133 protein-coding genes and 1 other RNA gene (2 of these 134 running past the window's edge) are annotated in these 107,561 nt (G+C 60.1%); 47 read left to right on the top strand and 87 right to left on the bottom strand.

The features are described 5' to 3' along the window. The 7 genes in view from VOI23_RS01250 to VOI23_RS01220 are tightly spaced (at most 40 nt apart) and all read left to right on the top strand, a layout consistent with a single transcriptional unit that may run on beyond the window. A protein-coding gene (locus VOI23_RS01250) for a response regulator transcription factor (protein ID WP_323780335.1) crosses the window boundary here: on the top strand, positions 1–635 show its 3' portion. It extends 67 nt beyond the left edge of the window; 635 of the gene's 702 nt are visible here — the last part of the coding sequence; its start codon lies beyond the left edge, outside the window; its stop codon occupies positions 633–635. A gap of 2 nt (positions 636–637) precedes the next feature. Beyond that, the gene (locus VOI23_RS01245) at positions 638–2,353 is read left to right on the top strand and encodes a sensor histidine kinase (RefSeq protein ID WP_323780332.1); all 1,716 of its coding nucleotides are present in this window, start codon (positions 638–640) and stop codon (positions 2,351–2,353) included. Beyond that, positions 2,322–2,804 carry a serine kinase gene (locus VOI23_RS01240; protein WP_323780329.1) on the top strand — a complete coding sequence of 161 codons (483 nt, stop codon included), beginning with the start codon at positions 2,322–2,324 and terminating at the stop codon, positions 2,802–2,804. The genes VOI23_RS01245 and VOI23_RS01240 overlap by 32 nt, the downstream gene beginning before the upstream one ends. 3 nt (positions 2,805–2,807) lie before the next feature. Beyond that, positions 2,808–3,758: an RNase adapter RapZ gene (gene rapZ, locus VOI23_RS01235; protein WP_323780326.1), complete on the top strand. Its 951-nt coding sequence runs from the start codon at positions 2,808–2,810 to the stop codon at positions 3,756–3,758. Positions 3,759–3,760: 2 nt separating this feature from the next. Further along, entirely contained in the window at positions 3,761–4,156 is a 396-nt protein-coding gene (locus tag VOI23_RS01230) for a PTS fructose transporter subunit IIA (protein ID WP_323780323.1), read from the top strand. Between the two features lie 3 nt (positions 4,157–4,159). Next, on the top strand, positions 4,160–4,438 hold the full coding sequence (locus tag VOI23_RS01225) for an HPr family phosphocarrier protein (RefSeq protein WP_323780320.1): 279 nt from the start codon (positions 4,160–4,162) through the stop codon (positions 4,436–4,438). A gap of 40 nt (positions 4,439–4,478) precedes the next feature. Beyond that, positions 4,479–5,354 (top strand): lysophospholipid acyltransferase family protein, encoded by an 876-nt coding sequence (locus VOI23_RS01220; protein ID WP_323780317.1) that lies wholly within the window; start codon positions 4,479–4,481, stop codon positions 5,352–5,354. Between the two features lie 76 nt (positions 5,355–5,430). Here VOI23_RS01220 and VOI23_RS01215 read toward each other — a convergent pair whose 3' ends face one another. Then, positions 5,431–6,306 (bottom strand): 3-hydroxybutyryl-CoA dehydrogenase, encoded by an 876-nt coding sequence (locus VOI23_RS01215; protein WP_323780314.1) that lies wholly within the window; start codon positions 6,304–6,306, stop codon positions 5,431–5,433. 161 nt (positions 6,307–6,467) lie between these two features. Between VOI23_RS01215 and VOI23_RS01210 the strand changes: the two genes are divergently transcribed. The 4 genes from VOI23_RS01210 (at position 6,468) to VOI23_RS01195 (ending at position 9,797) form a co-directional block, all read left to right on the top strand. Then, on the top strand, positions 6,468–7,268 hold the full coding sequence (locus VOI23_RS01210; RefSeq protein ID WP_323780311.1) for a DUF6473 family protein: 801 nt from the start codon (positions 6,468–6,470) through the stop codon (positions 7,266–7,268). Positions 7,269–7,410: 142 nt separating this feature from the next. Continuing rightward, positions 7,411–7,890, top strand: a complete 480-nt coding sequence (locus VOI23_RS01205; RefSeq protein ID WP_323780308.1) for an N-acetyltransferase — start codon at positions 7,411–7,413, stop codon at positions 7,888–7,890. 47 nt (positions 7,891–7,937) lie between these two features. Next, positions 7,938–8,663 (top strand): esterase/lipase family protein, encoded by a 726-nt coding sequence (locus VOI23_RS01200; RefSeq protein WP_323781824.1) that lies wholly within the window; start codon positions 7,938–7,940, stop codon positions 8,661–8,663. 3 nt (positions 8,664–8,666) lie between these two features. Beyond that, a complete protein-coding gene (locus VOI23_RS01195) occupies positions 8,667–9,797 on the top strand; it encodes an alpha-D-ribose 1-methylphosphonate 5-triphosphate diphosphatase (RefSeq protein ID WP_416376492.1) in 1,131 nt (376 codons plus the stop codon). 42 nt (positions 9,798–9,839) lie between these two features. Here VOI23_RS01195 and VOI23_RS01190 read toward each other — a convergent pair whose 3' ends face one another. The 3 genes from VOI23_RS01190 to VOI23_RS01180 are packed head-to-tail and all read right to left on the bottom strand — an operon-like array spanning position 9,840 to position 11,659. Continuing rightward, the gene (locus VOI23_RS01190) at positions 9,840–10,907 is read right to left on the bottom strand and encodes a 5-(carboxyamino)imidazole ribonucleotide synthase (protein ID WP_323780304.1); all 1,068 of its coding nucleotides are present in this window, start codon (positions 10,905–10,907) and stop codon (positions 9,840–9,842) included. Beyond that, positions 10,900–11,388 carry a 5-(carboxyamino)imidazole ribonucleotide mutase gene (gene purE / locus VOI23_RS01185; protein WP_323780301.1) on the bottom strand — a complete coding sequence of 163 codons (489 nt, stop codon included), beginning with the start codon at positions 11,386–11,388 and terminating at the stop codon, positions 10,900–10,902. Before purE ends, VOI23_RS01190 begins: the two co-directional genes overlap by 8 nt. Before the next feature lie 46 nt (positions 11,389–11,434). Then, on the bottom strand, positions 11,435–11,659 hold the full coding sequence (locus VOI23_RS01180; protein ID WP_323780298.1) for a YdcH family protein: 225 nt from the start codon (positions 11,657–11,659) through the stop codon (positions 11,435–11,437). Positions 11,660–11,819: 160 nt separating this feature from the next. On the opposite strand from VOI23_RS01180, the gene VOI23_RS01175 reads away from it, so the two are divergent. The 3 genes from VOI23_RS01175 (at position 11,820) to VOI23_RS01165 (ending at position 13,075) form a co-directional block, all read left to right on the top strand. Beyond that, on the top strand, positions 11,820–12,233 hold the full coding sequence (locus VOI23_RS01175) for an Hsp20 family protein (protein WP_323780295.1): 414 nt from the start codon (positions 11,820–11,822) through the stop codon (positions 12,231–12,233). 4 nt (positions 12,234–12,237) lie between these two features. Continuing rightward, the gene (locus VOI23_RS01170) at positions 12,238–12,465 is read left to right on the top strand and encodes a DUF1150 family protein (RefSeq protein ID WP_323780292.1); all 228 of its coding nucleotides are present in this window, start codon (positions 12,238–12,240) and stop codon (positions 12,463–12,465) included. 130 nt (positions 12,466–12,595) lie between these two features. Further along, a complete protein-coding gene (locus VOI23_RS01165; RefSeq protein ID WP_323780290.1) occupies positions 12,596–13,075 on the top strand; it encodes a cytochrome b in 480 nt (159 codons plus the stop codon). A gap of 120 nt (positions 13,076–13,195) precedes the next feature. Here the strand turns inward: VOI23_RS01165 and VOI23_RS01160 are convergent, their stop codons facing one another. From VOI23_RS01160 to trxB, 3 genes are all read right to left on the bottom strand, one after another. Further along, positions 13,196–14,914, bottom strand: coding sequence for a bifunctional sulfate adenylyltransferase/adenylylsulfate kinase (locus tag VOI23_RS01160; protein WP_323780287.1), 1,719 nt, complete (start codon positions 14,912–14,914; stop codon positions 13,196–13,198). Positions 14,915–15,178: 264 nt separating this feature from the next. Beyond that, complete coding sequence (locus tag VOI23_RS01155; protein WP_323780284.1) at positions 15,179–16,597, bottom strand: hypothetical protein; 1,419 nt, start codon at positions 16,595–16,597, stop codon at positions 15,179–15,181. Positions 16,598–16,778: 181 nt separating this feature from the next. Next, positions 16,779–17,714: a thioredoxin-disulfide reductase gene (gene trxB, locus VOI23_RS01150; RefSeq protein ID WP_323780281.1), complete on the bottom strand. Its 936-nt coding sequence runs from the start codon at positions 17,712–17,714 to the stop codon at positions 16,779–16,781. A 195-nt stretch (positions 17,715–17,909) separates the two neighbouring features. Between trxB and VOI23_RS01145 the strand changes: the two genes are divergently transcribed. Continuing rightward, on the top strand, positions 17,910–18,410 hold the full coding sequence (locus tag VOI23_RS01145) for an Lrp/AsnC family transcriptional regulator (protein ID WP_323780278.1): 501 nt from the start codon (positions 17,910–17,912) through the stop codon (positions 18,408–18,410). A gap of 107 nt (positions 18,411–18,517) precedes the next feature. Here VOI23_RS01145 and VOI23_RS01140 read toward each other — a convergent pair whose 3' ends face one another. The 5 genes from VOI23_RS01140 to lgt all read right to left on the bottom strand — a co-directional run bounded on the left by VOI23_RS01140 (position 18,518) and on the right by lgt (position 22,758). After that, a complete protein-coding gene (locus tag VOI23_RS01140) occupies positions 18,518–19,285 on the bottom strand; it encodes a Hint domain-containing protein (RefSeq protein ID WP_323780275.1) in 768 nt (255 codons plus the stop codon). Between the two features lie 372 nt (positions 19,286–19,657). Continuing rightward, the gene (locus tag VOI23_RS01135; protein WP_323780272.1) at positions 19,658–19,789 is read right to left on the bottom strand and encodes a hypothetical protein; all 132 of its coding nucleotides are present in this window, start codon (positions 19,787–19,789) and stop codon (positions 19,658–19,660) included. A gap of 271 nt (positions 19,790–20,060) precedes the next feature. After that, positions 20,061–20,816 carry a peptidoglycan editing factor PgeF gene (gene pgeF, locus VOI23_RS01130; RefSeq protein WP_323780268.1) on the bottom strand — a complete coding sequence of 252 codons (756 nt, stop codon included), beginning with the start codon at positions 20,814–20,816 and terminating at the stop codon, positions 20,061–20,063. Then, positions 20,813–21,874 (bottom strand): class I SAM-dependent methyltransferase, encoded by a 1,062-nt coding sequence (locus VOI23_RS01125; protein WP_323780266.1) that lies wholly within the window; start codon positions 21,872–21,874, stop codon positions 20,813–20,815. Before VOI23_RS01125 ends, pgeF begins: the two co-directional genes overlap by 4 nt. Further along, positions 21,871–22,758 (bottom strand): prolipoprotein diacylglyceryl transferase, encoded by an 888-nt coding sequence (lgt, locus tag VOI23_RS01120; protein WP_323780264.1) that lies wholly within the window; start codon positions 22,756–22,758, stop codon positions 21,871–21,873. Before lgt ends, VOI23_RS01125 begins: the two co-directional genes overlap by 4 nt. A 95-nt stretch (positions 22,759–22,853) precedes the next feature. Between lgt and VOI23_RS01115 the strand changes: the two genes are divergently transcribed. The 8 genes from VOI23_RS01115 to rpmE all read left to right on the top strand — a co-directional run bounded on the left by VOI23_RS01115 (position 22,854) and on the right by rpmE (position 28,312). Further along, entirely contained in the window at positions 22,854–23,099 is a 246-nt protein-coding gene (locus VOI23_RS01115; protein ID WP_323780261.1) for an accessory factor UbiK family protein, read from the top strand. A 274-nt stretch (positions 23,100–23,373) separates the two neighbouring features. Further along, positions 23,374–24,645 (top strand): MFS transporter, encoded by a 1,272-nt coding sequence (locus tag VOI23_RS01110; RefSeq protein WP_323780258.1) that lies wholly within the window; start codon positions 23,374–23,376, stop codon positions 24,643–24,645. Positions 24,646–24,807: 162 nt separating this feature from the next. Then, a complete protein-coding gene (gene rimM, locus VOI23_RS01105; protein WP_323780256.1) occupies positions 24,808–25,326 on the top strand; it encodes a ribosome maturation factor RimM in 519 nt (172 codons plus the stop codon). Further along, on the top strand, positions 25,323–26,132 hold the full coding sequence (locus tag VOI23_RS01100) for a hypothetical protein (protein WP_323780253.1): 810 nt from the start codon (positions 25,323–25,325) through the stop codon (positions 26,130–26,132). Before rimM ends, VOI23_RS01100 begins: the two co-directional genes overlap by 4 nt. A 39-nt stretch (positions 26,133–26,171) precedes the next feature. Next, positions 26,172–26,975 carry a tRNA (guanosine(37)-N1)-methyltransferase TrmD gene (trmD, locus tag VOI23_RS01095; RefSeq protein ID WP_323780249.1) on the top strand — a complete coding sequence of 268 codons (804 nt, stop codon included), beginning with the start codon at positions 26,172–26,174 and terminating at the stop codon, positions 26,973–26,975. Between the two features lie 101 nt (positions 26,976–27,076). Beyond that, entirely contained in the window at positions 27,077–27,412 is a 336-nt protein-coding gene (locus VOI23_RS01090; RefSeq protein ID WP_323780247.1) for a YegP family protein, read from the top strand. A gap of 283 nt (positions 27,413–27,695) precedes the next feature. Then, positions 27,696–28,079 (top strand): 50S ribosomal protein L19, encoded by a 384-nt coding sequence (gene rplS / locus VOI23_RS01085; RefSeq protein WP_323780244.1) that lies wholly within the window; start codon positions 27,696–27,698, stop codon positions 28,077–28,079. An 11-nt stretch (positions 28,080–28,090) separates the two neighbouring features. Next, positions 28,091–28,312 carry a 50S ribosomal protein L31 gene (gene rpmE, locus VOI23_RS01080; RefSeq protein WP_212701638.1) on the top strand — a complete coding sequence of 74 codons (222 nt, stop codon included), beginning with the start codon at positions 28,091–28,093 and terminating at the stop codon, positions 28,310–28,312. A gap of 91 nt (positions 28,313–28,403) precedes the next feature. On the opposite strand, the gene VOI23_RS01075 is transcribed toward rpmE, so the two are convergent. From VOI23_RS01075 to VOI23_RS01060, 4 genes are all read right to left on the bottom strand, one after another. Further along, positions 28,404–29,726, bottom strand: coding sequence for a methyl-accepting chemotaxis protein (locus tag VOI23_RS01075; protein WP_323780239.1), 1,323 nt, complete (start codon positions 29,724–29,726; stop codon positions 28,404–28,406). A 5-nt stretch (positions 29,727–29,731) separates the two neighbouring features. Beyond that, entirely contained in the window at positions 29,732–29,956 is a 225-nt protein-coding gene (locus VOI23_RS01070) for a hypothetical protein (RefSeq protein ID WP_323780237.1), read from the bottom strand. 276 nt (positions 29,957–30,232) lie between these two features. Then, positions 30,233–31,468, bottom strand: coding sequence for a DUF1501 domain-containing protein (locus VOI23_RS01065; protein ID WP_323780235.1), 1,236 nt, complete (start codon positions 31,466–31,468; stop codon positions 30,233–30,235). A gap of 10 nt (positions 31,469–31,478) precedes the next feature. Continuing rightward, complete coding sequence (locus VOI23_RS01060; RefSeq protein WP_323780232.1) at positions 31,479–32,879, bottom strand: DUF1800 domain-containing protein; 1,401 nt, start codon at positions 32,877–32,879, stop codon at positions 31,479–31,481. Between VOI23_RS01060 and VOI23_RS01055 the strand changes: the two genes are divergently transcribed. Continuing rightward, positions 32,873–33,172: a hypothetical protein gene (locus VOI23_RS01055; RefSeq protein ID WP_323780229.1), complete on the top strand. Its 300-nt coding sequence runs from the start codon at positions 32,873–32,875 to the stop codon at positions 33,170–33,172. The genes VOI23_RS01060 and VOI23_RS01055 overlap by 7 nt on opposite strands. Before the next feature lie 40 nt (positions 33,173–33,212). Then, positions 33,213–33,608 carry a hypothetical protein gene (locus tag VOI23_RS01050; RefSeq protein ID WP_323780225.1) on the top strand — a complete coding sequence of 132 codons (396 nt, stop codon included), beginning with the start codon at positions 33,213–33,215 and terminating at the stop codon, positions 33,606–33,608. Positions 33,609–33,724: 116 nt separating this feature from the next. Here VOI23_RS01050 and aspS read toward each other — a convergent pair whose 3' ends face one another. Further along, the gene (aspS, locus tag VOI23_RS01045; RefSeq protein WP_323780222.1) at positions 33,725–35,575 is read right to left on the bottom strand and encodes an aspartate--tRNA ligase; all 1,851 of its coding nucleotides are present in this window, start codon (positions 35,573–35,575) and stop codon (positions 33,725–33,727) included. A 352-nt stretch (positions 35,576–35,927) separates the two neighbouring features. On the opposite strand from aspS, the gene carB reads away from it, so the two are divergent. Further along, positions 35,928–39,257 carry a carbamoyl-phosphate synthase large subunit gene (gene carB / locus VOI23_RS01040; RefSeq protein ID WP_323780219.1) on the top strand — a complete coding sequence of 1,110 codons (3,330 nt, stop codon included), beginning with the start codon at positions 35,928–35,930 and terminating at the stop codon, positions 39,255–39,257. 375 nt (positions 39,258–39,632) lie between these two features. Here the strand turns inward: carB and VOI23_RS01035 are convergent, their stop codons facing one another. Next, positions 39,633–40,550, bottom strand: coding sequence for a helix-turn-helix transcriptional regulator (locus VOI23_RS01035; protein ID WP_323780216.1), 918 nt, complete (start codon positions 40,548–40,550; stop codon positions 39,633–39,635). A gap of 3 nt (positions 40,551–40,553) precedes the next feature. Further along, positions 40,554–41,009, bottom strand: coding sequence for a hypothetical protein (locus VOI23_RS01030; RefSeq protein WP_323780213.1), 456 nt, complete (start codon positions 41,007–41,009; stop codon positions 40,554–40,556). A gap of 325 nt (positions 41,010–41,334) precedes the next feature. Between VOI23_RS01030 and VOI23_RS01025 the strand changes: the two genes are divergently transcribed. Continuing rightward, positions 41,335–41,916: a thymidine kinase gene (locus VOI23_RS01025; RefSeq protein WP_323780210.1), complete on the top strand. Its 582-nt coding sequence runs from the start codon at positions 41,335–41,337 to the stop codon at positions 41,914–41,916. Between the two features lie 39 nt (positions 41,917–41,955). Here the strand turns inward: VOI23_RS01025 and VOI23_RS01020 are convergent, their stop codons facing one another. The 33 genes from VOI23_RS01020 to VOI23_RS00865 all read right to left on the bottom strand — a co-directional run bounded on the left by VOI23_RS01020 (position 41,956) and on the right by VOI23_RS00865 (position 71,109). Then, the gene (locus VOI23_RS01020) at positions 41,956–43,077 is read right to left on the bottom strand and encodes a beta-ketoacyl-ACP synthase III (RefSeq protein ID WP_323780207.1); all 1,122 of its coding nucleotides are present in this window, start codon (positions 43,075–43,077) and stop codon (positions 41,956–41,958) included. Positions 43,078–43,159: 82 nt separating this feature from the next. After that, the gene (locus VOI23_RS01015; protein ID WP_323780204.1) at positions 43,160–44,122 is read right to left on the bottom strand and encodes a D-glycerate dehydrogenase; all 963 of its coding nucleotides are present in this window, start codon (positions 44,120–44,122) and stop codon (positions 43,160–43,162) included. Beyond that, positions 44,119–44,457 (bottom strand): tRNA-binding protein, encoded by a 339-nt coding sequence (locus VOI23_RS01010; protein ID WP_323780201.1) that lies wholly within the window; start codon positions 44,455–44,457, stop codon positions 44,119–44,121. The genes VOI23_RS01015 and VOI23_RS01010 overlap by 4 nt, the downstream gene beginning before the upstream one ends. Next, on the bottom strand, positions 44,450–45,265 hold the full coding sequence (gene proC / locus VOI23_RS01005) for a pyrroline-5-carboxylate reductase (protein ID WP_323780198.1): 816 nt from the start codon (positions 45,263–45,265) through the stop codon (positions 44,450–44,452). The genes VOI23_RS01010 and proC overlap by 8 nt, the downstream gene beginning before the upstream one ends. 40 nt (positions 45,266–45,305) lie before the next feature. Beyond that, positions 45,306–45,806, bottom strand: coding sequence for a YbjN domain-containing protein (locus tag VOI23_RS01000; protein ID WP_323780196.1), 501 nt, complete (start codon positions 45,804–45,806; stop codon positions 45,306–45,308). 444 nt (positions 45,807–46,250) lie between these two features. Then, positions 46,251–47,198: a hypothetical protein gene (locus tag VOI23_RS00995; RefSeq protein WP_323780193.1), complete on the bottom strand. Its 948-nt coding sequence runs from the start codon at positions 47,196–47,198 to the stop codon at positions 46,251–46,253. Further along, positions 47,191–47,805: a DUF6932 family protein gene (locus VOI23_RS00990; RefSeq protein ID WP_323780191.1), complete on the bottom strand. Its 615-nt coding sequence runs from the start codon at positions 47,803–47,805 to the stop codon at positions 47,191–47,193. Before VOI23_RS00990 ends, VOI23_RS00995 begins: the two co-directional genes overlap by 8 nt. A 41-nt stretch (positions 47,806–47,846) precedes the next feature. Continuing rightward, positions 47,847–48,752, bottom strand: a complete 906-nt coding sequence (locus tag VOI23_RS00985; RefSeq protein WP_323780188.1) for a DNA cytosine methyltransferase — start codon at positions 48,750–48,752, stop codon at positions 47,847–47,849. Further along, positions 48,724–48,927, bottom strand: a complete 204-nt coding sequence (locus tag VOI23_RS18545) for a Com family DNA-binding transcriptional regulator (RefSeq protein ID WP_158509089.1) — start codon at positions 48,925–48,927, stop codon at positions 48,724–48,726. The genes VOI23_RS00985 and VOI23_RS18545 overlap by 29 nt, the downstream gene beginning before the upstream one ends. Before the next feature lie 143 nt (positions 48,928–49,070). Beyond that, positions 49,071–49,592: a DUF4376 domain-containing protein gene (locus VOI23_RS00980; protein WP_323780185.1), complete on the bottom strand. Its 522-nt coding sequence runs from the start codon at positions 49,590–49,592 to the stop codon at positions 49,071–49,073. Between the two features lie 5 nt (positions 49,593–49,597). Next, positions 49,598–50,770: a hypothetical protein gene (locus tag VOI23_RS00975; protein WP_323780183.1), complete on the bottom strand. Its 1,173-nt coding sequence runs from the start codon at positions 50,768–50,770 to the stop codon at positions 49,598–49,600. Further along, on the bottom strand, positions 50,767–51,162 hold the full coding sequence (locus VOI23_RS00970) for a tail fiber assembly protein (RefSeq protein WP_323780180.1): 396 nt from the start codon (positions 51,160–51,162) through the stop codon (positions 50,767–50,769). The genes VOI23_RS00975 and VOI23_RS00970 overlap by 4 nt, the downstream gene beginning before the upstream one ends. Beyond that, on the bottom strand, positions 51,162–55,574 hold the full coding sequence (locus VOI23_RS00965; protein ID WP_323780176.1) for a hypothetical protein: 4,413 nt from the start codon (positions 55,572–55,574) through the stop codon (positions 51,162–51,164). The genes VOI23_RS00970 and VOI23_RS00965 overlap by 1 nt, the downstream gene beginning before the upstream one ends. Then, positions 55,574–55,990, bottom strand: a complete 417-nt coding sequence (locus tag VOI23_RS00960; RefSeq protein ID WP_323780173.1) for a DUF6950 family protein — start codon at positions 55,988–55,990, stop codon at positions 55,574–55,576. The genes VOI23_RS00965 and VOI23_RS00960 overlap by 1 nt, the downstream gene beginning before the upstream one ends. Further along, a complete protein-coding gene (locus tag VOI23_RS00955; RefSeq protein ID WP_323780170.1) occupies positions 55,987–56,595 on the bottom strand; it encodes a hypothetical protein in 609 nt (202 codons plus the stop codon). Before VOI23_RS00955 ends, VOI23_RS00960 begins: the two co-directional genes overlap by 4 nt. 3 nt (positions 56,596–56,598) lie before the next feature. After that, positions 56,599–57,258: a hypothetical protein gene (locus tag VOI23_RS00950; RefSeq protein ID WP_323780167.1), complete on the bottom strand. Its 660-nt coding sequence runs from the start codon at positions 57,256–57,258 to the stop codon at positions 56,599–56,601. Then, positions 57,258–59,654 (bottom strand): phage tail length tape measure family protein, encoded by a 2,397-nt coding sequence (locus tag VOI23_RS00945; protein WP_323780164.1) that lies wholly within the window; start codon positions 59,652–59,654, stop codon positions 57,258–57,260. Before VOI23_RS00945 ends, VOI23_RS00950 begins: the two co-directional genes overlap by 1 nt. After that, complete coding sequence (locus VOI23_RS00940; RefSeq protein ID WP_323780162.1) at positions 59,655–59,924, bottom strand: DUF1799 domain-containing protein; 270 nt, start codon at positions 59,922–59,924, stop codon at positions 59,655–59,657. It abuts the gene before it with no gap. Between the two features lie 98 nt (positions 59,925–60,022). Continuing rightward, entirely contained in the window at positions 60,023–60,352 is a 330-nt protein-coding gene (locus VOI23_RS00935; protein ID WP_323780159.1) for a hypothetical protein, read from the bottom strand. 10 nt (positions 60,353–60,362) lie between these two features. After that, positions 60,363–61,298 carry a phage tail tube protein gene (locus VOI23_RS00930; protein ID WP_323780155.1) on the bottom strand — a complete coding sequence of 312 codons (936 nt, stop codon included), beginning with the start codon at positions 61,296–61,298 and terminating at the stop codon, positions 60,363–60,365. Then, on the bottom strand, positions 61,291–61,437 hold the full coding sequence (locus tag VOI23_RS00925) for a hypothetical protein (protein WP_323780152.1): 147 nt from the start codon (positions 61,435–61,437) through the stop codon (positions 61,291–61,293). Before VOI23_RS00925 ends, VOI23_RS00930 begins: the two co-directional genes overlap by 8 nt. Then, positions 61,434–61,865 carry a hypothetical protein gene (locus VOI23_RS00920; RefSeq protein ID WP_323780149.1) on the bottom strand — a complete coding sequence of 144 codons (432 nt, stop codon included), beginning with the start codon at positions 61,863–61,865 and terminating at the stop codon, positions 61,434–61,436. Before VOI23_RS00920 ends, VOI23_RS00925 begins: the two co-directional genes overlap by 4 nt. Next, entirely contained in the window at positions 61,865–62,293 is a 429-nt protein-coding gene (locus VOI23_RS00915; protein ID WP_323780146.1) for a DUF1320 domain-containing protein, read from the bottom strand. The genes VOI23_RS00920 and VOI23_RS00915 overlap by 1 nt, the downstream gene beginning before the upstream one ends. Positions 62,294–62,390: 97 nt before the next feature. Further along, positions 62,391–62,690, bottom strand: coding sequence for a hypothetical protein (locus VOI23_RS00910; protein WP_323780143.1), 300 nt, complete (start codon positions 62,688–62,690; stop codon positions 62,391–62,393). A gap of 15 nt (positions 62,691–62,705) precedes the next feature. Then, positions 62,706–63,599 carry a Mu-like prophage major head subunit gpT family protein gene (locus tag VOI23_RS00905; protein ID WP_323780140.1) on the bottom strand — a complete coding sequence of 298 codons (894 nt, stop codon included), beginning with the start codon at positions 63,597–63,599 and terminating at the stop codon, positions 62,706–62,708. A 12-nt stretch (positions 63,600–63,611) separates the two neighbouring features. Beyond that, positions 63,612–64,043 (bottom strand): hypothetical protein, encoded by a 432-nt coding sequence (locus VOI23_RS00900; RefSeq protein WP_323780137.1) that lies wholly within the window; start codon positions 64,041–64,043, stop codon positions 63,612–63,614. A 15-nt stretch (positions 64,044–64,058) separates the two neighbouring features. Further along, positions 64,059–65,123 (bottom strand): phage protease, encoded by a 1,065-nt coding sequence (locus VOI23_RS00895; RefSeq protein WP_323780134.1) that lies wholly within the window; start codon positions 65,121–65,123, stop codon positions 64,059–64,061. Between the two features lie 106 nt (positions 65,124–65,229). After that, positions 65,230–65,739, bottom strand: a complete 510-nt coding sequence (locus VOI23_RS00890) for a phage virion morphogenesis protein (RefSeq protein ID WP_323780131.1) — start codon at positions 65,737–65,739, stop codon at positions 65,230–65,232. A gap of 118 nt (positions 65,740–65,857) precedes the next feature. After that, entirely contained in the window at positions 65,858–67,012 is a 1,155-nt protein-coding gene (locus VOI23_RS00885; protein WP_323780128.1) for a phage minor head protein, read from the bottom strand. Beyond that, a complete protein-coding gene (locus tag VOI23_RS00880; RefSeq protein ID WP_323780126.1) occupies positions 67,005–68,651 on the bottom strand; it encodes a DUF935 domain-containing protein in 1,647 nt (548 codons plus the stop codon). Before VOI23_RS00880 ends, VOI23_RS00885 begins: the two co-directional genes overlap by 8 nt. A gap of 191 nt (positions 68,652–68,842) precedes the next feature. Continuing rightward, a complete protein-coding gene (locus VOI23_RS00875; protein WP_323780123.1) occupies positions 68,843–70,519 on the bottom strand; it encodes a hypothetical protein in 1,677 nt (558 codons plus the stop codon). Positions 70,520–70,528: 9 nt separating this feature from the next. After that, positions 70,529–70,813 carry a hypothetical protein gene (locus tag VOI23_RS00870; protein WP_323780120.1) on the bottom strand — a complete coding sequence of 95 codons (285 nt, stop codon included), beginning with the start codon at positions 70,811–70,813 and terminating at the stop codon, positions 70,529–70,531. Continuing rightward, positions 70,813–71,109, bottom strand: a complete 297-nt coding sequence (locus tag VOI23_RS00865; RefSeq protein ID WP_323780117.1) for a DUF6527 family protein — start codon at positions 71,107–71,109, stop codon at positions 70,813–70,815. Before VOI23_RS00865 ends, VOI23_RS00870 begins: the two co-directional genes overlap by 1 nt. An 80-nt stretch (positions 71,110–71,189) precedes the next feature. Between VOI23_RS00865 and VOI23_RS00860 the strand changes: the two genes are divergently transcribed. Beyond that, entirely contained in the window at positions 71,190–71,402 is a 213-nt protein-coding gene (locus VOI23_RS00860) for a hypothetical protein (RefSeq protein WP_323780114.1), read from the top strand. Between the two features lie 290 nt (positions 71,403–71,692). Here VOI23_RS00860 and VOI23_RS00855 read toward each other — a convergent pair whose 3' ends face one another. The 23 genes from VOI23_RS00855 to VOI23_RS00745 all read right to left on the bottom strand — a co-directional run bounded on the left by VOI23_RS00855 (position 71,693) and on the right by VOI23_RS00745 (position 83,761). After that, positions 71,693–72,259, bottom strand: coding sequence for a phage protein Gp27 family protein (locus VOI23_RS00855; RefSeq protein WP_058264019.1), 567 nt, complete (start codon positions 72,257–72,259; stop codon positions 71,693–71,695). 3 nt (positions 72,260–72,262) lie between these two features. After that, the gene (locus tag VOI23_RS00850) at positions 72,263–72,562 is read right to left on the bottom strand and encodes a hypothetical protein (RefSeq protein ID WP_058264020.1); all 300 of its coding nucleotides are present in this window, start codon (positions 72,560–72,562) and stop codon (positions 72,263–72,265) included. After that, positions 72,559–72,906 (bottom strand): DUF2730 family protein, encoded by a 348-nt coding sequence (locus tag VOI23_RS00845; RefSeq protein WP_233487547.1) that lies wholly within the window; start codon positions 72,904–72,906, stop codon positions 72,559–72,561. Before VOI23_RS00845 ends, VOI23_RS00850 begins: the two co-directional genes overlap by 4 nt. Then, a complete protein-coding gene (locus VOI23_RS00840; protein ID WP_323780109.1) occupies positions 72,903–73,436 on the bottom strand; it encodes a 3TM-type holin in 534 nt (177 codons plus the stop codon). Before VOI23_RS00840 ends, VOI23_RS00845 begins: the two co-directional genes overlap by 4 nt. After that, positions 73,436–74,365, bottom strand: coding sequence for a glycoside hydrolase family protein (locus VOI23_RS00835; RefSeq protein WP_323780106.1), 930 nt, complete (start codon positions 74,363–74,365; stop codon positions 73,436–73,438). Before VOI23_RS00835 ends, VOI23_RS00840 begins: the two co-directional genes overlap by 1 nt. Positions 74,366–74,469: 104 nt before the next feature. After that, positions 74,470–74,847 (bottom strand): hypothetical protein, encoded by a 378-nt coding sequence (locus tag VOI23_RS00830; protein WP_058264023.1) that lies wholly within the window; start codon positions 74,845–74,847, stop codon positions 74,470–74,472. A 30-nt stretch (positions 74,848–74,877) separates the two neighbouring features. Continuing rightward, positions 74,878–75,129 carry a hypothetical protein gene (locus VOI23_RS00825; RefSeq protein WP_058264024.1) on the bottom strand — a complete coding sequence of 84 codons (252 nt, stop codon included), beginning with the start codon at positions 75,127–75,129 and terminating at the stop codon, positions 74,878–74,880. After that, positions 75,129–75,575: a regulatory protein GemA gene (locus VOI23_RS00820; RefSeq protein ID WP_323780103.1), complete on the bottom strand. Its 447-nt coding sequence runs from the start codon at positions 75,573–75,575 to the stop codon at positions 75,129–75,131. The genes VOI23_RS00825 and VOI23_RS00820 overlap by 1 nt, the downstream gene beginning before the upstream one ends. Next, on the bottom strand, positions 75,568–75,777 hold the full coding sequence (locus VOI23_RS00815; protein ID WP_323780101.1) for a hypothetical protein: 210 nt from the start codon (positions 75,775–75,777) through the stop codon (positions 75,568–75,570). The genes VOI23_RS00820 and VOI23_RS00815 overlap by 8 nt, the downstream gene beginning before the upstream one ends. Next, the gene (locus VOI23_RS00810) at positions 75,764–75,931 is read right to left on the bottom strand and encodes a hypothetical protein (RefSeq protein ID WP_323780098.1); all 168 of its coding nucleotides are present in this window, start codon (positions 75,929–75,931) and stop codon (positions 75,764–75,766) included. The genes VOI23_RS00815 and VOI23_RS00810 overlap by 14 nt, the downstream gene beginning before the upstream one ends. Beyond that, positions 75,924–76,526, bottom strand: a complete 603-nt coding sequence (locus VOI23_RS00805) for a hypothetical protein (protein ID WP_058264026.1) — start codon at positions 76,524–76,526, stop codon at positions 75,924–75,926. Before VOI23_RS00805 ends, VOI23_RS00810 begins: the two co-directional genes overlap by 8 nt. Before the next feature lie 9 nt (positions 76,527–76,535). Further along, positions 76,536–76,608: hammerhead ribozyme type II (locus tag VOI23_RS00800), an RNA gene on the bottom strand. Further along, entirely contained in the window at positions 76,609–76,917 is a 309-nt protein-coding gene (locus tag VOI23_RS00795; RefSeq protein WP_323781818.1) for an HU family DNA-binding protein, read from the bottom strand. Between the two features lie 33 nt (positions 76,918–76,950). Next, positions 76,951–77,598 (bottom strand): DUF3164 family protein, encoded by a 648-nt coding sequence (locus VOI23_RS00790; RefSeq protein WP_323780094.1) that lies wholly within the window; start codon positions 77,596–77,598, stop codon positions 76,951–76,953. After that, positions 77,598–77,798 carry a hypothetical protein gene (locus VOI23_RS00785; RefSeq protein ID WP_323780091.1) on the bottom strand — a complete coding sequence of 67 codons (201 nt, stop codon included), beginning with the start codon at positions 77,796–77,798 and terminating at the stop codon, positions 77,598–77,600. Before VOI23_RS00785 ends, VOI23_RS00790 begins: the two co-directional genes overlap by 1 nt. Before the next feature lie 14 nt (positions 77,799–77,812). Next, the gene (locus VOI23_RS00780) at positions 77,813–78,187 is read right to left on the bottom strand and encodes a hypothetical protein (RefSeq protein ID WP_323780088.1); all 375 of its coding nucleotides are present in this window, start codon (positions 78,185–78,187) and stop codon (positions 77,813–77,815) included. Next, positions 78,177–78,752, bottom strand: a complete 576-nt coding sequence (locus VOI23_RS00775) for a hypothetical protein (protein WP_323780085.1) — start codon at positions 78,750–78,752, stop codon at positions 78,177–78,179. The genes VOI23_RS00780 and VOI23_RS00775 overlap by 11 nt, the downstream gene beginning before the upstream one ends. Beyond that, positions 78,752–79,492 carry an ATP-binding protein gene (locus tag VOI23_RS00770; protein ID WP_323780082.1) on the bottom strand — a complete coding sequence of 247 codons (741 nt, stop codon included), beginning with the start codon at positions 79,490–79,492 and terminating at the stop codon, positions 78,752–78,754. Before VOI23_RS00770 ends, VOI23_RS00775 begins: the two co-directional genes overlap by 1 nt. 39 nt (positions 79,493–79,531) lie before the next feature. Then, the gene (locus tag VOI23_RS00765; RefSeq protein WP_323780080.1) at positions 79,532–81,709 is read right to left on the bottom strand and encodes a transposase domain-containing protein; all 2,178 of its coding nucleotides are present in this window, start codon (positions 81,707–81,709) and stop codon (positions 79,532–79,534) included. Further along, on the bottom strand, positions 81,709–82,563 hold the full coding sequence (locus tag VOI23_RS00760; protein WP_323780076.1) for a ParB N-terminal domain-containing protein: 855 nt from the start codon (positions 82,561–82,563) through the stop codon (positions 81,709–81,711). The genes VOI23_RS00765 and VOI23_RS00760 overlap by 1 nt, the downstream gene beginning before the upstream one ends. Positions 82,564–82,752: 189 nt before the next feature. After that, on the bottom strand, positions 82,753–83,043 hold the full coding sequence (locus VOI23_RS00755) for a hypothetical protein (protein WP_323780074.1): 291 nt from the start codon (positions 83,041–83,043) through the stop codon (positions 82,753–82,755). Beyond that, positions 83,040–83,453, bottom strand: a complete 414-nt coding sequence (locus VOI23_RS00750) for a hypothetical protein (protein ID WP_323780072.1) — start codon at positions 83,451–83,453, stop codon at positions 83,040–83,042. Before VOI23_RS00750 ends, VOI23_RS00755 begins: the two co-directional genes overlap by 4 nt. Then, positions 83,453–83,761: a hypothetical protein gene (locus VOI23_RS00745; RefSeq protein WP_323780069.1), complete on the bottom strand. Its 309-nt coding sequence runs from the start codon at positions 83,759–83,761 to the stop codon at positions 83,453–83,455. Before VOI23_RS00745 ends, VOI23_RS00750 begins: the two co-directional genes overlap by 1 nt. A 95-nt stretch (positions 83,762–83,856) precedes the next feature. Here VOI23_RS00745 and VOI23_RS00740 point away from each other — a divergent pair, with 95 nt between their 5' ends. Both VOI23_RS00740 and VOI23_RS00735 read left to right on the top strand, forming a co-directional pair. Further along, complete coding sequence (locus VOI23_RS00740; RefSeq protein WP_323780066.1) at positions 83,857–84,552, top strand: LexA family transcriptional regulator; 696 nt, start codon at positions 83,857–83,859, stop codon at positions 84,550–84,552. 50 nt (positions 84,553–84,602) lie between these two features. Beyond that, entirely contained in the window at positions 84,603–84,923 is a 321-nt protein-coding gene (locus tag VOI23_RS00735; protein ID WP_323780064.1) for a hypothetical protein, read from the top strand. 19 nt (positions 84,924–84,942) lie between these two features. Here the strand turns inward: VOI23_RS00735 and VOI23_RS00730 are convergent, their stop codons facing one another. Continuing rightward, on the bottom strand, positions 84,943–85,257 hold the full coding sequence (locus VOI23_RS00730) for a hypothetical protein (RefSeq protein WP_323780061.1): 315 nt from the start codon (positions 85,255–85,257) through the stop codon (positions 84,943–84,945). A gap of 810 nt (positions 85,258–86,067) precedes the next feature. Between VOI23_RS00730 and atpD the strand changes: the two genes are divergently transcribed. The 9 genes from atpD to VOI23_RS00685 are packed head-to-tail and all read left to right on the top strand — an operon-like array spanning position 86,068 to position 92,576. Beyond that, complete coding sequence (gene atpD, locus VOI23_RS00725) at positions 86,068–87,531, top strand: F0F1 ATP synthase subunit beta (protein WP_323780057.1); 1,464 nt, start codon at positions 86,068–86,070, stop codon at positions 87,529–87,531. Between the two features lie 11 nt (positions 87,532–87,542). Next, entirely contained in the window at positions 87,543–87,938 is a 396-nt protein-coding gene (locus VOI23_RS00720) for a F0F1 ATP synthase subunit epsilon (RefSeq protein WP_323780054.1), read from the top strand. Continuing rightward, complete coding sequence (locus VOI23_RS00715) at positions 87,935–88,228, top strand: AtpZ/AtpI family protein (protein ID WP_323780051.1); 294 nt, start codon at positions 87,935–87,937, stop codon at positions 88,226–88,228. Before VOI23_RS00720 ends, VOI23_RS00715 begins: the two co-directional genes overlap by 4 nt. Next, positions 88,210–88,515, top strand: coding sequence for an ATP synthase subunit I (locus VOI23_RS00710; protein WP_323780050.1), 306 nt, complete (start codon positions 88,210–88,212; stop codon positions 88,513–88,515). The genes VOI23_RS00715 and VOI23_RS00710 overlap by 19 nt, the downstream gene beginning before the upstream one ends. Continuing rightward, the gene (locus VOI23_RS00705; RefSeq protein ID WP_323780047.1) at positions 88,512–89,225 is read left to right on the top strand and encodes a F0F1 ATP synthase subunit A; all 714 of its coding nucleotides are present in this window, start codon (positions 88,512–88,514) and stop codon (positions 89,223–89,225) included. Before VOI23_RS00710 ends, VOI23_RS00705 begins: the two co-directional genes overlap by 4 nt. Next, positions 89,225–89,470: a F0F1 ATP synthase subunit C gene (locus VOI23_RS00700; protein ID WP_323780045.1), complete on the top strand. Its 246-nt coding sequence runs from the start codon at positions 89,225–89,227 to the stop codon at positions 89,468–89,470. The genes VOI23_RS00705 and VOI23_RS00700 overlap by 1 nt, the downstream gene beginning before the upstream one ends. Positions 89,471–89,474: 4 nt before the next feature. Next, positions 89,475–90,212 carry a F0F1 ATP synthase subunit delta gene (locus VOI23_RS00695; protein ID WP_323780042.1) on the top strand — a complete coding sequence of 246 codons (738 nt, stop codon included), beginning with the start codon at positions 89,475–89,477 and terminating at the stop codon, positions 90,210–90,212. Then, a complete protein-coding gene (locus VOI23_RS00690) occupies positions 90,202–91,725 on the top strand; it encodes a F0F1 ATP synthase subunit alpha (protein ID WP_323780039.1) in 1,524 nt (507 codons plus the stop codon). Before VOI23_RS00695 ends, VOI23_RS00690 begins: the two co-directional genes overlap by 11 nt. Continuing rightward, a complete protein-coding gene (locus VOI23_RS00685; RefSeq protein WP_323780036.1) occupies positions 91,722–92,576 on the top strand; it encodes a FoF1 ATP synthase subunit gamma in 855 nt (284 codons plus the stop codon). Before VOI23_RS00690 ends, VOI23_RS00685 begins: the two co-directional genes overlap by 4 nt. Positions 92,577–92,992: 416 nt before the next feature. On the opposite strand, the gene VOI23_RS00680 is transcribed toward VOI23_RS00685, so the two are convergent. Next, positions 92,993–94,261 carry a DUF2254 domain-containing protein gene (locus VOI23_RS00680; RefSeq protein ID WP_323780033.1) on the bottom strand — a complete coding sequence of 423 codons (1,269 nt, stop codon included), beginning with the start codon at positions 94,259–94,261 and terminating at the stop codon, positions 92,993–92,995. A gap of 474 nt (positions 94,262–94,735) precedes the next feature. Between VOI23_RS00680 and VOI23_RS00675 the strand changes: the two genes are divergently transcribed. Then, positions 94,736–95,122, top strand: coding sequence for a DUF302 domain-containing protein (locus VOI23_RS00675; RefSeq protein WP_323780030.1), 387 nt, complete (start codon positions 94,736–94,738; stop codon positions 95,120–95,122). A gap of 171 nt (positions 95,123–95,293) precedes the next feature. Here VOI23_RS00675 and bluB read toward each other — a convergent pair whose 3' ends face one another. The 8 genes from bluB to VOI23_RS00635 all read right to left on the bottom strand — a co-directional run bounded on the left by bluB (position 95,294) and on the right by VOI23_RS00635 (position 101,286). Then, entirely contained in the window at positions 95,294–95,923 is a 630-nt protein-coding gene (gene bluB / locus VOI23_RS00670; protein ID WP_323780028.1) for a 5,6-dimethylbenzimidazole synthase, read from the bottom strand. 17 nt (positions 95,924–95,940) lie between these two features. Then, positions 95,941–96,330: a 30S ribosomal protein S16 gene (gene rpsP, locus VOI23_RS00665; protein ID WP_323780025.1), complete on the bottom strand. Its 390-nt coding sequence runs from the start codon at positions 96,328–96,330 to the stop codon at positions 95,941–95,943. Between the two features lie 41 nt (positions 96,331–96,371). Continuing rightward, positions 96,372–96,668: a chorismate mutase gene (locus VOI23_RS00660; RefSeq protein ID WP_323780021.1), complete on the bottom strand. Its 297-nt coding sequence runs from the start codon at positions 96,666–96,668 to the stop codon at positions 96,372–96,374. After that, entirely contained in the window at positions 96,661–97,263 is a 603-nt protein-coding gene (locus VOI23_RS00655) for a GNAT family N-acetyltransferase (protein ID WP_323780018.1), read from the bottom strand. The genes VOI23_RS00660 and VOI23_RS00655 overlap by 8 nt, the downstream gene beginning before the upstream one ends. Continuing rightward, positions 97,263–97,784, bottom strand: a complete 522-nt coding sequence (locus tag VOI23_RS00650; RefSeq protein WP_323780015.1) for a GNAT family N-acetyltransferase — start codon at positions 97,782–97,784, stop codon at positions 97,263–97,265. The genes VOI23_RS00655 and VOI23_RS00650 overlap by 1 nt, the downstream gene beginning before the upstream one ends. Beyond that, positions 97,781–98,338 (bottom strand): GNAT family N-acetyltransferase, encoded by a 558-nt coding sequence (locus tag VOI23_RS00645; RefSeq protein ID WP_323780012.1) that lies wholly within the window; start codon positions 98,336–98,338, stop codon positions 97,781–97,783. The genes VOI23_RS00650 and VOI23_RS00645 overlap by 4 nt, the downstream gene beginning before the upstream one ends. A gap of 4 nt (positions 98,339–98,342) precedes the next feature. Next, entirely contained in the window at positions 98,343–99,866 is a 1,524-nt protein-coding gene (ffh, locus tag VOI23_RS00640; protein WP_323780008.1) for a signal recognition particle protein, read from the bottom strand. Positions 99,867–100,071: 205 nt separating this feature from the next. After that, positions 100,072–101,286 carry a hypothetical protein gene (locus VOI23_RS00635; protein WP_323780006.1) on the bottom strand — a complete coding sequence of 405 codons (1,215 nt, stop codon included), beginning with the start codon at positions 101,284–101,286 and terminating at the stop codon, positions 100,072–100,074. Positions 101,287–101,460: 174 nt separating this feature from the next. On the opposite strand from VOI23_RS00635, the gene VOI23_RS00630 reads away from it, so the two are divergent. Together VOI23_RS00630 and VOI23_RS00625 are read left to right on the top strand one after the other, a co-directional pair. Further along, complete coding sequence (locus VOI23_RS00630; RefSeq protein ID WP_323780003.1) at positions 101,461–102,204, top strand: putative nucleotide-diphospho-sugar transferase; 744 nt, start codon at positions 101,461–101,463, stop codon at positions 102,202–102,204. A gap of 118 nt (positions 102,205–102,322) precedes the next feature. Continuing rightward, positions 102,323–103,132 (top strand): M90 family metallopeptidase, encoded by an 810-nt coding sequence (locus tag VOI23_RS00625; protein WP_323780000.1) that lies wholly within the window; start codon positions 102,323–102,325, stop codon positions 103,130–103,132. 145 nt (positions 103,133–103,277) lie between these two features. Here the strand turns inward: VOI23_RS00625 and VOI23_RS00620 are convergent, their stop codons facing one another. Further along, positions 103,278–103,874, bottom strand: coding sequence for an FMN-dependent NADH-azoreductase (locus VOI23_RS00620; protein ID WP_323779997.1), 597 nt, complete (start codon positions 103,872–103,874; stop codon positions 103,278–103,280). A 367-nt stretch (positions 103,875–104,241) separates the two neighbouring features. On the opposite strand from VOI23_RS00620, the gene VOI23_RS00615 reads away from it, so the two are divergent. From VOI23_RS00615 to VOI23_RS00605, 3 genes are all read left to right on the top strand, one after another. After that, complete coding sequence (locus VOI23_RS00615) at positions 104,242–104,481, top strand: hypothetical protein (RefSeq protein WP_323779993.1); 240 nt, start codon at positions 104,242–104,244, stop codon at positions 104,479–104,481. Positions 104,482–104,605: 124 nt separating this feature from the next. Beyond that, positions 104,606–105,481, top strand: a complete 876-nt coding sequence (locus VOI23_RS00610) for a LysR family transcriptional regulator (RefSeq protein WP_323779991.1) — start codon at positions 104,606–104,608, stop codon at positions 105,479–105,481. Between the two features lies 1 nt (position 105,482). Next, a complete protein-coding gene (locus VOI23_RS00605; protein ID WP_323779988.1) occupies positions 105,483–106,364 on the top strand; it encodes a DMT family transporter in 882 nt (293 codons plus the stop codon). A gap of 95 nt (positions 106,365–106,459) precedes the next feature. On the opposite strand, the gene VOI23_RS00600 is transcribed toward VOI23_RS00605, so the two are convergent. Next, positions 106,460–106,810, bottom strand: a complete 351-nt coding sequence (locus VOI23_RS00600) for a metalloregulator ArsR/SmtB family transcription factor (RefSeq protein WP_323779985.1) — start codon at positions 106,808–106,810, stop codon at positions 106,460–106,462. Positions 106,811–107,063: 253 nt separating this feature from the next. Between VOI23_RS00600 and VOI23_RS00595 the strand changes: the two genes are divergently transcribed. Together VOI23_RS00595 and VOI23_RS00590 are read left to right on the top strand one after the other, a co-directional pair. Next, the gene (locus VOI23_RS00595) at positions 107,064–107,393 is read left to right on the top strand and encodes an AtpZ/AtpI family protein (protein ID WP_323779982.1); all 330 of its coding nucleotides are present in this window, start codon (positions 107,064–107,066) and stop codon (positions 107,391–107,393) included. A gap of 2 nt (positions 107,394–107,395) precedes the next feature. Then, positions 107,396–107,561, top strand: partial view of a F0F1 ATP synthase subunit A gene (locus tag VOI23_RS00590; protein WP_323779979.1) — the 5' portion only. Its footprint extends 593 nt past the window's final position; only the first 166 of its 759 coding nucleotides appear in the window; its start codon is at positions 107,396–107,398; the stop codon falls past the right edge of the window.

Raw genomic sequence — 107,561 nt, 5'->3', positions numbered from 1 at the left:
CAGAGGGGTTCGAGGTCGAAACCTATAATGACGGGCAATCCGCGCTGGATGCGTTCAATCGCAAACTGCCGGATATGGCCGTTCTGGATATTAAAATGCCGCGTATGGACGGGATGGACCTGTTGCAGCGGCTGCGCCAGAAAACCCAGATGCCGGTGATCTTCCTGACCTCCAAGGACGACGAGATCGACGAGGTTCTGGGCTTGCGCATGGGCGCCGACGATTACGTCAAGAAGCCGTTTTCGCAGCGCCTGCTGGTCGAACGCATCCGCGCGCTGTTGCGCCGTCAGGATGTGATGGCGGGCAATGAAGTGACTGAAACCGAAGAAACCAAGGTGATCGAACGCGGCGAATTGCGGATGGACCCGCTGCGCCATTCGGTCAGTTGGAAAGGCAACGACGTGTCGCTGACCGTGACCGAATTCCTGCTGTTGCAGGCGCTGGCACAGCGGCCCGGTTTCGTGAAATCGCGCGATCAGTTGATGGATGTGGCCTATGACGATCAGGTCTATGTCGATGACCGCACGATCGACAGCCATATCAAGCGGCTGCGCAAGAAAATGCGCACGGCCGATCCTGAATTTTCCGCGATTGAGACCCTCTACGGCATTGGGTATCGCTATAACGAAGATTGATCATGGCGCTTGCTGAAGGAATAGTTTTGCGGGATTCTGGGTCACGGCATAACGGCGACGTGGTGCTGGGCGACGATTTCGTTGCCCCGGACAGCACCATCGACAAGGAACTGCGCGTTCGGCGGGAACGGCGCGGGTTCCTGTCGCTGAACCGGTCGCCGCTGACCCGCAAGATCATCACCTTTAACCTGATTGCGCTGAACATTCTGGTGGCTGGGGTTCTGCTGCTGAATTCCTCGCGTGATTCCTTTGCGGTCGAACGCGCCAATTCCCTGGTGGCACAGGCCGAACTGATTGCGGATGTGATCGAGGCGCAACTGCCCAAGGGGGCGCCGGTCAGCCTGATTGCGGGCGATGGTGTCGATGTGGCTGACACGCTGGCGGGGCTGGACCTGCACAGTGGAGTTGAGGCTTTTGTCTTTGATCCCGGCGCGTCTCTGATTTCCAGCGTCGAGGGACGGGGTCGCGCGCCGGTTGCGGACATGCCTGAACCCGGTCCGACCCTGATCACCGACGGGTTGTCGTGGATGTGGACCAAGCTGTCGGGCCTGTTCAATCCGAAATCGGCTTTGCCGCCGCTGCCCAGTATCGAGGAGCGGGCGCAACATTCTGCCGCCACCGCGCTGCAGAGCGGCACCCAGATTGATATGGGGAAGTCGCTTGAAGGCACTATTTTCACCGTAGCGACGCCGATCGAACAGGGCGGTCAGGTCGTTGGGGTCGTGGCGCTGACCAGCGCGGCGGGTGAAGTCGACATGCTGGTGCGAGCGCAGCGAGAACGCGTGTTGCAGATGTTCCTGATCGCCATTCTGGTATCGGTCGGGCTGAGTCTGGTTCTGGCATCGACCATCGCCAACCCGTTGGCCGATCTGGCCGCTGCTGCGGAATTGGGCGGGGCGCGTGACAGAAAACAGAAGACGGGTGGCCGCATCCGTATTCCCGACCTGACGGCCCGGCCAGATGAAATCGGACGGTTGTCCGGGGCGCTGCGCGGCATGGTGGGCGCACTGTATGACCGGATCGACAGCAACGAACAATTCGCCGCCGATGTCGCGCATGAGATAAAGAACCCGCTGGCCAGTCTGCGGTCGGCCGTGGGTACGCTGCGGGTGGCCAAGCGCGACGATCAGCGTGAAAAGCTGCTGGATGTGATCGACCATGATGTGCGCCGGCTGGACCGTCTGGTCAGCGATATTTCCAACGCGTCGCGGCTGGACAGCGAATTGGTCAAGGAAGAACAGGAAGCCTTTGACCTGATGAAGATGCTGGGCAATCTGGGTGAATATCTGGGCCAGCAGGCGGGCGAGCAGGGCGTTGATTTCATCACTGACCTGCCCGATCAGCCGATCGAGATCATGGGGCTGGAGGCGCGTCTGGCGCAGGTTTTCGTCAACCTGATTACCAATGCGATCAGTTTCTGCGAAGAAGGCGATGCGATCCGCGTCTGGGCCCGCAAGCGGGAAAACCGGGTTCTGGTGGTGGTCGAAGATACCGGTCCGGGCATTCCCGAAGAGGCGTTGACCAAGGTGTTCAAGCGGTTCTATTCGGAACGGCCCGAGAACCAGTTCGGCAATAATTCCGGTCTGGGGCTGGCGATTTCGAAGCAGATCATCGAGGCCCATGGCGGCGTGATCTGGGCCGAAAATATCCGCCCGACCGATGCCGATGCAACGTCGGAACCGCTGGGTGCGCGCTTTGTCGTCGGCCTGCCGGTCTGAGGTGGCGCGACCCGCCGACAGGCCAAATGACCAAGACTGCCTGATCCTTCATGCGACCACTGTGGTGCTGAACGGGCGCGCGGCGGTGATCACCGGGCGGGCCGGGGCCGGTAAATCCGGGCTGGCGCTGCAGTTGATGGCGCTGGGAGCGGGATTGGTGGCCGATGACCGGACCTGTTTGTGGCGCGAAGACGATGTCATCTGGGCCGATGCGCCGGGCGCGATACGCGGCCGGATCGAGGCGCGATATGTCGGCATCCTGTCGGTCGAACCGCAAGGCCCGGCCGAGGCGGTTCTATGGATTGATCTGGACCGGACAGAAACCGAACGTCTGCCGCAAGAAAAAAGCCTGACGGTGCTGGGCCTTGCCCGGCCTTTGCTGCACAATGTGCAGGCGCAGCATTTTCCAGCGGCGATTCTGCACTATCTCAAGGCAGTCAAACGGGATTGAGCGATGAGCGAGATCGAAAGCATAACCGACAGGGGCGGTCTGGTGCGGCAACGCATTGTTCTGGTCACCGGCCCGTCGGGCGCCGGGCGATCCACCGCGATCCATACGATGGAGGATCTGGGTTTCGAGGCGATCGATAACCTGCCGCTGAGCCTGTTGCCGCGGCTGCTGGAAGATCCGCCGATGGGGCGCGATCTGGTGCTCGGGCTGGATGTGCGCAACCGCGATTTTTCCGTCAATGCCCTGATCGAAACGCTGGACAGCCTGCGCGATGCGCCGGGATTGGAAACCGAGCTTCTGTATCTCGATTGCCGGTTCGACGTCTTGTTGCGGCGGTTTTCCGAAACCCGGCGGCGGCATCCGCTGGCCCCGGCCGAAGGCCCCGAACAGGGGGTGCGGCGGGAACTGGACCTGCTGGTTCCGATCCGGACGCGCGCGGATATTCTGATCGACAGCTCGGATCTGACCCCGCACGATCTGCGCGCCGAGGTCGGGCGGCTGATTTCGTCGGAAACCGGGGCGCGGCTGGCGGTGTCGGTGAATTCATTTTCCTACAAGCGTGGCTTGCCGCGCGGTATGGATATGGTGTTGGACTGCCGGTTCCTGCGCAACCCCTATTGGGACCCGTCGCTGCGCAGCCTGGATGGCCGCTGCGCTGCGGTTCGGGACTATATCGCCGAAGATGTCCGGTCCGGTCCCTTCTTTGATAAGGTTCTGGATCTGGCCCGGTTGTTGCTACCGGCGTATCTGGACGAGGGCAAAGCGCATTTCGCGATCGGGTTTGGCTGTACCGGAGGGCAACACAGGTCTGTCGCAATTGCGGAAAAGATGGCGCAGGCCCTTGCGGATGAAGGCTGGCAAGTGTCAACTAGACATCGCGAACTTGAACGAAGGCAGGTCGCCTTGCAGGCGACGCCATCGGAAATGGCCGCGAATGTGGATAAAGGAAGGTAAGCGTGATCGGTATCGTAATCGTCGCGCATGGGGGCTTAGCCCACGAATATCTGGCCGCGATAGAACATGTCGTCGGGCCACAATCGGGTATTCGTGCCATATCCATCGCGGCCGACCATGACCGGCTGCAGAAACAACGGGAAATCTGCGAAGCCGCCGATGCCGTCGATCAGGGGCAGGGTGTTGTTCTGGTGACCGATATGTTCGGCGGGTCGCCGTCGAACCTGTCTTTGATGGCTTGTCAGCCGGAAAACCGCCGAATTCTTTACGGTGCCAACCTTCCGATGTTGATCAAGCTGGCCAAATCCCGTCATCTTGGTGTAGCAGATGCTGTCCGCGCGGCGATGGAGGCCGGGCGCAAATATATCGACAGTCAAATCATAACCAAAGCACAATAACCAATGCCCGAAACAACCCTTCGCCGTCTCAAGATCATCAATGAAAAAGGGCTTCATGCCCGTGCTTCCGCCAAATTGGTGGAAGTTGTCGAAGGCTTTGACGCGACGGCAGAGGTATGCCGTGACGGAATGTCGGCCTCTGGCGACAGCATTATGGGGCTTTTGATGTTGGCAGCCTCCAAAGGAACCACTATTGAGGTTCAGACCTCCGGACCGGATGCGGAAGCGCTTGCCGATGCTGTCGAAGCGTTGGTCGCGGGCCGGTTTGGCGAAGAAATGTAAACGCGATTACGCGTGAATATGACGGTGCGGGGCGCGCGTGGTGAACTCAACTCACAACCATCAGATCGGCCAAGCGGGGCAGGGTGTGAATTTCACCACCTATGACCGGCGCAGCCTGACCTATGCCAGCACCTTTGACAGCTCTTTGACGGCGCTGACCATCAAGGCGCTGGAATGGATGACGGGCAAGATTTCCATTCTGCGAATGATCCGGGAATTCGAACGCCGGGGCTCCCCGGAGGGGCAGGCGTTCTGGGGTGCCTGCCTGGACGTGATGGGGATCGATTTCCAAACCCCGCAAGAGCAGATCGACCGCATCCCCGCCGAGGGGCCCGTGGTGGTGGTGGCCAACCATCCGCACGGGTTGGTCGATGGCATGATCCTGGCCGAACTGATTGGCCGCCGCCGACCCGATTACCGCATCCTGACCCGCGAATTGCTGACCGGCATCGACGAGGTCGCGTCGTCTTACCTGATCCCGGTCCCGTTCCCACATGAGGAAGATGCGCAGCGCAAGAGCGTGGAAATGCGTGCCGCCGCAATGGATTATCTGAAACAGGGCGGCGTGGTTAGCGTATTCCCGTCGGGTGTCGTGGCATCGTCAAAATCCATGATGGGCCCGGTGATCGAGGCCGATTGGAACGTGTTTACCGCGCAGTTGATCCGCCGTTCGGGTGCCACGGTGGTGCCGATCCGGTTCATGGGGCAGAATTCACGCTGGTATCAGATGGCGAACCAGATTTCGGCAACGTTGCGCCAGGGGCTGCTGCTGCATGAGATCGTGCATAGTTGCAACCGGCCGCAGAAACCCATTGTGGGCGCACCGTTGAGTGCGGCCCAGATGGAGCGGTTGTCTTCGGACCCGCGCGGGTTCATCGCATGGCTGCGGGACTATACGCTGGGCCTGAGCGACTGAGGACCTGAGCGACCGGGGACCCACCCGCCGTTCAACCGATTAAAGGCCTAACTGGGGGCATCCCGGCCCCCTGGGATTAGCGAGTCGGCACCGGGGTGTCGCCGCGATAATCGTAAAAACCACGGCCCGATTTACGGCCAAGCCAGCCCGCTTCGACATATTTCACCAGCAGCGGACAAGGCCGGTATTTGGTATCGGCCAGCCCGTCATGCAGAACGTTCATGATCGCGAGGCAGGTATCGAGCCCGATGAAATCGGCCAGTTCCAGCGGCCCCATCGGGTGGTTGGCGCCCAGTTTCATCGATTCGTCGATCGACTTCACGTTGCCGACGCCTTCGTAGAGCGTATAGACCGCTTCGTTGATCATCGGCACCAGAATCCGGTTGACGATGAAGGCGGGGAAATCTTCGGCGCTGGCAGCGGTTTTGCCCAGCCGTTCGACCACGCCGAGACAGGCTTTGTAGGTCGGTTCATCGGTGGCGATGCCACGGATCAGTTCGACCAGTTTCATCAACGGCACCGGGTTCATGAAATGGAATCCCATGAATTTTTCCGGCCGGTCGGTGCGGCTGGCCAGACGGGTGATCGAAATCGACGAGGTGTTCGAGGTCAGGATCGTGTGCGGTTGCAGATGCGGCAGCAATTCGTCAAAAATCGCTTGTTTGACGGTTTCGCGTTCGGTGGCCGCTTCGATGATCAGGTCGGTCTGGCCCAGATCGGTCAGCGTCAGCGTGGTGCCGATCCGCGCCATCGTGGCGTCTTTGTCTGCGGCGCTGATCAAGTCGCGGCTGACCTGACGGTCGAGGTTGCGCGCCACCAGCGCCAGCGCGGCGTCGAGCGCATCCTGACTGATATCGGTCAGCAGAACGTCGTACCCTGCCAGAGCCATGACATGGGCGATCCCGTTGCCCATCTGTCCGGCTCCGATAATGCCGATTTTCTGAATTTCCATGATGTCACCCCTCATTTACCCTTGTGACCATAGTCACGGGAGGGTCGGGCCTGCAAGACTGCACACCGGTCAAATCGCAAACAGCAAATTTTATGTTTAGTTCTTTTTCAACTTCTTGCCCCGAAGCTTTTGACTGGGCTTGAAAAACTTTGGTGGGAGCTATGCTTAACGAAGACGGCGAAGTCGCCGAGCTTGACTATGCGCCGTGTCATTACGGCAGATCGAAGTTACAATTCCGCGGGCCGGAACGCCCGGTTCTGCGGGACTATATTGCCTTTGTGGGCAGTACTGAGACCTATGGGAAATTCGTCGCCCGACCGTTTCCGGCGCTGGTTGAGGGTATGACCGGCACGGCCTGCCTCAATCTGGGGAGCGCTAATGCCGGGCTGGACAGCTTCATTCAGGACCCGACGGTCATTTCGCTGGCGCGGAATGCCCAGATGGTGGTGTTACAGGTGATGGGGCCACAGTTCATGTCGAACAGGTTCTATTCGGTGCATCCGCGCCGCAATGACCGATTCATCAAGGCCAATGTGCCGCTGAAACAGCTCTACCCGTCGATTGATTTTACCGAGTTCGCCTTTGTCGGTCACCTGATCCGCCGGCTGAAGAAGGCGTCGCCGCGCAAATTTCAGGTCTTGCGGCAGGGGTTGCAAGAGAACTGGACCCAGCGGATGAACATGGTGCTGCAACTGTTTGCACGACCGGTGCTGTTGCTGTGGCTGGACGATGCCGGGTTGAACCCGGCGGACCTGCTGGATCGGCCACTGCTGTCTCCGTTGGAAACAGACCGGGTCAAACTGTTGCGGATCGGCCCTGATCACTGGGTGTCAGCGCAGGGGCTGGATGGTATGGTCTTCGACAGGGGCGAGGCGCCGGCGGCGCATAATAGTCTCAGTTCTGCCTATCATCGACTTATTGCTCAGACCTTGACGCCTTTTGTGTTGCAGCGGTCCCGGTGAGGCGATTTCGTCACTTGCGAATAACAACCATTCGTTGTATTACCATAACGGTTTGAAATCTGAAACTTTTTTCAGTTCCGCCGTATGAGTTGGCAGAGGCTTATGGTTGAAAAGTGATGGGTGGCTTGGCCCGAGCAGTAAAATGATACGATATTTTGAATGGAACGACCGCGATCAAGTGTCGACATTGATCGGGCGAGCCTATGGCCGAAGTTACGAACCCTGGCTGGTCCAGGCCTTGCGGGAAAATGGCGATGTTGCCGCCGAATTCGTGATGGAAGAGGACGGGGCGGTGATAGGCTGCATCTGCTTCGCCGCGCATCCCGAACCGGTCGGATGGTGGAGCCTGTGCACCATCGCCGTGGCGGTCGCCTTGCAGGACAATGGCCGGGGCAGTGCTTTGGTGCGTCACGGGTTGGATGTCGCGCGGCGGCAGGGCGTACCGGCGATCACCGTATTGGGGCCGCTGGGATATTACCGCCGCTTCGGGTTCACCCGGGCGGCAGCGCGCAATCTGTCGACGCCGTTTTCCGAAGAAAACACGCTGCTTTATCCGATTCGGCCCGAGATGGCGGAAAGGGCGGGCGATTTGCGCTATCCGCAGGCGTTTTCCCGCCTTTGAGCAAGGCGGGGGTTTTGCGCGGGGCGCAGAGCGCCTATTTCGAGATAATGCGTTATGCGATCCTGATAGTGTTGTTGGCGATGCCGCTGCGGGCCAGCGCGGACTGCGTGGTGCTGTTGCACGGGCTGGCGCGGACGCAGAGTTCCTTTGTGTTCATGGAAAACGTGTTGCGCCACAAGGGATACGAGGTGGTGCGGCCCGGTTATCCTTCGACCGAGGAAACCATTTCCAATCTGGCGCTGGACGTGTTGCCGCGCGCGGTGGCGCAATGCCGTGAAAGGCCAATCCATTTCGTCACCCATTCGATGGGGGGGATATTGCTGCGCTATTGGTTGATCGGCCATGAAACCGAAATCGGACGGGTGGTGATGTTGTCGCCACCCAACGGCGGGTCGCAAGTGGTGGATATTCTGGGGCAACTGGAACCGTTCGGGTGGTTCAACGGTCCGGCGGGCAAGCAATTGCGCACCGGGGAGGCCGGGCTGCCGTCGCATCTGCCGAAGGTGGATTTTGAACTTGGGGTGATCGCAGGAAACCAGTCGCTGAACGCGATGTTTTCCGCGCTGATAGAGGGGCCGGATGATGGCAAGGTTTCTGTTGCCTCTACGCGGGTGGACGGGATGGCGGATCACATCGTGTTGCCGGTTACGCATACGTTCATGATGAACAATCCGATGGTGATTGCGCAGGCGCTGGAATTCATCGAAAAAGGGGCTTTCGATCATGGCCTGAGCTGGCCGGATGCGCTGCTGAAACTGTCCGAGGAGAACTGATCCGTGCTGGAGCTGGTGTTGAGCGGGGCAGAGCTGTTGTTGCCCGACGGTTTGGCGCGGGCGGATTTGGGAATTGCGGACGGTATTCTGACCGGGACCGGGGCCGGGCGGCGGGTGGATCTGAGCGGGTTCCGCGTTCTGCCCGGAATTGTCGATCTGCATGGCGACGGGTTCGAACGGCATCTGGCGCCGCGCCGGGGCGCGATGAAGGACCTGTCGGCGGGATTGGCATCGGCAGAGGCGGAACTGGCCGCGAACGGCATCACCACCGCCTATCTGGCGCAATTCTGGAGCTGGGAAGGCGGTATGCGCGGGCGCGATTTCGCGCTGCGGTTCCTGACTGCGTTACAGGGGTACCGCGGGCTGGGCACTGATTTGCGGGTACAATTGCGGTTCGAATTGTTCCTGTTGGACGATTATGCCGATTTCAACGCGACGGTGGCCGAATTCGGGGTCGATTACGTGGTTTTCAACGACCACTTGCCGCATGAGGCGCTGGCGCGGGGCAAACGACCACCACGATTGACCGGACAGGCACTGAAGGGCGGCCGCAGCCCCGAGGCGCATCTGTCGATGATGCGGGGCTTGCACAGGCACATGACCGCAGTTGCTCCGGCGGTGTCGGAGTTGGCGGCGGACCTGGCAGGGGCAGGCGTGGCGCTGGGCAGTCATGACGACGATACCGCATCACTGCGCTGGCAATGGCACAAGCGCGGGGTGACGATCGCGGAATTTCCCGAAACGAAGGCGGCGGCAGAGGCGGCGCGCAAGCTGGGCGATGCGATCCTTCTGGGTGCGCCCAACGTGGTTCGGGGCGGATCGCATTCCGGCAATGTCAGCGCCGCAGAGCTGGTGCGCGACGGGCTGTGCGACGGGTTGGCATCGGATTACCATTATCCAGCGCCGCGACAGGCGGCGTTGATACTGGCGGACGAGATCGGGCTGGAACCGGCCTGGGCGCTGGTTTCGCAGCGCCCGGCGCAGGTGCTGGGGCTGACTGATCGCGGCGTGCTGGAGGCGGGAAAGCGCGCCGATCTGCTGGTGCTGGATAGGGACGGCCGGATCGGCGCGACCATCGCCGGAGGACGGGTGACCTATCTGAGCGGCGCGGTGGCCGAGCGGTTCCTAGGCTAGAGCGCGCAGTTGTTCGGCAGCCACCTGGCCAGGCTTGCTAAATCAGGACTTGACCCGGTTCACGTGACCCATCTTACGGCCCGCCTTAACCTCGGCCTTACCGTAAAGATGTAGCGCGGCATTGGGTTCTTTGGCGATTTCGGGCACCCGGTCCATGTCATCGCCGATCAGGTTTTCCATCACCACGTCGGAATGGCGTTTGCCATCGCCCAGCGGCCAGCCGGCCACGGCGCGGATATGTTGTTCGAACTGATCGACAGCACAGCCGTTTTGGGTCCAGTGGCCGGAATTATGCACCCGGGGGGCAATTTCATTGACGATCAGCCCGCCGGGCGTGACGAAGAGTTCCACCCCCATCGTACCGACATATTTCAGCGCGTTGAGGATTTTGGCGGTCAGCAACACCGCATCCATCCGCTGACCGTTGGTCAGGCTGGCAGGTACGGTGGTGGTGCGCAGAATGCCGTCGCGGTGGACGTTTTCACCGGGATCGAAACAGGCGACTTCGCCTGACGGGCTGCGGGTGCCGATGACCGAGACTTCGTGACTGAAATCAATAAAACCTTCGAGGATGGCCGGAGCCCCCGCCATATCGGCGAGCGCCTGTTCGGCGTCATCAGGCGATTGCAGCCGCGACTGGCCCTTGCCATCATAGCCGAAACGGCGGGTTTTCAGAATGGCGGGCGTGCCGATTTCGGCGATCGCTTCGGCCAGATCTTCGGCATCGTCGATGGCGGCGAAGGGGGCGGTTTGCAGGCCCTGTTCCGACAGGAAGGCCTTTTCGATCAGCCGGTCCTGCGAGACCGCGAGCGCCCGGCGGCTGGGCCGGATCGGACGGATTTTTTCAAGGATGTCGAGCGCCGAAGTCGGAATGTTTTCAAATTCGTAGGTGATCACATCCACGGTTTCGGCAAAGGCGGTCAGTGCGGCTTCGTCTTCGTAGGAGGCGGTGGTCACGCGGTGGGCCACGTCGCCCGCTGGCGGGTTGGTACCCGGTTCATAGATATGGGTTTTGAAGCCAAGCCGGGAGGCCGCGACCGACAGCATCCGGCCGAGTTGACCGCCGCCGAGAATGCCGATGGTGGCGCCGGTTTGCAAAGGATCAGTCATCGGTCGGTTCCTCCGGGATCGAGGCGGAAAGGGCTGCGCGCCAATCGTCAAGTCGCTGGGCGATGCCTGCATCTGTATTGGCGAGGATCGCGGCGGCCATCAGGCCCGCGTTTTTCGCACCCGCGCCGCCAATCGCCATGGTGGCGACGGGGAAACCGCGCGGCATCTGCAGGATCGAATAAAGGCTGTCGACGCCCGACAAAGCCTTGGTCTGCACCGGTACGCCGATCACCGGCACCCGGGTTTTGGACGCCATCATGCCGGGCAGGTGTGCGGCCCCACCAGCGCCGGCGATGATCACCTGTAAGCCGCGCTCGACGGCGGTTTTGCCGTAGTCCCACAGCCGGTCCGGGGTGCGGTGGGCCGAAACGATGCGGGCTTCGTAAGGGATGTTCAATTCATCGAGAATATCGGCGGCTTCCTTCATGGTCGGCCAGTCCGACTGGCTGCCCATGATGATGCCCACTTTGACCTGTGTCATTTCGCGCCCCTTGCAATGGAGCGCGCACTATAGCCAAGGCAGCGGCTTACGCAATGATATCCGGTGTCAGCCGGTCCTCGATCCGGGCGATCAGGTCCTTGAGATGAAGTTTCTTCTTTTTCAGCCGCTGCAGCGTCAGCTGATCGGCGGTGCCGCGTTCGGTCAGGGCGGTGATCGCTTCGTCAAGATCGCGGTGTTCACGGCGGAAAACCTCCAATTCGACGCGCAGGACCTCGTCCGTTTTCATCGAAAGGTCGGAAGGTGCGTTCATATAAGTGATTCCGTCGATTGTTCGTCCGTTTAAGATACTGAAAAAACGCGGTTTCGCAAAGGTCTTGCACAGCGATAAGCGGATGCCCATATTTCAGGTGCGGGTTGCCGGAACGGGACCCGTGAAATTTGGACTGTCGCTTGATCATGAGGACGTGTCGATGACAAAGCTTACCCTGGGGTCGCACCCCTATCTTCTGGGGTTCGATCAACTGGAACGATTGCTGGAACGCAATGCGAAATCCGGGAACGAAGGCTACCCTCCGTTTAATATCGAACAGACCTCACAGAACTCTTATCGCATTACGCTGGCGGTGGCCGGGTTCGGTGAAAGCGACCTGTCGATCACCGTCGAAGATCAGCAACTGGTTATCCGGGGCCGTCAGCGGGACGATTCCGAAGGCCGTGTGTTCCTGCATCGCGGCATTGCGGCGCGGCAATTTCAGCGCTCTTTCGTTCTGGCCGATGGGGTCGAAGTGGGCGAGGCAGTGATGGAAAACGGATTGCTGCATGTCGATCTGACCCGGGTTCAGCCGGAAACAGTGGTGCAAACAATCAATATCAGGAAAGGGTAACGCTATGGATACGCAGTATGATTTCGGACAGGATGACGACAATCAGATCGTATATGTGCGGTCGGTGAAGGTCTCCGATCTACCCAAGGAATTGCAGGCGCAGGCGGGAACCATGAAACAGGTTTACGCGGTTTGCACAGAAGACGGTGAACGGCTGGCCTTGGTAGAAGATCGCAGGCTCGCTTTCCTGCTGGCGCGGCAGCACGATTATGCGCCGGTGCCGGTACACTGAGCAACATGGTGTGCAGGCGTACCGTGACTTGCCCGCACACCTGCTAGATACCGGCTTGTTTCCGGGAAGAAATAGACGTCTAACTGACCCTGAACTTAGTCCCGAAACGGGTTATGAAACGGAGGCCAGTATGGCGCAGCCAGAGAAGTACAGCAAAGTTCAGATCGCGTTGCATTGGGGCATCGCGGGCCTGATGGTGGTCAGCTATTTCAGCAGCGAAGCAATGGGCGCGGCGTGGCGCGTTTTGATGAAGACCGGAACCGTTGATCCGACCATCGGTGTGCGGGTCCATGTGGTGATGGGGGTCTTGATTCTGGCGCTGGCGGTTTTGCGTCTGGTCATACGCATGGTGCAGGGTGCGCCTGCCCCGATTGAGACCGGCAAACCTTTGCAGGACAAAGCGGCCAAGGCGATTCATGTCGGGCTTTATCTGGCGATGTTGGCGCTTCCGGCGGCGGGGCTGGCGGCTTGGTTCGGTGGGATCACAACCGCCGCAGAAGCACATGAGGTTCTGTTCAACATCGGTATGGCGCTGGTGATTTTGCATGTGGCGGCTGCGCTGATGCATCAGTTTGTTTTGAAAGACAATCTGATGGCTCGGATGAAGTGAGCAAGGAGAGCCGTTGCCCCGGATTGGGGGACGGTTCGGGCCTGCGACGGTAAACCGGTATGGTATCAAAGAAAAAGGCGCGCCAAGGGGCGCGCCTTTTTGTTTCGTATCGAGCGCGGCTTAACCCCAACTGCCCGAAATCAGGCCCATCGATTCCAGCTTCAGCAGGACCTGATGGGCGCAGTTGTCGACTTCGACATTCTGGGTTTCCACCCGCAGTTCAGGGTTTTCCGGCACGTCATAGGGATCGGAGATGCCAGTGAATTCCTTGATCTTGCCTTCGCGTGCGAGCTTGTAGAGACCTTTGCGGTCGCGGCGTTCGCATTCTTCGATCGTGGTGGCGACATGGATTTCAACAAAAGCACCGAATTGTTCGACATCTTCGCGCACCGCACGGCGGGTGGCGGCATAGGGCGCGATCGGGGCACAGATGGCGATGCCGCCATTCTTGGTGATCTCGCTGGCCACGTAGCCGATCCGGCGGATGTTCAGATCGCGGTGTTCTTTCGAAAAGCCGAGTTCGGAGCTGAGGTTTTTCCGCACAATGTCGCCGTCAAGCAATGTCACCGGACGACCGCCCATTTCCATCAGCTTGACCATCAACGCGTTGGCGATGGTCGATTTGCCGGACCCGGAGAACCCGGTGAAGAACACGGTGAAGCCCTGCTTGGCCCGCGGCGGCCGGGTGCGGCGCAGTTCGCTGACAACTTCGGGGAAGGAAAACCATTCAGGAATTTCCAGACCTTCGGCCAGGCGGCGGCGCAGTTCGGTGCCCGAAATATTCAGGATGGTGACGTCATCCTTGTCGTCGATTTCGTCATTCGGTTCGTATTGGGCCCGTTCCTGCACATAGACCATATGTTTGAACGGCACCATTTCGACGCCGATTTCATCGTTATATTCGCGGAACAGATCCTGCGCGTCATAGGGACCGTAGAAATCTTCGCCCTGGCTGTTCTTGCCCGGACCGGCATGATCGCGGCCAACGATGAAATGGGTACAGCCGTGGTTGGCGCGGATCAGACCGTGCCAGACTGCTTCGCGCGGGCCGGCCATGCGCATGGCAAGGTTCAGCAGGCTCATCGCGGTGGTGGCAGCGGGGTATTTATCCAGCACCGCCTCGTAGCAGCGCACGCGGGTGAAGTGATCCACGTCGCCCGGCTTGGTCATGCCGACGACCGGGTGGATCAGCAGGTTGGCCTGCGATTCACGGGCGGCGCGGAAGGTCAGTTCCTGATGCGCCCGGTGCAGCGGGTTGCGGGTCTGGAACGCCACCACCTTGCGCCAGCCCATTTTGCGGAAATAGGCGCGCAATTCGTTCGGGGTGTTGCGGCGACCGCGGAAATCGTAATGCACCGGCTGCTGAATGCCGGTGACCGGACCGCCGAGATAAATCTTGCCAGCGGTGTTGTGCAGGTAGTTGACGGCGGGGTGGGCGATATCATCGGCGCCAAAGACCTTTTCGGCCTCGTGCGATTTGTTCGGTTCCCAGCGGTCGGTGACGGTCATGGTACCGAGGATCACGCCTTCCTGATCGCGCAGGGCGATGTCCTGACCGATTTCAAGGCTGGCGGCGAAGTCTTCGGAAACATCCAGCGTGATCGGCATCGGCCACAGCGACCCGTCGGCCAGACGCATGGTGTTGACGACGCCGTTGTAATCTTCTTCGCTCAGGAACCCCTTGAGCGGGTTGAAGCCGCCGTTCATCAGCAATTCCAGATCGCAGATCTGGCGCGGGGTCAGATCCCAGCTGGTCAGGTCGGCCGCTTCGACCTTCAGCTTCTGGGCGCTGTCATAGGAAACGAAAAGCTCGGGAATAGGGGCCAGGTTTGGCAACATGCGATCAATGCCTTTTCACAGTCTGAACGTGCAGAGAGATTAACGTATTTGGCGGGCATCTACGCGAAGGCCCCTATAAAATGCAAGGGAGAGCGCGCCGCGCAGATCATTTAGGGGTAATTTTGCGACACTGCTGCGACAGTGAAAAAAGCCTCCGGCCCATACCGGCCCGAATGGAACATTGTTCGTCCATCGCGGCGTTGCGGCGAACCGGGTAAGGGGGTATATCCCCGGGGGCCGTTGGCACCCGGGGACAGGATCGGGTCAGACGACGTCGAGATAGATTTCCTGTGCAGCAATAAGCAAGCCATCATCCCAAGCTTCGAGCCGTATCGTGTAAAGCCCGGTAGCATCTGTGGTGTCGAATACGAGGTCGTCGAAGAAGCCATAGTTCCATGAATTTTGCAGGTTGGCTTCGCCCGGGGTATATTCGTTTCCTGTCGCGGTCAGATCGACAAAATCTTCTGCTGCCGACCCATCGACATCGGCAAGGAAGCGGAATTCGAATGTGTCGTCGTCCCCCGCTTCGGTGACCGTGGCGGCCCAGTCGATGTTCCAGTTCATCCGGTCGGGCTGATAGGGCGCGGCATCAACCGTGAAGGTGGCGGTGCCGTCGGCATTATAGGTCACGTCACCGGGATCGAGATCGCCAACCCCGCGCAGCTTGGCCTTGATCGCCAGTTCCACGCCCGCGCCTTCGTGCCGGGTGATGGCGTAATGGTCGTCAGAATTGCCCGAGCCGAAGATCATTTCGATGTTGTTGCCACCGTCGGTGGCGCGGGCATCTACTTCGCCAAAGAATGTTTCAACGTAATCGCTGCGCAGGTAATCGTGATCGTAATCGAAGGCACGTACGGCGTCATGGGCGGTATCCGCGTTTTCGTTGCCTGAATAATAAGGCCGATTGAGCAGGTCGGGATTGATATCCTCGATCGCGTCTATCAACGCCTCGGCCTCGGGTGAACCGGCACCGAAACGGCTTTCGATCGCGCTTTGCTGAAGATTGCCCAACAAGTTGTCATGCAGCGATTGCATCCGCTCCGGCGTGGTGTTGGCATCGCCGTCGTCGGGGGTGAATTTGCCGACCAGGTCTGTCAGGCCGACGCCACCCGCTTCGAGGTATTCAGCATATGCGATGCCGAGACTGACAAAGTTCTGGTTCACCGAGGCGAAATAGCCTTCGTCGACATAGCCGTCATCGAGATATTCCCAGAGCACTGCGAAAGTGTCGGCGGCCGAGCCGTTGAGGGTCAGAATGTCGATTACCCCGGCCGCATCGGTCAATGCCAACAAGGAGCCGAGAAAGGCATCGAGATCAACCGTGGTTTCCGCCCCGCCGGTGCCCGAAACATCGGCGCCGATGAAATCAATCCCCGCCAAGTTGATCTGGTTTGGCAGGATGCCCCTGAAGTCAAACTTGTACGCATCTTCGGCGGCAAAGACCGCATCCTTGTCCAGATTGATTGTCGGGGCACCCCTCATGTCGGGCTTGAGCTGAATGTGGTGTGGTTTGCTGTTGAATTCGTAGGTCGTATCCAGCAGCAGATGCACGACCCCGTTGCTGTCGATTGCGACCGGGTCTATGCGCCCGTGCCCGCGATGGCCATGTTCGTGGTCATGGCTATGGCCACGTCCGTGATGGGTTCCGTGCTGGTGCCCGTGATGATTATGTGAATTTGCCATGGAAAAATCCTCCTAGAATAAATCTCGGGGGCACGCTTTTCACGGCGTGGTCGAAAATTTCCCCCCTAGGGCGAATACTAGGCGGAAATACGACTTTCGTGCAAATTTTTCCCGGGATTGTTTCCAGAGGGGAAGCAGTCCCGGGGTTTTCCGAATGCGTGCGGGGGGCTGCCGGGGCAGATTAGTCGGCCAGGAACCGTTCGGCATCCAGCGCGGCCATGCAACCCATGCCGGCGCTGGTGACGGCCTGACGGTATTTGTGGTCGGTCAGGTCGCCGGCAGCGAAAATGCCGGGGATCGAGGTTTCGGTACTGCCCGGTTTGACGGTGACGTAACCGCCATTATGCAGTTCCAGCACATCCTTGACCAATTCATTGGCGGGGGCATGGCCGATGGCAACAAAGACGCCCTTGCAGGGGATTTCGGTAATTTCGCCGGTTTTCACGTTCTTCACGCGTACCGCAGTGACGCCTTTGGGATTATCATCGCCAACGACCTCGTCCAGTTGATGGAACCACAGAGGTTCGATTTTTTCATTTTTCATCAACCGGTCGACCAGAATTTTTTCGGCGCGCAGTTCGTCGCGGCGGTGGATCAGCGTCACCTTGGAGGCGAAATTGGTCAGGAACAGCGCCTCTTCCACGGCGGTATTGCCGCCGCCGATCACCACGATTTCCTGGCCGCGATAGAAAAAGCCATCGCAGGTGGCGCAGGCCGAGACGCCGAACCCCTTGAACGCCTCTTCGCTGTCCAGCCCCAGCCACTTGGCGCGCGCGCCGGTGGCGAGGATCACCGCGTCGGCGGTGTAGATCGTGCCGCTGTCGCCCTTGGCGGTGAACGGGCGCTTGGACGTGTCCAGTTCGGTGATGATGTCGCCGATGATCTCACAGCCCATTTCGGCGGCGTGTTCCTGCATCTTGATCATCAGGTCGGGGCCCTGCACTTCGGTGAAGCCGGGATAATTTTCCACCTCGGTGGTGGTGGTCAACTGACCGCCCGGTTCAATGCCTTGTACCAGAATGGGCGACAGCATGGCGCGCGCGGCATAGACACCCGCAGTATAGCCTGCCGGGCCGGAGCCGATGATCAGAACCTTGGTGTGACGAGTTTCGGCCATGACAGGACCCTTTTTGCGAAAATTCAGAACCAGTATCGCATATAGACGGCACCGGACAGCGGGGGAAGGGGGGCGTGGCAAGACGTCATAAAATGTGTGTTCTTGCGAAGATTTGGTAACGATCTTGCGTCGTCGCGAAATATTGTTGCGCAGGAAAAATAGCAGGTATATGAATTCGTTCAAAGGAGACTTCGAATGCCCACGACCCGGCTTGATCCTATTGATCGGAAAATTCTGGCAGAGCTTCAGGCGGATGGCCGGATGACCAATGTTGAATTGGCCAAGCGGGTGGGGATTTCAGCGCCGCCCTGTCTGCGGCGGGTTCGGACGCTGGAGGAGGCGGGGTTCATCAAGGGCTATCACGCCGATGTGGATGCACGCGAACTGGGTTTCGAAGTGCAGGTTTATGCGATGGTCGGGCTGCAGAGCCAGGCGGAATCGGACCTGAGCGCATTTGAAGACCTGTGCCGCGGCTGGTCCTTGGTTCGTGAATGCAACATGCTCAATGGCGAGGTCGATTTCATTCTGAAATGCGTGGCCCCCGACCTGAGCACTTTCCAGAGTTTCCTGACCGGGCAATTGTTGACCGCGCCGAACGTGGCATCGGTCAAGACCAGTCTGGTGATCCGCAGTGCCAAGGATGATCCCGGCGTGCCGTTCGATGTGTTGGAAGAACGGCTGAACCGGTCGGCGTGACCAGCGGATTTCAGATTTAATTCAGCAGAATTCCCGACCCGGGATAACCCCGACAATGGTCGGGCCAGCGCCGGGCGTCCCGGCGCCGTGGCCTTTGAGGCACCGTGTCAGACTGCGTATCGGTCCATCAGCCCCACCTGCGCTGCGGGCCGTTCGGGGTATAGCCCAGGTCCGAAATCGAGCAGATTCGAGACATGCGGGAACAATGACAGGAACAGCCGCAGCATTTGCGGGCCAAGGACTTCGCCCAGTCCCGGCTGCGGATGGTAGCTGGCCAGATAGAGGTCGTTGGCACAGATCATCGCCTGCACCGGCAGGCAGATGTGGAATACTTGCACCGGCGAGGGCGGGGTGGTCTGAAACACGTTGTCGCCATCGGTGAAATGGCTGACCGGCGTCAACCTGTCGGCGCCCGCTCCGCGCAGCATTTGCGCCGCCGCACCGAGCATCAGGTCCGATGCGGGACGGCCCATTCCGAACGTGTCGGCCATCACGCGGGTCAATTGCGCCTGTTCAGGCCGTTCGGCAGGGGCGTTGGGGATGATGTTCATCATGCCGCGCCACAGCATCGGCTGCGGCCCGAAATCACGGGTTTCGATCATCATGCCGGGTTCCAGATCCTCGACCGCGCAGGGGCCGCCGGTGGTTTTGATCAGAGTCCCGCGGGCAAAGGCGGAAAACGCGGATTCGAACATCGGTGTTGCGGGGGCGATGGCGGAATATCTCGCGGGCGAATTGCCGGTATCGAGATACAGTATCTCGTATCGCCGCATCAGCGTGGTTTTCGCCCGGTTGGTCTGAGCGATGCCGGGGGTATGACGAAGGGAAACAGATTCCGGTGTCCGATACCGGGACGGGGGATGAATATGGCTCACGTTCACGCGCTTTCGCTGTGTCGCATCTGCATCGGCCCCCACCGACGACAACAGAAAGACTGTTTCAGTTCTATCTGTAGATGTCGGCATAATGACCCGAAAATCTGACAATTGTCAAAAAAAGGGACGGTATTGATGGCTGATTTGGATGCAGTTTCGGTTTTGGCTGGAGGATGTTTCCGAATGGAGAACAGTTTGGCCATATTTTGATTCGGCATGTTCATTCGGGGCGATCTTTGGGCCGGGGTGAAGCGAAGGGCGGGTCCGAAACAGAATGGGCCACCTCGAGGGATGAGGCGGCCCTTCACTGACACGCACTTCGGCACTGGTTACTAATCTGGTCGCCCTGACCGGTCAGGGTGAAAGGATGTTTCAGGCGCTGCGGCGCTGCGGTTGCTGAGCGATTGAAGAGTTGAAGCTTTTCTTGCGCGCCCAAGGCAGCGCGGGCAGGTCGCTTTGCGAGGTTGCGATAACGGATTTCATCCAGCGTTTTTGCGATTTCATGTCAAACCCTACTCTTGCTCATTCACGTTTGTTTTGGTTGATCCCAATCTGCCGCTGCATTGCGGCCATGATGGGGCGGCGCGGGGGGCAATTGGGGCATTTCGGTGAAATGACGCTTTTTCATCGGGTTTGTTGATGAATGTTTACAAGTATTTGAAATTAATGATGAAAATATTTGAAAAATCGGAGAGAACTTCGCCCTGACGGGAGAATCGGACAAAAGCGCGGCAAGTTTCGACTTTAACAAAGTGGTGGGGTCAAAGGGGTCGCGCTAAAGGCGAATAGAGGAAATCAAGCGGCCGTAGTCGGCCCTTCCTTCGTGGGTGGTGCGGCGGTAAGAATAGAACCGTGCGGGGTCGGAATAGGTGCAATGACGAATCCATTCGGCATTGCCGATCCCGGCCTGACGTAGCCGGTGCAGACCGAAGGCGGGCAGGTCGAACAGGTAGCGGTCGTCGTTGCCATTGGCAAAGAAACGCGAATTCGACGGGTCTTGGGTCAGAAAATCATCAAGGAATTCCGGCCCGACCTCATAGGCGCGCTGAGAAATCGTGGGGCCGATGACGGCGACGGTGTTGGCGCGCGATGCCCCAAGGCGTTCCATAGCGTCCAGCGTTGCTTCCAATATACCGTCAAGCGCGCCGCGCCATCCGGCATGGGCGGCACCGATGACCCCGGCCTGCCGGTCTGCGAACAGCACCGGCTGACAATCCGCCGTGAGCACCGCCAGCGCCAGACCCGGCGTCGCGGTGACCAGAGCGTCGGCTTCGGGACGTTCCAAAAGCGGCACATCCACCTGTGCAACCCTAGCGGAATGGACCTGATGGACATTCATCAGATGCGGCAGCGCGACCCCCATCGCGTCGGCCACGCGGCTGCGGTTGATCGCAACGATTTCGGACTGATCAGAAGAACCCTGACCGCAATTCAGCCCGGCGAATACGCCCGAAGACGCCCCGCCCTTGCGGGTGAAGAAGCCATGTTTGGTGTCGGTCAACAGGTCAGAGGTCAGGATTTCCAGCGTCATGAATCCAATCCCGGCGGGGGTGTTTGCGATTTCGGATAAAAGCCAATTACTTTGAAGAGCGTCCCCATTTCCTGCGGATGCGTCAAGCGCCGATGTGCAGCGATGAGGTTTTCCAGATCCTTGCCTGCCAACTTTGACGCTAATGCCTGTGCCCGCGCGGTGATGCCCAGCCGTTCCAGGAACACGCCCTGAGCGGTCAGCCGGGTATAGGCCGATGGCGTGGCCGTGGCCAAAGCTTCGAAATCCACATGCGCGGTCAGGTCGGAATTGCCCGGGGCGTCGAGCGGGCCAATGGTTTCATGCGTCTGCACTGCCTGCAACGTGTCGCCCAGCGACCGCCAGTCACCATAGTCGAAAATCAGCGCCGCACCGCCATGGGTTTCGATCCGTTGCCCAATTTCGGCGGCCAGCCCCGCCGCTGCCGGGCAGATTTCGACCAGATCGCTATCCTTGGTATCGGCAACCCGGTGTGAAAGCGCGGCGACAGGGGCCGCCCCGCCAAGCGCGAAGGCCAGCTTGCCATCGTCGGCCACCACCCGTTTTTCGCGCCAACCGGCACCGTCGCGGACGAATTGCCGGATCGGCAGGGCGTCGAAGAATTCATTGGCCACGAAGAATAGCGGCATATCGGGCAGGGCGTCGATGCTGTCGAGCCAGGTGATGTCAGAGCGGGCGATTGTGTCGTGCTGTTTGACGCGCAGCACTGGCGAGGCTTCGATCAGGTGCAATTGCATCGCGGCGTGAAATCCCGGCACCGCCCTCGTCGCGCGCAGGATGTCGGCCATCAGGGTGCCGCGACCGGGGCCGGCTTCGGCAAGGAGGAACGGGGCGGGCTGGCCCTGGTCGATCCACGCCTGCGCCAAAGACAACCCAATCAGTTCGCCGAACATCTGGCTGATTTCCGGTGCGGTGGTAAAATCGCCCGCCGCGCCCAGCGGGTCGCGGGTGGTGTAATAGCCTAAGGTCGGATGCAGCAGGCAATCAGCCATGTAATCGGCCAGCGTGATCGGGCCGGTGGCCGCAATCCGGTTCAACAGGTGATCGCGCATCGTCGTCATGCCGCGCGTTTCCGCACCGCCACCACGATGGCGATCCCGAGGATCAGCATCGGCAGGGACAGCATCTGACCCATCGTGACACCGCCAGGTCCGAGATGCAGGATATACCCCATCGGGTTGTCGACGCTGATGAACTGATCATCGGCCTGACGGAAAAATTCCACGATAAAACGGGCAAGGCCATAACCCGCGATGAACAGTCCCATGATCTGCCCGGGGATTTTCAGACCGTTGCGGCGGAACGCCAGAACCAAAAGCAACAGGCCCAGAACCAGCCCTTCGAGCGCGGCTTCGTAAAGCTGCGAAGGGTGGCGGGCGCACAGACCGGTGATGCCTTCGCAGGTCTGCGCCGACGCACCGGGAAAGGCCACACCCCAGGGCAGGTCGGTGGGACGGCCCCAAAGTTCGGCATTGATGAAATTGGCGATCCGGCCCAGCATCAGCCCGGTCGGAACCGCCAGCGCAAGGCTGTCGCCCAGCGACAGGCGCGGGATTTTGTACCGGGCGGCATAGATCAGCGCGGCGACAACGACGCCGAGAAACCCGCCGTGAAACGACATGCCGCCCTGCCAGACCATCAGGATTTCCTGTGGATGGCGCAGGTAATAACCGGGTTGGTAAAACAGCACATAGCCCAGCCGACCGCCAAGGATCACGCCGACGATGATCCAGCTCAGCAGTTCTTCGACCTGTTCGGGGGTCATTGGCGGCGTGTCGCGCGGCCACAGACGGGGGCGTCTGACCGCCATCAAGATCAGCCGCCAGCCGATCAGGATGCCCGCGATATAGGCCAGCGCGTACCAGCGCAGCGAAAATTCCGCGCCAAACAGCACGATGGTGAAAATCTCGGGCGAGATATCGGGGAAGGGAATGAGGGCCTGCATGTGCGTCTGTGTGCCTTTGGGGGAACCGGGAAGTCAACCTTGTGAACGGCGTCGAAGCGGACCATATAGGGGGAAATGTAATTGTGGAGAGCCAGATGCAGACGCGGAACAAATTTTTCGACGACATGTCGCAGCTGATGACCAACGCGATGGGCGTGGCACAGGGTGCCAAGGACGAGGCGGAAAACGCCGCCAAGAGCCTGGTCGATCGTTGGCTGGCCGACCGCGATTTCGTCACCCGTGAGGAATTCGAAGCGGTGCGCGCCATGGCGCAGAAGGCGCGGGAAGAAAACGAAGCGCTGAAAGCACGGATCGACACGCTGGAGGCGGCGGCGAAGTAACGCGCCGAGGCGCTGCGTTCGCGATCCGGGCCGTCCTGACATTGTAACGGCGGGTTTGGCATGGCTTGGCTGGCCGGTGCCGGATTTCGGCGCGCGCTGCCGATATCGGTAAGGAGAAACCTGACCCCGTGCGCGACGCGGGCGAGTCCCCCCAAGGCACAGAAATTCAGGGGGATATCACCGTGAAGAACGCGACACCGCTCTTGGCAGATCCGTCCCTGAGGTCCTAGGATAGTCTCATCGGGGGGCGGGGAAGCCGCACGGCACCCGGTTCGTGCAACAACACCATGGCAGGTGCCCAATTCGTAAAACCGAACATGCAAAGCTGGATCGCGCCACGCTGCGCCGGTTGCCGCGCGGCATCTGGGCCCTGGGGCTTGTGTCGCTGTGGATGGATATTTCGTCCGAGATGATCCACGCGTTGCTACCGGTCTATCTGGTGACGTTCATGGGGGCCTCGATGGTGACCATCGGGTTGATCGAAGGCATCGCCGAAGCCATTGCCGCCGTCACGAAAGTGTTTTCCGGTGCGTTGAGCGACTGGCTGGGAAAGCGCAAGATTCTTGCCGTGATCGGGTATGGGCTTGCCGCCGTAACCAAGCCGGTATTTCCCCTGGCCCCGACCATCGGGTGGCTGATCGGGGCCCGGTTCATTGATCGTGTCGGCAAGGGCATACGCGGTGCGCCGCGCGACGCCCTGATCGCTGATATTTCTCCCGGCGATTTGCGCGGGGCCAGTTATGGATTGCGCCAGGCGCTTGATACCGTCGGGGCCTTCCTTGGCCCGGTGATCGCGGTCCTGTTGATGTGGCTGACCGGCGACAACATTCCCGTTGTGTTCTGGATCGCGGTCATTCCGGCGTTTATCTCGGTGGGGTTGCTGTTCACGCTGGTGCCAGAACCGGAACGCCCCGCCGATTTGCCAGAGGTCAAATCCCCGCTCAGCCTGCGCGAACTGCGGCGGCTGGGGGCCGCGTTCTGGTGGGTGGTCGGGGTGGCGTCGATCTTTACGCTTGCACGGTTCAGCGAAGCCTTCCTGATTCTCAAAGCGCATGCCGAGGGTGCCCCCACCGGCTTGATCCCGGTCGTTTTGGTGGTGATGAACATATTCTATGCTGCCGCCGCCTATCCCGCCGGTGTGTTATCGGACAATGGTTCGCGGTTGCGCGTTCTGGCCTTTGGGATGGGATTGTTGGTGGTGGCAGATCTGGTGTTTGTGCTGATCCCGGGATTGACCGGCGTGTTTGCCGGTCTTGCCATTTGGGGTGTTCACATGGGGTTTACCCAAGGCGTGTTTTCCAGCCTCGTCGCCGATACGGCACCGACCGAGCTGCGCGGCACAGCCTTTGGCATGCTGAACCTGTTGACCGGTGTGATGATTCTGTTGGCCAGCGTCATCGCGGGCGTTTTGTGGGACAGTGTGGGACCGAACGGTACGTTCCTTGCCGGGGCTGCTCTGGCGCTGGTGGCTCTGCTTGGTGTGATCCCGTTGCGGCGGGTGTTGAAATCCGTGAAGGCCGATTACGTGACGCCAGAAAACGCCTGAACCGTGTTCGAAACGGTGGTCTGAATTTGCGTATCCTCTGTCAAACACAGCCGGTGCCGCGCTGAGCGTCATGATCCGCGAGGAAGGGGGGCAACAGCCGAATTGCCCCCGCACCAGCAACGCGGTATCACCGGGACAGACTTATAAAGGACATCCGGGGTCATGACGAAACCTGACGATCTGATCTGTGTCGGCGCCATTGCGGGCGCATTTGGCGTGCGCGGCGAAGTGCGCCTGAAAAGCTATACCGCCGATCCCGAAGCGATCGAAGATTATAACCCTCTGATCACCGAGGACGGCAGTCAGAGTTTCGAGGTCGGCATCCTGCACCAAATCAAGAACGGGCTGTCGGTGCGGCTGACCTCGGTCAGTACCAAGGAACAGGCCGATGCGCTGAAAGGGGTCAAGCTGTATGTCCCGCGCGACCGTTTGCCGTCGCTGCCCGACGACGAATTCTACCACACCGACCTGATCGGGTTGGAAGTGGTCGATACCGGCGGCACCAAGCTGGGAGAGATCAAATCGGTGCTCAACCACGGTGCGGGCGATCTGCTGGAAATCCACGGTCCGGGGCTGAAATCTTCGGTGCTTCTGCCTTTCACGCTGGAGGCGGTGCCAACCGTCGATCTGGACCGGGGCCGGGTCATTGCCGATCCGCCCGACGGGTTGTTCCCCGAATGACGAAGGTCATCGTCCATGCCGGGTTTCACAAAACCGGCACCACCAGCCTGCAGCAGCAGTTGATCCGGCTGCGCAAATCGCTGAAACCCTACATGACCTATTACGGCAAGAACGATTTCATTGCCGCCGGAACCCATGCCCGCAAATACGCGCAAAAACCGTTCTGGCATCGCCGGATCATGTTTCGCCGGGCCTTTCGCCGTTTTCTGGCCGGTATTCCCGACGACCCGGTGATTTTCATTTCGCGCGAAACGCTGGCCGGGACGATGCCGGGGCACCGTGATTGGCGCGGTCGGGTGATCCATGATTACGCGCATTCGGCGGTGCCGATCGGCCGCGAAATCATCCGTGAATTGCGCCGGCGGTTTGGTCCCGAGGTCGAAATCGAGTTTCTGCTGACCACGCGGGCAACGGACAGATGGCTGCGCTCGGTCTATGGGCATCTGTTGCGGTCGATCCATCTGACCGAAAGCTATGAGGATTTCCTCGCCCAGTTTCCCGGCCTGCCCAATCCCACCGCCGAAGCCCATCGCATTGCCAACGGATTGCGGCCCTGCAAAACTCATATTATCGCGCTGGAAGATTACGCAGGTCACCGCCATGGCCCTGCGGGGATGGTGCTTGACCTGATCTGCGTGCCCGAGGCGGTGCAGGATACATTGCCCGAAGCGAAACGGGAAAATGTCGGTCAGACCAAGGACCTCGAAGCGGAATTTCTGGCACTCAACCGGTCGGGAAAGTCCAAGACCGAGCTGCGCAAGGTCAAGGAAAAGATGATCGACAGCTATCGCCGTCAGCTTGATTGAGGGTTGTCGAAAGCCAACCGAACCCGCTAGGATCGCGCTATGACTGACACACCCAAATCCCATGGCCGCAAATCTATCAAACTGTCGGTGACACCCCGGCAGTTGATGACCCCGTCACCGACCCTTGCCGGTGTCTGGACCGCGCGCATCATCACGCTGTTCCCGCAGGCCTTCCCGGGCGTGCTGGGCGAAAGCCTGACCGGCAAGGCGCTGAAGGACGGCAAGTGGCAGTTGGAAACCACCGATCTGCGTGATTTCGGGATCGGCAAGCATCGCAATGTCGATGATACGCCCGCCGGTGGCGGCGCTGGCATGGTGCTGCGCGCCGATGTGCTGGGCAATGCGATCGACCACACGCTGCGGCGTGCGCGGGGTAATGGGCCGTTGATCTACCTGTCACCGCGCGGCCGACGCTTCGATCAGGCGATGGCGCGGGACTGGTCCGGGCGCGATGGCGTGACGCTGCTGTGCGGGCGCTTCGAAGGGGTCGATCAGCGGGTGCTGGACCATTACGGCATCGAAGAGGTGTCGTTGGGTGATTTCGTCCTGACCGGGGGCGAGATCGCGGCGCAGGCGATGATCGACGCCACGGTGCGGCTGCTGCCGTCGGTTCTGGGCAATGCCGAAAGCATCGAGGAGGAAAGCCATTCCAACGGATTGCTGGAACACCCGCAATACACCCGCCCCGCAGAATGGAACGGGCTGGAAATCCCCGATGTGCTGATGTCCGGCCATCACGGCAAGATCGAAGACTGGCGGCATGAGATGTCCGAGAAGCTGACCCAGCAACGCCGCCCCGACATGTGGGACGCCTATTGCAAGAAACATCCGGAAAAAGGCTGAAGCGCAGCGCTTTGCCCCGCGTTGCCTCAACAAAATATTGCAGCCCGCCCTTCGCTGGTGAATAGTTCGGACAGGTGACATTGACTACAGGAGATTGAGCAGTGGCTGGTAAATTCGAACTCTATACCGACAAGGCCGGGGAATTTCGGTTCCGTCTGAAGGCGGGCAATGGCGAAATCATTCTGGCCAGTGAAGGCTACAAGCAGCGCGCCAGCGCCGAGAATGGCATCGCTTCGGTCAAGAAAAACGCCCCCGAGGACGCGCGGTATGAACGCAAGGAAACCAAGGCGGGCAAGCATATGTTCAACCTCAAGGCCACCAATGGCCAGGTGATCGGCACCTCGGAAAGCTATGAAAGCACTTCGGGGCGCGACAACGGCATTGAATCGGTCAAGAAAAATGCGCCGGACGCGGATGTCAAAGACCTGACGGCCTGATCCAAGATACCGATCAAGGCCTTTCTGCCATTGCCGCAGAAAGGCCTTGATCCTGTTCCCTCCCACCCCTATACACCGCCCGTTCGGAGCCGGAATCGGCTGTCGGACATATTGGGTATGGAAGGGGTGCTTCTTCGGCATCAGCAACGACCACCCGATAGCGAACAAGAAGAACGACCTGAACTCTGGCGGGCGCTCAAGCGGACCCGGTCGAAGGCCAAGAGCTCTGAGGACGGCACATCACCTTTGCGGGACAACCGCAAGCAAAATAGGAGAGGATCAGATGGATCTGATCGCACAGCTGGAGGCGGAACAAGTCGCCGCCCTGGGGAAAACCATCCCCGATTTCAAAGCCGGTGATACCATCCGCGTCGGCTACAAAGTGACCGAAGGTACCCGCAGCCGGGTGCAGAACTACGAAGGCGTCTGCATCAGCCGTAAAAACGGTTCTGGCATTGCCGGGTCGTTCACCGTCCGCAAGATTTCGTTCGGCGAAGGCGTGGAGCGTTTGTTCCCGCTCTACTCGACCAACATCGAATCGATCGAGGTTGTCCGTCGTGGCCGCGTCCGTCGCGCCAAACTGTACTATCTGCGTGAGCGTCGCGGTAAATCCGCCCGTATCGCAGAAGTTGCCAACTACAAGCCCAAATCGGGCGCAGAAGCGTAAGGAGCGGAACGATGAAAGAAGGCATTCACCCCGAATATCACTTCATCGAAGTGAAGATGACCGACGGCACGATGTTGACCATGCGCTCGACCTGGGGCGCCGAGGGCGACACTCTGGCGCTGGATATCGATCCGACCGTTCACCCGGCATGGACCGGCGGCACTTCGCGCCTGCTGGACGCTGGTGGCCGCGTGTCGAAGTTCAAGAACAAATATGCAGGTCTGGGCTTCTAAGCTCTCTCCTGACCGACGAAAAGAAAGCCCCGCCATTGGCGGGGCTTTTTGTTTGTGCGGGGTGGTCATTTGACGGTGTCGCCGGATCTGATCAGGCGGCCTTGCCTTCCGGTTTGAAATCCACCTCTTCAGACGCGCTGTCGTCAGATCCGTCTTCGAGGTTCAGATCGAACCGAGCAGGCGGCAGTTCCGACGACGTTTCATAATCATCGCCAATGTCGTTGCTGTCGATATTGTCGATGCGGGTGATCGCGACATTCACTTGTTCCAGACCCTCCGCCTGACTGGCGGCGCCTGTGGCGATATCGACCATCAGCTCGTTCAGGTCGGATACCGATGTCACGATGCGCGACAGGGCCTGACCGGTCTCGCCGACGAGATCGACCCCTTGGGCCACTTGCTGCGACGATGTGGCGACAAGGCTGCGGATTTCCTTGGCAGCATCCGCCGACCGCTGTGCCAGCTTTCTGACTTCGCTGGCCACGACCGCGAAGCCACGACCGGCGTCGCCTGCCCGCGCGGATTCGACCGCCGCGTTCAATGCCAGCAAATCGGTTTGCCGTGCGATATCGTCGATGACGCCCACGATATTGACGACCTTCGAGGACGATTCCTCGATCGCCTCCATGGCGGTCCGGGTGCGGTTCACCACTTCGCTGTTCTTTTCTGCATCGTCCTTGGCGGTGGCAACCAGACCCCGCGCATTGGCAGCGCTTTCCGCAGCAGCACTGGCCGCGACCGATACCTGTTCGACCGCGACGGCCGCGCGCTGACCTTCCCGGCGGGTACGGTCGGCGGCGGCGATGGCCAGCTCCCGTGCCTGTTCGGCCTCTTGCTGGGCTGCCTTCGCAGCGGCGGCGCTTTGGGCAGCGGTTTCGCGGGTTTCTTCGATTTCCCGCCGCGCTTTTTGGCTCAGGATCATCGACCAAAGCAGCACGGAGGCTTCGAGCACGACGATGGCAGCATGGAACAGGACCCGTTCGATGGTAGCGAGCAATGCCGATTCAGGGAACACCAGCGCCGGCAGGAATACCCCAAGCAGCAAGTGATGCGCGGCCGTAACAACGACGGCCAGCAGCAGGGCCTTGATATCGGACATGGTGGCGACGATGGCCAACACCGCGAAGAAGGTCATATGGGTGTCGATCTGCCAGGCATGTCCGGCAAAGGCCGCTGTAAAGGCGATACATTGCCCAATTAGCGCAACCGCCAGAATCGAGGGTTGTGATTTGGCATCCACCTTTGGAACGATCAACGCCATCAGGCCGAATATGACAGCGGTCGTCAGCACCGTTGAAAGGGGACCGCCAATTATGATCGCGGCAAGTGGTGGAAAGGGCATCATGCCTATAGCGACTGCGCGGGCCACTTTGGTCGAGCGGATCACGTCGGAGGAGATATCTTTTTTGGTCATAACATTTACCCTGTGCCACAAAAAAAACTAAGGGCGCCCGGGTCCAGAAGGAACCATGCACCGGCTGACTTGAAGGCATCCTGCGAAGCCCCGGTTGCAAGCACCGACATCGGCGCGTTCACCGGGCTGACAACCCAGCCGCCTGCTTCGGCGACGACGGCTTGCGGCCCACCTTTCCAAGGCGGGGCGATGACAAGCACCGGATCGCCGCTTTGGCCGGACGGGCTCATAGCAAAGGCCGCAAACTCCGTGCCGAAGCTTGCGAACAGGCCGATAGCCAGCAAAGGAAAAGGATGCACTTTTACCATGGAATCGAATATAGCAGAAAAACAGAGCCGTTTTTCGACACGCTACGAATGCGTATTGCCCGACATGCAATAGTATACTTGCATTTTGCAGTCATGTTTTGCCATTTTTAGCCGTGCCGCTGGAAACACTCTTCAGCCGTGTTTTTCCTGGCAATTCCGCAATCGTCGCCATGTCAGGCGCACAAGCGGAAGTCTGAACTAGCGCAAAATCCCCGGATCCGAGTCCATATCCACCCCCGGAAACACCGTCTGTTCCAGTACGGACCGCTGGATTCCGTACAGTCCACGCATCGCCCAAGCGGCATAGGCGCGTACATCACGCGTCGGCATCAGGTCGCGGCGGTTATAGAGATCCGCTTCGCTCAGCCCCGGCCAGTCGCCATAGACCCTGCCGCCGCGCACCGCTCCCCCGGCCAGCAACATCGCCCCACCGGTGCCATGATCGGTTCCCCTGGTGCCGTTTTCCCGCACCGTGCGGCCAAATTCGGTCATCGCCAGAACCGTGGTTTTTTTCCAGTGTGGCCCGAGTTCCGCCTTTAGTGTCAGGATCGCTTGCGAGAGTTGGCCCAGTGCGCGCGGCAGCGCCCGTTGCTGTCCGTCATGGGTATCCCATCCGCCGATGGAAAACGCCGCGATCCTTGTGTCGGCCTTCAGCCGCTTGGCGGTGAATTCGGCGATCAGATCTATCCCCTTCGCCTTGCCCTTTGGGGGCTGGGTCATCGTGGCCATGCCAGACATTTCGCCGCCTGCCATCATGGTGTTTTCTTCCATCATCTGCATCGATCCCGACAGCATCTGTGCCTCGGCAAAGGCATCGCGGAACAGCGGATCATCATGCATGACCAGTTCGGCCAGCCGCACCGCTTGCGGGCTCAGCCCGAGACTGATGTCGGGCGACCAGTTCGCCACCGGCGCCGCACCCGTCAGCAGCAACATGTTGTCATGTCCTATCGAATAGGCGGTTTCCGCCTCGATCCCCGGCACGCTTTGCAGCAGCCGGTTCAGCCAACCATCGCGCCCAGCCGCTGAACCCAGAGTGGCGGTGCCTGCTTCGAGCAGGTCCTGACCGTCGAAATGGCTGCGCTTGTCGCGGTAAGGGGTGGACACCGCGTGAACGAAGCCCAGATCATTGGCCTGCCACAGCGGATAGAGCGGTGCCAGCGCGGGATGCAGGGCGAAAAATCCATCCAGATCCAGTGCTCCGGCGGCCGGCCCTGCGGACAGGGTCCGGCGCAACCCGGGAAAGGACGGATCGCCATAGGGCTGCACCACGTCCAGCCCATCCATCGCCCCGCGCAGGATGATGACCACCAGCCGCTGATCCCAGGGGGCTGCGGCCAGGCTGATCGGTGTCAGTAGCGGGCTGGCCGCCGCCGAGCAGCCAAGGATCGCGGATCGGGTCAGAAAGGCGCGGCGCGACAGCGATACGGTCATGGGCTGGCTCCTATTTCCGTTGAAAGGCGGGCGAGGCAAGTATCAAGGCGACCCCGACCCGTCGGTTTTCCGCCGCCTTGGCCGCGAAACGAACCGGTTCGGGTGCCCAGCGGCCCAGGGCATCGGTGACAAAGTGGCGTGGATCGGGCAGCGGATTGCGCATCTTGGCGGGGGCAGACATCGCCCAGTCGATCCGCGCGGACAATCCCTGTGGCGTCAGCCAGGCGTCATCCTCTTCGGCCCAACCATCGGGGCCCAGCGGGGCCTGCCACGGCTGTCCCATCAGTTGCAGCGGTTTCAGGAACAAGCGGATCACATGTTTTTCATGCTGGTCGCCATCTTCGATCGCGCTGAAAACCTGCGGGTCGATCGCCAGAGCGCGCATCGTGGAGGCGATGAATTCATCCGGCAGCTTGATATTGCTCGGCTCTGGCTGCCAAGCGGCGGGATGGGTCAGCAAGGCGTCGTAAACCTGAGTCAGATCGCCGCCGGTGTCGCGGTAGCGCTGTTCCAGAACCCGCACCAGTTCGGGATCTGGCGTGTCGGACACGAAATGGACTGCCAGCTTGCTTGCGATATGGTGAGCTGTCGCCGGATGCGCCGCGAGATCCTCCAGCACGGCGCGAATATCGTCCAGCCCCGGCTGATCGCCGCCATAGGTTTTACCCAACACGGTTTCGGACCCCGGTTCGGCGAAATCCTTGCGAAACTTGGTGCCGTCCTGCGCCGAATAGGTCAGCCCGGTCAGCAATTCGGCCAACTGCCGCACATCGCCCTGACTGTAGGGCGCGCCAACCCCCAATGTGTGCAGTTCCAGCAATTCGCGCGCCAGGTTTTCGTTCAACCCCGCCTTGATGCCGCGCTTTTGCGCCCTGCGGCTGTCGGGGCCCATGGAATTTTCCTGATCGAGATAATGCAGCATCAGCGGACTGGTGGTGGTGGCGTATAGTAAATCTGCGAAACGCCCGCTCAGATGCGGTCTGATCGCCTCTTCGATATAGGGTGTGGTGCCGCGTTTCAGCAGCCCTGCCTTGCCCTGCGCGGTGAAATGATCGGCCCAGAAGGCCGCCAGCCGTTCGCGGAACCCGTCGCGGGTCCAGCTGCGCCGCAGCATGGTTTGCACCAGCCAGTGCCGGTGTTGCTGCCGCGCGTCTTTCTTGACCAGCTTCAGTTGTTTTTGCAGCGCCTTGCCCGCTTCGGTGCCGCGAAGTTCCCTGAATTCCTTGCGGATGCTCTGTGCCCGATGCATCCGGTCGCGGAATTGCGAAAACGGTTCGACCTGGAAGCGCACGGCGATTTCGTCAGGCTCTTGCAGCCGGGTCAGTATATCCGCCACCGAATCCGGTGCCGCCAATCGCGGCGACAATCCGTAGCCAAACCGTTTTTCTGCCAGAATGGGATCGAATGTCACGGGTATCCTCCGCCAGCTATCGTTCGAAGATAGTGCAAGTGCCGGGCCATTCCATCCTTTTTACCGTGACCGGCGACATGGCCGGCATCTCTTTGCCAGAAGCCGTCAGAGCGACCTTTGAAATCCAGCGCAGGTTGCGCCCTGTCGCCGTCGTTGGAAAAATTATTTGCGCCATTTTGTTTGGGAACTGCATCATAATTCCTGTTTCCCCGGCAAGTCGGCAAGCCATGGTTTCAATAGAAACAGACCTATTTTTGAGGTCCACCGTTTGCTACCGACCGATGATGCGCTAATTAGGACCGAAGCGGAGTTATTCAGAGAGGGGGGCAGGCCGTGCCGATCGAATTCCATACAGACCAAGACACGGACTTCTTCGTCATCGAAATGAATGGCCGGATTACTGATGCCGAAATGATGGAACGTTACAGCAGCTTCTACCAATCCGAACGCTGGAAGCCCGGACAGAATGCGCTGACGGATGCAAGCAACGCCGATTTTTCTGAACTAACACCGGAGGGATTGCGGGAGTTTTCGAGATATCTTGACGCCCTTTTCAGGGAACACGGGGTGTCAGGAAAAAAATCTGCGCTCTACTGCCCGGGGGATCTACAATTTGGTGTGGCGCGTATGTATTCGGTTTTTGCGGACCGATCGCCGCAAACGGCCAAGGTTTTCCGCGACTATGACGAGGCCGTGGCGTGGCTTCGGAACCCTCTTTTAACAGACTGAGGTTTCACAATCAGGGCGGTCCAGCGGATCGAGCCAAAGTGATGGACGCACCCGGAGGGACCAATAAAAAACCGGCGGTCAATCACCGCCGGTTCCATTGCCTGACCCGGTTCGGGTTACTCTTGGGGAATAACTCGCAGGCCCAATTCCATCAACTGGTCCGAGGTCGGATCGCTGGGCGCGTTCATCATCAGGTCTTCGGCGCGCTGGTTCATCGGGAACATGACGACTTCGCGGATATTCGCCTCGTCCGCCAGCAGCATCACGATGCGGTCGACGCCAGCGGCACAACCACCGTGCGGCGGGGCGCCGTATTTGAACGCGTTGACCATGCCGCCGAAGCGTTTCATCACCTCGTCCTTGCCGTAACCGGCCAGTTCGAACGCCTTGAACATGATTTCCGGCTTGTGGTTCCGGATCGCGCCGGACACCAGTTCATAGCCGTTACAGGCCAGGTCGTACTGGTACCCTTTCACGTGTAGCGGATCGCCCAGCAGCGCGTCCAGGCCACCCTGTGGCATCGAGAACGGATTGTGGTCGAAATCCAGACCGCCGTTTTCTTCGTCCAGCTGGAAGATCGGGAAATCGACGATCCAGGCAAAGGCAAAACGGTCCTTGTCGATCAGGCCCAGTTCTTCACCGATCACGTTGCGGGCGCGGCCCGCGACAGGTTCGAACGCTTTTGGTTTGCCGCCGAGGAAGAAGGCCGCATCGCCAATGCCAAGGCCCAGCTGCTGGCGGATCGCCTCGGTGCGTTCCGGGCCGATATTCTTGGCCAACGGACCTGCCGCTTCCATGCCGCCTTCGACTTCGCCGGATTTCAGCTTGGCTTGTGCCTCTTTCACTGGAATACCCAGTTCTTGCGCCACGGAATCAGCTGTTTTTTCGCGCCAGAAGATGTACCCCATCCCCGGCAAACCTTCCTGTTGGGCAAACTTGTTCATCCGGTCGCAGAATTTGCGGCTGCCGCCGGTGGGGGCGGGAATGGCGCGGATTTCGGTGCCGTCCTGTTCCAAAAGCTTGGCGAAGATGGCAAAGCCTGAGCCGGCGAAATGTTCGGACACGACCTGCATCTTGATCGGGTTACGCAGGTCGGGTTTGTCGGTGCCGTACCACAGCGCCGCATCGGCATGGGAAATCTGCGGCCAGTCGGTATCGACTTTGCGGCCACCGCCGAATTCTTCGAACACGCCCCGCAACACCGGCTCGATCGTGTCGAACACGTCCTGCTGGCTGACGAAGGACATTTCCATGTCGAGCTGATAGAAATCGGTGGGCGAGCGGTCGGCGCGCGGGTCTTCGTCGCGGAAACACGGCGCGATCTGGAAATACTTGTCGAAACCGGCGACCATCATCAGCTGCTTGAACTGCTGCGGCGCCTGCGGCAGCGCATAGAATTTGCCCGGGTGCAGACGCGACGGCACCAGGAAGTCGCGCGCACCTTCGGGGCTGGATGCGGTGATGATCGGGGTCTGATATTCGCGGAAACCCTGATCCCACATCCGTTTGCGCATCGACATCACCACGTCAGAACGCAGTTTCATGTTTGTCTGCATCATTTCGCGGCGCAGGTCGAGGAAGCGGTATTTCAGGCGGGTTTCTTCGGGATATTCCTGATCGCCGAACACCATCAGCGGCAACTCGTCAGCCGCGCCCAGCACTTCGAGATCGCGGACATAGACTTCGATTTCGCCGGTGGGCAGCTTTTCGTTGATCAGCGACTCGTCGCGCGCCAGCACATTGCCGTCGATACGAATGCACCATTCAGAGCGGACATTTTCAAGCGCGGCAAAGACCGGGCTGTCTCCGTCGGCAATCACCTGGGTGATGCCGTAGTGATCGCGCAGGTCGATGAACAATACGCCGCCATGATCGCGGACCCGATGGACCCAGCCCGACAGGCGGACGGTTTCACCGACATTGGTTTTTTTCAGTTCGGCGCAGGTATGGCTGCGGAAAGCGTGCATGGTTCGACCTTTCATCAGGCGTCGTCAGCGCGCCGTCGCGCGCGGAATTCATCCGGGCCGATACACCTTTTTGCGCCCCGGATGTCAAGCGTAAGGCCCAAAAGACAGGCCAAATCGACGTTTGACCCTCGCCGGACCGATTACAGTCCGCAGGATTGCCCCGCGATGGTGCGTGGCGCTATACTAAGATCGGCTCTTGCACTGGTTTTGACCGACTTGTGTTGTCGCAGGCAACAGATGTTTGCCGATGCCCCTTGCGCCCTGCCCGCCGTTGTCTATAACCCGCAACAATTTGCGCGGGGTGAGTCTCACCCCTGTCCGCTGCTGCCCGCAAAATAAAAAGAGGTCCGCCATGCCCAAAAGAACCGATATCTCCTCGATCATGATCATCGGGGCGGGGCCCATCGTCATCGGCCAGGCCTGCGAATTCGACTATTCCGGCGCCCAGGCCTGCAAGGCCCTGCGTGAAGAAGGTTACCGGGTGATTCTGGTCAACTCGAACCCGGCGACGATCATGACCGATCCCGGGCTGGCCGACGCCACCTATATCGAACCGATCACGCCGGAAGTTGTCGCCAAGATCATTGAGAAAGAGCGCCCCGACGCATTGCTGCCCACGATGGGCGGTCAGACCGGTCTGAACACCTCGCTGGCACTGGCCGACATGGGCGTGCTGGAAAAATTCGGCGTCGAACTGATCGGCGCCAACCGCGACGCCATCGAAATGGCCGAAGACCGCAAGCTGTTCCGCGAAGCGATGGACCGGATCGGGCTGGAAAATCCCAAGGCGACCATCGTCACCGCGCCGGTCAAGGACAATGGCAACGCCGATCTGGAAGCGGGCGTGCAAATCGCGCTGGACGAACTGGAAGGCATCGGCCTGCCCGCGATCATTCGCCCCGCCTTTACCTTGGGCGGCACCGGCGGTGGCGTGGCCTATAACCGTGAGGATTACATCCATTATTGCCGCACCGGCATGGATGCCTCGCCGGTGAACCAGATTCTCGTCGATGAAAGCCTGCTGGGCTGGAAAGAATTCGAGATGGAGGTCGTGCGCGACAAGGCCGACAATGCCATCATCGTCTGTGCCATCGAAAACGTCGATCCGATGGGCGTGCATACTGGCGACAGCATCACGGTCGCCCCGGCGCTGACGCTGACCGACAAGGAATACCAGATCATGCGCAACGGTTCGATTGCCGTGCTGCGCGAAATCGGGGTCGAAACCGGCGGGTCGAACGTGCAATGGGCGATCAACCCCGAAGACGGCCGCATGGTGGTGATCGAAATGAACCCGCGGGTCAGCCGATCTTCTGCGCTGGCGTCGAAAGCGACCGGGTTCCCGATTGCGAAAATCGCCGCGAAACTGGCAATCGGCTACACGCTTGACGAGCTGGACAATGACATCACCAAGGTGACGCCGGCCAGTTTCGAGCCGACCATTGATTATGTCGTCACAAAGATCCCGAAATTCGCCTTTGAAAAATTCCCCGGTTCTGAGCCGCACCTGACCACCGCGATGAAATCGGTGGGCGAGGCGATGGCGATTGGCCGTACCATCCATGAATCGCTGCAAAAGGCGCTGGCTTCGATGGAATCGGGCCTGACCGGCTTTGACGAGGTGGAAATCGAAGGCGCGCCGGACAAGGCTGCTGTGATCAAGGCGATCAGCAAACAAACCCCCGACCGGATGCGCACCATCGCCCAGGCGATGCGCCACGGTCTGACAGATGCTGAAATCCACGCCGTTACCATGTTCGATCCGTGGTTCCTGGCCCGTATCCGCGAAATCGTCGAGGCCGAGGAAGCCGTCAAAAAGGACGGGCTGCCGGTCACCGAGAACGGGTTGCGCCGGTTGAAGATGCTGGGCTTTACCGATGCCCGGCTTGCCATCCTGACCGGACGGACCGAAGCCAATGTTCGCCGCGCCCGGCAAAATCTGGGCGTCACCGCCGTGTTCAAGCGGATCGACACCTGTGCTGCCGAATTCGAAGCGCAGACGCCATACATGTATTCGACCTACGAAGCCTCTGCGATGGGCGAAGTCGAATGCGAGGCGCGGCCCAGTGACCGCAAAAAGGTGGTTATTCTGGGCGGCGGTCCGAACCGGATCGGGCAGGGGATCGAATTCGATTACTGCTGCTGTCACGCCTGTTTCGCGCTGACCGACGCGGGCTATGAAACCATCATGATCAACTGCAACCCGGAAACCGTGTCGACCGACTACGACACCTCGGACCGGCTGTATTTCGAACCGCTGACGTTCGAACACGTGATGGAAATCCTGCGCGTGGAACAGCAGAACGGCACCCTGCACGGCGTCATCGTGCAGTTCGGAGGCCAGACCCCGCTGAAACTGGCCAATGCGCTGTATGAAGAGGGCATCCCGATCCTCGGCACCACGCCCGACGCGATCGATCTTGCCGAAGACCGTGAACGGTTCCAGCAGTTGGTGGACAAGCTGGAGCTGAAACAGCCCAAGAACGGTATCGCCTCGACCGACGCGCAGGCGCTGGCCATCGCCGAAGAAATCGGCTTCCCTCTAGTGATCCGCCCGTCTTACGTGCTGGGTGGCCGTGCGATGGAAATCGTCCGCGACATGGCGCAACTGGAACGCTACATCGCCGAAGCGGTGGTGGTGTCGGGCGACAGCCCGGTCCTGCTCGACAGCTACCTCAGCGGCGCCATCGAATGCGACGTCGATGCCCTGTCAGACGGCAAGACCGTTCATGTTGCGGGCATCATGCAGCATATCGAAGAAGCGGGCGTACACTCGGGTGACAGCGCCTGTTCGCTGCCGCCCTATTCGCTGCCGCAAGAGATCATTGAGGGTATCAAGCGTCAGACCGAGGCGCTGGCACTGTCGCTTGGCGTGGTCGGATTGATGAATGTGCAATTCGCGGTCAAGGACGGCGATATCTATCTGATCGAGGTCAACCCGCGCGCGTCGCGTACTGTGCCGTTCGTTGCCAAGGCCACCGACAGCGCCATCGCGTCGATCGCCGCGCGGCTGATGGCGGGCGAACCGATGGAAAACTTCCCGTTCCGCGGCGAGTACCCCAAGGATGCCAAGCCCGGCACCCTGCCGATGGCCGACCCGATGACGCTGGCCGATCCGAACATGCCGTGGTTCAGCGTGAAAGAGGCGGTGCTGCCCTTCGCCCGCTTCCCCGGCGTCGACACCATTCTGGGGCCGGAAATGCGCTCTACTGGCGAAGTCATGGGCTGGGACACGTCCTTTGCGCTGGCTTTCCTCAAGGCGCAGTTGGGCGCGGGCACCGATCTGCCGTCCGGGGGGCGGGTGTTCATTTCGATCAAGGATGCCGACAAGACCACGCTGATGGTCGAAGCCGCCAAGATATTGACCGATCAGGGCTTCACCATTGTCGCCACCCGCGGCACGGCGGCTTGGCTGGCTGAAAACGGGATCGAATGTGAAACCGTCAACAAGGTCTATGAAGGTCGTCCGAACATCGTGGATCAGTTGAAGGACGGCCAGATTGCGCTGGTTCTGAACACCACCGAAGGCACTCAGGCGGTCGAAGACAGCCGCGAAATCCGCTCGGTCGCGCTGTATGACAAGATCCCCTATTACACCACCGCTGCCGGAGCGCAGGCCGCTGCACAGGCAATACAGGCGCGTACCGAAGGTGATTTCGGGGTGATGAGCCTGCAAGGCTGATCCTGAATGCCGCTGCCCGTCTGAATATTACGGGTGGCGGTTTCTGGTCAGAATTCGATTCGTATCCGCCAGTTCAGATCGCTACGGCGCGAGCGTTGGATTTGGTGCGGACTTTTTACCTGTATTAAATTACAGGTATATCGGCGATACCTATAGGTATTTGCAGGCTGCTTGGCGCTCTGCGTTAAGATTCCCCCAAGACAGCGCCCCTACCGATACCCTATACTTTAGAGGTAAGGAAAGCGTCGGAAACACTATCATCCCCAGATTAGTCTCCGAAGGCTCCGGCCAGTTCGTAGTGACAGGTTGAAGACCATTTCATAAGGCATTTTAGACTGTCAGAGGCTCCCCGAAAGGGGGGCCTCTTATTTTTCGTCAGCCTTCAGCACTGTTGGTCCAGGGTGGATTTACCGGCGGAATCACCACCTCGACATGGTCGACCCCGACACCGTCCATCTGCACCATGAAATAATCTGAATTGGGATCTTTCGGCCGTTGCGGATCGGGAAGCATACCGGCGCTCATCGCCAGGGCGGCAATTTCAGCGCGATTGCTGCAATTGGTTTTGACCATCAGACTGTGCATCCGCTGCCGCAGCGCGGAAACCGAAATATTCAGATCGGCAGCGATCTGTTTGTCCTGCAAACCGCGTCCGATCAGTTCCAGCAATTCGCGTTGTTTGTCGCTGATCTGGTTGCGGTCGAAAAATTCGGCAGCGAAATGCGCCACATAGCGTTGATGCGCAATCAGCGCGGCGACGTTCAACACCCAGCCATGCGCCTTAACGATGAACAGCATGTCCCGTTTGGAATGATCACCGGAAAAAGTAATCATCCCGGCCTGTGGCGGCGCATTCACCCGCAGTGGCACCGAAAACCCAGCCCGCATCCCGCGCCGCGCCGCTTCGCGCAGCACTTCGACACGACGTTCGGGCAGGTGCAGATATTCGTCGGCAAATTCCAATCCGACCAGAACCGGTGTCAGGTGGCGCACCGCATGGCTGCGGAAGGTGGACCATTTGGCGTTCTCGGGATCTTTGTTTTCCTGACCCAGCCAACGGGAATCGTAGGACGTGCGCACAAACAGGATGCGCTGCAATTCGGAAAAATTGCTGGCGGTAATGAAATCGACAAAGGGCAGGTCCAGTTCCCGGCCCAGCCCCACCAGCAAATTCCAGACTTCGACAGAATGGCGGGTGGTTTCTATGTCACGCAGAAAATCATGCAGAAGCTGTGGCGTATATTGTTCCGCCGCCAGCAGATCGCGCTTCTTTGGCCCGTCCGGAGCCGGCATGACTTACCCGCTTTCTTCTTCCAAGTGCAATTTCATGTCGATCAGCACCTGTTGCAACGCCAAGGTTTCCCGCAGCAGCCGTTTGGCTTCGTTCACGCTGATCACACCGTCTTCTATCGACTGATTATATTCCCCCATCAGCATAGCAAAGCGCTGGCTCAGCGCAATAACATCGGAATTCACCCCGCCCTTGTCGTTGTTTTCACGTCTCTGGTTATAAGACAGAGTGACCCCGCGCAGATCAGCCAACGCGCTGGTCACATGTGGATAGGAGGCTGCTTCTTCCAGCGCGGCAACGGCGTCAACGGGCATGAATCGGTCGGCATGATCGTTGTGATCGGAATAATAGCGACCCAGCGTGGCCTTGGATTTTCCGGTCAGTTTGCAGGCGGCTTCGATGCCGACATCCTTGACCAGAGCTTCGGTGTGTTTTTTCAAATAACTTGCGACAACTGACATCGTTAATCCCGAATTTTCCGGACCAGTGCCGGGGAATTGATTGTTCTTATTCCCATTACTGGCTTGTGCCTGAGTTGTCATTTATTAATGCGTCCCGCCTCGGTTGGGACACTGCGCGTGACGATCCTTTGCTCTTGGACCGAAACCACAATGAGGGGTTCGATCCGTTCAGGGGCAGGGCGTGTGCCCGCAGGTGTAACGAGTACCCCGGCGCGTCATCCCCTACATGTGCGCAACGGGAGGGCGGGTTCATCGTGGAATTTACGCGGTGAACCTGCCAGTCTGCCTCTTGCCTTGCGGTCGTGACCGACGGTAAATGCCGACCATGGCCAAGCTCTATTTTCACTATTCGACCATGAATGCCGGCAAATCGACTGTATTGTTGCAGGCGTCTTACAACTACCGCGAACGCGGCATGGATACCTATGTTCTGACCGCGCAATTCGACAATCGCGCCGGGCATGGCAAGGTTGCGTCGCGGATCGGGATCAGCAGCAATGCCGACACGTTCGCGCCCGGAGATGATCTGTTTGCCAAGTTGGAAAGCCGGGTGCAGGATGGATCGGTCGCTTGCATTTTTGTCGACGAAGCCCAATTTCTGGAAAAAGAACAGGTCTGGCAATTGGCAAGGGTAGTGGACGATCTGGGCGTGCCGGTCATGTGCTATGGGCTACGTGTCGATTTTCGGGGCGAACTGTTTCCCGGTTCAGCCGCGTTGCTGGCGCTGGCGGACGAAATGCGCGAAGTCCGCACCATTTGCCATTGCGGCAAGAAGGCGACGATGGTGGTGCGAATGGGCCCGGATGGTCAGGCGCTGAAAGAAGGCGCACAGGTACAGATTGGCGGTAATGAAACCTATGTTTCGCTCTGCCGTCGCCATTGGCGCGACGCGGTCGCTGACCAGTAGGCGCGCCCGCGATTGCCTCACGGACGCGACCGCCTGTTTTCAAGCCCGTTCCAGCAGGACCGATCCGACAGAATACCCGGCACCGAAAGAACAGATCATCCCCAGATCGCCCTTGACCATGTCTGCGGAATTCTGGGCAAAGGCGATGATCGACCCGGCCGATGACGTGTTAGCATATTCCTGCAGGATATTGGGTTGTTCGTCCCGGTCCGGGTCGCGGCCCAGCACCTTGCGGCCAATGAAATCATTCATCGCCTTATTGGCCTGATGCAGCCACATCCGGCGCAGATCTTCGGGTTTGTGGCCGGCGTCGGCCAGATGTTGCAGCATATGGGCCGACACCATCGGCACCACTTCCTTAAACACCTTACGGCCATTTTGCATGAACTGCATGTCGCGGCGATCCTTCATCCCGTCGGGACGATTGCGGCGCAAGAAGCCGTTATTGTTGCGGATATTGTTTGAAAACTCAGTCGCGCAGCGTGTCGAATGCACGATCCAGTGATCGCCTTTGGCGTCTTCGGCCCGTTCCAGGACGGTTGCTGTGGCCACGTCGCCGAAAATGAAATGGCAATCGCGGTCGCGCCATTCCAGATGGCCCGAGGTGATTTCCGGGTCCACCACGATGGCACAGCGCACCGATCCCGCCCGGATCATGTCGGCAGCGGCCTGAATGCCGAACGTGGCCGAGGAGCAGGCCACATTCATGTCGAAACCAAAACCCTTGGCTCCGAGTTCTTTCTGAATTTCGATCGCCACCGCGGGATAGGCCCGTTCCATGTTGGATGCGGCACAGATCACCAGATCGACCTCATCCCCGCGACGTCCGGCCTGTTCCAGGGCGGTCTTGCAAGCCTTGATGGCGATCTCGGTCATGATACCGGGTTCGTCGTCGCTGCGCTGGCGCAGATGGGGATACATCCGGGCCGGGTCCAGAATGCCTGCTTTGTCCATTACATGGCGCCGTTCGATCCCGGAGGCTTTGAATATGAATTCTGGCGACGAATGCTCTTTCGCCGCCATCTCTCCGGCCGCGATGGCGTCGGCATGTTCTGCGTTATACAGATCAACATAGGCGTTGAACGCCTCGACCAGTTCTTCGTTGGTGATGGTTTCCGGCGGGGTAAACACCCCGGTTCCGGTGATCGCTGGCGTATACATCTGATCCCCCAAGAAACGTGTCCCCCAGATCACCCCAGAGATGGGTCTGGGTCAACCCTTGCCCCTGGGGAAGTTGATCGATTCAAACCGCGTTCGGCGGTGTTTCCCCATCAAAGAACGCCTTCAGGTTATCCAACGCCATCAGTCCCATCGCGGTCCGAACGTCCAGCGCCGCAGTGCCGAGATGTGGCAGCAGTGTGACATTGTCGAGCCGGGTCAGCGCCTGCGGCACCTCGGGTTCGAATTCGTAAACATCCAGTCCCGCCCCGCCGATGCGCCCGGCCTGCAAGGCGTCGACCAGCGCCGCCTCGTCGACAACATCGCCGCGCGCGATATTGATGAAATGGGCGTGGTCCTGCATCGCGTCGAAAACCGCGGTCCCGATCATGTGATGGGTTTCGGCGCCGCCGGGAACCGCGACGACAATGAAATCAGACTGTTCGGCCAATTCGATCAGGCTGACCTGACGGGCTGGAAGGCCGACTTCTTTGCGCGACCTGTTGGAGTAAAGCACCTGCATCCCGAAGCCGAAATGGCAGCGCTGCGCGATTGCCTGCCCAATCCGGCCCATGCCGATAATGCCCACCGTTTTTCCGCTGACCTGCTGACCCAGCATCTGGGTCGGGTGCCAGCCGGTCCAGTTGCCCGACCGTACCAGTCTTTCGCCTTCTGCGGCGCGCCGGGCGCTCATCAGCAGCAGTGTCATCGCAATATCGGCGGTCGCATCGGTGACTGCGCCCGGTGTATTGCTGACCGTCACCCCGTGATCGCGCGCCGCCGCGACGTCGATATGATTATAGCCAACCCCGAAATTCGCCAGAATCTTGCAACGCGGTCGACCGAATTCGGCAAAGATATCGGCCGAAAACCGGTCCCCCAGCGTTGGCATCATGCCGTCATAAAGCGCCAGCGCCGAGCGCATTTCCGACCCGGTCATCGGGATGTTGCTGTCGCGGATTTCGACATCGAACAGGGCTTCGGCACGCGCCATCACGGCGGGCGGCATCGGGCGGGCGATCAACACCCGGGGTGTTTTGCGTGTCAATGCATTCTCCCGCCCAGGGGGACTTCCTGATCCGGGGCGACCAGAACGATGCCGCCCTCGGGGTCCGACACGCCGAGAACCAGAACCTCGGACATGAACTTGCCAATCTGGCGCGGCGGGAAATTGACCACCGCCATCACCATTTTGCCAGTCAGGCTTTCGGGAGTGTAATGCGCAGTGACCTGAGCCGAGGTCTTCTTCTCGCCGATTTCGTCTCCGAAATCGATCCACATCTTGATCGCGGGTGTCCGCGCCTCGGGGTAGGGTTCGGCCCGGACCACGCGTCCGGCGCGAATATCCACTTTCATGAAATCGTCAAAACTGATTTCAGCCATTGGCCAGCTCCTTCGAACGGTCGGTGGCTGCCTTGACCGCGCGTTTCAGCAGCGCCGGGAAGCCGTTCGTTTCATCCATCAATACCTCTAGTGCTGCCTGCGTTGTGCCGTTGGGGCTGGTCACATTGATCCGCAGCTGCGCCGGATCTTCTTCTGCCTCTTCGGCCAGCGCCCCGGCACCTGCCACCGTCGCCTTGGCCAGTTGCATCGCCAGTTCGGCGGAAAGACCCTGAGCCTGCCCCGCAGCGGCCAGCGTTTCGATCAGGTGGAACACATAGGCCGGGCCGGACCCGGACAGACCGGTGACCGCATCCATCTGGTCTTCGCTTTCCAGCCGCACAACCTGACCCACGGCGGTCAGCAACGTCTCGGCCAGATTCAGCGCAGCACCGCTCACATGGGCGTTGCCGATGATCGCGGTGATGCCCCGGCCAATGGCGGCAGGGGTGTTGGGCATCGCCCGCACGATCGGGGTTTGGGAGCCAAGAACCTGTTCGAATTGCGCGATCGGGGTGCCTGCGGCGACCGAAATGAACACGGTTTTGCCATTGCCCATCGCCGCCAGCGTGGGCAGCGCATCACCCATCATCTGTGGCTTGACCGCGATCAAGACCACGGCGGGAGTTTTCGGCAAATCCGCGTTGATATGAACGCCGGTCGATTGCAGCCAGTCAGATGGTTTAGGGTCGATCACCCAGACCGATTTGGCTGGTAATCCCTGCTTCAGCCAACCGGCCAGCATCGCCGATCCCATCTTGCCGCAGCCCAGCAAAACCAAGCCATTGCTGGCGACATGATCCATATCCATGAAATCCCCCTTGCCTTACTTTCCGGTTTGGGGGGCAGTGTTACGCGCGGCCGTAAGCCTCTGCAATGGCGACCTGCATTGCGTTTTCGGTTGAGCGGTTTCCCCACACCACCAGTTGCAGCGCCGGGTAATAGCGTTCTGAGCTCAGCACGGCGGCATTGATCATGGTGTCGATCTGTTCGGCGCAGGCTTCCTGCCCGCCCGCCAGTACCAGACCATAGCGATACACCATCAGGTTCTGTTCCGCCCAGAAGGTGAAAGACCCTGCCCAGCATTGATCATTGACCGCGTTCAGGGTTTCATAAAGTGACGGAATCCGGTCCTTGGGTGGTTCCATTTCAAAGGTGCAGATCAACCGCAGCGTTTCATCATGTGCCGACCATGCCAGAGTCAGGGTGTAGTTGCGCCACTGACCTTCGACGACCATGGCGATCTGATCTTCACCGATCCGGTCGAAATCCCATTGGTGATGTTCGGCGATATATTCGACGATATCTATCGGGTGCAGATCTTCATGCAAAAACTGCTCGGACAATGCCATGACGCCACCTCATTTTGCTTGGCACTAGGGCGAATTCGCGCCCCAAGCGCTTGTTGCCTGCTCTAATGGTCGGGGACGTGTCCCCCCGTCCTACAAGATATGGTGGGCTTCAAAGATTCCCCTGTAAAGCTAAATTTTGGGGATAACCGCAATAAGTTGTGGATGAATGGCATGTTCGCGCTGAATATTGAGGCACAAGCCGGCCCGCTTTGCGTTCGCAAGCGGTGTGACAAGCGGCGTCTGCCAGATGTAGCTGTAGCCGGTTGTAGCCGGTGTAGCCGGTCAGCGAAATTTGCAGTGTTTGACACTTATGTCTGCAGCAGAACGGTTTTTGAGAGGGCGGCCTGACGTTACCCCCCAAGCTTGAGCTAAGTGTTCCGACGAAACAGTACTACTTGAACGGTGCTAAAAGCGTCATTGAACAGTTGCCAACGTAGATAGGCTTCACTCACTAACCTCCTGAAGGTCCAGCGCAGTGTAGGTAGTACTCACAGAGCCGTCAGGTTTCCTCAACGTTCCAACCTCGATCGTTGCTCTATATGTGGCTCCCAGCATGAAGCCATCGTGGCGCTCGATGCGCTCTAAGTAGTCCTGACTGATTTGCTGGCTAAACTTCCCGGTATGAACTGTCTGCTCATCATGCTTTCTGAACTCGAAGCTTCGCTTGATTGGGGTCAGTCCAACCAGCTTACCAATCCATGTCTCTTTTCGTATATTCACTTCGGTCGCAGAGATTCTTGTATATGCGCGATGAATGGCAGCATGGTCCAGCGAACATGATTTGTCGCGCAGGTGGGCCTTAAACGTAGCATTGTTCTTTTCTAGGTGGTTAAAGAAGCTGCTGATCTCGTTAAAAACACGTGGATTGATGTCATTTACGTCGATGAGAAAATCTTCATCGTCCTCTTGAGAAAGTTCTTCAAACAGGGCGGCGGCTTCTTCTATGGCTTCCCTAAGCGGGGTCTTCATAACACTAGACTGATCCGCATTTTTTTCCTCAAGCACAAAGCCAAACGATCCTGTAGCTAGCCCGCTCAGGTTTAGCTGCGCCAGATCTGACCCCTTGATTTTCCCTTTACTTTGTAACTGGCCTTTTAGGCTGGACGAAAATAGTCGCGTCACAATCCCCTGAAAGTGCAGTAGGGCATGAGCAGCGAAACCCGCATCAATTGAGGAAGTCCCGCGAACTGGGCTTCCGTCGAAGAGCACCGACACCTCAGCGATGTTCGCATCTTTCTGCTCGGCCAACTGAAGTTTTTCTGAGATAGACCTCAGACGAGACTCATAGTTCATTTTCGCCACGATGTCCGATGGCGAGTCAATGCTCTGAATCAGTGCCTCAAGCTCAGCCTTTTGATGGCGGAGGTCGGCAATGGACAGCAGATCAGACATTGCAATTCCTCCCTATTGCATCTCTAACCGCGAAGAACTCCGCTTTGTCGACTGCTAGCGGTATGCAGAGAATTCCTTTCTTTTCTGTTGATCCGCGAATGTCACTAAACAGGCCTCCCCAGTACACAGTGTCGCGAACCAGCGAGCTCGCACCGGCGTCTAGATCAATAGCGTATGTATCACACCTGAAGGTAGCTTTCATCCGACCAGTATCAAAGAACTCCCGATGAAGAGTTTTCTGGTAGTCATCAACCCACGTCGCTTGGTCAATTTGGTATTTGAGCGGCCGGTGAAACAACGTGACTACGTCAATATCGCTGGGGGGGCGATTATGCTTGGCTTCAACGTCCTCGACGAAACTTCCGTCTACCCACTGAGAGCCACTGACGAAACCCCCTTCGAATAGGTGCTTGCGGTATTCGTTCAATCCCAAAAGGAGTTTTGCTCGTTCACCAGAGGAGCAGAAACGTTCGACAACTTGAAACATGCTCGTGTCATAAGGAGATCTATGCGCCGGGTTGGTCGGATTCCCGTTGACGAAAGGAGGCAAGCACCCGTTTGAGGCAAAATCAGGGATAGTCATATTATACTCAGAATCAACTTTCACGTACACTGCTTGAAACTACGCAGTTGATCAAGGCAAAGGGGTCATGATGTATCGGCCAACGCCTCTCTTAGCATGATCCACGCCCGTGCCGCAGCCAACGGGACCACCCCGTTACCGGCCGCAGCGGTTCGGTCCATCCCGGAGGCCAGCCCATGATCCAATCGGAGAAGGCTGGGTTTAAGGTCAGGCCGTTGGTCGAGTGTTTCTCGCCATTTAGCAATATCACCCGGTTCGGGTGGGAAGTGGGGAAGCGCGTACCCGTCCAGCCTACAGCCGTCAGCAGATCCCACAGGAGTGTCCAGGACACTACCTGGTTCTTCAGCCCCATCTGGCTGCCCGTTTGGTTCAGATCGTTGCGAAACGCCAACCCGCTCGGGCCGATCTGGATGCAGGCGCGATTCCCCGATCCTTTGAAGGTCGGCGTGGCCCAGAATGAACAACCTTTCGCGGGTATGCGACCCGCCGACTTCCGCCGCTGATAGGACACACGCTGCAACCCGGTAGCCCATTCTTTGAAGGTCTCGGGCGACGTCCTGGAGGCCGAGGGTGAGATGGCCGGGGACGTTTTCGAAGAAGCACCATTCCGGGCCGATCTCCTCGACGATGCGCGCGACCTGCGGCCATAGGTGGCGGGGGTCGTCCTCGCCGCGGCGTAGCCCAGAGAGCGTGAACGGCTGGCAGGGATATCCGGCAGAGAGGAGATGAACCTTTCCGCGCCACGCTCGGCCGTCGAAGGATCGCAGATCGTCCCAGACAGGAGCCGCAGCCAGGGACGCGTCCGCCATCCGCGCCACGAGAGTGGCCGCGGCGAAACTGTTTCGCTCGACATAGCACACGGTTCGATATCCGGGTTCTGCCAGGTGCAGCCCGAGATCCAGTCCTCCGACGCCAGCACAAAGGCTGACGCCGAAAATTTCTTCATGTCTTGAGGTGGGACAAACAGCCACATGAGACCTCTTTTCCGTCGCGATCTGGTCGCTTGGGTGAAGGGCTCTCTAGGGGCCTCAGGGTGTTAAGAATACGGCATCGCGGGCATTTGATCGAGATCGATCCGCTGATCACGAGACCTATCATCTTGAATAGCAGTCGGCCGCATTGGGCGCAACGTTGCTCTTTCTCCATTCGGTAGAATCGCTTTAGCTTGGGGCCGCCCACCGGTGGGTGAGGAGCGGCCATAAGCTTAGTCTGGTCGGCGGGGTCCTGCTGTGAGAAGTTTAGGCCCCGTGTCGGGCCGCGTTTATGCGCGGTCCGGCCTCCCGCTAAGGTCAGGCGCTATAAGCCGCGTCGAAGGCCGCCTTGATGTCGAAACCGGACAGATCGCCTGTCACGAGGTCCATCTGCTCAGAGACGGCCCGTTCCGCAGCAAAGCAGGCTTTGACATGCGCAGCGACAGCACCTGCAATGGCGAGTATCTGCGCCGTGGTGAGTTGCTGCCAGCCGCTTGCAAGCTTCCAGTCAATCGGCTCAGAGATCATCCCCGCACTGATAGACTGGACCGTGGCAGCGATCTGCGCTTGGCTCTCGCGGGTGGTGACAATCCGCGCACCGCCGGTGAGGTCCAGCCCACCGGTCTCGCGCTGCCAGCGGAGATCGGACAAAGCGGAAAACTTCAGCTGCCGCAGCTGTGCCTCGCTTGGGGCTGGTGGGTTTTTTGCTTCGGCATACGAGGCGATCACTTCCGCTTCGGTCATGCCGGGCCGACCGAAGAAGGTGGAGATTGCCACGGTTTCCGGGTCGGTATCGTCAACTATCTGCCACTTAGTTGCGCTGATTTTATTTGTTTGCATTTCCGTTACCCCAAAATGTGAATTGTGTATTTTCTGGACTGACCGCTCCTATTTTCGATATAGAGCTTACCGTCGGAGTGCGCGGAAACAGTAATGTAGTCGTCCGTCCCAGTTGTGCCAGTCATCGCGCCAGTGGACACCGCTCCTCGCGCAGCGGTGAAAATTTGGAAACATGCCGATGACGTACCGACATCGAACCATGCAACCACCGGGGTAACGCTACCCGGATAGTCGTTATCGTTATCTGATGATAAAAATATATATCCGCCTTTATTTTTTGGCTCCACTTCGCCTACGGCGTCATCGGCAATAGTGATAGTGAGCGCCTGGATGACCGCACCGTTGATCGTTGTGATCCCGCCCGTTGTCGACCTGAGTACAGACTGCCAATCCCACACCGGATCATCTATAGTTCCGCCATTTGACGCACGATTGTAGATTTCCCCGCTAGTCGTATAAAATGTCTGAACAAACTGGTTGAGTGAATTAATTCTAGGGGTAAAGTAAACAACCCCAACAGCCCCAAGACGCCCATCAAGGTCATGATCACCATTAACGCCATATATTCCTGCCCCAACGCCGGTGCAGTCATTGAGGGAGGTATTCGGCCATAGGGGAGGGCCAGATAGGTTGCCCAGCCCGAAAGCACCCAGCGTCAGCAACACCCCAGCGGTGGTGTCTGTGGCGCTTGACTGCACGGCATCACCAGTTACCGTCTTGTGAAGCTTAATGCTGCTAGACAGCCACTCAATGATGTCGGCCCCACCGGCCATCAAAGAAGCGGCATTCGCTGCAGTGCGTCGGATGCCGGTGTCTTCATCACTGGTAAACCGCACCCCACCCGCACTCAGCGACCCATCCGGGAACTTGCCCTGACCGATGGTGTCATAGACGCCCTGATAGTTGGTCATCAGCGCATTGACCGCATCAACAAGGACAGCGGTCAGACCCTGCGTCGGGACAATGGCGTAAGCTTGGCCGGTCTGCGTCGTGCCTTCGTATACCTTGGCCAGCGTGATCGACGCGTCGCTCACCACCCCCTCGATTTCGTAAAGCAGACCATTCGGCATGAGGATGCCATATCCAGCCTGTGCGGTGCCGACCCAGCTTGTTCCGGCACCTGTGACCGTGGCGCTGCCATTGGTGACACTGATCGTGCCCGTTTTGATCCAGCTCATTTGCTCTCCTCTCGGCCCGGTTTCGTGGGCCAGTTGATTTGTTGGGGAAATCCGGGTTGCTCGGTGACATCGCGTAGTGCTGCGCGGTATGTCTGCCAAGCTGATCGATCGACCGGTGCATCAGGTAACTGCGACCAGTCGCTGTCGGCCAGCAGACGATCACGGCGGGCGCGGGCATCGCGGGTTGCAAGCCCGCGTTCTTTGCTTTTCTTTGACGCCAGACCGATCGGCACGATCCGGCCATGTTCTACGCGGTGCTGGGCCGGGTCGGCGGTGCCTGCCATGAAGGCCCGGCCCGGGGGCAGAGCATGGGCAACGCTGCGCCGGCTGCCGGTGACGGTACCGGTGATCCGTCCGGTCTCAGTCTCAAAAATAACGAACTTATGAAGCATCAGCGGTATTTCACCTCCGCACTAAGGCGAGCGTTCTCGATACCCAGACCGGAGCCGAGACGGTATTGAAGGGTGTATGTTTTGAGGCCTTTTCCGGCCGGTGACGCTTTGCCTCTGATATGGATCGCGGCCTGCGCCGTCTCGGAGCCGATAGAGTGCAGAACGCCCCCCGTGTCATTGCGGATCAGCCGCAACGACCAAGGAGCATTGCTTGCCACCAGCAGCACTACGTCGGCGTCAATGATCACCGACTGGGCGTCTTCGACCTGATCGACGGTGATCGACATGTAATCAGACCAGGGGTCGCTGGATGTGGTGTAGCCTGTATCCCCGGCAGGCGTGGTCTCTGTGGCGTCAAAGTCGAGGGTGATCGACTCCCCAGCCACCTGCAATGTGCCGATCTGCGCGTTGGCAATCATTGCGGTACTGATCCACGCCGTCTGCGCCAGCAGAGTGCCGGTCATGAAGCTGCCCGTCACCTCGACATTACCGTCGAGCTTGATGTGCTGAGAATTGAGCCGGATCAGTTCGGTCGGCCCGTCTACCGGATCATCCGCCGCGACCAGCTCGATCCCCGCCGAGGCCCCACCGGCACCAACGCGCCATGTCAGAGTTGCAGCGGCATACCCTTCGAGCGTCGTGATCGCCGTCTCCTGCTGTGTCACGGTGGCAGATATCGACCCGACAGTCGTCTCTACCGTATCGACACGACCGCTCAGAGCGCTGTCGGCATTGGCGCGGGCCGTCTGTTCGGAGGTGATCGCAGCGGCATTCGCCCCGGAGGTCGCTTCTACCGTATCGATCCGCCCGCTCAAAGCGCTGTCGGCATCGGCGCGGGCAACCTGTTCGGAGGTGATCGCGGCGGCATTCGCACCGGCACTCGCTTCTACCGTATCGATCCGCCCGCTCAAAGCGCTGTCGGCATTGGCGCGGGCAAGCTGCTCGGACGTGATCGCGGCCTCTGCCTCGCCCAATGTGACGGCAAGCGCTTCGCGCGCCAGCGCTTCTGCCTGCAACGCCGTGACACGGGCGATCCGCTCGGTCACGATCTGCGATACCGCATCGCCCAGACCGACAGTCAGTTCCTCGACCGAACCTGCCGTCGCCTCCTCCCCATCAGTGACGCGGGCGTAGAAATCAGAACGCGCGACCGCAAGTGCGGCCTGCAGCGCTTCGCGCCCGCCGTGATCAAACAGCAGCGCCCGCAGGGCAGCCAGCGCGGCCTCCTCGCCAGCCTGGCTGATACCAGCGGTCAGTTGGCGGCGGGAATTGGCGGCGGCGACAAGCCCGGCCGCGGTGTTCTCGACGCGGCCATCCAGCGTGTCGATCGCCTCGACCTGGCCCGCCAGGTCACCGCTGACCACGCCCAGATCGATCTGCACCTGGTGCAGCGCCCGGGCGGCGGCGCTGGCACTGTCTGCCTCAAGTCTATTGACCTCGGTTAGACCAGCCTCGACATCGCCGACGCTGGCCTCCATCGCCGTTATGTCCTCGGCCAGCGCCGTTGTCTCGGTGGCCCGGGCGGTTGTTTCCGCCTCGATCAGCGCAACAGCATCGGCATAGGCCACGCCAAGCGCAGTGCTGACCTGCGCAAGGCTTTCGCGGTCCTCATCGACCAGCGCAACCATATCCTGCCGCAGATAGGCCAGATCGGCGCGCTGTGTCTCAGCGGCGCTGTGCATGTCCAGAAGTTGGCTCAAGCTGGCGATCGCCTGGTCTTCCAGGTCTTGCCGCGCCTGGTGAATATCGGACAGCGCCACGCCGAAACGCGCCCCGTCAAAAGCGGACAGCGACACCTGCACATCCGAGACATCCGCCGCCAGCTCGTTGAAATCGGTCTGCGTCACCCGCAGCGCGATCTCGGCCTCCAGACTGTCGATATCCAAAACAGCTTGTGTCAGGGTGGCCGACAGGCCTGTGACCGTCAGCGTGTCTGCTTTAAGGGTGATCGCCCCCTCCAGCGCGTCGATATCGGCCTCCGCGACGCTGAGCCGTCCGCTGAAATCGGTCAGGATCGGCATATCCGCTGGATCGAGCTGCGCCTGGGCAATGGCGATGGCCATATCGGTATAGGTTGCGCGTAGCTCGATCGAGGCGAGCGCCGCGTCGAAATCGGCGCGCACGGTCCCCAGTTCGTCATCGATCCGAGACACCGCTTCGATACTGACCCGGCCGGTTTCAGGATCGACCACGATCCCGGCCGAGGCCATGCGCGACGACAACCCAGACAGACCCAACTGCGCCGAAAGCAGCATCTGGTTGATGTCTTCGACGGCCTGATCGGTCTGCAGCTCGCGCGGAATGCGCAATTCCAGATCCCGGTCGATCCGCGCGATATCATCGATCCTGTCGCCCATGCCGGTTTCCAGATCGCCTACACGGCCCACGGCTGTGTCGATATCGGTGATCAGCTCGTTGACGGCGGCGGTGGTCTCCCCGCGCAGCACATCGACCTGACCGCTGGCATCGGCCAGCACTTCTTCGGCACGGGCTGCAGCCGCGTCAGCATCGGCCTGGGCCGCGTCGATCGCGCCGGTGATCGTCGCGGCGATATCTGCCGCGCCCAAACGCACATCCGGCGTGATCACCGGCACCCAGGACGTCCAGGCCGTCGGGCTGTCCTGTACCAGATCGGCGCGGACCTCATATCCGGTCGCGGGCAGGACCCCATCCGACACCACATATCCGCCAGCCGCCACATCCTGCGTCGATCCACGCAGCACCACTTCGGCGGTAGCGGTCAGGCGGATTTCCCATGCGATACCGCGCGCGGTGTCGCCCAGATCGGGGTCCCAAACCAGCGACAGCGCCGGACGCCGTGCGGTGCTGGTGGCATCGTCGATCGTTGTCGCGGTAACGCCAAACCCTTCGACCGGCTGCGCGGCGGGCAGCGTCCAGCCACCCGTGGCGGGACTGCGCGGCAGGGTGAAGCCCGGTTCCCAGTCGTAATCCGAAGGGTCGACCTCGCGCATTGATGCGCGCTGAAGACAGGTGGATATGTGATTGTCTTGCTCGGAAATCTCGAACAGCTTTGACGCATAGCCATTGCGCTCAGATGTCCAGGACACCGCATCGAGCGGTTCGAGAAGCGCGGCTGCGGGCGGCAAGGTCAGACCGTGCCGGCGGAAGCGGCGCTGGTCTTCCAGATAGGCCCGCGTCACCCGCTGCACCTGATCAGGATATGGCACGGCAGGCAGGCTCAGATCGGCCATCAGCCGCTTGCCCTGATCCTGCGCTTCGTATTCATCGGAATATCGGGCGGGAGCGTCCGAGGTTTCCCAGCTGCTTTCCGGGTCGGGGAAACTTGCCGACACGCCGTTATAGGTCTGCGAAAGACCAGGCCAGGGGGTCAGGTCTTGCGATTTGCTGACGACAAGATGGTCATCGGTGAAGAAATAGACCGGTAGGGTGGCCGGGCCGATCCGAGTTGACCAGATGCCGCCAACCTCGGCAAGCTGTCCGCCGCAGCCTTTCAACAGCTCTTGAATGACCTTTGAAGGCTCCTCGTCGACCGTGATTTCGAAGCCCGCGCGGAATTGCGGCTCGGTCCCGCCGCCTGCCAGGGCAATCGCGATGTCGCATTCGTTCATGGCCGCAAACCAGACATCCAAGGGCAAGTCTGACGCCGGCACACGCCCGCCCCAGATGTTCCCCCCAGGCAATTCTATTCCGCGCAGGATGTTGTAGACCTGCACCCCGATATTGCCGGATGGTGCCCAGGTCGTTTTGTCGGCCCATCGCTGGGGTCCAGAGCCGCCCACACTGGTGTCCAGCCGGGGGTCGTAGAGCGGTATGCCCCCCATTTCGAACCGGACGCGGGGCAGGCCGTTATAGACCTCGCTGTCATATTGGAAGGTCAGGATCGCATAATTCAGACCCGTCCCAACCATGTCGGCCGACCACGGCCGATCCGGGTAATCGGCATATTTGGCCAGTAGCATCGGATCGGCTGCCGTCTGACTGCCGTCGTAATACTTGACCCACGCCCGGTCCTGGTGAACACCCAGCACTGGCAGGCCATAATCTGCATGCGGTGTTTCGCCCAGTTCGACGCGGTTGCCATCAATGAACAGCCCCTCCAGCGTCTGTCCTGGAATATCGCCGAGTTCGATCACATAGGTCAGATAGAGGTTGCGGTTCTTGTTGGGGCGCGAATGCGACATTGCAGGGCAGACCATCGTGCCGCCGGTAGCGTATCTGCCCAGAATGAAGCTCAGAGGATTGGTGCCGCCGCCTGCGGTGGTCGATGTCTTCAGCCCGGCGGAACGCGGGGGCGCCTGAAGGGCAGCCTGTAGCGCCGAGACCGCCACGGTCATGAGCAACCGGCCAAACATCCCCTGAACGGCAACCCCAGCAAACGTCAGCGTTCCTGGCATTGCCGCAAGAGCTATGAGGTTCCCGATAACAGGCATCAGCGATCGCCCACTGCGAAGGCGCGCATGGCCCGCAGGCGCGACAGGATAGCGCCGCCGGTTGGTCCCAGAACATAGATCATTTGTCCCTGGCAGATACCAAGCGCGGGGCCGTCGTCGGTATCGACGACCATGCCATCGCCGGGCCATGCGAAGGCAGGGGCGATTTCAGGCAGATGATGGGCCGCCAACGCGATATGGTCGGCAAAGCCATCTTTGCGCAGCACCCGCAGCCCGCCGCGCAGTGTGGTGTAACGCCCCCGGTAGGGTGCGGCATAATCCACACCGGTCTGGGCTTCGACGGCACCTGCGAAAAAGAGCGCGCAATCGTGCTGACCGGGCTTGAATGGCTCGTGGGCTGTTCGTTCCAGATACCGGACCAGGCGCGGCTTCCAGTCGGGCAGACGCTGCATCATTCGGTCCTCCGCGTCTGACCCCACCAGACATCCACCTGACCGCTGACATCGATGTACCGGCGGAAACGGTCGTCGCCGCGCTGGCGCTGTGTCTGGTCGGATTTCTTGAGCGAGAGGGGAATGGTCAGCATCCGGGCCGACGAGGCCGCAACGATTTCCGCCCGTCCTGTCCCGCCTTTCGGGGGCGTGGTGATCGGGGCTTCATCGACAAAGCCCTTGAACAATCGGTGCGGTTCGGCCGCCAGCGTCATCGACTCCGGCCAGAACAGCGCGCGGTGCAGCTCGACCGGGGCAAAGCGCGCATCATAACCGCGCAGCAACTGGGCCACCTCGGTGCTCAGCGCATTCAACGAAAACCGCTGCATGCGCACCTCCAGCCCCACTTGCGATGTGATGCTGCCCAGGCCCAGAACTGCACCCGCACCGTAATAAGTCCGGGTTTCACCACCGATGACGAAGTCGTGGTGATCGTCACCGGTCCAGAGCCCGAGCGTTTGAGGGGCGCCGGTATCGCGATCCTTAGCGGTCACCCACAACAGGCCATAGGCCACCAGATCGGTCTGGCCGGTCAGATAGGCAACGGTTGTGGCGTCGTAGTTGCGCATGGATCACCTCAGAGTCTGGCGGAAACGGAACTTGAAGCCTTCGTTGATGCGCGACCGGTTCGATCCAGGCTCCACGCTGTCAGGAACGATCAGCGCCTTGCAGGCTGGCTGCACCAGCGTCACACCTGCCCCGATGACGGCCCCCGGGCGGATATGCGGAACCACTTCGAACAAGCCGGTTTCACCGCCTGCATCCGCGTCGGCCTGCGTGGTCTGGATACGATGCAACGCGGTGCGGGTGGGTGAACTGCCATAGCTGAAGGACAGATAGTCCCCGACACCGAGCCGATAGCCTGCGGGCAGGTTGGTCAGGCTCAGGTCGCGATTATTCGATGCCAGGCTGGAGATCTGGGCTGTGATGCCTGAAATTGCGCTGCCAGTCGGATCGGCCAGAGGCACAGGGCGACGACGATCAAAGGCCATGAAGGCACGCCCGGGCTGCTGCAGGGCGGCCAGATAGACCTCGGCCCTGGCGATCTCGTCATAGCTCATCCTGCCCAGCGTCACTTCGCCGGTCCAGAGCCGCGTTCCCAGCTGCGCGGTAATGACCTCGCCGTCGCCGGTTTCGGAAGCCTCATATGCACCGGGCAGGTGAAAGGTGATCTGAGATATCGGCAGCCAGGCGAAGAAATCCGAGGCCGAAAGGGGGTAGCTCAGTGCCATCAGCCAACCTTCCCTGGATCGTTAGAGATATCCTTGATCCGGCGCGGCAGCATCCGGTCATAAGTTTCGAGCATCCCTTGGGATATTTCGACGGCGATGCCGGTGCTTTGGCTCAGCATGGTGGCCTTCAGGTCTGGGGACAGGTCCAGCTTCACATGCGCCATGCCACCTGCTGCGGGTGTCCCCGCCGATCCACCTCCGATCGCGCCGCCCCTGGCGAAACCGGGGATCGGCGCACCGGCATTCATCGCCTCCAACAGGTGGCGATACCGGGCCGTGGCGCGGGCGTTCATCATGAACTCGCCCGAGCTGCCCCACATCAGAACCTTGTCATCGGTCCCACCACCAGGGCCATAGACCTGCCCGCCCGACGCCAGCGCCGGGATCTCGCCACCTTGGGAAAAACTGAAAAGCGGGGTGGTCCAGCCGAACAGTTGCGCCAGCGGCCCTTTCCCAAGGATCGCAGCCTGCAGCGCCGCCTGCGTCAGGGCGAGCCCGACATTGTTCAGCACATCCTCAAGGCTCTCGCCCTGCAAAATCAGGCCGTCGAGAGAGTCGTAGAGCGTATGGTTGAAGAAATCCTGCCGTTCCTGAAGGCCGTCCATCGCTTCCTGTTCGGCGATACGCTCAGTAATCATCGCCTGCACGGCAGCCCGTTCTGCATCGGTCGCCCCGGCCAGAGCCTCGCGGTTGCGGATCATTTCTTTCTGCACCGGGTCCGTGGCCCGCAGCAGGTCAAGCTGTTCCTGCTCGCGAGCGATCAGGCGTGCAAGCGCTTGTTCTTCCTTGCGGGCCGAACCGCCGCCACGTTTTGAACTCCGATTGAACCTCGCGATGATTTCGTCGATAGGCGTGTAATTTAAGCTATTTTGGTATCCGGCCTTACTGCCCCCCTCCTCAAAATCCCGAGGATCACCGCCGCGTCCGGAATATGTCTTTGACGACTGAAGGTTCACAATTCCCATTGCCGTCGCCAGCGAAATACCCATCTGACGCGCCAGCCTTTCAGCATGATCCGCAGCCGCGCTAATGCCTGCCGAAATATTCAGGTCCGCGAATTTCTGACCGTTGTCGAACGCGGCCAGCATTTCTTTTTTTAGGTCGGCTGAAACACCTTTGCTGTTGAGCTTTTCCTCGTACACTCTTCGCTCGGCCTGCTGACGGAGTTCTGCCACCTGCACACTGCCCGCTCCGTGGAGGGCAATAGCTTCCTGGATGGCCGCTTGTTCACGTAGGCCCGCCAGGATGCTGCGGGCGGCCTGATCCTCCTTCAGCCGTTCCTGAATATAGTCGCCAGCGTTCTTCTTGAGCTCCTGCCAAAGGCTGCCAAGTGCCTTCATATTCTCGTTTGGCGCGGTGCTGGCTTGTTCGACCTTCGCACCGATCAGGATCAAGTCCCGGATCGTTGCCGCCAGCCCATCGTAGAATTCACGTTGTTTGGCATTCAGTTGGTCCAGCCCGCCAGCGGTGTCCAGAAGCTGCTGGCGCAGGTCGAGTGCTGCTTTGAGCTTGGTCGCGGGCTCTTCACTTCGGTTCAGAATTTCAAGGTTGTTGGCAAATTCCGCTCCGGCTGCCCGCGCCGATGCTCGAACCGAACTGAGGCCAAGAAAATCCTGCGCAGCGGACTGCGAGGACCGGTCATCGAAAAATGACAGGTCAAGCACCAGATCCCGCACCGCCGTCGCCTGTGATGCCAGACTGCGATATAGGTCGACCTTCTGAAGTGCGGTCAAATCGGCCAGAATGGTCTTCAGCATCGGGTCCGCTGTCCCGAACTTCTCGACCATATCCAGGGCACCTATCCCGGCGATTTTTTGGGCTTCGTCGAAGGTTTTCAGCGTATCGCGAGTGGCCGCGAGAAGGTCATCAAGCGATTGGGCTTCCTCCTTCGCACCTGTCAGCCAATTCACCATCGCAGCCCCGGCGGCGATCGATCCGATCGTGATCAGGTTGATCGGGTTCAGCATGCCCACAAACGCCCCGCCCAACGCACGGACTGCCCCGCCCGCGCCCATCGGGCCGATGACCTGGGTGATCTGGGTGCCCTGCTGAACGGCCAGTTGCAGCGGGTTCTGCCCCGCCATCATCATCACGCCAACATCGTTGAACTGGGCGATCAGGTTACCGGTTGCCCCGGCAGCGCGCTGGTTGCTGCGTTGCAGATTCACCGCGTCACGGGACGCCTGACGTTCTGCTGCCGCCAATTTCTTGACCTGGTCTTCTGCGCCGTCCGCCGCCCGTCCGAGCTTCTGAACACCGCCTGCCGCAGATCGACCCTTCGACCCCAGCCGTTCCGTTTCGGCACCCGTTTCCTTGACGGCGGTCCCGACCTTGCGCACCTCGGCGGCGGCGACGTCACCGTCAGCAGTCAGGAGAAGGGAGACTTGAAAGGCCATTTAATCCTCGTTCAAGGCCGCCGCGGCCGCCAGTTCAATGATCTGCAAATCGCTCCAGCTTTTGGGGCTCAGTTCCAGCCCCACCCGCCGCAGCGACACGTCGACGCCGCTGTAATCCAACCCCAGAAACACCATTCTCGCGGAGCTGTATGGACCGCCGCCGCGTGTTTGCGTGCGCCATTGCGTGGCGCTTGCCAGAAACGCCTCGGCGGCCGGAACATGTTCGGCCCAGACGCCCTCTTCTTCCGGGGGGCTGTGGAGGGCGGGCAAGGTGATCCCCCACCAGTCTGCCTCGGCCTGAAGCTCGGGTTGCCTTTCCTGCGAAGAAGGGCCGAGCGTACCGGTGGCCCAGGCACGCCCGACCCATTTCAGTTTCCCGGGCGCAGGGTCGACACGGCGCTGAAATAGGTCTGCAGCAGCGCCACGCGGACATCGGCGCGGCTCAGCAACGCTTCGCGCAAGTCTTCGCTCCAGACGACAGGCGCATCGGCATCCCCCACGAAATCATCCCCGCCGATCCACGCGGCGCGCAGCAATTCCTTGTTCTTTTCGACTTCGCCCAGTGTCGTGTCGGTATAATCGTCTTCGGGAACCGCCCTGAAATGACCGACAAAGGTCTGTTCCTGATAACCATCGCCATGCGGGACGTGGACGGTGACGGTTCGGGTGAATTTCGGGGTTTGGACAACGTTGAACATTTGGGCCTCGTCAGGTCAGGGTCAGGGTGAACTGGTCATTGCCAGCGGCGGGACGCGGCAGCAGGCGCAGCGGCCATTCCTTGATGTTCTGGGCATTTTCCAGCCCTTGAACGCGCTGCATCTGCGCGGTCGGTACAGACAGGGACGCAATCCGTCCGGCAGTGGTGCCATGCGTCAGCACCAGCGGCTTCTGGGTCGCATCCCGCGCCAGGGCGAAGGGGTCGAAGGTCGAAATCGGCTGCGCTACCACCTTCGCTTCGATCGTTTCGCGCATTTCGGTGATGATCACGCTTTCGTCCCCGATCAGGAAACGCGGCTCCACCTTGTTGCCAAAATCCAGCGACAGGCTGCGCAGCACGAAACTGGTGCCGTCGATCGTAAATGCAGGCGTATTGGTCGAGGTGGCCACGCTGGGGTCCTTGAACCCGGTCAGAACCGGCGTTGGACGGGTGGATTCGGCGGGTTTGGTCCACAGGCCGGTGAACTCGAATTTCAGATAGGGGATGCCCGAGGCGGAAACATCGATCTTGCAATTGCCCCGGCTGCCGCGCAGCGCGTAAAGCGTGTCGCCGATCAGCAGATGGATCGTTCCGGACTCGCGCCCAGAGGAAATCTTGTTATAGGTCACCGACGTGCCTGCGGCGATGGTCTGGGCGCAGGACGCCATGCGCAGCAGAACGCCCCAGCCCGGCGCGGTGCCCGCCGTGCCCGAAGGTTCCAGTTCCACGTCGAAACTGATCTTGCTGTGCAGGTCGGCCGGGATGGTGCCGGGGTTGCCGTCCCAGGGCAATTCAAGATCGCGCTCGATGTCATTGCCTTCCATCGGCATCAGCCGGATGTCCTTGGCAAGGATCGCTTCGGCCCCGGAAGGGGCGGCATCCACGCCGTAGGTGGTTTCGATCTTGGCCACCAGGATCTTCTCGCGCCAGTAAATCGGTTCAGGCATCGTTCACGTCCTTTTCGGCTGCGGCGGCATTCGCCGGTGCGGGTTTTGTCTCGACAGCCGCTTTCAAACGGTTTCGGCCGTCGACGGTGTAGCTGCCTCCCTTGGCGGGCAGCGGAGGTGTTTTCGGCTTCTGGGTCATGTGGCGATCCTCAGTTGGTCGAAGATGGTAAAATCGAGTTGATAGGTCAGGCGGCCTTCGCCAACGCCCAGCACCGCGCCCCGGGCTAATTGATAGACGCCGGCCGTGCCGCCGGGGGTCCAGCCGGCGATGGCTTCGATCACGTCGAAAATGAACGGTCGCAGGCGCTTGAACGCCCGGGTCGCCCGGGGCTCGGTGGAGCCAAAGACCAGGACCACACTGATCGACTCGGTGTATTCCTGTACGAACAGACCGGTGACCCCGCCGGGCTGCCTGCCGATCATCGCGGCCGGCATGATATAGGCGGCCGGCATTGCGGTCGGGGAACCGCCCCGGCGCAGCATCTCGGTAAAATCGGCGGCGTCATGAACGCGGCCCGCCAGATCCGGGATGCGCGCCGCCAGCCGGGTTTGGACAGCGTCCAGCATCAGATGAAGCCCTTCAGGTTCGCGGCGGTCATCGGTCGTTCGCGATCGGTGACGACAGCGCCGCCACCGCCGTCGCCGGCCGGTTCGATTCCGGCGACAGACAGGCGGATCGCACCCTTGCTGATCGCTTCCAAAGATCGGATCGCCGCCTTGTAGTCGGCTTCGATTTTGGGATTTGGCTCGTAAACGTGCAGGTTCCAGACGGTGATGACTTGGGCAAGCGAAGCCACGAGGTCAGGGGTTTGGGCCAGCGGCAGCACATAACGGGCCGCCAGATAACCGTCGATCAATGCGTCAGCATCGGCCAGCGCCCGATCAACCACATCCGCGTCAATCACACCGCTGGCCACTTCAGCCCGATCGGTCAGATCAATCAGCAGCCGTTCACCGTAGCGGTCGGTCAGGTCTGTCAAAGAGGTGTAGGACATGTTGGCTCCGGCGGTTCATGAGGTCCTGGCGGCGGATTGCGCCGCCGCCAGGCAGGCCCTGTTGCCAGAGCATGGGCAGCCGGGATGAAGATGGCTGCTATTCGGTGTCGATCCGGGCGGTGATCAGGTTCGGTTCGTCTTCCAGCGCGGAGATCTCCGCCGCGCTCAGATCGGCCAGCGGGATATCGACGGTCTCTGCCCCAAAGGACCGGCCCGCGCGGCGGAACCCTTTCGCCGGACCGATGACGCGCAGAACGGGCACCGGTTCGGCTTCTTTGGCCTCGGCCGTTGCGATCCGCTCGGCCAGTTTGGTGTCGCCGATATTGGCGGGGAAGGTCAGTTTCATCTCTGCAGCGCGGGCTTCCAGCGCGGCGCGTTCGGGGGTTTTATCGGTCATCGCTCAGTTCCCCCCTTACGCCAGCCACGGCACGACGAGCAGTTCGGCCGTGCCTTTCCACTCGTTGGTTTCGCCGCCCGATCCGTTTTCGGAATTCAGCAGCTTGCGACCGGCGCTTTCCAGCGCGGGGGGGACGACCAACAGGTTGGGCATCAGGCCGAGCGGGCGACCGTGGTCGCCTTTCATGCCGGTCAGGGCCGCGCGGGCAGTGGCGTAATGAGCGGCATCCAATGTCTGCTTCGACCCCCAGGCGAACTGCCAGAAGCCGAACCCGGCGTTGTAGCGGGCATCGACACCGTATTCGAACTCCTTGTTCCGGAACACGTTGCCTGATGTCAGGTCGTCCATCGGCACGAATTCATCGTCCTTGCGGACCTGGAAGATGACCGGCTTCAGGGCTCGGTTCACATCGAGCAGGAACCACGGGGTGCCAGACCCGCCGTCGGTATTGGCGACCGAAGCCTCCTCACCGGCCGCGTCCAGCACCGGGTGGTCCGTATCAAAGAAATACTGGCCGTCGTAGCATGTGGTGGCAAAACCAGACTTCAGCAGTTCAAATACCAGCATGTCCTTGTTTGCCGCTGTCGACCGCCCCAATTCAGAGAACATTGGCGTGTAGATCCCGAGGTTGTCGGTCTCGATATCGTCCCGATCGACGCCGATGGTCAGTTCCCAGGGTTCTTCCTTGATTGCATAGTCCGACTGCGACAGGTTCTGCACTGCGCGGGGACCAATCCATTTGCGCATATTCGGGACCTTGCCCAACCAGCCGTATTTCTGTTCCTTCTGGGTTGCTGGAACGGTGGTCGCGATGCGATCGTACTGCGACTGGTGCTGACCAAGTCCATTCTGGAAGGCCGTCGAAAAACCGATGCGCAGGGCGTTCAGGTTTGCTGCATTCACAAGCATCTATCGGTCTCCTTAGGATGCGTTGGTCAGGGCTTCGTCGAAGCGGACCCAGACGCCCAGGGCGTCCACGTCATCGACAATGCCGGCGGGGGATCGGGTGGAGGTGCCATCGGTCTTTGCGACGGTCTGGTCATCCACGGCGTAACATTTGGCCCCGATATCGGCGGCGGTGATTTCGTCCGTGCTTGCCGAATTGGCGTAGCGGTGACTGCCGGGCCGGTAGTCGATGTTCAGCGCGCCATTGGCACCGGCGGAATTGTCCACCTGCTCCTCGGCGCGGCCGACGCCGACCAATCCGGTAGCGGTCTGGCCCTTGGTCAGGTAGCCAGCGGCGTTGCGCATGACGATGGCCCCGCCGAAGATTTTCGTGGATGCCGCAACGCCACCCTGGCGAATGTCGCCCTCATAGCGCGGCGTGTTGCGGTCTGCGGTCAGTGCGGTCATGTGACGGCCTCCGGGTTAGCGCTGCTCGGCTGCAAGCTGAGCGGCATAGTCTTTTTCGGGGATGCCCAGCAGGACGGCGGCCTGACGCTGTTCGGCGTTCAGAGCGACTTCGCCATCCTTGGGCGTGGGCGGTTCCAGCGCGGTGTGGGAGTTATCGAGCCGGGGGAAGGCATTGATCAGCTCTTCAGTGCCGGTCGCATCCTTCATGTGCATGGCGATGTACTTGTCGCGCAGCGGCACCACACCGACGCGGCGATCCGCGATGGCCTTGTCGACAAAGGCGGTGGCCTTATCCCGAGCGCCGCCCAGCTTGATGCCATTCAGTTCGGTTGCCAGATCCTTCAGCTCGGCCTGCAGGGCAACGATGGTTTCGCCATCCTCACCGCCCGATGTCTGGGCGGCATTCAGAATGGCGGTGTGATCGGCTTCGGTAGTCAGGCCCAGGGCGACGGCGATCTCGCCCATCTGCGATTGCAGAGCGGTTTCGCCATCGTTGCCGCCTAGGCGGGATTGCAGGGCGGTGGTTACATCCTCTTCGGAGGCATCCTTGGCCAGGCCGAGCAGCTCGGCCATACGTTGCAGAAAGTCCATTTCAGGTTCCTGTTCTTGATGGTTGAGCGCGACCAGGCCGCGCAGGTTGGGCACGTTGACGAGGCTCGCCCGCAAAATGCGGCCGATCCTCTTGGATTTGTCATGGGTGATGACGGGGCTGAGCGCGCGGTAGGCGCGACCAGAGACGAGGGCTGCGCCGTCCTTGCTCCATTCGACGCGGCCCCAAATGCCGTCTTCGCGGGCCTGCATTTCGACGATCCAACCCCGCGCCGGGCTGGGATGGCCCTTCGGCGCGGCAAGATCGGTGGCGTGGTTTTCATCGATCGGCAGCCGGTCGCTTTCCGCGAAGCTCAGCTCGATCACCTGGTTGGCATCGGTTACATGGTATGGTCCTCGCTGGTCCCCGGTCTGGATGGCGCCAGAAACTGCGGGCAGCAGATGCACCCATTCGGGCGCAGTTGCGTCGTCCTGCAACAGCGGCAGGTTTTGGGCGCTCATCAGGGCGATGGTGGGGGTTTGTCTGTTCATGATAGGACGATCATCGCCCAGTCATGACTGCCAAGTAATCCGCAAGGGTTTGCGGGGTGGCGCTATTTCCGACCCGTCCCAACCGTGCCGCCTATTCGGGCGGCGGTCAATCCTCGTCGGTGATCTTGACCAACCATTCACCGACAGCTGCGGTGATTGCGTCCTGATCGTCATCCGAAAGCCCCAGAAACGGCCGGGCCGGAATATCGCCCCAAGGGATCGAGATGGTGGGCGTGGTCTCGCCAAATCCTTTGCCCTGGTAGGACCCGAAGGCGCCTTTCTTGGCCCCGAACTGCATCACGGCGGACTGGATGGCGCTGGACCCCAGTTCCAGCGCGCCAGGCGTAACACTGTAATGCAGCCCTTGACGCATATCGCCGCTCAGGTTCAGTGGCGGGCCATAGCTGAGGCCAAGTTTCTTGTAGCGTTTCAGAGTGGTTGGGGAGCGGGGTGCAAAGGACGCGCCGTCCGGCCGTTCCCCCCGTGCGATGCGATCCTGGTGAGAGACCAGAAGGTCTTCGCCAATGTCGTACCAGACCGGTGTGAGATCCAGCAGAGCGCGGGCAATCCGATCCAGACCGTCCGACGCGGTGTCGTTGATTTTGGCGTCGATCATGGCTATATTCCCTTTAGCAGGCGTGACACGGTAATATTCTCGCGGCCGTAACACGATCTTCGGATCGGAGTGCTATGCAGGGTTTCCGGGAAACCGGGTTGCGGGGCCCTGCCGCCTGCTAATTTCCCTTTCTCCTCAGACGTCGCAACACGCGATCTCGCACCGCTGGGTCAGCGCTCAGTCGGCGGAAACTGGTAACGAACAGTCCTTCACCTGTCACCGTTGCCTTAACCACCAAGACATGGCCGCTTGCGTCGGGTGGTTCTTTCACGAAGATCAGGTTCTTTTCGCCATCACGGATGATCTCAGTCGCCTGAGCCACGACCTGCTGGGCGTGAGCATAATCGAAAACCGAAAGCTCTGGATGCTCCCGTAGCTGCTTCTTCGCAGTTTGCGCGGACAGGCTCGCGATCTGGGTCTTTGCTCCAATCTCTGAGGCCAGCTCCTCTGACAAGCGGGCCAGCGGCCATTGTCCTGATGGCTTATCCAGCCAAGCACCAAACAGGTTTTCTGTTAGCCAGCTTTGGATGAGATCGATCGAAAGCTGCTCCGGCAGTTGATCGAGTTTGGGGGTCAGGGCATTCACGGTCTCGGCCACGCTGGCTCCCGGCGCATAGGCCCAGCCCTTGCCGATTCCGGCGGGGGCGCCAGTTTTGGCGTCAATGCGATCCCATCCAGGCTGTAGCTTCAGTCCGGGGTTGCCGCCCTTTCGGATGGCACCGGCCAGAGTTCGGGCACCGAATGCGCGGCACGAGCACCCCCAGTCATTCGGCGGGTAGTGCTGCGCCCAGAACGGATGATCCGGCGGCAGGATCAATCCGTCCCAGCCCAGATGCACGATGCGCGGTTCCAGCGATCCGCCGTGGCGATAGACCCAGAACCTGAACCCGCCTTCGACCAGCTGCGCATATCGCCCCGCCATATAGGAGCTGCGCAGGTTGGTGCGATAGATCACCCTGGTGCGCCAGGCTTCGCCCTTGGCGGTGCCTTCGCCGGTCCAGCCGTGCCAGCCGTGCTTTTCCACGATGGCCCGGAAATCATTGCGGAACGCCTCCAGCCCGGTGCCGTCGGAAATCGCCTTGTCCACGGCTGTGGCCAGATCGGCCAACAGATCGGCCTTGGTGGCACCCGCCACCATGAAGGCGCGATCATGCTGCTGTTGCCACAGATCATCCCAGCGTGAGGTCGGAACCAGATTCCCAAGCCGCAGACGGAACGCCGCGACCTGTTCGGCAAATGGCTTGCGAAACGCGGCCCGGACCGCCTCAGTCATCCGCCTCGTCCTCGATCTCTGACCGCCCGGCGGCATGGGCCGTCATCAGGCCCATCGCCATCACTTGCGCCAACTTCCCGGTATCAAGATCAGGGAAGCCAGCCGTCAGCATTTCGCGGAATTCCTCAAGCGATTCCGCATGGCTCAGCATCACCTCGATCTGCTCGATCAGGCCCAGCATCGGGGCGGTGGCCTCTGTCGCCATCCGGTCCGCCCAGACAGCCACCGGGTCATGAGCCGCTGAGAGGCCCGCTGAGACGCTTTGCGTCTGAACTGCGCCAACGCCCCCGGAAAGTCCGAGAAGGGTATTCAATGGGTGTTTAACGGCGCTTTGAGCGGCCACGACGTCCGCACCCGGCGGCGAAGTTTGCTCCTGCGGTGCGGATTTGGTCGCGGGGGTCAGGATTTCGTCGCTATCGTCGGGGTTCGACAGGCCGAATTTCGTATGGACCTCGGAGGCCTTCACTTTCAGCCCGCGGTCGATCATCGGCCCGATCGCGTCCGAGAACGCTTTGAGGTCTTCTTCTTCCGGTCGGCCGATGATGATCCGGGGATAGGTCTTTTGGGGGCCGTATTCCAGATCGATCCAGGGCCGGACCAGATCCCGGTTCAGGATGGACTGCAATGCTTTGCAATCGGCCCGCTCGATATCTTCCTGCACTTCGCGATGCTCTTTGCCCGACCCAAGCCCGCCCGTTACCGCGTCCGTGGTCGAGGTCTGACCCAGAACCGCCTTGGAGACCTGCTTGTCCAGCCATTCGGACCGTTCCAGGTAGAGCTGGTGCGCCGCGCCGATATTGCCGGTCTGGATGAACTCGATCATCATCGACTCGGGGATGATGGCTGCGCAATCGCCCGCGATGTTGGCGACCGCCCGGAACAAGGTATCCCGATCCTGCTTGCTGGCGCCCTGGTGGTACTTGCCCACGCGCAGAGGCTGACCATAGGTTTGGGTGAAGATCGCCCAGTCGCGTTGAGTATAGGCCTTGAACATCCATCCCCAGGCGGCAACACGCGCCAATCCGGAACGCGCGACCAGGCCGGATTTTGCCTTCATCTTGGCAAAGATGAACTTGTAGGCCTTGAGAGGTTCTTCCTGACCCGTCTCGCCCAGCATCATAGGCGTGGCCAGATCGTGGCGCGCAAAGCGGAACCAGCGCGGATCGCGGTACTCCAGGCGGTTGGGCAGCCATTGACCCTCGGATGTGTCCCAAATGATCTCGGTGAAGGAATACCCCTTGCCGATCGCGTCCAGGATGTCGAACAACTCATCCGTCAGCTCGTCCCGGTCCAGCCAGTCGCGCACCGCCTGCGCCTGCTTTTCCTCGACCTCGCTGTCGCCGCCGGGTTTCACGGTTATGTCGATCTGACTGACCGAACGTTTGCGGGTGCCCAAAACGCCCAGGTAGTGTGGATCGCGCTCCTCGATCGTTTCGGCCAGTTCCAGATAGCGTACGGGATCGCCCATATCGGCCTCGCGCAGGATCGCGGCCAGCCGCAGCGGGTCCAGACCGTCTGCCGGATAGCCCGAAATCGGAGAGCGTACACCGCCGATGGTTGGCGCCGAGATTTCCTCAGTCAGGCTCTGCCGTTCCACCGGGCGGCCGTATTGGTCGAGAAGCTGGGGAGTTTTAGCCATAATGTTTTCCTTCCGCCGCCTTCAATCTTCTTCCAAGTCGCTGAAAACGCCGCGAGCCACGTCTTCCCAATACGACCCACAAATGAAGCAGTATTCGCTTCCCTCTTCAGGAACCGCGCCGCACTCGCAAAAGTCGCCCTCTGCCTCGGCCAATATTTCCTCGGCTTCGCAGACACGTATTTTCGGCATCTTCAAATTCCCCCGCGGAGTCCGGCCCCGAGGGGCGACTTCCACCAACCGCGCTGCGGCTGATCCTCGTCATCTGGCCCGTCCATTGGCGGCCCGCCATTGTGGCCACGTCGGTCAGACTGGGCGCCGCGATAATCGTATTCGGTGTAATCCTGACGGCTGGCGAAATAGCCCAGCGCGCAAGCGACTGCGCTGTCGCCGTGCCGGTCGAACCCGTCGGAACCTTTGAAGCGGAAATCGCGCGGCACCCGGATGATGCCATCCACGAATTGCAACGCCTGGTGATCGGCCAGCACGTCGGCATGCTTGGGCAGAACCACGGTCTTGTCGCCAAACGCCTCGATATAGGGCGGCATTTCCAGCTCGTACCACTGCCGGGAAAAGGCGACTTCGATAATGCGCGATCCGTAGCGCTGCGCGGCTTTCTCGGCCAGGTAGGCGCCGTTGCCGGTTTTATCGAGCGCGCCTTTAGCGAAATTCGGAATGCGATCGCAGATGTAGAACAGGATGTCGCGCTGCTGATCGAACGGAATATTGCGCAGTTCCACCACCAGCTTGACCCGACGCACCAGATCTTCGCCCAGCTCATAAATCACGATGTCGGTGACATCGCCGGAACGCGCGAAGTCCTCGCCCATGAAATGCTGCCGGTTCTCGTCAAGCCGTTTAAGCACCGGTTTAAGGGTGGTTTCACACCAGTCCTTGGCCTTGCGAATGCGCTCTTCGTCCGGTGCGTTCTTGAAATCATCGCCCTGGGCCCAGCGTTCCACGGGAATGCCACTGGCCATGACCGCCTCGATCTGGACGCGGGTCAGTGCTGCGCCTTCCATCTCGGCCGGGATCGCGTCCAGCTCCTGACGCATGGCGGCGGTGCGTGACCCATAGGAGCTGCGGATCTGCGCTTCCCATTTGTCCTGGGCGTCCTGTGACCATTCCTTGCCGCGCATCAGGCAGACGCGCTGGTAAAGACCGTTTTCAACAGCCTTTGAAAACGGGATGAAATGGACCTTAAAGGGGTTCTTGCCGGCCTTGGCCTCGCGGATCAGCTCGTTGAAGGCGTTCAGCACCCCGTTATGGGTCGAAATCACCCGCACCTTGCCGCCCCAGATCAGCAGCGCGTTCACCGCGTCGATGACTTCTCGGACGTTCTTGTGGAACGCCGCCTCGTCGATCACCACGACGCCCTGAAGGCCCCGGATGTTGGCCGGGTTGGAACTCAGCGCCTCGACCCGGAAGCCGCTGTTGAAGGTGACGCGATAGGCGGTGATGTCCTTCGAGGTGCCGTCCTCGCGTTCGTCCTTGAAGATGAACTCTTCGATCTGGTGCAGCTCGCCCGCGATTATCTTGGCGAAATGCGCCACGTAGCCGATGAATTCGCGGCCCTTGTCCTTGGTGTCGCCGATGTAGAACACGTTCGACCCACCTGCCTTGCGGCTGGCGGCGGCGATCAGCGTGTCGTCCAGTGCTTCGGCAAAGGTGATGCCGGTGCGTCGACCTTTCTCGGCAAGCTTCAGGTCTGACTGATCCTCCAGCCAGTCCTTTTGGTGCTGCATGAGAATGCCATCGGCCAGCGGATCGAGATCCTCGGGGATATCGCCGCCACGGGGAAGCTCTCCGGGCAGTTGTCCCGCATCGCGGGTCAGGATCGGATTGGCGGGGGCGAGGTCGGCTTGGGTCATATCAGCCAACTATCGTTTAGGCTTCGGCGGAGCGGGTGACGTGGGCGCGGATGCGGTGGGCCGAACTGCACCAAAATGATCAACTTCGCACTCAAGCATGTCCGCGCGTTTCTCAGACAGATCGAGGCTCACCTTCAATTTGTCGATCTCATCCTGCAAGCGCACCGCCTCGCGCATCTGATCACGCAGGCGACACGCAGACTGATAAAGCGACGTGGCAATGTGGCGATCCTTGCCGCGATAGGTTTCGGCCAGCTTTTCCAAATCTGAGGCCAGCGAAAATGTCGAGCGCATCACACCTCCTCCCAATACCCGCCGCGCAGCCAGCCGTGCCAGCCGCAGTCCAGACGGTTGACGGAGGGCGACAGCGTCGGGTTCTGGACTGATCCGTTCCAGTCCCAGCTGGGGCTGTGTGGGGGTTTGCGTTTCATGCCGACCCGCAGGCGTACCGGTGCGCCACAGCCACAGGGGCAAAAGAACCACAGCGCCGCTTCACCCTTTGGCGCGTTGACCAGGTTGAAATGCGTCGATCCGGGTAGCCTCGTAGCCCGGAACGTGTCGGCGTTAGGGAAATGGATGGCGCGGATCATAGGTAGTGGCTACCTTTCTCATCTCGCTCCACGATTCTTGTGGGCGTTGTCATATTTTGAAACGAGAAAGGACGCCGCGAATGGCATTCAAAATCCAAACCGAAAACGTCGACTTCACGCAGGGCCGCGCAACCGTTGCCTTGACTGATAACGATGGAAAGCAAAGACACGTCCATATCAACGTCCCTCTTGAGACACCGGGCAATCAGCCGGAAGCGGCGCTGCGTCAGCGCGCGAAACAAGCTGCCGCACAAGCTCTTCGAGACGCGTTACACGCGCTTGAAGGAAACTGATTTCTGCTTCTGCGGCGCGCAGGCCTGCTTCTAGGTTCGGGATATTTTCTAGGTTCGGGATATTCATAGCGGTCATGTCCTTCACGACTTGGTTTGATCTTCCGAGAGGCTGAGCAGATACGGCTCCCCTCGCCACCAGGACACTTGGGCGACATCGCCCAGGTGCGTCACGAACACCTCACGCCGTCCCAGCACCCATGCGCAAAGGGCCTTCCAGCGCGGGCCTTTGCGCCAACGCCAATCAGCGACCAAAAGCACGGCGTTTTCAACGACTGGGGGGCGACGCGAAATCATGTTTTCAGCCCCAGGAACTTGTTGCGCATGAGCGCGATCCGCTCTTCGCTCATCCCCGCCTCGGTCACCGCTTCCTCGAACCGTTCGGCGGCGTCGGCCTCGGCCGCTTCTCGTGCCTCGCGGGCGACGCGCTTGCGCTCATCGTCCAGCAACTTCTCGCGCATGCCGGAACTGGCCATGAGGTCCTTCAGCATCCGCCCGAGGGCCATCAGGTCCTTGGGCTCCAGATGGCCGTCTTCCTCGCGCACACTCTGGATCATGTGGACCGCGCTGGTGGCGATCATCTGCATCAGCACCTTGTGCAGCTCGCCCTCGCCTTCGATGTCCATGTCCGACAGCAGCGTCTCGGCGATCTGGAAGGCTTCGCGCTGGTCTTTGAGCGCTTTGGAAAACTTGCCGACCGCCGTCTTCCCCACGGTGATCTCCAGCCCTTCCTCCTGAAGGCGGAAGTTCAGCGCTTCGGTGACGTCGAGGATGTCGCCAAAGCCGCGTGTCTCCAGTTCTTCCTTGAGCCACTTGCGCAGCTCGGCAGGCAGCAGATCCAGTTTGGCGGGTGTGGGCATGGCTCAGCTCCCCGGCCGGGGACGCTGAATACCGGGATGCCGCGCGATGCCCTGCGCCACCTCGATCCCGCGCAAGGTGGCGGTGACCACGATGAAGCCACCGTGATCTTCGGTCGTGATCAATCCCTGCTCTTGCAGCCAGGTAATTTCGCCCGCGACCTGATCACGCGTAAAGGCGATGCCCAGCGGATGCAGCAGCTGGGCGATCATTGAAACGTTCGAGGTGTATTTGGGGGCATCTTCCAACAGGCGCAGAATTGCGATGCGGGCATGTTCGCGCAGGGTTTCCTGGTAACTGCTCATTTTCGACCCTCGCTCAAAAGGTGGTCTTCATGGCGGCTCACAATCGTTTCCAGCCGGCTCATGATTTTCTGGTTTCCCTCCATGATCGCCGACATGGTTTCCATCGTGCCGCTCATCCGGGTCAGTTCGATTTGCACCGCATGCAGGTCATCTTTGCCGGGCATGACCTTGACGGTCTGTTCCAGCGACAGGATGCGGTTTTCATGCCGATCCATCCGGTCAGACCCTTCCTTGAACCGCTTGTCAGTGTCCTTCTGGCGGGTCGCGAAGAAGGTCCAGACGATCGCCCCGAGAGAAAGACCAAAACTGGAAAGCTTCAGAAACACATCGAGATCAAGGGTCACGCCGCGCCGCCTTTCCCGGCCAGCTTGGCGGCGAAGGTGCTGGCGACCGATTTGACGGTGTGACCACCCATGTAGAGCGACAGGTAAAGCGTGGTCCAAAGCGTCATCGCCTGCCAATCGGCGGGCGGTAAAGCAGTCTTGAAGATGGCATTCAACACATGCAGGATCACGATCTGCCAGCCCCAGAGGAACATGGTGAAATACATCCCCAGAGGCCGCCAGGCGCGGACCCATACAGGATCGTTTTTCTCGGCCTCGATCAGGGCGGCCTGCAGTTCGAGTTCGCGGTTGTAGGTCGCGACCATTTCAGGGGCGATATTCTCGGTCCTCAGGATTGCATCCGTGACGGTCTCCGGATCGGTCGTGGCCAGCCGATCAAGGTTCACAGGTTCGACGCCGGCGCGCGCGGCGATCGCGGTGATGACGTCTTCGGCAAGCTGGGTGTTACCCGCACCGATCTTGCGCGAAAGGATATCGCGGACAAAGGGGGCGCCAACGGACGTGGCAAGCGAGATCAGGGCGGCACTCATCAGATGCTCCTCAGTTTTGCGGCAATTTGGGGGAAACGGTTCTGGGCCTTAACGGCGATGGCATCGCGGTATTGCCATGCCCGCCAGACGGCCCAGCCCAGAGCCAGAACCAGAACCGCCGGAACGATCCAGTCGGCATGGGGCAGACCGGACAGCGCTTCGATTGAACCGTCCGGCATGGGGGCGGCTTCAACCCCGCCCGCTGCAATAGCAGTTGCCGCCGGGGCCGCCGCCTTGGCGCGGGCGTCGATCATCCGCTGCAAGGTGGACAGCGTCGCCTTGCCGATCACCCCGTCGACGGTCAGGTCATGATCGCGCTGGAAGGTCTTGACGGCATTGCGCGAGATACCAGACGGGTCCTTGCCGGGCTCGTATCCGAGCTTTGCGAAAGCTGCCCGGATCGTGGCAATGCGCGCGGGTTCGATCGACACCACGATCCGGGCCAGTCCGGTGGCAGACGCGTTCGGCTTGGTGACCGGGTAGATACCGAAGTTAAGGATGTCGAATTCGATCTGGCGGCGGCGGGTCAGGCCGGGCAGCACCTTGCCGCCGCCCTTGTTCCAGGCGCGCATTTTCGAACCGATCAACCCCCAGTCCTTTACCTGATTGCGCCATACCCGGACCCAACTGGCCCGACCGATCGCGCCGGTGTTCCAGTGAAACAGGGACCCTGCATCAAATTCATTCTGACTGGCTCCGGGCATCGCCTTATTGACGGCCGGTTCATAATTGCGCGTCAGCGCCAGCCGGGTCAGGCGGTCGCTTTCTTCGCGCGAAATCACCATGCCCGGCTTGGGATCGATCACACCTGACGCCTTGGTCAGGCCGGACCCGATGGTCCAGCGACCAACGGCGTCGCGATAGGCCTTCAGGACTACGCCTTCGAGAAGGTCGAGCGTTGCAATGCCTTTTTCGGAAGTGGTCGCCATGCTGCCCCCTGGAAATGCAAAAGGGGCGGATAGCCCCAAGGTTGCATCCAGAATGGCGGGAAAGTCACGCGAGGATCACCCGCAAGCATTTGCGGGGGGGCAGGTCAGAAAAGCGGAAGTTGGCGGGGATCGTAGTTGTCCGTCATCTCCGTGCCTTTCAGATAGGCGCGCACGGTGACGTCAGTGACGTGCAGTTTGCGGGCAATTTCCGCATTGGACAAGCCCTTTGATTTCATCACCCGCGCCAACCAGCGTTTGGCGACCGGAACGCGGGCTGACAGACGGTGGGCTGCTGCGGCCAGATCAGCCGCCTTGTCCACGCCAATCACTTGCGCCAGGCGCGACCGCTTGGGGGCGGTGGCCAGATAGAGCTCTGCTCCGCCAAACTGCATCAGGAACTCGAAGGCCAGATCCGGGCCGAGGATATCGACATAGGTCTCGATATGCGCCGGCGGGCGGGGATATTGCGGGGCGTCAGACATGATAGGTAAGTTCGCCAAAGGGCCAGTCCATCACTTGCCCCCTTTCGGGCGTCCGCGATGGGTTCGCTTGTCCGGCAGGTTCTGCTCCCAGATGGTCACGACCGTGCCGTCCTTAATCTTGTAGCAAAAGCCACCTGCAACGGTGCCTGCTGCCCCGCGCCGCACCGCTTCGTCAACCGTTCTGCCGATCTGGCGGCGGATGACTTCGATATCCATGCCTTCAACCCGCTCCAGATAGCGGATCACGGCATGATCGGTGACGGGATGCAGCGGCTTTTTCATCAGCGTACCCGCTTGAAATCGAAATCGGCACCGACGCGACGGGCCCACGCTTTTAGCGCCTGCACGACATCGTCGATCTGGTGCCAATCGCGCAGCATGTCCACGTCCGCCGGAACGCTCTGCCAGTTGTTCCCGAACTGTTTTCGAATGAAAGCATTCAGCCCGGCGCGCGACGGATCGTTTAGCGCGCCGGCTTCGCCCAGTTTTGCCCACAGGACATGTATCAGCCGCAGATCGGCACGGGGCGCGGCCTTTCGCTTTCTGCCGGATTGTGCCTTGAACCCACGCTGTTTCAGGTTGTCCACGACCAGCTTCAGTTCGGCCTCGGTCATATCCACAAGGCTGGACTTGCCGGTCAACCGGGCCTGCATTTCCTTGCGGGTCTCGGTATCAATTCCCAATTCCCGACAACCAACGAAAATCATCTTGCGCAGCGCATCACTCATGGCCGTAGACCCCGCAATAGCTGTCAAGGATGCCAACGACCTTTAGCCCGGGCAGGGCGGCGCTGTTATTCTCGATCACGATTTCTTCGCTGGTGCCGTAAAGCGTAATGCCGAAGGCGCGGCCGTTCGGACCACAATAGTCGCAGACGAAAGGGATCAGCGGACCGATCCGGGTTGCCTTCTGGTAATCAGTCAGTTGCATGATCGCCCCCCATGATCCGCTGACATTCGGCCAGTGCTGCCAGCTCTTCGTCCCGCAGCGGTGTTCCGTCGAGGCGGACGCAGAGGGCGGAATACAGGTCCCGCACCAACCGCATCAGATGGTCTATTTTGGGCTGCGATCCGGTCTCAGCCATCTGAGCACCTCGCGCAGTGGTCCAACTGATCCGGCGTCCGGGTGAAATGCCGCCCGCAAGTGATACAGCGCGCCTGTTCGCTCACATCGGTGATCGCCAGAGCAACTTTGTCGTAGGCGGTCTGGGTCAGCGGTACGAGAGCCGACGACGGCTGCGGGGCGACTTCTGATGCTTCTTCCTGAATTTCCGATGTGGCGTCATCTTGTTTCATCTGACGCGAATGACGGGCCCAATGACCTCGCAGTTTGGTCCAGCTTTTGTCGAATTTTTCGGCCACCTCACGCAGCTTCTGTCCTGCCAAAAGCATCTCGAAAGCATCGTCCAGTTCCGCTTCGGTCCAGGCATCGTCGGAACTATCGGGTGCCGCAGGCGGACTTGAAATCTGTGCGGGGTCGTCTTCGACTTCCTGGTCTGATGTCTCTTCTTCGCCCGTTGGCACGTCGTCAGTGCTTCCTTGGGACTGACCGTTCAGCATGCCCGCAATTGTGTACGCCATCATTTCATCCGCACAGCGAGCCACCTCAACGGGCCGCATCTGGAGAACCCGAAAGCCACCGTCGCCCGTCGCTTCTGCGAAAAACTCTTTGTCCAGCATTCTGCCCTCCTGTGGCTGCTCATCAGGCCGGGGCAACCACGCCCCGACGACACCCCCGGCGCTGGCCGGGGATGTTTCGCGTTCAATGATCGTTCAAGGCGTCTTTCAGGGCCTTGGCCGGTGTGAAGCCGACCCCGACAGAGGCGGCGATCTGGATGGCTTCGCCAGTCGCAGGGTTGCGCCCGTCGCGCGCCGCGCGATGTCGGGGTTTCAACGTGCCAAAGCCCGCGATCTGGACTTCCTTGCCGCTCTTCAGGCTGTCAGCCGTGACGGCCTTGAAAGCGTCCAGAAGCGTAGCGGCCTCGGCCTTAGTGGTGCAGGCCGCAGCAGCCATTGCTGCGATCAGGTCGGTGGTGGTGGTCTTCTGTGCCATGTCAGGTCTCCTCTTGATGGCGGGTGTTTTCGTCGTGGATGCTTTCGCGGATTACGCCTTCGCCAGATCGATAGTGATCGCCTGCCAGCCCGCGTCCTGGGATGGGCGGTGGTAGCAGCGCACATAGGTCTTCGAGCCGACCACGCGCATGGCGTCGCGGATCGCCTTCATCGCCCGCTTCCAGCGCTCATCCGCGATCTCCAACCGCAGCAGGCTGTAGATTTCAGCCCGGTTGATCTGGCCGGCCCGGTCGGTGTTGAAGGCCCGCGTCACCACGGCGCGCAGCTCCTCGCGCGCCTCGGCCGACCATTCGTTCAGGCATTCGTCGACCAGCGATTTGGCGATTTGAAGCTCGGGTCCGAATTCAACATGATCGGCGACCGCGATCTGCACCTTGTAAAGACCGTCATGCGACATGAACGTCTTATTGCCCTTGGCACCGCCCTTGGTGGTCCCGTATTCCTGATCAAGCAGCGCTTCGAAGTCCGACAGATCCTCGAACGTGTGGCCCTTGAAGCGGGCGACCTGATCGGACAGGGATATGGCATATCCGATGATCTTGCGAACCACCTCGTCCTCCAGCACATGCTGGGGCTTGATCAGGGGAAGCGGGATCAGCGATCCTTTCGCATCCTCCATGTAGACCGCGCCATCAATGGTGCGACGGCCATCAGGGATGGGTTGGTGCTGCTGGTTCATTATCTTTGTTCCTTCTGTTCCATCAACCGATCCAGGGCGATGGAGGTTTCTATGCAAAGCGGTCCTGCGCCGGTAAGATCGACCAAGGCCGCCAATGCGGTGATTTCATCATGCGTGACCATTTCGACCCCGCGCGGACCGCGCTGATCGATCTTGCGCAGCGCCCGCCCGCAATGGGCAAGGATCTCGGTTTCGGTCATGGGCGTGGCGTCCTTCACGGCTTTTCCTCCTGGTTTAGCGGGCAGGACCGGCAGGCGCGGAACATCATCACGTTCTGGCTGTTCGCCGGGTTCAGTTTGCGAGATTTGCTGCGCCACTGACGGCAGACATTTGTCGCCAGTTCGCCCAGGGCTGGGCAATCCACCACCGCGCGTTCGTAAACGCCGCGATACATCGCCTCGACACGTTCCAGATCGCCCGGATACCGGGCCGAAATCACCGCCGAAATCAGGGAGGCCGAGCATCCCATCGACTTGGCGACCTTGTTCTGGCTGCTTTCCATACAGGCCCGCGCCAGCCCTTCGACCCAATCAGGCGTCACAGCGCCCCAGCACCGGCGCGCCTTTTCAAGGGGTGTTTCAACGACCATTGGTCACCCCCGTTGCGACATGCGTGTATTTTTGCTTGTTATCGTCCCAGACGGCCCGAATGCGTTTTTCGCGCGGTGGCAGAGGGCCGGTGTTGTTCACCAGCCGGTACAGCGCCAAACGCCCTTTGCCGTTCGCTTTCTGTACGACATGCAAATACTTGGCGTTGGCCAGCATCTGGCAGTAATCCCGCGCCTGTTCCTCGGTCACGGCCACGTCCTGCGTATTTGCCTGCATTGCGACGTCCCGATAGCTGAAGACACCGGACTTGCGGATCACGAACCACATCGACTGGTGGGGCGTGACATTGGCGATCACGCGCCCCGCCGGATCGGTCGCCGGAGGGGTGCCGGTCTTTCCCTTCACCACCCGGTAAAGATCACGGTTGCCGCGCTTGCCATCCGCTTTTGCATATCCCCAGCGCACCCAATCCTTGATCGACTGACGCACATGCTCAAGGCTACGATGGGCGGCAGCGGCCAGATCGTGCGCCGTGAACTCCTCGTGGATCTTTGCAAGGTTCCACAGGTGTTCGCGATTGATCAGCTTCCTGCTGTGCCGGGTCATCAGCCGAACCTCCGCATATCTGGAGCCTTGCCGTCATGTAGGTCTTTACGGCCCATATCGCTGAGCGAGATCGCGCTTTTCCCTAAAGTCCGGGCACATAACTGGGCGGTGTCGAGGTTATTGACGATCAGACGTGCCGAACCCCGGCTGGCGGCTTTAATGGCGGCCTGCAAGTCTGGCTCCAGCGTAACCCCCTTGCAACGGATACCCATCAACAGGGCGAAGTCCTGATCATCCAGCGGCTCGGCGGCCACGCGCTCCAGCATGCGGCTGTTAATACGCTCCCATTGACGCAGCTTGTTCGGCAAAGCTTCTTCACCGATCAGAATGACCGGGACAAAAGACGCCTCGTAGATGTCGCGGACGATCTCGATCATCTTCTTTTTTACGAGGAAATCCGCCTCGTCGATGATCAGGGGAATATTCTCCTGCGCCAGCACCTGACCGATCTGATCCACCATCCGGTAGATCACCTTTTCCGGCTTCACCCCCAACTCTTCGAGGATGGCTTCGCACAGCGCCTTTTGTGTCCAGACGCTTTTGACCTGGACCAGGCAGGCCCGGCGCTGATTGGCCGCAAATATGCTGGCCATCGTCTTGCCGAACCCGCTGGGCCCGTAGAAGCACCCCATCCCGGGCAGCCCTGAGCTGCGGTCTTCCAGCCTCTGCAACATGGTCATGAAGCTCATAACGTTGCGCAGCGGGGCCAGTGTGTTGTGTAGTTGCCTGCTCTGTGTCATTCTTCCCTCATTGCTCTGCAATCCGGCGCGGTCTGGCTGCTATCCAGCCGCGCCACCTTCCCCTTCAACACTCCCAAACGCGCCCATCATGTCGCGCATGGCCTTGTATTCTGGGGTGGTCCGATAGCCCGAAAGCCACCGTTCCATATCTGGCGACAACGCTTCGCCATCGGCCAGGCGCGCCTCCATTTCCTGCGCTTTGGCGAACCGGGTGCGCATATCCTCTTTCGCGGATGTCTCCGTCTGTTCCTCCGCTTTCGAATGGTCGCCGAAATTCGCGACGAACACGGCGCGTTGCGCCTGCTCTGCGGCGCTGAGCGTTCGGGCCGATGGAACCGGGCGCGGGGCCTTCTCGAAGGCTGCGGGGCGCACGATTTTGGCCTCGACTGGCGTGGTTTCTTGCGGGGCCTTCGCCGCAGCCCCATCCATAAACGAACCAAGCTGTGCAGCGTCGAACACGGCGGCAGCCTTGGCGGCCTCTTTCTCGGCATTCATCCACTTGCGGCGGGCAGAGGCATGATTGCGTGCTTCCGCCAAGTCGAAGAAACCGGCGTTTTCTGTGCAATCTGCAACGCCCAGATATTCCCCGCTCAGGGCGTAAATGTGCAACCCATCCCAAATGTTGGCAGGATCGAACCGCACCACCACCTTTTGGCCCGCGATCTCGTACATCCACTCGGCGTAATACTTGTTGCCCATGAACTTGATGGCGCCGCTGCGGCTGTCAGCCTTCAGGCCTTCTGCCCCCATCAGCCACAGCCTGCGCTGCTCGGCTGTTGCTTTGCGGATCGGAGCCTCGGCATAGCTGGCTTCAAAGGTTTCCAGAATGCTGCGGCCCATCGTGGTCTGACCACGCCGACCGGCCCGGGCGTTATGTTCCTCGATCCCTTCCGCCACCACTTCGATGAAGCGGTCCAGCGGGATTGCCTTTGATCCGTAATTGTCCGGCTTCGCGTCGATCCCGTTGCCGGTATATGCGCCGGCAAAGCGCGGGTCTTTGGCAATGTCCTCCGCTAGGTCGCGGAACGCCCGCTCGATCGGTTTGGACTGACCCGAATAGGGCGTGGCCCAATGCACCTTGACACCAAGCGTTGTCAGGACACCAGGAATATCGTCGTCCTTGACCTTGAAACGGAACCGGGTCGGGGTGCCGCCCGTCAGGAACTTGTTGGCAAATTCACGACCGTTATCCAGGACAATACGATCGGGAATTCCGAAGCGTTCGATCATGTCGCCAAGGGCCAGAGATACGCCCACCTTGTTTGGCGTCTTGTCGATCCGCCAACTTAGAATGCGACCCGAGAAGATGTCCTGAAATGCCACCATTTGAGGGCGTACTATTTCATCCTGAGCAGAATTCGATCCCGGCTCAGACGGCCAGCGCACGAAGACGTCGAAACGGTGATAGTCGGCATTGACCGCTTCCATCGCATGCAGGCTCATCCGATCGCGGGTCTGCGCGGGGTACATAGCCTTCAGGGCGTCAACGCCTTTGCGACATAGCGTGATCGTCGTCGCGGAAACCTCTGTTTCCAGCCGCCGCCGCATGGTGCGCTCGGGGGCGGTCTGCCAACCTTCAGTGTCTGCGATCCGAGCGGCGCGACGATAACATGCCGCAAATGTGGGCCGCTCTGGCCGCAGGAAATCGGATTTCAGGAAATCCCAGAACGCCTCGGACACCTCGGCGCGTTTCACCTTGCGACGGGTCGCGCGATGCCGGGGGGCCAGATGCGGCAGACGATCATCCGGGCGCACCCCTTCAACTGCCGCGAACCAATTCCAGATGGTGCGATGGGAAACATCCCGTCGGGTGGCGATCATGTGAACAGACAGGTCCTTGGTCTGCCCGCCGCGTTCCAGCAATTCGACAGACTGAAGAATGTCCAGCCGTCGCTGTGCCTCTGCCTTGGGCTTCGCGGGCAGGGCGTCGAACCACGTCCAGATTTCGGCGCGATCGACCTGCCGGGACGGGGCCGTTTCCGTCGGCGCAGACACGGCCAGAAGCGCGGCCTGCGCCCGCGACGGAAACAACGCCCAATGATATTCCCAGCCCCCGCCGCGCCCCTGACGCCGCCGGGCATGGCCGGTCTGGGCGCGCCAGTTGAAGCGCTCCGCCATCGCATTCACGCGGCGCTTCGTCGTGGGTAGATCCGGTAAAGCCGCCGCCGCTATTTCATCGGCGGACCACCAGACTTGTGTCGGCTGGGCCCTGGGCATCACCGTTCCCTCCGTTCGCATTCATCCGAAATGAAGTCGGAAAGATCGTCATAGGCCTCGGTCACGAACCGACGCCGGATTGCCGGGGATGCGCGTTTCCAGCGCTTCAAAAGCGCCTGAAACTCATCTTCAACAGGGTCTTTAACTGGCGCAGTTCCGGCCTCTTTCGCCAGCGATTTGCGGGCGTCGGATGCAGATTTGGCATTTCCGCTGGAAAGCCGCAAAACCACCTGTTTGCGTTCGTCATCCTGCCCGATCTTGGCGATTTCGGTTAGGTCTTTCAGGGTGACCTGGCGGGTCGACCCGCGCAAAAGGTCGATTTCGTCGCCGCCAAGGCTGGCTCCAGCTGCTACAATCTTCCGGATTTGCCGGTCGCTTAGATTGAATTTCTCAGCAGTCGCCGTCACAAATGCAACGGAACTTGGTTCCGTTGCATTCCAACGCGCCACAGCGCCTGCCAAACCGGCCTTGGTCTCCGGGTGCAGCTTTTCGTAAACCCGTTTGCGGGTGGCCAGGAATATCGCCGTGTCCAGGGCATTCATTTCTGCCCCGGCAAGGTTGTCATCGATCTCCATCAAGCAGGCCCAATCGTCGGTCACATCCGTCCAGACCTTTGCCTCGATTTCTTCCCAGCCCAATCGCCGGGCCATTTCCAAACGGTGACCGCCAGCGATCAGAACCAGATTGCCACTTTTGACCTGACGAACGTGGATCGGGTCTTTCATAACGCCCAGTTCCTCGACCGAAGCGATCAGGCTCTCGACACCCGCTTCGCTGACCGGTCGCAGGCGCTGACTGTCATCGACACCGGCAACTGGAACCTTGCCAATCTGTAGCAACTTCGGTTCACGCATCGGAGCGACCATCCTCTGCATTCGAACCACCCGGCGCGGCCGCGCTTTGCGCTTGGCCCTGCGCCGGGTGGCGCCTGCCATCGGAAGGGCCAACTAACCGATGGAGGAACTTGTGGTTGTCAAAATCATGATGGTCAGACATCGGTTTTGGCCCTTTCAATGTCGTTTCAGGAATTCGAAAATCTCTGGTCAAATCTGCGCACCGCTGTTCAGCACCACGGACACCGGCGTCACCGATGCAGCGCCGCGGCTGCGGCAATGCGAACACATCCGGTGATGTACCCCGTCGCTTTGAAATTCTGCGCGGCAGCTCAGGCAGTGCCGAAGACCTGTGCCAACTTTTTCAATCCGCTTCTGGCAGATGTCTTCGGCATCATCCTTGCGGCGGAAAAACGGGCTGACACGCTCATTCGCGCGGTTCACAACGGCGAATTGCAGGCCGATCTGCCGGACACGGTAGAGTGGGATATCCTTGCTCATTGCAGATACCCCCAGAACAGCCCGACGATCAGGATCGTGGCAAGCGCAGCCACGCCGATCAGATCCCCGATGATGGAATTGTCGACGAACTCATCGATCTCGCGCAGCTTCGCAAGAACCGCCCGCGCCCTGCTATGGCGCGGGGGCTCTGCATCCCGACTCTGTTCTTCGTGAGTGATGGCATCGGTCGGGTATTTTGGGTCAGGAAGATAGCTCAGACCATCCATGCTGGCCTTACACAGCGCTTGGCCATGATCCGCGCAGATACGGCTTGCCTGATTGACCAGTGCAAACTGATTGGCCTGTCGGATCGCCTCGATGATCGTCACGCCAAGCGCGGCGCGCTCTAGTGGTGACAGCCCATCCGTCGCCATGCGGGCGCGAACCACGATTTCGTCGTAGGCCAGCATCACGCCGCCCTCCCTTTGGAGGTTGCGTTCTTTTTGGCCACCCCCCCGAACTCGGCAGCATGATCTACCAAACGGCGCTCATATGCCTGTTCGACGAAATCAGCACCGGCTGCCTCGATCAGCCGCCCCAGCAGCTTCTGCCCCGCAGGACCGCGCGACTGCCCGAACGTTGCATTTCGCGCTACGGACGGGGTGATGTCATTCCGTAAACACCATGCGTTGAAATTGTCTCCGCTGACGCGGAATGCCCCTACGATGGCCTCGTGCAGGATTGCGCCCGGCTGGAGTTTTGGCTTTTTCCCTGTCATTGTATTGCTACACCCGCTTACCTCTTTTGTAGCGATAATGGAAAATATCCACCGCAAGGTCAATGGAAATATTCCACTAACCGAGAAGGCTGACGATGTCAGAAATTAGCCATAAATTAAAAGAGCTTAGAGCGTTGTCAGGCATGACACAGGATGAGTTTTCTGCAGCTCTCAAAGAAAAGCCGTCAAAAATTCGAGACATCGAATCGGGTCGTCAGCGCGTGAACGACCAGTTCATCTCGAAGCTAGTGGAAATATTCCCGGTCGATCTGAATTGGCTGTTTTCAGTGGATAGCGATAGGGCGCCAATTGGACCAACAAACAGAAACAAACCGTTGCACGGTGAGGTGCGAATAGGGGATCAAGAGTACTCTACGATTCGCACTTATGACATCGACGCCGCAGCTGGTAACGGCATCGTGCCGGCCAGCGAAGAGGCGTCTCGTGAGGTAGCATTTTCGCGCTCTTGGCTTATGCAAAACGGCATTGCCGCTGACTTGGCGGGTCTCGTGCGCGTCAAGGGGGACAGTATGGCCCCGACGATCCCTGACGGCTCCCATATCCTCGTCGATTTTACCGGAAAGGCGGACTGGTCGCCTCCCGGCGTTTATGTCATCCGCCATGAAGGAGCCGTCGTCGTGAAACGGCTGCAGATTATTAATCGAACTGGTGAGAAACTGGTGGTATTGCTATCTGATAACCCTTTGTTTCAACCAATTTTCATCGCACCGGATAGTGCTTTGGATTTTCAGCCTATCGCACGCGTTCGAGCCGTGCTCGCAACACTATGATTGGTGATGTCGTCTGGATCGCAGACAGAATTGATCCTAAGAGGTAAAAAATGAAAAACTACCATTTCTACATACTGGCTCCATTATCAGCGCTCGCAATTGCAACCCAGGGCGTGGCCCAGGACGACTGTATGATCGACAAAATAACTGCAAATACGATTGCGACGCACCGGCAGATGGGGGGGTGGCCTATCTCGGAGATGATGAATAGACTAGGAAGTGAGCCTGGGCTTCGCGACATGATCTTGGATGCCTATAGCCAACCTCGCATGCTGACCCCAGAAACTCGCCAATATGCTATTGACGAATTTGCCAACACTTGGAGCGTCAAGTGCTATCGAAGCGGGTCGATATTGCCTCGCAAAGATTGATCCGCACATTATCGAAGAATTACATTCTGGTCTTCATCCGCTCTAGGTCATTCGTGATATCTGTGATGCTTCGGGGTTCTGGCGCGGTGCCTGCTGGCTGAGCTTCTCGATCTTGTGCCGGCACGGTATCAATGTCGGATCGCGCACCGACCAAGGCGTCCCTCATTTCCCTGAGATACCCTAAGGCCTCGGACGCCGCCAACATAGCTATCCCTATCAGGGCAGCCCAAATCGATCCCCCGATCAGCATCACTGCTTCGTTTGCAATGGCAACGATCAGGACAATCCCGGACAGAACGAATGCCGCATATGCGGTTAGCTTCAAATAGGTCATTAGTATACTCCGTCGACTAACTTACCTGTGATTGTATCAATTCCAGATGAAAACGCTAGCGATGTACGAAGCATGTCAAATCGCGTCCCAGTTCGTTGTGCTGTTCATCTATAGTGAATATTGAATAACTATTTGTTTATTCAACAAATTCCAGCTTCTGGGACGCTGAATCCTTTCTGGGACCCTAACGTCCCAGTTCCGATTGCCGCTGAACGATGTTCAAATCTCGATCTCAGTCGGTATTCAACCTGAATATCCTTTATTGAACAGCACTTAGCTGATAGCCGGCCAGCACCGCTCTGTCCTTGGTCAATCAGCCTTCAACGGCCGTTGAAGGCCCATTTATGGCAAATTCTTTTGTCAGAGCCCCCGCGCCACATCGAGACAGGCTTGCGCTCGAAAATCCCTATGTTTTCAATGCTGTCCGAACACTTCCGCTTTGTCCCGACCTCTTCCGCCCTCACTGTAAGAATAGGTGTCAACTAACAGCCGGTCAGCGAAATTTGCAGTGTTTGACACTTATGTTTGCAGCAGACCCATTTAAACATTCGCGACGCTCGGGCGATTTAATGGCAGCTTAAACCCGATTAAATGCCATGCGGTGGACTTGCAGGTCCGCTGTAGTCTCGCCTCTCATGGGCATAGCACCCGTCAGGGCGGTTTCAATCGGATGCCGGTTCGGATCACTTGACTATCTCCCGCTTGTGGTTGAATTTCCAAGTTGACACCGATCATCGTCACGCCCGGCTTCGGAGCGTAGGCTGACTGGATCAAGGGCAACTGGCCGAAAATTCAGAGGACCCTGTACGCATGCCGGAACAAGAAGAGCTTAGCGACAAACTTGTCCCATCTGACGGCGTCGTGCATGCCGTCCGGGGGGCAGTCGTGGATGTCGTCTTTGCCGGGGCCGACCTGCCGCCCATCAATTCTGCCCTGATCGTGAAGTGGGACCAACCGACCGTTCTCATTCTCGAAGTTCACAGTCATCTTGATCAGGAAACAGTACGCGCAGTGGCGTTTCAGTCCACGGCAGGCCTTGCCCGGGGTGTTTTGGTTCGGGCGACCGGAGGTCCGGTTACCGTGCCCGTGGGGAAAGACATCCTCGGGCGGCTACTGGATGTGGTCGGTAATCCGCAGGACAACGGGCCCGCCCTGCCTGACGACATCCCGCGCCGGTCAATCCACGCGCTGCCGCCGCTTCTGCGGTCCCAGACCCGCACCACCGAGGTGTTCGAGACCGGCATAAAGGTAATCGACCTGCTGACGCCGATGGCGAAGGGCGGCAAGGCGGCGATGTTCGGCGGTGCCGGGGTCGGCAAAACCGTTCTGGTGATGGAACTGATCCGCGCCATGGTCGAGAAATACGAAGGTATCTCGGTCTTCGCGGGCGTCGGTGAGAGGTCGCGCGAAGGGCATGAGCTGCTGACAGAAATGCAGGGATCGGGCGTTCTGGACCGCACAGTGCTGGTCTACGGCCAGATGAACGAACCACCGGGCGCGCGTTGGCGGGCACCTATGACCGCGTTGACGGTCTCGGAATATTTCCGCGATCAGAAACACCGAAATGTGCTTTTGCTGATGGATAACGTGTTCCGTTTCGTTCAGGCCGGGGCAGAGGTGTCGAGCCTTCTGGGCCGTCTTCCCTCGCGTGTGGGCTACCAGCCGACGCTCGCCACCGAGGTGGCGGGTCTGCAAGAGCGTATCGCCTCGGTCGCTGGGTCCGCGGTGACGGCCATTCAGGCTGTCTATGTTCCCGCCGACGACTTCACCGACCCCGCCGTCACGACGATTTCCAGCCATATGGATTGCGTCATCATGCTGTCGCGAGCTCAGGCGGCCGAGGGGTTCTATCCGGCGATCGACCCCTTGGGGTCGTCCTCGATGCTGCTTGATCCGCTGGTTGTCGGTGACGACCACTACCGGACCGCCGAGGCCGTCCGACAGGCGCTGGCCCGATTCCGCGAGTTGACCGATATCATTTCGCTCCTTGGGGTTGAGGAGCTGGGTATCGCCGACCGTTTGATTGTGAAACGTGCACGGCGGTTGCAGCGTTTCCTGACCCAGCCGTTCATGGTGACAGAGGCCTTTACCAACACGCCGGGGGCCAGCGTCCCACTGGCCGAGACTTTGTTGGGGTGCCGGGCCATACTGGACGGCGAGACCGACGATTGGTCCGAAAGCTCGCTCTACATGGTCGGCACGCTGGAGGACGCGAGACGGAAAGAGGCCGATGGAAAAGCCTCTGGCGCCGCTGGTGCCGAGGCCGCGGCATGAGGTTGCGGATCGTGACCCCCCTGTCCGTCGTGGTGGACGAGGATGCGGACAGCTTGCGGGCCGAGGATGCGAGCGGCAGCTTCGGTATCAGGCCCGGCCACGCCCCGTTCCTGACCGCGCTCACCGTTTCGATCCTCAGTTGGAAAACCGCCGGGGCCGAACGGTTCTGCGCCCTGCGCGGCGGGGTGCTGACCGTGATCGGTGGAAACACGATTGCCGTCGCCACCCGCGAGGCGGTGGCGGGTGACGATCTGGCCACTCTGGACACGCAGGTCCTGGCCCGGTTCCAGTCCGAAGCCGACGAAGAACGGGTTGAGCATGTCGAGACCATGCGCCTGCAACTGCACGCCATCCGCCGGATGATCAGCCGGTTGCGGTCAGGTGCTGGCGCGGGAGAATTGCGATGAGCGAAGACCCCTCGGACGAGTCCGAAACCGATCCTCTGGTCGAGGAAATCCGCCTGCAGCGCGCACGACGGGACCTTTGGCTGCGCGAGGGCGACATGTCCGTCGGCCGCCGTCTGGCACAGATCGGCGTGCTGGGCTGGATTTTCGTGGTGCCGACTCTGGCGGGACTGTTTTTCGGGCGCTGGCTTGATGCGCATTTTTCAACCGGTATCTTCTGGAGCGCGCCGTTGATGCTGCTGGGTGTGTGCATTGGCGGATGGACCGGGTGGAAATGGATGAACTCACGATGATCGACCTGCATGCTATCCCGCTCCTTGTGATTTTGCCGGTCTGTTTTGCAGGCGGACTTGTCTTGGGGTTTGCCTATTTCAGCATCCTGCGCAGAACGGTCGACCTGCTGGTCACGGGCGACCAGCCGATTCTTGGTCTGGCGCTGACTTTGGGACGGTTCGTCTTGCTTGCTGCAGGGCTTTACATTGCGGTGCTGGCCGGCGCTTTTGCGTTATTGGCGGCGCTGGCGGGGGTTCTCTGTGCCAAGCGGATTATGCTGCGCAGAACGCGGGGGGACCAAGTTTGAACTCTCCGCTTGAGTCCACCGTTATGTTCCAGCTTGGGCCGGTTCCGATCTCGCATGCGATCGTCACGACCTGGGCGATCATGTTCGTTCTGGTCGTCGGGGCGTTCTTCCTGACCCGGCGGCTCGAGCTTCGGCCCAGCCGGCGTCAGGCCGCACTGGAACTGATGGTTGCGACGCTCGACACTCAGATCACCGAGACGACTGGCGCTGCGCCTGCGCCCTATCGCGGCTTCATCGGTACGCTGTTCCTGTTCATCCTCGTGGCGAACTGGTCCTCGCTGGTGCCTGGGGTCGAGCCGCCCACCGCGCAGCTTGAAACCGACGCGGCGCTTGCGGCTCTGGTGTTCTTTTCGGTGATCTGGTTCGGCATACGTGCCGGGGGTGTGGGCGGTTGGCTGAAATCCTTCGCCGCGCCCAATCCGGTGATGATCCCGCTGAACATGCTGGAGAGCCTGACCCGGGTCTTTTCCATGTTCGTCCGGCTGTTCGGCAATGTGATGAGCGGGGTGTTCGTTATCGGCATCGTCGCCTCGTTGGCTGGACTGCTGGTGCCGATTCCGCTGATGGCGCTCGATCTGCTGACCGGGCTGGTACAGGCCTATATCTTCGCGGTACTGGCGATGGTGTTCATCACGGCCGCAGTCGAGGAAGGCGCCGCGCCCCCTCCGAACGCCGACATTGCCCCTCTCTCAACAAAAAAGGATTCATGATGGACTATCTAAGTTTGGCCAGTATTTTCTGTGCCACGTTTGCCGTGGCCTTTGGCGCCATTGGCCCCGCGCTTGCCGAAGGGCGCGCCGTCGCCGCCGCAATGGACGCCATTGCCCGTCAGCCCGATGCCGGAAACACCATCTCGCGCACGCTCTTCGTTGGGCTCGCGATGATCGAGACTACGGCGATCTATTGCCTGGTGATCGCGCTATTGCTGCTATTCGCCAACCCGCTTTTGGCATAAGCGCATGACCCTTGATTGGTGGGGACTTGGTTTACAGGCCGTCAACGTCCTGATCCTTGCCTGGCTTCTGTCGCGTGTTTTTTGGCGTCCGGTTGCCGGGGCGATCGCCCGGCGCCAGGAAATGGCGCAGGCGATGCTGGACGAAGGCAAGACGGTGCAGGACAAGGCCGAAGCAGCGCTGTCCGAGGTGCAAGAGGCCCGCGCAGGCATCGCGGCCGAACGCGACGTCATACTTAACCAAGCCAAGGCGGCAGCAGACGCGGCCACGAAGGCCGCGCTGACCGATGCGCAGACCCGGGCCGACGCGCTTGTGGCGGCTGCGCGTACCGCCATCGACCGTGACAGAGACGCAATGCGCAAGGAGAATGCGGCGAAGGCCGCCACGCTATCGGTCGAGATTGCGGCCAAGCTTCTCGCCCGGTTCAACACGCCCTCAGTTCAGGCGGGGTTCCTTGCCAAGCTGGTCGAGGCGATCGCTTCTATGCCTGCCTCTGAGCGTGAAGCGCTGATAGCTTCGGAAGACGATCTCGAGATTGTCACCGCCACAGCCCGGGAGGGCGCGGAAAAGGCCGCGATCGAACAAGCGGTAAGCGATGCACTGGGCGGCAAGCCCGGCCTGCGTGTTGTCACCGACCCGGATCTGATTGCCGGACTGGAACTGCGCAGCGCGCATTTCGTGCTGCATAACAGTTGGCGGTCTGACCTCGAAGATATTTTGAAGGAGGTCAAGAATGCCACCTGACGCGCCGGACTGGTTCGCAGCGGCGCAGGACGCAGTGCGCATCGCCGCGTTGGGTCCGCGATCTGAACACAGGGGCCGCGTCGAGGAAATCGGGGACGGGGTCGCGATGATTTCGGGGTTGCGGGACGTTCGGCTGGACGAGGTTCTGCAGTTCGAGGGCGGCCAGTTCGGGTTCGCCCGGGTACTGGACCCCGATCTGATTGGGTGCGTGCTTCTCGACGCCGCGACCGAGGTCGAGGCGGGCGATGCCGTATTTGGCACAGGCGAGGTGGTGAGTGTGCCCGTCGGCGAAGCGCTGCTCGGGCGCATCGTGGACCCTCTTGGCCGCCCGCTCGACGGAAAGAGACCGATTGAAGCCGGGGACCGATGGCCGATCGAACGCCCGGCACCGTCGATCATCGAGCGCGATCTGGTGACCGAGCCGGTGCAGACCGGGACCCTCGTTATGGACACGCTGTTCGCGCTTGGCCGGGGCCAGCGCGAATTGATCGTAGGGGATCATTCCACCGGAAAGACGACGCTGGCCGTCGATGCGTTGATCGCGCAGCGCGACAGCGACATGATCTGCGTGTATGTCGCCGTAGGACAAAAGACGTCCAGCGTGCGCCGCGCCATCGACGCACTTGAAGCGCAGGGCAATTTTTCGCGCTGCATCGTGATGGTCGCGGGGTCTGCCTCGGCACCGGGGCTGCAATGGATTGCGCCTTATGCAGGCATTACGATGGCGGAATATTTCCGTGACAAGGGGCAACACGCCCTCGTGGTGATCGACGATTTGTCCAAACACGCCGCCACCCACCGGGAAATAGCACTGCTGACCCGGCAATCGCCGGGGCGCGAAGCCTATCCGGGGGACGTGTTTTATATCCATGCCCGCCTGTTGGAACGGGCCGCCAAACTGTCCGAGGCCCGCGGCGGCGGATCGCTGACCGCGCTGCCGATTGCTGAAACCGATGCGGGAAACCTGTCGGCCTTTATCCCGACCAACCTGATCTCGATCACGGACGGTCAGATCGTGCTGAATGCAGACCTGTTCCATCAAGGGCAGAAACCGGCGGTGGATGTCGGTCAGAGCGTCAGCCGCGTGGGTGGCAAGACCCAGGCGACCGTGCTGCGCGAGGCGGCCGGTACGCTGCGGCTCGACTATGCGCAGTTTCTGGAACTCGAGGTCTTCACCCGGTTCGGGGGGCTGCCCGAGGGTCGGGTTCGCGAGCAACTCAAGCGTGGGGAAAGAATCCGGGCGATTCTGCGTCAACGGCAGAATGCGCCGCTTCGGTTGGCCGATGAAGTGGCCCTTTTGCTCGCCGTGCAAACGGGGCTGCTGGACGCCTTGCCACTTGAGGCTGTTGCCGCCTTTCGAACCCAGCTGCCGTCAGCGCTTGACCGGGACGCTGCCGATGCCCTGCGCGCCATTGCCGAGACAGGGGGTCTTGATGCAGAGGCGCGGGCCGCCCTGATGGCCACAATGACCCGCCTTTCCAAGTTGCTGGGCGATGCGGAGACCGCGACATGACCGAGCGTCTGGCCGATATCAGCGCCCGGATCGACGGCATTCGCCAATTGGGGGCCGTGGTGAATGCGATGAAGGGTATCGCCGCCGCCCGCGCCCGCACCGCGCGGTCACAGATCGAGGCGGTCGACAGTTACGCCGCGACCGTCGCGACCGCCATTTCCAACGCGCTCGGCCCGGCGGGGGGCGCGTCACCGGCCAAGGCCCCAGAAGGTCAGACCGGTGACCGCACCGGGCTATTGGTGTTCTGCGCCGAACAGGGCTTTGCCGGAGCCTTCAGCGAACGGGTGTTGGACAGCATCGACGATGATTTATCGGACGCCAGCCTGTTTTTGATCGGCTCTCGTGGCCTTTCGATCGCTGCGGCGCGTGGGCTGCATCCGGTTTTTTCCGCGCCGATGTCATCTCACACGCCTGGCATTCCGAAACTGGCCGACGGAATCGCCAAGGCAATCTACCGCGCCCTAGACGAGGGCCGTTTCGACCGGATGGACGTGGTCCATGCCGGTTGGGCGGCCGGACAACCGCAAATCCATCGACAGGTTCTGTTGCCGATCGACCTGTCGGACCTGCCGCCGCCCGGGGCGACACGTCCATTGACCCAGCTTCCCACAGATGCGCTGATCAACAGTCTCAGCGGGGACTACCTGCATGCCTTGGTCTGCAAGGCGGCGCTCCATGCCTTTGCCGCCGAGAACGAGGCGAGAATGGAGGCGATGGCGGCCGCAGACGCCCAGATCGCGCGTGAGCTTGTCGTTTTCGAGGCGACGCTGCGCCGGGTGCGGCAAGAGGCGATTACCGCTGAGATCATCGAACTGGGGACCGGCGCTGCGACTGTGAGCGCCGACAGGTGACGCCGACGGGGACTGGTGTCGCCAGCGTTTTCGCGGTCTGCTACTGATCTGTTTCTGCAAGCGCATGTTGGCGACGATCGCAGCGCCGAGCCGATCTAAGACGCGCTGCGCTCCTCGACCTACCTGAACCACGAGGGGAAGTCGTTGCGCCAGACCCATCGGCAGACGCTAATTGAGCGGGCAGAGGGGCCGGGAAGGCGAAGGACGGCTGCTGCAGGACCGTAGCGGCGAGGCATTTACCGTGAATACAATACAAGTAGCTGCCCGGATAAGCGAGGGATTCTGGCTCATCGTAACTCTTATTGCCGTCGCGCTCTGTGTCATCGCTCCTTTGGACATATTTATCGGGTGATAAAAGCGACCAAGCTTGGATACGCCAATCACAAACGGCTTGGCCGCGCCGCCTGCGTTGGGTTTTAAAAGCTCGAAGCCGGGCTTTCCAACTTGATCGCGTCGTGGAGGCGCATGATCGTTTCGCGATCCGGCGTGGGAGCGCTGCGGCTGCATCTTTCCATGACATCCAGCAGTTGCGCGACGAGATCATCGTCCCTGAGTCCGTACCGGGCAATCGCCGCGAACGCCGAACAGGCTAGGTCCGCCAGAGTCTCTGGATCGAAAACGACGCGCAGTTTCATGTCCTGATCCACGATCCTGCCTGATGGGATTTGACGGCCTGCCAAAGTCTCAAGCACTTCCCCAAGCCGATCCAGGCAATAAAGCGCGGTTGTCGGGTCATTGATCGCCGGCGACAAGGCCCGTTGCGCGATCTCCACAATCCGCCTGAGAGAGAATTGGATATCGTATTCGGGCGTGCGCTCCTGACCAAGCGAGAACGCATTGCCGAGGTTTTCAGCGACGGAATCCGAGACCCGGCCATAGGGATTGGCGGTGACAAGGGCCCCACCATTTGAAACAAAGCTGCCGGTCCGGGCCTCTATCCGGATAACGAGGTCATTTTCGCAGGCCATCTGAAGAAGCGCGTCCAGATCGACCGACTGTATGTAGCCGCTGTCCGATGAAACCACGGACCGGCTGTCGTCATCAAAATTTTGCGGCGGGGCCTCGGCCATTGCTTGTTCGGGACGCGGCGCAGAGGGATCTCTATGTTCCGGGAAACACCGTTCAACGGTCTTGCAGGCCTCTGCCGTGAGTTTGGCCAGAATGGTCTCGATCCGGATCGAGCTGGCGATGTGGTGAATGAAGTAGATCAGCGTCGCCAGGCTTGCGACCGCCAGGATCATGCCGAAGGTTACAGCGATCAGAGGAACGAAGGAGAAACTGCCGCTTCCACGAACGGAGGCCAGCACCAGCAGGCAGTAAACGAAGGTGGACAGGAATGTGCCAAGCACGATCTGGTTGCCGCGGTCGCGCATGAAATCACGCAGCATTCGGGGGCCGAACTGTGACGAGGCAAGCTGAAGGGTGAGCATTGTCATCGAAAATGTGACGCCCGCGACCGTAATCATGGACCCGGCGATGGCCGACAGGATCGCGCGTGCGCTCTCCGGGCCGAAAGCATAGGGCCATTCGGAGATCCATCCAAGCTGTGACGCCTCTAGTGAGTCCAGCAGAATAAGAACGATGGCCGCTGTCATGGCGCAGATTGCCATGATCGAGGGCAGGAACCAGAAACTGCTGCGCAGCCGGTCCCATGTTCTTGAGATAATATGATAAAATCTGTGCATCACATTTCAATATCTGGCAGCGATCGCCTTTTAGGCTGGTTGAAGACACGGATCAGTCAACCAGCAGTCTCTTGCGTTCTCCAAATTCCTTGGGGATTTCACCCCTGCAAAATATTCCTTAGGTCGCGCCTGTGCACGGTCATTTGCAGATATTCCGCTGCCACCCATGACCGGCCGCCGAACACGCGCAGGCCATAGTTAGTGCCAGCGACAATCCTAATCAGGATCATGAAAACCGGGCCAAACACCATTCCAAACCCAACTCGATATGCGCCGCCCTGCATTTGGCAAAGCCAATAGTCAGGTGAGTGCATTGATCTGCCTCACACTGCGTGCTGATGTTTGGGATATCAATCTTTTTTGAGAAGGCGGCGGCCGGATCGCCGGTTCTATCTGCGATGCTATCCCTGTACGCTATCCCTGCAACGCCATCCGGACGGCGTTGCCAACTGTTTCATCTGAAAGGAAATTGCCGTGACCTATACGATCAACCGAACCTTCAAGGGAGAATCGTTCGAGGACATTGATGCCCGCACCCGTGCGGCGTTGGCCGATAGCGGCTTTGGCGTCCTGACCGAGATCGACGTGCAAGCCACCATGAAGAAGAAGCTGGATGCGGAGATGCGCCCGTACCGGATTCTTGGCGCCTGCAATCCCAAGATGGCCTTTGAAGCCATCAGCATGGAGCCACGCGTCGGCGCGATGTTGCCCTGCAATGTGATCCTGCGAGAAGTGGATGGTGGGGTCGAGGTCAGCGCGATCGACCCGGTGGCGTCGATGCAGGCGATCGATAACGACGCGTTGACCGATGTTGCCGGGCAGGTGCGCGACCTGCTGGCCAAGGCCGTCGAGGCAATCTGAACCGCCGATGAACGTCGTCAAACGGCCCTTTCTTGTTTAACGTGGCGAGGGCGCGGTGCTGCTGACATGGCGATATGGCCCTTGAATGCGCGCGACGATTGGCAGGTGCAGCGTCCTGCCATTGCAACAGTTCGGGCGGTTCCAGCGAACCGCCCGGGCGGGCGCTGACTGTTAGCGGGTTTCGACCGGCAGATGATCGCGGCGGGTTTCCCAGCCCGCGCGTTCCAGTTCAGGGGTGTCGTCATTGGTTTCGGGCCAGCCGACGCAGAAATAGCCGACCAAGGTCCAGCTGTCCGGCACATCGAGATCGCGGCGCAGTTGCTCTGGGTCGAGGATCGACACCCAGCCAACGCCGATACCGCGCGCCCGCGCCGCGAGCCAGAACAGATTGATCGCGGATACAACCGAATAACGGCGGGTTTCCGGCATTGTGGCGGCGCCCAGACGATGGCCTTTTTCGGTGTCATCGTCACAATAGACGGCCAGTTGCACCGGGGCGTTTTGCATTCCGGTCAATTTGAGGTTGGAGTAAAGCTGTGCTCTGTCGCCGTCATAGCCTGCCAAGGCATTGGCATTGGCGGCGGTAAAGTTTTCCAAAGCGGCGGTCCGGGCGGGATCGCTGACCACCCGAATGACCCGCCAGGGTTCCGACAGCCCCACCGAAGGAGCCAGCAGAAACGTGTCGAGGCATTGCTGCAGCAATGCCTCGTCCACTGGATCGGTGCGGAAGCGGCGCACATCGCGCCGCCACCGCATCAAATCGGTCAGGTCGCGTTGAAAATCTGGCGGGAAGGCCTGCATTCCAACGCTCCTCTGACTTATTCTTCTGCCGCTGCTTCTTCGGCAGGGGCTGCTGCTGCTTCAGCAGCTTCAGCGGCCTTAGCGGCTTTTTCTTCCGTGCGATCCTGAGCTTTCTTGCCCGGGACGGCTTTCTTGGGGTTGTTGCGTTCGGTCTTGGCAACAGTGCCGGAAGCTTCGAGGAAACGGGCCACACGGTCGGTAGGCTGTGCGCCCTGATCGAGCCAGTACTGAACGCGTTCCAGGTCCAGTTTCACACGCTCTTCGCTGTCTTTCGGCAGCAGCGGGTTGTAGGTGCCCAGTTTTTCGATGAAGCGGCCATCGCGCGGCATACGCGAATCTGCTGCGACAACGCGGTAGAAGGGACGTTTCTTAGAGCCGCCGCGGGCCAAACGAATTTTCATAGCCATGGTGTTTTCTCCTTAGATGGCGTGGACCGGTATCGGACCGGTTATTCCTGATGTTTCTTATGGTGCTGAATAACTTCAGCGATGATGAAGTTCAGAAACTTCTTGGCGAAATCGGGGTCCAGGTCAGCCCGGTTTGCCAAATCTTCAAGCCGTGCGATCTGCTTGGCTTCGCGGGCCGGATCGGACGGGGGAAGGTCGTGTTCGGCCTTGAGACGGCCCACCGCCTGGGTGTGTTTGAATCGCTCGCCCAGAGTATAGACGAGGATCGCATCCAGACGGTCGATGCTTTCGCGGTGGTCCTTGAGGAGTTCCGCGGCGCGGGTTGCGGCGTCAGTCAAGGGCGAATCCTTTCGGTTTGAACAGCGGATCGGCGTAATTTGCCAATTCCATCGCAATACCGTGCGACAGCTGGGTGTCTTTCAATCGTGCTGGGCTGGGGTGGCGGTACACCACGTCATTACCATCGACGCTGACCGCCTCGGGGTCCCTTTTTGCGCCCAACCGTTCGGCCAACCGGATCGAATCGAGGTTCTTTGGGTCCAGATAGGACACGGCGGTTTCCCAGCCGAGCGTGTTATAGAGATAGGATCGCACCACGTTGGTTGCTTCCAGCGCATAGCCCTTGCCAGCGGTTTCCGGCCAGATGATCCAGGCCAGTTCCGGTTCCGGCCATTTCGCCGGTTTCCAGCCGCCGGCCATGCCCAGCGGTTTGTCGGTTTCTTTGTCGTGGATCATCCACATGCCATAGCCGCGGATCTGCCAATGGCCGATTTCGGCGGCATAGAGCATCCAGGTTTCATAATCGTTCAGCGGCCCGCCCATGAACCGGGCGCGGTAGCTGGTGAAGGTCGATTTGAAATTCGGGTAATCCTGCGGCTCCGGTCCGCGCAGGACCAGGCGCTTGGTTTCCAGGGTAGGGATGTTCACCGGCATCACGCGGCCTCCGTCGCGGGATGGCGGTAGACGTGGCAGGCTTCGCCCACCACTTCGCCTTCGCGTTCGAACCGTGCGCCTAACCGGTCTGCCAATGCCTTGGACCGGGTGTTGGCCGGGTCGATATAGCTGATCGGGGCGGTGATGCCGAAATGGCGCGCGGCATAGTCACGGGCCGCAAGGGCAGCCTCATAGGCCAGTCCCCGGCCTTCGAACCCGTCATAGATATGCCAGCCCAGTTCCGGTTCGTCCCAGCCTTCGTTGAAGATGACACCGACGCGTCCTGCAGTTGCCCCGCTGGCGCGATCCTCAAGCATCCACATGCCGTATCCGCGCAGCGCCCAATGACCGTAGCCCGCCAGAAACCCGCCCCAACTGCGGTAACGCGTATAGGGACCGCCGACGAATTTCGCCCGCTCTGACGCGCTGAAGGCGGCGAAAGGTTCGAAATCGCTTTCGCGCGGGCCGCGCAGGATCAGCCGTTCGGTTTCGATCACCGGGATGTTCAGCGACAGGCTCATGCGTAAGCCTCCACCGATCCGTCCTTGTCCAGATCATCGGGACCGGGGTGGCGATAGAGGATGTCTTCGCCCATGTGGACATTGGTGTAGGTGCGTTCTGCCCAGGCGCCGAGCCGTTCGGCCAGCGCGATGGAGCGCGCGTTCGACGGCACGATGTTCGAGGTCAGCGTGGTAAATCCCAGCCCGTCGGGCGCATAGGCCCATTCGCGGGCGCGCAGGGCGGCCTCGTGAGCCAGCCCCATGCCTTCGAACTCGTCGAACACGACCCAGCCCAGTTCCGGTTCAGGCCAGCCGTCCGGATTCCAGATGCCGCAGATGCCTGCGGTCTTGCCCGTCGCCTTTTCCTCGATCACGAAATAGCCGTAGCCGCGGATATGCCAATGGCCCACCATCAGCCCGAACCAGCGCCAGGCGTCGTGCCGGTCGGGGGAGGCTCCGAAACCCGCCGCCCGTTCCTGATCGCACAGGAACGCGATCAGCGGTTCGGCATCCCGGTTTTCGGGGCCGCGCAGGATCAGACGTTCGGTTTCAAGGGTGGGGGCTTGGGTCAGCATCGGTTTACTTCTTCTTGCCGAAGCCGCTGAGCCCGCCGGGCAGGCCCATGCCGCCACCGAGACCCGGCAATCCGCCGGGCATGCCCTTGCCGCTGCCCATTGCCTTGGCTGCGGCTTCCAGCGCTTTCGGGTCCATCTGTGACGGGTCCATGCCGGCCATGTCGGCGGGCATGCCACCTTTGCCGAACATGCCTTTCATGGCCTGTTTCAGCATGCCGCCTTTGCCCATCTTGCCCATTTTTTTCATCATGTCGGCCATCTGCCGGTGCATTTTCAGCAGCTTATTCAGGTCGCTGACATCCTGACCGGCACCTTTGGCGATCCGTTTCTTGCGGCTGGCCTGAAGCAGTTTGGGATTGGCGCGTTCTTTCTTGGTCATCGACTGGATCAGCGCGATCTGACGGGTGATGATTTTATCATCAAAGCCCGCATCCTGCACCTGCTTGGCCATTTTCCCCATGCCCGGCATCATGCCCATGATGCCTTCCATGCCGCCCATTTTCATCATCTGTTCCAGCTGCATTTTCAGGTCGTTCATATTGAACTGACCCTTCTGGAACCGCTTCATCATCCGTTCGGCCTGTTCGGCCTCGATGGTTTCCTGCGCCTTTTCGACCAGGGCCACGATGTCGCCCATGCCGAGGATACGGCCGGCGATACGCTCGGGCTCAAACGTTTCCAGCGCGTCCATCTTTTCGCCAAGGCCGACGAATTTGATCGGCTTGCCGGTCACGGCGCGCATCGACAAAGCGGCACCGCCGCGCCCATCGCCATCCATCCGGGTCAGGACGACGCCGGAAATGCCGACCTTGGCATCGAATTCCTCGGCCACCTCAACGGCGACCTGACCGGTCAGCCCGTCGACCACCAGCAAGGTTTCGCGCGGGTTGACCACGTTGCGGACCTGTTCGACCTCGTCCATCAGGACTTCGTCGATATGCAGCCGACCGGCGGTATCGAGCATGTAGACGTCATAGCCGCCCATCGTCGCCTGCTGCTTGGCGCGTTTGGCGATATCGACCGGTTTTTGTCCCGGCACGATCGGCAGGGTATCGACGCCGATCTGGGTGCCCAGAACCGCCAGCTGTTCCATCGCCGCCGGACGGTAGACGTCGAGCGAGGCCATCAGCACCCGCTTGCCTTCTCTTTCGGTCAGCCGCTTGGCCAGCTTGCCGGTGGTCGTGGTTTTGCCCGAGCCCTGCAGGCCGACCATCAGGATCGGCGTCGGAGGGTTGTCGATCTTCAGCGCACCCGGGTCGCCTTCGCCGGCCAGAACGTCGACCAGCGCGTCATGCACGATCTTGACGACCTGCTGACCGGGCGTAACCGATTTGGTTACCGATTGCCCGGTGGCCTGTTCCTGTACCTTCTTGACGAAATCGCGGGCCACGGGCAGCGAAACGTCGGCTTCGAGCAGCGCGACGCGCACTTCGCGCAGGGCGGTTTTGACGTCTTCGTCGCTCAGCGCGCCCTGCTTGCTCAGGCGGTCAAAGACTCCGCCCAGGCGTTCGGATAGATTTTCAAACATTCCCGCGGCTCCTTTAACCCCGTTGCAATATGGCCCTACAGGTAGTCAGGACCGGCCCAAATGCCAACTGCCCCCGTGGGCGCGACGCGCTGACGGGGGGCGATCCTTGCACAATGCAAAGGACCGGAAGCATGACGGACTTCCGGAATTGAGTGCGCGTTTAGCGGCGGCGCGCGGCAGAGTCAAGTTTTACGGTCTCAAACACCTAGCCAGCAGGAGAACTGGATTTGGCAAGGAAGGTCGCGTTGAGCCGCCACATGCCCCAGGCCAGCGGGATCGCCGCCAGCCCGCCGATGACATAAGCGAGCGGTTCGTCGGCAAAGCTTTCGAAAAACTGGGTGTAGGCGTGGATCGCGCCAAAGGTCATCGCGGCGTTGAACAGACCGCGATTGTTGCGATGGGCGGCCCAAAATACGATCAGCACCAGTGCGATGGCCCAAAGTACTGAGAAAACGTTTGCGGAAATATGCATGGCGCTGTCGTTGAAAGCTGCCTTCGCGGCCCGGTACTGTTCCGATTGGTATTGCCCGTCCGTTCCATAGAAACCGGCATAGTTGGGCCCCCAGATCGTTTCGCCCACCACATCGCCCCAAAGTGATCCAACCAGGGCCGACAGGTTGGCGACGATAAAGGCCAGAATCGCCAAGATACCGGCATGGCGCGCCACCTGTCCCTGTCTGCGCGCCGCGATCCAGAGGCACAGCGCAATCAGTGCGCCCAATTGCAAGATCGAAAGCGCCGGTTCAGGGGAATAGAACACATAGGCGGCGTGAAAATATTCGGTTCCGGTATCCAGCGCCTGTGCGAAGGGGACGATGGAAAGGGCGGTGATCAAGCGAATATCGGTAAACCAGCCCGCAACCGCGATCACAGCGAACGCATAGAGGAAAAAGCCAGCTTTGGCGACGCCAAACAGGTCGAATTGGTCGAGCAGGAAACCAACCCCAAAGAGGTGCAATGCGACACCCATCAGCAGTATTGCCCCGATCACGAATCCTGCCGCAGCGCTTTTGCGCACCAGCGCCAAGGCGGACAGAGCCATGGTGATCGCACCCACTGCTGCCATGATCCAACCGGCGACGTGTTCGAAGTTCATCAGCAGTTCGACCGTGCCGCCGCCCAGCAACAGGCCCGCACCCATAAGTGCCGCAGCGTTGCCGAACATACGGGTCAAATTTGCGCCACGCGTCAAAATGGCGATGCCGCCGGCCAGAATCAGAGATCCCAGCATGGCGACCGCACCCGGTTCGGCCAGCCACAAGATGAACCCGGCTGTTGCTGCAAAAATACCCAGGCAAAGCACTGAATTCACCGCGAGCGCAATCATCGCATCACGGGCGCGATGTTTGATTTCTTCGGCCTGGTCGGGCGTGATGATGCCATCGGCCACCAGCTTTTCAGTATTAGCGACGGCAAACATGCGGCCATTTTTCCTGTTGTTCAGCTGAGGGACACTTTAGGCAGGATCGGTGCAGTTCGATAGTCATGTTTTCCGGACGCCGGGGGCTATATGATGGGGTCGAATGGGGCCGGATGAAATTGCGCGAAGAACCGCGCCCCCGCAATCGGGGGGGGACAAGTGACGGAGATATCCATGAGCGACGGCGTGATATTGGTGGCGACAGGTGCGGGATATGTCGATCTGGCGGTGCAATGTCTGGCCAGTATCCGGGACAGCAATCCGGGGGTGCCGGTCGATCTGTTCACCGATCTGCCAGATGCGCCGGGCGTCGCCGGGTTCGACCGGGTGCATCCGGTGCCATCGACACATCCGCGCGTAAAGCTGGATTGTTTAGCCAAGGCGCGGTTCGACCGGGTGCTGTTTCTGGATTGCGATACTCTGGTGATCGCGCCCTTTGGCGATCTGTTCGATCTGGCCGATCGGTTCGCGCTGTCTTTGGCCCACGATGTGCGCCGGCGGATGGACCTGATTCAGGATGGGGTGCATCCGACACCTTATGCTTTCCCGCAGCTGAACTCGGGGGTGATGCTGTATCGCAACGATGCCGGGATGGCGGCGTTTTTCGCTGAATGGAAGCGACGGTATGATGTTTCGGGGCGTGACAGGGATCAGCCGGTGCTGAAGGACCTGTTATGGGATAGCGATCTGCGGTTTTACGTGTTGCCGCCGGAATTCAACCTGCGTCGGCTGACGATGCTGGATGCGTGGGAACCATTGGACGCAGTGCCGACAATCATTCATTCGCACCGGTTATTGCAGCATCTTCGCGGGCAGGGCGCGCGGGTGCGCACGCTGGACGAATTGCGGGCGCTGGAGCGCATCGCGCTGGAGGAGGAATGGCGCGCTGATGGGGGTGGTGCCCCGTGGCAGCGTTAGGCTGACAGTGCCGATCATCTGTTTTTATACAGCAGGGATCCGCCCATGTCTGCGCTTGTTTTACACCCGTAAATGCCTAGCTATGTTGGGTGTTGGCTGACCGGTGGAGTAAGTCCCGATGACAGTTTTCCTTATTCTCCTGCTGATTTCTGCGGGTGCATTTGCGGCTTGGTACTGGTCGAGACAACAGCGTCGGGCAAGCCTTCTTGAAACCCCGCTTTCGGATCACCAACGCGCCATCGTTGCAGAGCAGGTTCCTTTGACCCGGAAGCTTCCGTCCGAATTGCGCGGCAAGCTTGAGGGCAAGATCAACGCGTTTTTAAACCAAATCGAATTCATCGGCTGCAACGGGTTGGACGTGACAGAGGAAATGCGGCTGTCCATTGCGGCGCAAGCCTGCTTTCTCGTCGTCAATAGCGACGCGTGGTACGAGCATCTCCGCACCATTCTGGTCTATCCGGGGGCTTTCAAGTCGCGCCATGCCGAACATAACGGCTATGTCGTGACGGAACGCGAAACGGTCCGGACGGGCGAAAGCTGGGCGCGGGGGCCGGTCGTTCTGTCCTGGGCGCATACCCGACAGGGCGCGATGGACGACGGTGACGGCCACAACGTCGTATTTCACGAATTCGCTCACCAGATCGACGACCTGTCCGGTCGTACAGACGGGGTTCCAAATCTTGACCGGACCCAGAGCTTTGCGGATTGGGAACGCACGTTCGTCACCGCGTATGAAAGCCACGTTCAAAATGTTCAGGCCGGACGCAAAACGGTGCTGGATGCTTACGGCGCAGAGGGACCGGAAGAGTTTTTCGCGGTGGCGGTTGAGGCGTTCTTTGAAAAACCGGGGGCTCTCGAACAAAAGGAACCGGCGGTTTACGCGCAACTGGTGTTGCTGTTTCGGCTGGACCCGTCGGCATGGGAATAGTTTGATCCTTGTAAATCAAAGGATCAGGCAGTCAGAGCCGCAATGCCGGGCAAATTTCAGGCGTCTGACCGAAAACCGGGTGACCGCTATCCGCAGTCACCCGTGACGTCTGTGCGCTGTTAGGCTGCTGCACAGTGCCGGGAAATCAGGCCGCCAGGTTGGCAATGCCCTCATTGGCGGCGTTCAGCGATGCCTCTGCGTCAATGGCGAACTGATCGGAGGCGACGAATTGAACATCGGTAATGCCGAAAAAGCCCAGCATGTGGCGAAGATAGGTTGAGGCGAAGTCGATATCAGACCCAAACCGGGTGCCACCGGAGGTGTAGGCGATGATCGCACGGGTGCCGCTTACCAACCCTGCCGGGCCTGCTTCGGTGTAGTGGAAGGTTTCACCGGCCCGCGCCATTTGATCAAGCCAGGTCTTCAATTGGCTCGGCAGGTTGAAGTTGTAGACCGGCAGGCCGATCACGACGGTATCGGCCGCTTTGAGTTCGGCAATCAACTGGTCTGAAAGGGCGGCGATGTCGGACTGATCAGCGTTACGTTGCTCGGAGGGAGTGTTCACTGCGGCGATCCAGGCTGCGTCGGCTTCGGGCAGGGGATTGGCCCCAAGATCGCGATAGGTGAGTTCCGAATCGGGATGAGCGCTGCGCAACCGATCAACGATGGAGCGAGTCAGATCCTTGGAGATCGATCCTTCGGGTTTGATGCTGGCATCGATATGCAGAATGGAATGGGTCATGTAAGTTGTCCTGTGCTGACGTGTGATACGGAACACTAACAATGTGCGTCAGAATTGATAATTGCAGATAAAGCGCTATATTGTGTGCAAATTTGCACATTGTTCAGCCCTCGGAGCGGTGCCCCGGACGGCACTAAGAATCGCACCGTCAAAGCTTGATCCGCCGCTCGGACAAATGCTGGAAAAAAATGCTGGAAATAGTTGTTCTCGAAGCGCAAATGGCGTGTTTTGAGGCGTTTTAAGAGCCAAGTGTAGTAATACTGCCATACCGCGCGTTATCGGCGAAAATAGCAGGGCCAGGGCAATTGACAATTCGCACTCGGGAAGACTAGGTTGAGCCCAGTCTTTTAGCTAAGGGGGTTTACCCATGAAATTTAAAACTATTGCGGCCGCCGCGATCGTCGCTTTCTCTCCGCTCGCAGCCGTCGCCGGCAGCCTGAGCGGCCCTGTCGATCCCGTCGTCACTCCCGACGACGATGATGATATTCTGGCGGCTCCGTCGCTGGGCAGCGCTGGCCTGACACCGGTCCTTATCGGTGGCGCCGTTGTTCTGGCTCTGGTTGCGTCCTCGTCCTCGAGCGACAGCAGCACCGCCACCACGGAATAAGTCAGTCCTACAAGAATTGAATGAAGCGCACCCATTGTGGTGCGCTTTTTTCGTTGATTGACTGCCTGTTAGGGGGGGCGGCTGTGGCCGGGTTTGTTTCAAGGTCGAAACGGGATGATTGCCAATGGATAACTGGGATGAAATTCGTACCGCTTTTCAGGTGGCGCGGATGGGGACTGTCAGCGGCGCCGCCGAGGTTCTGGGAGTTCACCACGCCACGGTGATCCGCCATATCGATGCGCTCGAAACCCGGCTGGGCATCAAGTTGTTTCAACGCCACGCGCGCGGTTACAACCCGACTGAAGCAGGGCAGGACCTGATGCGGGTGGCGCAGGCCACCGACGATCAGTTCAGTCAACTGGCCGGGCGAATCAAAGGTCAGGGCGATGGCGTCTCGGGGGAACTGGTCGTGACATCCTTGTCGGGGTTGTCGCCTTTGCTGATGCCGGTGATGGCGGATTTCCGCCTCAAATACCCCGAAGTCATCCTGCGCTACCTGACCGGGGACCGGTTGTTCCGGTTGGAGTATGGCGAAGCCCATGTCGCCATTCGCGCTGGCCGCGCACCGGAAGAGCCCGATAATGTCGTACAGCCTCTTTTGACGCAGAATACGGCGCTTTATGCGGCGCGATCCTATATCGACCGGATGGGGCAACCCGATTGCACCGGCGATTTTCGGGCCCATTTGTTTGTCGGTACCGATAATCGTGACAGCCTTGCGCCTTTCTATCGTTGGCTGTGGGAGCAGGTTCCAGAAGAAAACATCATCTTCCGCAGTGTCGATTACCGGGCGCTGCAGTTGGCGGTGCTGGCGGGAATCGGGATTGGCTTCCTGCCCAAATGGGAGGCCGCGAAACATCCTGATCTGACGGAAATCTGCACCGACCGCGAAGACTGGCAATCGTCGCTGTGGCTGGTGACCCATGTCGATCTGCATCGCACCACCAAGGTGCAGGCTTTCGTGAAGTTCCTTAAGGAACGTGCCAAGGAATGGGATTAATATGAGCGAGGCGGCGCGCGGCCATCTGGCCATGTTGGTGTTTTCGGCCTTGGTGGCGGGGTCGTTTTCACTGGGCGTGATGGCGGCAAATCATATTGCGCCGACGGCTCTGACCGCGGCGCGCTTTGCCATTGCCGCTGTATTGGTGGGTATAGCCGCTGCGCTGACCACCGGCATTCCACGCAGCGCCTTCCGCGCCCCTTGGCGGTACCTGTTGTTGGGCAGCACCTTTGCCACCTATTTCGTGCTGATGTTCTATGGGCTTAAAACCGCGCAACCGGTATCGGCGGCTGCGGTATTCACCCTGACGCCCATCATGGCCGCGCTGGCCGGATTCGTCCTGCTGCGGCAGGTAACAACGGCGCGCATGGCGCTGGCCCTGATGGTCGGCGGGGCGGGGGCGCTGTGGGTCATTTTCGGAGCCGATCTGCAGGCGCTCTTGCGGTTTCAGGTCGGCGAGGGCGAAGTGATCTTTTTCTGGGGCTGCATCGCTCATGCGATCTACACCCCGATGGTACGATTGCTGAACCGGGGCGAACCGGCGGTGGTGTTCACTTTCGGCATGTTGCTGGCCTGTTTCGGTGTCGTCACGGTCTTTGGCTGGAACGACATCATGGCGACAGACTGGGCGGCCTTGCCCGGGATCGTCTGGATCACGCTGATCTATATTGCGGTCTTCGCCAGCGCGGTGACTTTTGTTTTGCTGCAATACGCGTCGCTTCGCCTGCCCTCGGCTAAGGTGATGGCCTACACTTACCTGACGCCCAGCTGGGTCTTGGTCTGGGAATTGGTACTGGGCCACGGCGTGCCGACCGTCTGGGTTCTGGGTGGGGTGGCGATGACGGTGGTGGCGTTATTGCTGCTGTTGCGCAACGAACATTAAGGCAAAGTTTTTGCTGCTGCCGTTTGAGCGGGAGAGCCTGGCGCGGCGCGGTTTCGGATCAAACTGGGCACTGTTTCAGGCCGTCAGGACGATGCTCAATCGTGCGAGGTTTCGCCGCCATCGTTCAGTTCGGTTTTCAGAAACCGTTCGAACGCATCCAGGTTGACTGCTTCGAACTGGCCGAAACTCTGCATCCAGACGCTGGCATCACGCAGCGCGTCCGGTTCCAGTTTGCACCATTTCACCCGACCGCGTTTTTCCTGACTGATCAGCCCGGCAGTGGCCAGAATTGAAAGATGTTTCGAAATCGCGGCCAAAGACATTTCGAACGGATCGGCCACATCGGTGACCGCCATGTCATCTTCCAGCAGCATCGACAGTATCCGGCGCCGGGTCGGATCGGCGAGGGCCGCAAAGACGGTATCGAGATCGGAAACTCTGTTCATGTCTTTTCCCTAGGCGGGCGGAAACAGCGGGTCAACTGTGTCCGGCTGAAAGATCAACCGAAAGGTTGAATAACGTTTTCAGACGCAGATGGCGCTAACAGTCGTTTTTCGGCGCCTTGCCAGTGTTTTCGTGTTGCAAAAAACATTCGTTAAAACAATGTCTTACAGATGTTTTTATCGCTTGTTTTGCGCGCTTGACTCGGGTGCCTGTGCAGCATAGCAAGTGCCCGAACATCCGATGGGGGTTTTGCGCGTGACCGATCCCGACCAAAAGCAGCAGCTAAAGCAGCTTGAGGCCCGGATTGAGGCGGTCCGAAAGACCCAGGCCCCGAAACCCCGCGCGGATGAGCACTATTCTCAGGCCAACATGGCCTGGCGCATGGTGATTGAAATGGTTTCCGGTCTTGGGATCGGGTTTGGCATAGGATACGGGCTTGATCGCCTGCTCGGGACGATCCCGATTTTCCTTGTCATTTTCACATTGCTGGGTCTGGCGGCGGGGATAAAGACGATGATCCGCACGTCGAAAGAGATCCAGGAGCAGACATTGGCCGATGAGGCCGAGAAGAACGAGAGGGTATAGACGTGGCAAGCGAAGCACACGGCGCCGAGACAGGCGGTCTGGTATTTCACCCGATGGATCAGTTCATCGTGAAGCCGCTCTTTGGTGGCGACACGATCGAATGGTACACTATCACCAATGCGACCCTGTGGATGGCCCTGGCGGTTGTCGCGGTTATCCTGATGATGG

It is taken from the genome of Thalassovita sp., assembly GCF_034670005.1.
Lineage (GTDB): Bacteria > Pseudomonadota > Alphaproteobacteria > Rhodobacterales > Rhodobacteraceae > Thalassobius.
This window is presented reverse-complemented; position numbering and strand designations above follow the sequence as displayed.

What these genes read in the sequence shown, in the direction of transcription:
- VOI23_RS00810 (WP_323780098.1), bottom strand. Translation starts at nt 75,931, where the DNA reads ATGGCTGAGACCGGATCGCAGCCCAAAATAGACCATCTGATGCGGTTG.
- VOI23_RS00740 (WP_323780066.1), top strand. Translation starts at nt 83,857, where the DNA reads ATGTCAGAAATTAGCCATAAATTAAAAGAGCTTAGAGCGTTGTCAGGC.
- VOI23_RS00625 (WP_323780000.1), top strand. Translation starts at nt 102,323, where the DNA reads ATGACAGTTTTCCTTATTCTCCTGCTGATTTCTGCGGGTGCATTTGCG.
- VOI23_RS01135 (WP_323780272.1), bottom strand. Translation starts at nt 19,789, where the DNA reads ATGAAATCGCAAAAACGCTGGATGAAATCCGTTATCGCAACCTCGCAA.
- rplS (WP_323780244.1), top strand. Translation starts at nt 27,696, where the DNA reads ATGGATCTGATCGCACAGCTGGAGGCGGAACAAGTCGCCGCCCTGGGG.
- VOI23_RS00805 (WP_058264026.1), bottom strand. Translation starts at nt 76,526, where the DNA reads ATGCTGGACAAAGAGTTTTTCGCAGAAGCGACGGGCGACGGTGGCTTT.
- VOI23_RS00680 (WP_323780033.1), bottom strand. Translation starts at nt 94,261, where the DNA reads ATGCACAGATTTTATCATATTATCTCAAGAACATGGGACCGGCTGCGC.
- VOI23_RS00960 (WP_323780173.1), bottom strand. Translation starts at nt 55,990, where the DNA reads ATGATGCAGCGTCTGCCCGACTGGAAGCCGCGCCTGGTCCGGTATCTG.
- VOI23_RS00920 (WP_323780149.1), bottom strand. Translation starts at nt 61,865, where the DNA reads ATGCTGGACGCTGTCCAAACCCGGCTGGCGGCGCGCATCCCGGATCTG.
- VOI23_RS00775 (WP_323780085.1), bottom strand. Translation starts at nt 78,752, where the DNA reads ATGACCCGGCACAGCAGGAAGCTGATCAATCGCGAACACCTGTGGAAC.
- VOI23_RS01200 (WP_323781824.1), top strand. Translation starts at nt 7,938, where the DNA reads ATGCGTTATGCGATCCTGATAGTGTTGTTGGCGATGCCGCTGCGGGCC.
- aspS (WP_323780222.1), bottom strand. Translation starts at nt 35,575, where the DNA reads ATGCACGCTTTCCGCAGCCATACCTGCGCCGAACTGAAAAAAACCAAT.
- VOI23_RS01145 (WP_323780278.1), top strand. Translation starts at nt 17,910, where the DNA reads ATGCCCACGACCCGGCTTGATCCTATTGATCGGAAAATTCTGGCAGAG.
- pgeF (WP_323780268.1), bottom strand. Translation starts at nt 20,816, where the DNA reads ATGACGCTGGAAATCCTGACCTCTGACCTGTTGACCGACACCAAACAT.
- VOI23_RS00905 (WP_323780140.1), bottom strand. Translation starts at nt 63,599, where the DNA reads ATGCTTGTGAATGCAGCAAACCTGAACGCCCTGCGCATCGGTTTTTCG.
- VOI23_RS00840 (WP_323780109.1), bottom strand. Translation starts at nt 73,436, where the DNA reads ATGAGTGCCGCCCTGATCTCGCTTGCCACGTCCGTTGGCGCCCCCTTT.
- lgt (WP_323780264.1), bottom strand. Translation starts at nt 22,758, where the DNA reads ATGCAGGCCCTCATTCCCTTCCCCGATATCTCGCCCGAGATTTTCACC.
- VOI23_RS00600 (WP_323779985.1), bottom strand. Translation starts at nt 106,810, where the DNA reads ATGAACAGAGTTTCCGATCTCGATACCGTCTTTGCGGCCCTCGCCGAT.
- VOI23_RS00635 (WP_323780006.1), bottom strand. Translation starts at nt 101,286, where the DNA reads ATGTTTGCCGTCGCTAATACTGAAAAGCTGGTGGCCGATGGCATCATC.
- VOI23_RS00950 (WP_323780167.1), bottom strand. Translation starts at nt 57,258, where the DNA reads ATGGCACTGAGCTACCCCCTTTCGGCCTCGGATTTCTTCGCCTGGCTG.
- VOI23_RS00900 (WP_323780137.1), bottom strand. Translation starts at nt 64,043, where the DNA reads ATGACCGCACTGACCGCAGACCGCAACACGCCGCGCTATGAGGGCGAC.
- VOI23_RS01035 (WP_323780216.1), bottom strand. Translation starts at nt 40,550, where the DNA reads ATGCCGGCTCCGGACGGGCCAAAGAAGCGCGATCTGCTGGCGGCGGAA.
- VOI23_RS00690 (WP_323780039.1), top strand. Translation starts at nt 90,202, where the DNA reads ATGCCACCTGACGCGCCGGACTGGTTCGCAGCGGCGCAGGACGCAGTG.
- VOI23_RS01210 (WP_323780311.1), top strand. Translation starts at nt 6,468, where the DNA reads ATGCTTAACGAAGACGGCGAAGTCGCCGAGCTTGACTATGCGCCGTGT.
- rpsP (WP_323780025.1), bottom strand. Translation starts at nt 96,330, where the DNA reads ATGGCTATGAAAATTCGTTTGGCCCGCGGCGGCTCTAAGAAACGTCCC.
- VOI23_RS00935 (WP_323780159.1), bottom strand. Translation starts at nt 60,352, where the DNA reads ATGTTCAACGTTGTCCAAACCCCGAAATTCACCCGAACCGTCACCGTC.
- VOI23_RS01180 (WP_323780298.1), bottom strand. Translation starts at nt 11,659, where the DNA reads ATGAACGCACCTTCCGACCTTTCGATGAAAACGGACGAGGTCCTGCGC.
- atpD (WP_323780057.1), top strand. Translation starts at nt 86,068, where the DNA reads ATGCCGGAACAAGAAGAGCTTAGCGACAAACTTGTCCCATCTGACGGC.
- VOI23_RS00755 (WP_323780074.1), bottom strand. Translation starts at nt 83,043, where the DNA reads ATGAGCAAGGATATCCCACTCTACCGTGTCCGGCAGATCGGCCTGCAA.
- VOI23_RS00875 (WP_323780123.1), bottom strand. Translation starts at nt 70,519, where the DNA reads ATGACCCAAGCCGACCTCGCCCCCGCCAATCCGATCCTGACCCGCGAT.
- VOI23_RS01055 (WP_323780229.1), top strand. Translation starts at nt 32,873, where the DNA reads ATGTCACGGGTATCCTCCGCCAGCTATCGTTCGAAGATAGTGCAAGTG.
- bluB (WP_323780028.1), bottom strand. Translation starts at nt 95,923, where the DNA reads ATGCAGGCCTTCCCGCCAGATTTTCAACGCGACCTGACCGATTTGATG.
- VOI23_RS01065 (WP_323780235.1), bottom strand. Translation starts at nt 31,468, where the DNA reads ATGACCGTATCGCTGTCGCGCCGCGCCTTTCTGACCCGATCCGCGATC.
- VOI23_RS00975 (WP_323780183.1), bottom strand. Translation starts at nt 50,770, where the DNA reads ATGAGCTGGATCAAAACGGGCACGATCAGTGTCACCAATGGCAGCGCC.
- VOI23_RS00945 (WP_323780164.1), bottom strand. Translation starts at nt 59,654, where the DNA reads ATGGCCTTTCAAGTCTCCCTTCTCCTGACTGCTGACGGTGACGTCGCC.
- VOI23_RS00820 (WP_323780103.1), bottom strand. Translation starts at nt 75,575, where the DNA reads ATGAGTGATGCGCTGCGCAAGATGATTTTCGTTGGTTGTCGGGAATTG.
- VOI23_RS00630 (WP_323780003.1), top strand. Translation starts at nt 101,461, where the DNA reads ATGAGCGACGGCGTGATATTGGTGGCGACAGGTGCGGGATATGTCGAT.
- purE (WP_323780301.1), bottom strand. Translation starts at nt 11,388, where the DNA reads ATGACACAGGTCAAAGTGGGCATCATCATGGGCAGCCAGTCGGACTGG.
- VOI23_RS00865 (WP_323780117.1), bottom strand. Translation starts at nt 71,109, where the DNA reads ATGATCCGCGCCATCCATTTCCCTAACGCCGACACGTTCCGGGCTACG.
- VOI23_RS00685 (WP_323780036.1), top strand. Translation starts at nt 91,722, where the DNA reads ATGACCGAGCGTCTGGCCGATATCAGCGCCCGGATCGACGGCATTCGC.
- VOI23_RS00970 (WP_323780180.1), bottom strand. Translation starts at nt 51,162, where the DNA reads ATGCTTCATAAGTTCGTTATTTTTGAGACTGAGACCGGACGGATCACC.
- VOI23_RS00925 (WP_323780152.1), bottom strand. Translation starts at nt 61,437, where the DNA reads ATGACCCAGAAGCCGAAAACACCTCCGCTGCCCGCCAAGGGAGGCAGC.
- VOI23_RS01115 (WP_323780261.1), top strand. Translation starts at nt 22,854, where the DNA reads ATGCAGACGCGGAACAAATTTTTCGACGACATGTCGCAGCTGATGACC.
- VOI23_RS01190 (WP_323780304.1), bottom strand. Translation starts at nt 10,907, where the DNA reads ATGACTGATCCTTTGCAAACCGGCGCCACCATCGGCATTCTCGGCGGC.
- VOI23_RS00995 (WP_323780193.1), bottom strand. Translation starts at nt 47,198, where the DNA reads ATGTCTGATCTGCTGTCCATTGCCGACCTCCGCCATCAAAAGGCTGAG.
- trxB (WP_323780281.1), bottom strand. Translation starts at nt 17,714, where the DNA reads ATGGCCGAAACTCGTCACACCAAGGTTCTGATCATCGGCTCCGGCCCG.
- VOI23_RS00610 (WP_323779991.1), top strand. Translation starts at nt 104,606, where the DNA reads ATGGATAACTGGGATGAAATTCGTACCGCTTTTCAGGTGGCGCGGATG.
- VOI23_RS01155 (WP_323780284.1), bottom strand. Translation starts at nt 16,597, where the DNA reads ATGGCAAATTCACATAATCATCACGGGCACCAGCACGGAACCCATCAC.
- VOI23_RS00930 (WP_323780155.1), bottom strand. Translation starts at nt 61,298, where the DNA reads ATGCCTGAACCGATTTACTGGCGCGAGAAGATCCTGGTGGCCAAGATC.
- VOI23_RS01225 (WP_323780320.1), top strand. Translation starts at nt 4,160, where the DNA reads ATGCCCGAAACAACCCTTCGCCGTCTCAAGATCATCAATGAAAAAGGG.
- VOI23_RS01160 (WP_323780287.1), bottom strand. Translation starts at nt 14,914, where the DNA reads ATGTTGCCAAACCTGGCCCCTATTCCCGAGCTTTTCGTTTCCTATGAC.
- VOI23_RS00910 (WP_323780143.1), bottom strand. Translation starts at nt 62,690, where the DNA reads ATGACCGATAAAACCCCCGAACGCGCCGCGCTGGAAGCCCGCGCTGCA.
- VOI23_RS01100 (WP_323780253.1), top strand. Translation starts at nt 25,323, where the DNA reads ATGACGAAGGTCATCGTCCATGCCGGGTTTCACAAAACCGGCACCACC.
- VOI23_RS00750 (WP_323780072.1), bottom strand. Translation starts at nt 83,453, where the DNA reads ATGCTGGCCTACGACGAAATCGTGGTTCGCGCCCGCATGGCGACGGAT.
- VOI23_RS00710 (WP_323780050.1), top strand. Translation starts at nt 88,210, where the DNA reads ATGGATGAACTCACGATGATCGACCTGCATGCTATCCCGCTCCTTGTG.
- VOI23_RS00655 (WP_323780018.1), bottom strand. Translation starts at nt 97,263, where the DNA reads ATGCCGGTGAACATCCCTACCCTGGAAACCAAGCGCCTGGTCCTGCGC.
- VOI23_RS00780 (WP_323780088.1), bottom strand. Translation starts at nt 78,187, where the DNA reads ATGGTCGTTGAAACACCCCTTGAAAAGGCGCGCCGGTGCTGGGGCGCT.
- VOI23_RS00870 (WP_323780120.1), bottom strand. Translation starts at nt 70,813, where the DNA reads ATGCGCTCGACATTTTCGCTGGCCTCAGATTTGGAAAAGCTGGCCGAA.
- VOI23_RS01205 (WP_323780308.1), top strand. Translation starts at nt 7,411, where the DNA reads ATGATACGATATTTTGAATGGAACGACCGCGATCAAGTGTCGACATTG.
- VOI23_RS00815 (WP_323780101.1), bottom strand. Translation starts at nt 75,777, where the DNA reads ATGCAACTGACTGATTACCAGAAGGCAACCCGGATCGGTCCGCTGATC.
- VOI23_RS00735 (WP_323780064.1), top strand. Translation starts at nt 84,603, where the DNA reads ATGAAAAACTACCATTTCTACATACTGGCTCCATTATCAGCGCTCGCA.
- ffh (WP_323780008.1), bottom strand. Translation starts at nt 99,866, where the DNA reads ATGTTTGAAAATCTATCCGAACGCCTGGGCGGAGTCTTTGACCGCCTG.
- VOI23_RS00885 (WP_323780128.1), bottom strand. Translation starts at nt 67,012, where the DNA reads ATGACTGAGGCGGTCCGGGCCGCGTTTCGCAAGCCATTTGCCGAACAG.
- trmD (WP_323780249.1), top strand. Translation starts at nt 26,172, where the DNA reads ATGACTGACACACCCAAATCCCATGGCCGCAAATCTATCAAACTGTCG.
- VOI23_RS00605 (WP_323779988.1), top strand. Translation starts at nt 105,483, where the DNA reads ATGAGCGAGGCGGCGCGCGGCCATCTGGCCATGTTGGTGTTTTCGGCC.
- VOI23_RS00650 (WP_323780015.1), bottom strand. Translation starts at nt 97,784, where the DNA reads ATGAGCCTGTCGCTGAACATCCCGGTGATCGAAACCGAACGGCTGATC.
- VOI23_RS00890 (WP_323780131.1), bottom strand. Translation starts at nt 65,739, where the DNA reads ATGATCGACGCCAAAATCAACGACACCGCGTCGGACGGTCTGGATCGG.
- VOI23_RS00855 (WP_058264019.1), bottom strand. Translation starts at nt 72,259, where the DNA reads ATGCCCACACCCGCCAAACTGGATCTGCTGCCTGCCGAGCTGCGCAAG.
- VOI23_RS01245 (WP_323780332.1), top strand. Translation starts at nt 638, where the DNA reads ATGGCGCTTGCTGAAGGAATAGTTTTGCGGGATTCTGGGTCACGGCAT.
- VOI23_RS00955 (WP_323780170.1), bottom strand. Translation starts at nt 56,595, where the DNA reads ATGCGCAACTACGACGCCACAACCGTTGCCTATCTGACCGGCCAGACC.
- VOI23_RS00700 (WP_323780045.1), top strand. Translation starts at nt 89,225, where the DNA reads ATGGACTATCTAAGTTTGGCCAGTATTTTCTGTGCCACGTTTGCCGTG.
- rimM (WP_323780256.1), top strand. Translation starts at nt 24,808, where the DNA reads ATGACGAAACCTGACGATCTGATCTGTGTCGGCGCCATTGCGGGCGCA.
- VOI23_RS00785 (WP_323780091.1), bottom strand. Translation starts at nt 77,798, where the DNA reads ATGACCGAAACCGAGATCCTTGCCCATTGCGGGCGGGCGCTGCGCAAG.
- VOI23_RS01075 (WP_323780239.1), bottom strand. Translation starts at nt 29,726, where the DNA reads ATGACCAAAAAAGATATCTCCTCCGACGTGATCCGCTCGACCAAAGTG.
- VOI23_RS00770 (WP_323780082.1), bottom strand. Translation starts at nt 79,492, where the DNA reads ATGACACAGAGCAGGCAACTACACAACACACTGGCCCCGCTGCGCAAC.
- VOI23_RS00790 (WP_323780094.1), bottom strand. Translation starts at nt 77,598, where the DNA reads ATGAACCAGCAGCACCAACCCATCCCTGATGGCCGTCGCACCATTGAT.
- VOI23_RS00980 (WP_323780185.1), bottom strand. Translation starts at nt 49,592, where the DNA reads ATGCAAACAAATAAAATCAGCGCAACTAAGTGGCAGATAGTTGACGAT.
- VOI23_RS01165 (WP_323780290.1), top strand. Translation starts at nt 12,596, where the DNA reads ATGGCGCAGCCAGAGAAGTACAGCAAAGTTCAGATCGCGTTGCATTGG.
- VOI23_RS01025 (WP_323780210.1), top strand. Translation starts at nt 41,335, where the DNA reads ATGGCCAAGCTCTATTTTCACTATTCGACCATGAATGCCGGCAAATCG.
- VOI23_RS01010 (WP_323780201.1), bottom strand. Translation starts at nt 44,457, where the DNA reads ATGGCTGAAATCAGTTTTGACGATTTCATGAAAGTGGATATTCGCGCC.
- VOI23_RS00880 (WP_323780126.1), bottom strand. Translation starts at nt 68,651, where the DNA reads ATGGCTAAAACTCCCCAGCTTCTCGACCAATACGGCCGCCCGGTGGAA.
- VOI23_RS00745 (WP_323780069.1), bottom strand. Translation starts at nt 83,761, where the DNA reads ATGACAGGGAAAAAGCCAAAACTCCAGCCGGGCGCAATCCTGCACGAG.
- VOI23_RS00760 (WP_323780076.1), bottom strand. Translation starts at nt 82,563, where the DNA reads ATGCGTGAACCGAAGTTGCTACAGATTGGCAAGGTTCCAGTTGCCGGT.
- VOI23_RS01070 (WP_323780237.1), bottom strand. Translation starts at nt 29,956, where the DNA reads ATGAGCCCGTCCGGCCAAAGCGGCGATCCGGTGCTTGTCATCGCCCCG.
- VOI23_RS01020 (WP_323780207.1), bottom strand. Translation starts at nt 43,077, where the DNA reads ATGTATACGCCAGCGATCACCGGAACCGGGGTGTTTACCCCGCCGGAA.
- VOI23_RS01000 (WP_323780196.1), bottom strand. Translation starts at nt 45,806, where the DNA reads ATGGCATTGTCCGAGCAGTTTTTGCATGAAGATCTGCACCCGATAGAT.
- rapZ (WP_323780326.1), top strand. Translation starts at nt 2,808, where the DNA reads ATGAGCGAGATCGAAAGCATAACCGACAGGGGCGGTCTGGTGCGGCAA.
- VOI23_RS00825 (WP_058264024.1), bottom strand. Translation starts at nt 75,129, where the DNA reads ATGAAAAAGCCGCTGCATCCCGTCACCGATCATGCCGTGATCCGCTAT.
- proC (WP_323780198.1), bottom strand. Translation starts at nt 45,265, where the DNA reads ATGGATATGGATCATGTCGCCAGCAATGGCTTGGTTTTGCTGGGCTGC.
- VOI23_RS00830 (WP_058264023.1), bottom strand. Translation starts at nt 74,847, where the DNA reads ATGTCTGACGCCCCGCAATATCCCCGCCCGCCGGCGCATATCGAGACC.
- VOI23_RS18545 (WP_158509089.1), bottom strand. Translation starts at nt 48,927, where the DNA reads ATGGAGAAAGAGCAACGTTGCGCCCAATGCGGCCGACTGCTATTCAAG.
- carB (WP_323780219.1), top strand. Translation starts at nt 35,928, where the DNA reads ATGCCCAAAAGAACCGATATCTCCTCGATCATGATCATCGGGGCGGGG.
- VOI23_RS00645 (WP_323780012.1), bottom strand. Translation starts at nt 98,338, where the DNA reads ATGCTGACCCAAGCCCCCACCCTTGAAACCGAACGTCTGATCCTGCGC.
- VOI23_RS00715 (WP_323780051.1), top strand. Translation starts at nt 87,935, where the DNA reads ATGAGCGAAGACCCCTCGGACGAGTCCGAAACCGATCCTCTGGTCGAG.
- VOI23_RS00695 (WP_323780042.1), top strand. Translation starts at nt 89,475, where the DNA reads ATGACCCTTGATTGGTGGGGACTTGGTTTACAGGCCGTCAACGTCCTG.
- rpmE (WP_212701638.1), top strand. Translation starts at nt 28,091, where the DNA reads ATGAAAGAAGGCATTCACCCCGAATATCACTTCATCGAAGTGAAGATG.
- VOI23_RS00895 (WP_323780134.1), bottom strand. Translation starts at nt 65,123, where the DNA reads ATGAACAGACAAACCCCCACCATCGCCCTGATGAGCGCCCAAAACCTG.
- VOI23_RS01170 (WP_323780292.1), top strand. Translation starts at nt 12,238, where the DNA reads ATGGATACGCAGTATGATTTCGGACAGGATGACGACAATCAGATCGTA.
- VOI23_RS01030 (WP_323780213.1), bottom strand. Translation starts at nt 41,009, where the DNA reads ATGTCAGTTGTCGCAAGTTATTTGAAAAAACACACCGAAGCTCTGGTC.
- VOI23_RS00730 (WP_323780061.1), bottom strand. Translation starts at nt 85,257, where the DNA reads ATGACCTATTTGAAGCTAACCGCATATGCGGCATTCGTTCTGTCCGGG.
- VOI23_RS01125 (WP_323780266.1), bottom strand. Translation starts at nt 21,874, where the DNA reads ATGACGACGATGCGCGATCACCTGTTGAACCGGATTGCGGCCACCGGC.
- VOI23_RS01215 (WP_323780314.1), bottom strand. Translation starts at nt 6,306, where the DNA reads ATGGAAATTCAGAAAATCGGCATTATCGGAGCCGGACAGATGGGCAAC.
- VOI23_RS00915 (WP_323780146.1), bottom strand. Translation starts at nt 62,293, where the DNA reads ATGTCCTACACCTCTTTGACAGACCTGACCGACCGCTACGGTGAACGG.
- VOI23_RS00620 (WP_323779997.1), bottom strand. Translation starts at nt 103,874, where the DNA reads ATGACCCATTCCATTCTGCATATCGATGCCAGCATCAAACCCGAAGGA.
- VOI23_RS00860 (WP_323780114.1), top strand. Translation starts at nt 71,190, where the DNA reads ATGGCATTCAAAATCCAAACCGAAAACGTCGACTTCACGCAGGGCCGC.
- VOI23_RS00835 (WP_323780106.1), bottom strand. Translation starts at nt 74,365, where the DNA reads ATGGCGACCACTTCCGAAAAAGGCATTGCAACGCTCGACCTTCTCGAA.
- VOI23_RS01175 (WP_323780295.1), top strand. Translation starts at nt 11,820, where the DNA reads ATGACAAAGCTTACCCTGGGGTCGCACCCCTATCTTCTGGGGTTCGAT.
- VOI23_RS00850 (WP_058264020.1), bottom strand. Translation starts at nt 72,562, where the DNA reads ATGAGCAGTTACCAGGAAACCCTGCGCGAACATGCCCGCATCGCAATT.
- VOI23_RS00965 (WP_323780176.1), bottom strand. Translation starts at nt 55,574, where the DNA reads ATGCCTGTTATCGGGAACCTCATAGCTCTTGCGGCAATGCCAGGAACG.
- VOI23_RS00615 (WP_323779993.1), top strand. Translation starts at nt 104,242, where the DNA reads ATGAAATTTAAAACTATTGCGGCCGCCGCGATCGTCGCTTTCTCTCCG.
- VOI23_RS00765 (WP_323780080.1), bottom strand. Translation starts at nt 81,709, where the DNA reads ATGCCCAGGGCCCAGCCGACACAAGTCTGGTGGTCCGCCGATGAAATA.